At 70.2% G+C, this 92,110-nt stretch carries 90 protein-coding genes; 65 read left to right on the top strand and 25 right to left on the bottom strand.

The genetic code is table 11. The features are described from left to right. Nucleotides 1–137 precede the first annotated feature (137 nt). The 6 genes from ACV530_RS29455 to ACV530_RS29430 all read left to right on the top strand — a co-directional run bounded on the left by ACV530_RS29455 (nucleotide 138) and on the right by ACV530_RS29430 (nucleotide 4,983). A complete protein-coding gene (locus tag ACV530_RS29455) occupies nucleotides 138–1,310 on the top strand; it encodes an acetoin utilization protein AcuC (RefSeq protein WP_494335687.1) in 1,173 nt (390 codons plus the stop codon). Nucleotides 1,311–1,350: 40 nt separating this feature from the next. Continuing rightward, complete coding sequence (locus tag ACV530_RS29450) at nucleotides 1,351–2,148, top strand: phosphatase (protein ID WP_494335692.1); 798 nt, start codon at nucleotides 1,351–1,353, stop codon at nucleotides 2,146–2,148. A gap of 128 nt (nucleotides 2,149–2,276) precedes the next feature. After that, nucleotides 2,277–2,486, top strand: coding sequence for a helix-turn-helix domain-containing protein (locus ACV530_RS29445; protein WP_154080489.1), 210 nt, complete (start codon nucleotides 2,277–2,279; stop codon nucleotides 2,484–2,486). 110 nt (nucleotides 2,487–2,596) lie between these two features. Further along, the gene (locus ACV530_RS29440) at nucleotides 2,597–2,695 is read left to right on the top strand and encodes a 30S ribosomal protein bS22 (protein WP_003948845.1); all 99 of its coding nucleotides are present in this window, start codon (nucleotides 2,597–2,599) and stop codon (nucleotides 2,693–2,695) included. A 213-nt stretch (nucleotides 2,696–2,908) separates the two neighbouring features. Next, entirely contained in the window at nucleotides 2,909–3,955 is a 1,047-nt protein-coding gene (locus tag ACV530_RS29435; protein ID WP_494335686.1) for an NAD-dependent epimerase/dehydratase family protein, read from the top strand. Between the two features lie 14 nt (nucleotides 3,956–3,969). Then, nucleotides 3,970–4,983 carry a lysophospholipid acyltransferase family protein gene (locus ACV530_RS29430; RefSeq protein ID WP_494335685.1) on the top strand — a complete coding sequence of 338 codons (1,014 nt, stop codon included), beginning with the start codon at nucleotides 3,970–3,972 and terminating at the stop codon, nucleotides 4,981–4,983. Between the two features lie 31 nt (nucleotides 4,984–5,014). Here the strand turns inward: ACV530_RS29430 and ACV530_RS29425 are convergent, their stop codons facing one another. The 4 genes from ACV530_RS29425 to ACV530_RS29410 form a co-directional block, all read right to left on the bottom strand. Further along, a complete protein-coding gene (locus tag ACV530_RS29425) occupies nucleotides 5,015–6,211 on the bottom strand; it encodes a DUF5667 domain-containing protein (protein WP_494335684.1) in 1,197 nt (398 codons plus the stop codon). Nucleotides 6,212–6,418: 207 nt separating this feature from the next. Continuing rightward, on the bottom strand, nucleotides 6,419–7,234 hold the full coding sequence (locus ACV530_RS29420) for an ECF subfamily RNA polymerase sigma factor, BldN family (protein ID WP_494335683.1): 816 nt from the start codon (nucleotides 7,232–7,234) through the stop codon (nucleotides 6,419–6,421). Between the two features lie 439 nt (nucleotides 7,235–7,673). Next, nucleotides 7,674–8,615, bottom strand: coding sequence for an HAD family hydrolase (locus ACV530_RS29415; protein WP_494335682.1), 942 nt, complete (start codon nucleotides 8,613–8,615; stop codon nucleotides 7,674–7,676). Between the two features lie 97 nt (nucleotides 8,616–8,712). Then, entirely contained in the window at nucleotides 8,713–8,991 is a 279-nt protein-coding gene (locus ACV530_RS29410) for a glutaredoxin family protein (protein ID WP_494335681.1), read from the bottom strand. A 400-nt stretch (nucleotides 8,992–9,391) separates the two neighbouring features. Between ACV530_RS29410 and ACV530_RS29405 the strand changes: the two genes are divergently transcribed. The 6 genes from ACV530_RS29405 to ACV530_RS29380 all read left to right on the top strand — a co-directional run bounded on the left by ACV530_RS29405 (nucleotide 9,392) and on the right by ACV530_RS29380 (nucleotide 15,736). Next, nucleotides 9,392–10,165: a redox-sensing transcriptional repressor Rex gene (locus tag ACV530_RS29405; RefSeq protein WP_494335680.1), complete on the top strand. Its 774-nt coding sequence runs from the start codon at nucleotides 9,392–9,394 to the stop codon at nucleotides 10,163–10,165. Then, a complete protein-coding gene (locus ACV530_RS29400) occupies nucleotides 10,162–11,508 on the top strand; it encodes a glutamyl-tRNA reductase (protein ID WP_494335679.1) in 1,347 nt (448 codons plus the stop codon). The genes ACV530_RS29405 and ACV530_RS29400 overlap by 4 nt, the downstream gene beginning before the upstream one ends. After that, entirely contained in the window at nucleotides 11,505–12,470 is a 966-nt protein-coding gene (gene hemC, locus ACV530_RS29395; protein ID WP_494335678.1) for a hydroxymethylbilane synthase, read from the top strand. The genes ACV530_RS29400 and hemC overlap by 4 nt, the downstream gene beginning before the upstream one ends. Then, complete coding sequence (locus ACV530_RS29390) at nucleotides 12,467–14,116, top strand: bifunctional uroporphyrinogen-III C-methyltransferase/uroporphyrinogen-III synthase (RefSeq protein ID WP_494335677.1); 1,650 nt, start codon at nucleotides 12,467–12,469, stop codon at nucleotides 14,114–14,116. Before hemC ends, ACV530_RS29390 begins: the two co-directional genes overlap by 4 nt. After that, entirely contained in the window at nucleotides 14,113–15,099 is a 987-nt protein-coding gene (gene hemB / locus ACV530_RS29385; RefSeq protein ID WP_494335676.1) for a porphobilinogen synthase, read from the top strand. Before ACV530_RS29390 ends, hemB begins: the two co-directional genes overlap by 4 nt. 172 nt (nucleotides 15,100–15,271) lie before the next feature. Further along, nucleotides 15,272–15,736 (top strand): ATP-binding protein, encoded by a 465-nt coding sequence (locus ACV530_RS29380; protein ID WP_494335675.1) that lies wholly within the window; start codon nucleotides 15,272–15,274, stop codon nucleotides 15,734–15,736. Between the two features lie 3 nt (nucleotides 15,737–15,739). Here the strand turns inward: ACV530_RS29380 and argS are convergent, their stop codons facing one another. Then, nucleotides 15,740–17,503, bottom strand: coding sequence for an arginine--tRNA ligase (argS, locus tag ACV530_RS29375; protein ID WP_494335674.1), 1,764 nt, complete (start codon nucleotides 17,501–17,503; stop codon nucleotides 15,740–15,742). A 133-nt stretch (nucleotides 17,504–17,636) separates the two neighbouring features. On the opposite strand from argS, the gene lysS reads away from it, so the two are divergent. Next, nucleotides 17,637–19,400, top strand: a complete 1,764-nt coding sequence (gene lysS, locus ACV530_RS29370; protein ID WP_494335673.1) for a lysine--tRNA ligase — start codon at nucleotides 17,637–17,639, stop codon at nucleotides 19,398–19,400. A gap of 75 nt (nucleotides 19,401–19,475) precedes the next feature. On the opposite strand, the gene ACV530_RS29365 is transcribed toward lysS, so the two are convergent. Further along, nucleotides 19,476–20,186, bottom strand: a complete 711-nt coding sequence (locus tag ACV530_RS29365) for a DUF3558 domain-containing protein (protein WP_494335672.1) — start codon at nucleotides 20,184–20,186, stop codon at nucleotides 19,476–19,478. A 64-nt stretch (nucleotides 20,187–20,250) separates the two neighbouring features. Next, on the bottom strand, nucleotides 20,251–21,153 hold the full coding sequence (locus tag ACV530_RS29360) for a hypothetical protein (protein ID WP_494335671.1): 903 nt from the start codon (nucleotides 21,151–21,153) through the stop codon (nucleotides 20,251–20,253). A gap of 161 nt (nucleotides 21,154–21,314) precedes the next feature. On the opposite strand from ACV530_RS29360, the gene ACV530_RS29355 reads away from it, so the two are divergent. Then, on the top strand, nucleotides 21,315–22,508 hold the full coding sequence (locus tag ACV530_RS29355; RefSeq protein WP_494335670.1) for an RtcB family protein: 1,194 nt from the start codon (nucleotides 21,315–21,317) through the stop codon (nucleotides 22,506–22,508). 32 nt (nucleotides 22,509–22,540) lie between these two features. Here the strand turns inward: ACV530_RS29355 and ACV530_RS29350 are convergent, their stop codons facing one another. The 3 genes from ACV530_RS29350 to ACV530_RS29340 are packed head-to-tail and all read right to left on the bottom strand — an operon-like array spanning nucleotide 22,541 to nucleotide 24,282. Beyond that, nucleotides 22,541–23,284 carry an SDR family oxidoreductase gene (locus tag ACV530_RS29350; RefSeq protein WP_494335669.1) on the bottom strand — a complete coding sequence of 248 codons (744 nt, stop codon included), beginning with the start codon at nucleotides 23,282–23,284 and terminating at the stop codon, nucleotides 22,541–22,543. Between the two features lie 48 nt (nucleotides 23,285–23,332). Further along, nucleotides 23,333–23,668: a YnfA family protein gene (locus ACV530_RS29345; RefSeq protein WP_494335668.1), complete on the bottom strand. Its 336-nt coding sequence runs from the start codon at nucleotides 23,666–23,668 to the stop codon at nucleotides 23,333–23,335. 23 nt (nucleotides 23,669–23,691) lie between these two features. Further along, nucleotides 23,692–24,282 carry a hypothetical protein gene (locus tag ACV530_RS29340; RefSeq protein WP_494335667.1) on the bottom strand — a complete coding sequence of 197 codons (591 nt, stop codon included), beginning with the start codon at nucleotides 24,280–24,282 and terminating at the stop codon, nucleotides 23,692–23,694. A 640-nt stretch (nucleotides 24,283–24,922) separates the two neighbouring features. Here ACV530_RS29340 and ACV530_RS29335 point away from each other — a divergent pair. The 13 genes from ACV530_RS29335 (at nucleotide 24,923) to ccsB (ending at nucleotide 36,518) form a co-directional block, all read left to right on the top strand. Continuing rightward, the gene (locus ACV530_RS29335; RefSeq protein ID WP_494335666.1) at nucleotides 24,923–25,219 is read left to right on the top strand and encodes a response regulator transcription factor; all 297 of its coding nucleotides are present in this window, start codon (nucleotides 24,923–24,925) and stop codon (nucleotides 25,217–25,219) included. Between the two features lie 61 nt (nucleotides 25,220–25,280). Then, complete coding sequence (locus ACV530_RS29330; RefSeq protein ID WP_494335665.1) at nucleotides 25,281–25,613, top strand: hypothetical protein; 333 nt, start codon at nucleotides 25,281–25,283, stop codon at nucleotides 25,611–25,613. Nucleotides 25,614–25,716: 103 nt separating this feature from the next. Further along, nucleotides 25,717–26,433, top strand: coding sequence for an ABC transporter ATP-binding protein (locus tag ACV530_RS29325; protein ID WP_494335664.1), 717 nt, complete (start codon nucleotides 25,717–25,719; stop codon nucleotides 26,431–26,433). Next, complete coding sequence (locus tag ACV530_RS29320) at nucleotides 26,421–27,962, top strand: hypothetical protein (RefSeq protein WP_494335663.1); 1,542 nt, start codon at nucleotides 26,421–26,423, stop codon at nucleotides 27,960–27,962. Before ACV530_RS29325 ends, ACV530_RS29320 begins: the two co-directional genes overlap by 13 nt. Then, on the top strand, nucleotides 27,925–28,176 hold the full coding sequence (locus ACV530_RS29315) for a hypothetical protein (RefSeq protein WP_494335662.1): 252 nt from the start codon (nucleotides 27,925–27,927) through the stop codon (nucleotides 28,174–28,176). The genes ACV530_RS29320 and ACV530_RS29315 overlap by 38 nt, the downstream gene beginning before the upstream one ends. Continuing rightward, nucleotides 28,145–28,678 (top strand): hypothetical protein, encoded by a 534-nt coding sequence (locus tag ACV530_RS29310; protein ID WP_494335661.1) that lies wholly within the window; start codon nucleotides 28,145–28,147, stop codon nucleotides 28,676–28,678. The genes ACV530_RS29315 and ACV530_RS29310 overlap by 32 nt, the downstream gene beginning before the upstream one ends. 209 nt (nucleotides 28,679–28,887) lie before the next feature. After that, nucleotides 28,888–30,204, top strand: a complete 1,317-nt coding sequence (hemL, locus tag ACV530_RS29305) for a glutamate-1-semialdehyde 2,1-aminomutase (RefSeq protein ID WP_494335691.1) — start codon at nucleotides 28,888–28,890, stop codon at nucleotides 30,202–30,204. A 2-nt stretch (nucleotides 30,205–30,206) separates the two neighbouring features. After that, nucleotides 30,207–30,893: a histidine phosphatase family protein gene (locus tag ACV530_RS29300; RefSeq protein WP_494335660.1), complete on the top strand. Its 687-nt coding sequence runs from the start codon at nucleotides 30,207–30,209 to the stop codon at nucleotides 30,891–30,893. Between the two features lie 104 nt (nucleotides 30,894–30,997). Beyond that, entirely contained in the window at nucleotides 30,998–32,179 is a 1,182-nt protein-coding gene (locus ACV530_RS29295; RefSeq protein ID WP_494335659.1) for a polysaccharide deacetylase family protein, read from the top strand. A gap of 58 nt (nucleotides 32,180–32,237) precedes the next feature. Then, the gene (locus ACV530_RS29290; protein WP_494335658.1) at nucleotides 32,238–32,858 is read left to right on the top strand and encodes a TlpA family protein disulfide reductase; all 621 of its coding nucleotides are present in this window, start codon (nucleotides 32,238–32,240) and stop codon (nucleotides 32,856–32,858) included. 22 nt (nucleotides 32,859–32,880) lie between these two features. Beyond that, nucleotides 32,881–33,642 (top strand): cytochrome c biogenesis CcdA family protein, encoded by a 762-nt coding sequence (locus ACV530_RS29285; RefSeq protein WP_494335690.1) that lies wholly within the window; start codon nucleotides 32,881–32,883, stop codon nucleotides 33,640–33,642. 3 nt (nucleotides 33,643–33,645) lie between these two features. After that, complete coding sequence (gene resB / locus ACV530_RS29280; RefSeq protein ID WP_494335657.1) at nucleotides 33,646–35,403, top strand: cytochrome c biogenesis protein ResB; 1,758 nt, start codon at nucleotides 33,646–33,648, stop codon at nucleotides 35,401–35,403. Then, nucleotides 35,400–36,518, top strand: a complete 1,119-nt coding sequence (gene ccsB / locus ACV530_RS29275; protein ID WP_494335656.1) for a c-type cytochrome biogenesis protein CcsB — start codon at nucleotides 35,400–35,402, stop codon at nucleotides 36,516–36,518. The genes resB and ccsB overlap by 4 nt, the downstream gene beginning before the upstream one ends. 66 nt (nucleotides 36,519–36,584) lie before the next feature. Here the strand turns inward: ccsB and ACV530_RS29270 are convergent, their stop codons facing one another. Both ACV530_RS29270 and ACV530_RS29265 read right to left on the bottom strand, forming a co-directional pair. Next, nucleotides 36,585–38,012: an alkaline phosphatase family protein gene (locus ACV530_RS29270; RefSeq protein ID WP_494335655.1), complete on the bottom strand. Its 1,428-nt coding sequence runs from the start codon at nucleotides 38,010–38,012 to the stop codon at nucleotides 36,585–36,587. A gap of 227 nt (nucleotides 38,013–38,239) precedes the next feature. Next, the gene (locus ACV530_RS29265; RefSeq protein WP_494335654.1) at nucleotides 38,240–38,539 is read right to left on the bottom strand and encodes a PLD nuclease N-terminal domain-containing protein; all 300 of its coding nucleotides are present in this window, start codon (nucleotides 38,537–38,539) and stop codon (nucleotides 38,240–38,242) included. 87 nt (nucleotides 38,540–38,626) lie between these two features. Here ACV530_RS29265 and ACV530_RS29260 point away from each other — a divergent pair, with 87 nt between their 5' ends. From ACV530_RS29260 to ACV530_RS29250, 3 genes are read left to right on the top strand one after another with little or no spacing between them, the layout of a single operon-like run. Continuing rightward, nucleotides 38,627–40,078, top strand: a complete 1,452-nt coding sequence (locus ACV530_RS29260) for a menaquinone biosynthesis decarboxylase (RefSeq protein ID WP_494335653.1) — start codon at nucleotides 38,627–38,629, stop codon at nucleotides 40,076–40,078. After that, nucleotides 40,075–40,971 (top strand): menaquinone biosynthesis prenyltransferase MqnP, encoded by an 897-nt coding sequence (gene mqnP / locus ACV530_RS29255; RefSeq protein ID WP_494335652.1) that lies wholly within the window; start codon nucleotides 40,075–40,077, stop codon nucleotides 40,969–40,971. The genes ACV530_RS29260 and mqnP overlap by 4 nt, the downstream gene beginning before the upstream one ends. Before the next feature lie 35 nt (nucleotides 40,972–41,006). Beyond that, on the top strand, nucleotides 41,007–41,702 hold the full coding sequence (locus ACV530_RS29250) for a UbiX family flavin prenyltransferase (RefSeq protein WP_494335651.1): 696 nt from the start codon (nucleotides 41,007–41,009) through the stop codon (nucleotides 41,700–41,702). On the opposite strand, the gene ACV530_RS29245 is transcribed toward ACV530_RS29250, so the two are convergent. Beyond that, complete coding sequence (locus ACV530_RS29245; protein WP_494335693.1) at nucleotides 41,699–41,833, bottom strand: hypothetical protein; 135 nt, start codon at nucleotides 41,831–41,833, stop codon at nucleotides 41,699–41,701. The two genes, ACV530_RS29250 and ACV530_RS29245, sit on opposite strands and share 4 nt — an antisense overlap. Before the next feature lie 130 nt (nucleotides 41,834–41,963). On the opposite strand from ACV530_RS29245, the gene ACV530_RS29240 reads away from it, so the two are divergent. The 7 genes from ACV530_RS29240 (at nucleotide 41,964) to ACV530_RS29210 (ending at nucleotide 48,181) form a co-directional block, all read left to right on the top strand. Further along, entirely contained in the window at nucleotides 41,964–42,419 is a 456-nt protein-coding gene (locus ACV530_RS29240) for an Lrp/AsnC family transcriptional regulator (protein WP_184350263.1), read from the top strand. A gap of 59 nt (nucleotides 42,420–42,478) precedes the next feature. Further along, on the top strand, nucleotides 42,479–43,657 hold the full coding sequence (gene mqnE / locus ACV530_RS29235) for an aminofutalosine synthase MqnE (protein ID WP_494335650.1): 1,179 nt from the start codon (nucleotides 42,479–42,481) through the stop codon (nucleotides 43,655–43,657). A gap of 82 nt (nucleotides 43,658–43,739) precedes the next feature. Continuing rightward, nucleotides 43,740–44,030 (top strand): DUF4229 domain-containing protein, encoded by a 291-nt coding sequence (locus tag ACV530_RS29230; protein ID WP_494335649.1) that lies wholly within the window; start codon nucleotides 43,740–43,742, stop codon nucleotides 44,028–44,030. A 307-nt stretch (nucleotides 44,031–44,337) separates the two neighbouring features. Beyond that, nucleotides 44,338–45,654 carry a dicarboxylate/amino acid:cation symporter gene (locus ACV530_RS29225; RefSeq protein WP_494335648.1) on the top strand — a complete coding sequence of 439 codons (1,317 nt, stop codon included), beginning with the start codon at nucleotides 44,338–44,340 and terminating at the stop codon, nucleotides 45,652–45,654. Nucleotides 45,655–45,786: 132 nt separating this feature from the next. Further along, nucleotides 45,787–46,644 carry a helix-turn-helix domain-containing protein gene (locus ACV530_RS29220; RefSeq protein WP_494335647.1) on the top strand — a complete coding sequence of 286 codons (858 nt, stop codon included), beginning with the start codon at nucleotides 45,787–45,789 and terminating at the stop codon, nucleotides 46,642–46,644. 139 nt (nucleotides 46,645–46,783) lie between these two features. Then, the gene (locus ACV530_RS29215; RefSeq protein ID WP_494335646.1) at nucleotides 46,784–47,422 is read left to right on the top strand and encodes a hypothetical protein; all 639 of its coding nucleotides are present in this window, start codon (nucleotides 46,784–46,786) and stop codon (nucleotides 47,420–47,422) included. Between the two features lie 135 nt (nucleotides 47,423–47,557). Further along, on the top strand, nucleotides 47,558–48,181 hold the full coding sequence (locus tag ACV530_RS29210; protein ID WP_494335689.1) for a TetR/AcrR family transcriptional regulator: 624 nt from the start codon (nucleotides 47,558–47,560) through the stop codon (nucleotides 48,179–48,181). Nucleotides 48,182–48,188: 7 nt separating this feature from the next. On the opposite strand, the gene ACV530_RS29205 is transcribed toward ACV530_RS29210, so the two are convergent. Next, nucleotides 48,189–49,340, bottom strand: coding sequence for a lipase family protein (locus ACV530_RS29205; RefSeq protein ID WP_494335645.1), 1,152 nt, complete (start codon nucleotides 49,338–49,340; stop codon nucleotides 48,189–48,191). 86 nt (nucleotides 49,341–49,426) lie between these two features. Further along, nucleotides 49,427–50,515, bottom strand: a complete 1,089-nt coding sequence (locus ACV530_RS29200; RefSeq protein WP_494335644.1) for an AraC family transcriptional regulator — start codon at nucleotides 50,513–50,515, stop codon at nucleotides 49,427–49,429. 121 nt (nucleotides 50,516–50,636) lie between these two features. On the opposite strand from ACV530_RS29200, the gene ACV530_RS29195 reads away from it, so the two are divergent. After that, nucleotides 50,637–52,424: an AMP-dependent synthetase/ligase gene (locus ACV530_RS29195; protein WP_494335643.1), complete on the top strand. Its 1,788-nt coding sequence runs from the start codon at nucleotides 50,637–50,639 to the stop codon at nucleotides 52,422–52,424. 185 nt (nucleotides 52,425–52,609) lie between these two features. On the opposite strand, the gene ACV530_RS29190 is transcribed toward ACV530_RS29195, so the two are convergent. Continuing rightward, nucleotides 52,610–52,813 (bottom strand): cold-shock protein, encoded by a 204-nt coding sequence (locus tag ACV530_RS29190; RefSeq protein ID WP_182313849.1) that lies wholly within the window; start codon nucleotides 52,811–52,813, stop codon nucleotides 52,610–52,612. 286 nt (nucleotides 52,814–53,099) lie between these two features. Between ACV530_RS29190 and ACV530_RS29185 the strand changes: the two genes are divergently transcribed. Continuing rightward, on the top strand, nucleotides 53,100–53,957 hold the full coding sequence (locus tag ACV530_RS29185; protein ID WP_494335642.1) for a menaquinone biosynthetic enzyme MqnA/MqnD family protein: 858 nt from the start codon (nucleotides 53,100–53,102) through the stop codon (nucleotides 53,955–53,957). Between the two features lie 49 nt (nucleotides 53,958–54,006). Here ACV530_RS29185 and ACV530_RS29180 read toward each other — a convergent pair whose 3' ends face one another. Further along, nucleotides 54,007–55,101 (bottom strand): alpha/beta hydrolase, encoded by a 1,095-nt coding sequence (locus ACV530_RS29180; protein ID WP_494335641.1) that lies wholly within the window; start codon nucleotides 55,099–55,101, stop codon nucleotides 54,007–54,009. A 186-nt stretch (nucleotides 55,102–55,287) separates the two neighbouring features. Then, nucleotides 55,288–56,403, bottom strand: coding sequence for an alpha/beta hydrolase (locus ACV530_RS29175; protein WP_494335640.1), 1,116 nt, complete (start codon nucleotides 56,401–56,403; stop codon nucleotides 55,288–55,290). A gap of 243 nt (nucleotides 56,404–56,646) precedes the next feature. Between ACV530_RS29175 and mqnC the strand changes: the two genes are divergently transcribed. From mqnC to ACV530_RS29140, 7 genes are all read left to right on the top strand, one after another. Continuing rightward, nucleotides 56,647–57,843, top strand: coding sequence for a cyclic dehypoxanthinyl futalosine synthase (gene mqnC / locus ACV530_RS29170; RefSeq protein ID WP_494335639.1), 1,197 nt, complete (start codon nucleotides 56,647–56,649; stop codon nucleotides 57,841–57,843). Between the two features lie 7 nt (nucleotides 57,844–57,850). Beyond that, nucleotides 57,851–58,501 (top strand): amidohydrolase family protein, encoded by a 651-nt coding sequence (locus ACV530_RS29165; RefSeq protein ID WP_494335638.1) that lies wholly within the window; start codon nucleotides 57,851–57,853, stop codon nucleotides 58,499–58,501. 89 nt (nucleotides 58,502–58,590) lie between these two features. Further along, a complete protein-coding gene (locus ACV530_RS29160) occupies nucleotides 58,591–59,208 on the top strand; it encodes a Uma2 family endonuclease (protein ID WP_494335637.1) in 618 nt (205 codons plus the stop codon). A gap of 358 nt (nucleotides 59,209–59,566) precedes the next feature. Further along, entirely contained in the window at nucleotides 59,567–60,259 is a 693-nt protein-coding gene (locus ACV530_RS29155; protein ID WP_494335636.1) for a demethylmenaquinone methyltransferase, read from the top strand. A gap of 154 nt (nucleotides 60,260–60,413) precedes the next feature. After that, nucleotides 60,414–62,516, top strand: coding sequence for a serine/threonine kinase C-terminal domain-containing protein (locus tag ACV530_RS29150; RefSeq protein WP_494335635.1), 2,103 nt, complete (start codon nucleotides 60,414–60,416; stop codon nucleotides 62,514–62,516). 88 nt (nucleotides 62,517–62,604) lie between these two features. Then, nucleotides 62,605–63,888 carry a geranylgeranyl reductase family protein gene (locus ACV530_RS29145; RefSeq protein ID WP_494335634.1) on the top strand — a complete coding sequence of 428 codons (1,284 nt, stop codon included), beginning with the start codon at nucleotides 62,605–62,607 and terminating at the stop codon, nucleotides 63,886–63,888. Between the two features lie 35 nt (nucleotides 63,889–63,923). Next, on the top strand, nucleotides 63,924–64,598 hold the full coding sequence (locus ACV530_RS29140) for an alpha/beta fold hydrolase (RefSeq protein WP_494335633.1): 675 nt from the start codon (nucleotides 63,924–63,926) through the stop codon (nucleotides 64,596–64,598). A 9-nt stretch (nucleotides 64,599–64,607) separates the two neighbouring features. On the opposite strand, the gene ACV530_RS29135 is transcribed toward ACV530_RS29140, so the two are convergent. The 3 genes from ACV530_RS29135 to ACV530_RS29125 form a co-directional block, all read right to left on the bottom strand. After that, a complete protein-coding gene (locus tag ACV530_RS29135) occupies nucleotides 64,608–64,841 on the bottom strand; it encodes an SHOCT domain-containing protein (RefSeq protein ID WP_494335632.1) in 234 nt (77 codons plus the stop codon). A 117-nt stretch (nucleotides 64,842–64,958) separates the two neighbouring features. Continuing rightward, nucleotides 64,959–65,627 carry a response regulator transcription factor gene (locus tag ACV530_RS29130; protein ID WP_494335631.1) on the bottom strand — a complete coding sequence of 223 codons (669 nt, stop codon included), beginning with the start codon at nucleotides 65,625–65,627 and terminating at the stop codon, nucleotides 64,959–64,961. Beyond that, entirely contained in the window at nucleotides 65,628–66,746 is a 1,119-nt protein-coding gene (locus ACV530_RS29125; RefSeq protein ID WP_494335630.1) for a sensor histidine kinase, read from the bottom strand. It lies immediately after the preceding gene. Nucleotides 66,747–66,829: 83 nt separating this feature from the next. Here ACV530_RS29125 and ACV530_RS29120 point away from each other — a divergent pair, with 83 nt between their 5' ends. Continuing rightward, nucleotides 66,830–68,737 carry an FAD/NAD(P)-binding protein gene (locus ACV530_RS29120; RefSeq protein ID WP_494335629.1) on the top strand — a complete coding sequence of 636 codons (1,908 nt, stop codon included), beginning with the start codon at nucleotides 66,830–66,832 and terminating at the stop codon, nucleotides 68,735–68,737. 18 nt (nucleotides 68,738–68,755) lie between these two features. Further along, a complete protein-coding gene (locus ACV530_RS29115; RefSeq protein ID WP_494335628.1) occupies nucleotides 68,756–69,538 on the top strand; it encodes a GNAT family N-acetyltransferase in 783 nt (260 codons plus the stop codon). Nucleotides 69,539–69,626: 88 nt separating this feature from the next. Here ACV530_RS29115 and ACV530_RS29110 read toward each other — a convergent pair whose 3' ends face one another. Then, complete coding sequence (locus ACV530_RS29110) at nucleotides 69,627–69,818, bottom strand: DUF397 domain-containing protein (protein WP_494335627.1); 192 nt, start codon at nucleotides 69,816–69,818, stop codon at nucleotides 69,627–69,629. 713 nt (nucleotides 69,819–70,531) lie between these two features. Here ACV530_RS29110 and ACV530_RS29105 point away from each other — a divergent pair. Further along, the gene (locus ACV530_RS29105; RefSeq protein WP_494335626.1) at nucleotides 70,532–70,702 is read left to right on the top strand and encodes a hypothetical protein; all 171 of its coding nucleotides are present in this window, start codon (nucleotides 70,532–70,534) and stop codon (nucleotides 70,700–70,702) included. 234 nt (nucleotides 70,703–70,936) lie between these two features. Next, a complete protein-coding gene (locus tag ACV530_RS29100; protein WP_494335625.1) occupies nucleotides 70,937–71,944 on the top strand; it encodes a glycerophosphodiester phosphodiesterase family protein in 1,008 nt (335 codons plus the stop codon). A 12-nt stretch (nucleotides 71,945–71,956) separates the two neighbouring features. On the opposite strand, the gene ACV530_RS29095 is transcribed toward ACV530_RS29100, so the two are convergent. Further along, nucleotides 71,957–72,367 carry a YybH family protein gene (locus tag ACV530_RS29095; protein WP_494335624.1) on the bottom strand — a complete coding sequence of 137 codons (411 nt, stop codon included), beginning with the start codon at nucleotides 72,365–72,367 and terminating at the stop codon, nucleotides 71,957–71,959. 69 nt (nucleotides 72,368–72,436) lie between these two features. Here ACV530_RS29095 and ACV530_RS29090 point away from each other — a divergent pair, with 69 nt between their 5' ends. Further along, nucleotides 72,437–72,787, top strand: a complete 351-nt coding sequence (locus ACV530_RS29090; protein ID WP_494335623.1) for a winged helix-turn-helix transcriptional regulator — start codon at nucleotides 72,437–72,439, stop codon at nucleotides 72,785–72,787. A gap of 166 nt (nucleotides 72,788–72,953) precedes the next feature. Here ACV530_RS29090 and ACV530_RS29085 read toward each other — a convergent pair whose 3' ends face one another. Together ACV530_RS29085 and ACV530_RS29080 are read right to left on the bottom strand one after the other, a co-directional pair. Then, nucleotides 72,954–73,976 (bottom strand): winged helix-turn-helix domain-containing protein, encoded by a 1,023-nt coding sequence (locus ACV530_RS29085; RefSeq protein ID WP_494335622.1) that lies wholly within the window; start codon nucleotides 73,974–73,976, stop codon nucleotides 72,954–72,956. Between the two features lie 399 nt (nucleotides 73,977–74,375). Continuing rightward, complete coding sequence (locus ACV530_RS29080) at nucleotides 74,376–75,233, bottom strand: C40 family peptidase (RefSeq protein WP_494335621.1); 858 nt, start codon at nucleotides 75,231–75,233, stop codon at nucleotides 74,376–74,378. A 694-nt stretch (nucleotides 75,234–75,927) separates the two neighbouring features. Between ACV530_RS29080 and ACV530_RS29075 the strand changes: the two genes are divergently transcribed. The 14 genes from ACV530_RS29075 to nuoN are packed head-to-tail and all read left to right on the top strand — an operon-like array spanning nucleotide 75,928 to nucleotide 91,868. Continuing rightward, nucleotides 75,928–76,287, top strand: a complete 360-nt coding sequence (locus ACV530_RS29075) for an NADH-quinone oxidoreductase subunit A (protein ID WP_494335620.1) — start codon at nucleotides 75,928–75,930, stop codon at nucleotides 76,285–76,287. A 13-nt stretch (nucleotides 76,288–76,300) separates the two neighbouring features. Continuing rightward, entirely contained in the window at nucleotides 76,301–76,855 is a 555-nt protein-coding gene (locus tag ACV530_RS29070) for a NuoB/complex I 20 kDa subunit family protein (RefSeq protein WP_494335619.1), read from the top strand. Beyond that, nucleotides 76,852–77,556 carry an NADH-quinone oxidoreductase subunit C gene (locus ACV530_RS29065; protein WP_494335618.1) on the top strand — a complete coding sequence of 235 codons (705 nt, stop codon included), beginning with the start codon at nucleotides 76,852–76,854 and terminating at the stop codon, nucleotides 77,554–77,556. Before ACV530_RS29070 ends, ACV530_RS29065 begins: the two co-directional genes overlap by 4 nt. After that, nucleotides 77,556–78,896 carry an NADH-quinone oxidoreductase subunit D gene (locus ACV530_RS29060; RefSeq protein ID WP_494335617.1) on the top strand — a complete coding sequence of 447 codons (1,341 nt, stop codon included), beginning with the start codon at nucleotides 77,556–77,558 and terminating at the stop codon, nucleotides 78,894–78,896. The genes ACV530_RS29065 and ACV530_RS29060 overlap by 1 nt, the downstream gene beginning before the upstream one ends. A gap of 50 nt (nucleotides 78,897–78,946) precedes the next feature. Beyond that, nucleotides 78,947–79,693: an NADH-quinone oxidoreductase subunit NuoE gene (nuoE, locus tag ACV530_RS29055; RefSeq protein WP_494335616.1), complete on the top strand. Its 747-nt coding sequence runs from the start codon at nucleotides 78,947–78,949 to the stop codon at nucleotides 79,691–79,693. Then, complete coding sequence (gene nuoF / locus ACV530_RS29050; RefSeq protein WP_494335615.1) at nucleotides 79,690–81,042, top strand: NADH-quinone oxidoreductase subunit NuoF; 1,353 nt, start codon at nucleotides 79,690–79,692, stop codon at nucleotides 81,040–81,042. The genes nuoE and nuoF overlap by 4 nt, the downstream gene beginning before the upstream one ends. Further along, nucleotides 81,039–83,534: an NADH-quinone oxidoreductase subunit G gene (locus tag ACV530_RS29045; RefSeq protein WP_494335614.1), complete on the top strand. Its 2,496-nt coding sequence runs from the start codon at nucleotides 81,039–81,041 to the stop codon at nucleotides 83,532–83,534. Before nuoF ends, ACV530_RS29045 begins: the two co-directional genes overlap by 4 nt. Nucleotides 83,535–83,587: 53 nt before the next feature. Continuing rightward, nucleotides 83,588–84,922 (top strand): NADH-quinone oxidoreductase subunit NuoH, encoded by a 1,335-nt coding sequence (nuoH, locus tag ACV530_RS29040; RefSeq protein ID WP_494335688.1) that lies wholly within the window; start codon nucleotides 83,588–83,590, stop codon nucleotides 84,920–84,922. Next, complete coding sequence (gene nuoI / locus ACV530_RS29035; protein WP_494335613.1) at nucleotides 84,912–85,517, top strand: NADH-quinone oxidoreductase subunit NuoI; 606 nt, start codon at nucleotides 84,912–84,914, stop codon at nucleotides 85,515–85,517. Before nuoH ends, nuoI begins: the two co-directional genes overlap by 11 nt. Continuing rightward, nucleotides 85,514–86,365 (top strand): NADH-quinone oxidoreductase subunit J, encoded by an 852-nt coding sequence (locus tag ACV530_RS29030; protein WP_494335612.1) that lies wholly within the window; start codon nucleotides 85,514–85,516, stop codon nucleotides 86,363–86,365. The genes nuoI and ACV530_RS29030 overlap by 4 nt, the downstream gene beginning before the upstream one ends. After that, nucleotides 86,362–86,661 (top strand): NADH-quinone oxidoreductase subunit NuoK, encoded by a 300-nt coding sequence (gene nuoK, locus ACV530_RS29025; protein ID WP_494335611.1) that lies wholly within the window; start codon nucleotides 86,362–86,364, stop codon nucleotides 86,659–86,661. The genes ACV530_RS29030 and nuoK overlap by 4 nt, the downstream gene beginning before the upstream one ends. 12 nt (nucleotides 86,662–86,673) lie before the next feature. Further along, nucleotides 86,674–88,569 carry an NADH-quinone oxidoreductase subunit L gene (gene nuoL / locus ACV530_RS29020; protein ID WP_494335610.1) on the top strand — a complete coding sequence of 632 codons (1,896 nt, stop codon included), beginning with the start codon at nucleotides 86,674–86,676 and terminating at the stop codon, nucleotides 88,567–88,569. 3 nt (nucleotides 88,570–88,572) lie between these two features. Continuing rightward, a complete protein-coding gene (locus tag ACV530_RS29015; RefSeq protein WP_494335609.1) occupies nucleotides 88,573–90,186 on the top strand; it encodes an NADH-quinone oxidoreductase subunit M in 1,614 nt (537 codons plus the stop codon). Then, nucleotides 90,183–91,868, top strand: coding sequence for an NADH-quinone oxidoreductase subunit NuoN (gene nuoN, locus ACV530_RS29010; RefSeq protein ID WP_494335608.1), 1,686 nt, complete (start codon nucleotides 90,183–90,185; stop codon nucleotides 91,866–91,868). Before ACV530_RS29015 ends, nuoN begins: the two co-directional genes overlap by 4 nt. The last annotated feature ends 242 nt before the right edge of the window (nucleotides 91,869–92,110 follow it).

The following is a 92,110-nucleotide window of genomic DNA, read 5'->3' as shown; positions in this document are numbered from 1 at the left end:
ACTGCATGGGGGACCGTGTGGGAGAGTAGGACGCCGCCGAACAAATTTTATAGCCGTGGGCTTGAGTTGGAGTGATCCAACTCAAGCCCACGGCTTTTTTATTTATCGCCCCGTGTTTTACCGATACGGTTGCGCCCATGAGCGGCCGCGCACAGCTGATGTGGGACGAGGCAGTAACGGGTTATGACTTCGGCCCCGGGCATCCGATGGATCCCGTGCGCCTGGCCCTGACCATGCGCCTGGTGGAGGCGTACGGCCTGGACAAGGCCATGCGTGTGGTCGCGGCCAGTCCGGCCGGGGAATCGACGCTGCGGCTCGTGCATCGCGAGGACTACATCGCCGCCGTGCGGGCGGCATCCGCGGACCCGGACAGTGCGGACGCTTCGTACGGGCTCGGCACGGCGGACGATCCGGCGTTCGCGGGGATGCACGATGCGGCCGCGCTCATCGCCGGCCAGTCGGTCGGTGCGGCCGAGGCCGTGTGGCGTGGCGAGGCGCTGCACGCGGTGAACTTCGCCGGCGGCCTGCACCACGCGATGCCGGGAGCGGCGTCGGGCTTCTGCGTGTACAACGACGCCGCCCTCGCCGTCGCAAGGCTGCTCGAGCTCGGTGCCGAACGGGTGGCGTACGTGGACGTGGACGTCCATCACGGTGACGGCGTGCAGGCGGCGTTCTGGGAGGACCCCAGGGTGCTCACGATCTCGCTGCACGAGCACCCCCGTACGCTCTTCCCGGCGACCGGCTGGCCGGGGGAGACCGGCGGGCCGGGGGCGGAGGGCAGCGCGGCGAACGTGGCGCTGCCGGCGGGGACGGGCGACACGGGATGGCTGCGGGCGTTCCACGCCGTCGTGCCCGAACTGCTGGAGGCCTTCCGGCCACAGGTGCTGGTGACTCAGCACGGTGCCGATACGCACTTCGAGGACCCGCTGGCGCACCTCACCGTGTCCCTGGACGCACAGCGGCTGGTGGCCGAGGCATGCCATGGGCTGGCGCACGAACACGCGGAGGGCCGCTGGGTGGCGCTGGGCGGTGGAGGCTATGCCGTCGTGGACGTGGTGCCCCGCTCGTGGACCCACCTGGTCGCCATCGCCGCGGGCCGGCCTGTGGCACCCGAGACGCCTGTGCCGGAGGAGTGGAAGCGTGAAGTCTACCGGCGTACGCGGCAGTTGGGCCCCGGGCGGATGACGGACGGTCTGGCGCCGCAGTGGCGGGACTTCACGGACCACGGCTATGACCCGGCCGACCGCATGGACCAGGCGATTCTGGCCACCCGGCGAGCGGTGTTCCCGGCGCACGGACTGCTGCCGTAGCCAAGGGCGTTGATCCACCGTTAGCCCGGGTGTGGAACGCTTGCGCGCGCATCTGCTCGCCGCCCGGATCGCCGGGGCGGTGGCGACGACGCGGGAACGGAGTCTGGACCGTTACCGGAGATTCGTCGCGGGCGACCCCCGGGTGCTGATGGGACTGGAGCCTGAAAGGGACTGGCGCTTCGAGGAGTTGTTGCACCTGATGGGGAGCAGGTGTGGAGTTTCGGCCGATCCCGCGCACACTTCAGGGCATGATGTGATCGACCCCGATCGCACGATCGTGGCACTCGGTGCCTTCGCCGACCGCCTCGCCGCGGTGGCCGCGGTGGGCGCTCCGGTGCTGATCGGCACCGGGCATCCCCACCGGCTCCTGGGTTTCTACGCCGCGTTGGCCGCTGCTCTGTCGGCGGCGGGATGCCGTGTTCTCACTCCGGCGCAGGGTCGAGGTATCGACATAACGACCCGGTTTGGCGTACGCACATACAACCTTGACTACGTCGCAGGAGTCGCGATGGTGCGCGAACCCGGCGCGTGCGGATCTCCGAATGACCCCGGCGCACACACGCATTCACCGCTCCCGCTTCGTGTCGCACTGGCCGCTGCGGCGGACGGCGGAGGGCCTCTTCCGGCGCTGGTCATCGGGGACCACGGATGGGTCTGCGGAGCAGGTCAGCTGGGCTTTGAGGCCGTCGGGCTGGCGGACGCGGACGACCCCGCGCTGTTCGTCGGTCAGGCCGAGGGGCGGGTGTCCGTGGCCGTTCCGCTTGATGACGCTGTGCGGTCTGATTACTACCGACCGCTTACTCGCTATGTACTCAATCGAGCGTGTCTGTCACGGTAGGCGGCCGATGGCTGCTCCTCTTCCCCACTCGCATCACCCGCCCCTAGTCTGGGGAGTGAGCGCGCAGCGACGAGGAGTCACCGGAGGGGAAGCCGGTGCGCGTCATGTGCGGAAGGTTCAGGTGTGTCATGGCTGCTGGCGAAAGGCCTCTCAACGAGGTCGTGTTCCTGACCGTGGCGGAAGTCGCCGCGGTGATGCGTGTGTCCAAGATGACCGTGTACCGCTTGGTACACAGTGGTCATCTGCCGGCGATCCGGGTGGGAAGGTCCTTCCGGGTCCCAGAGCAGGCGGTGCACGAGTACCTCCGTGAGTCCTTTGTGGGGGTGGAAACCGCCTGACGAGGACCTCGGATTACGCTGTTCGCCCGGTGCCGGGTAGGCTGGCCCGATGTAGGTCGTGTGGGCTCGGACGCCCCGCACCGAGTGAATCGATGTAAGCGAGGGTAGTCGTGGGCTCTGTTATCAAGAAGCGGCGCAAGCGGATGGCCAAGAAGAAGCACCGCAAGCTGCTCAAGCGCACTCGCGTTCAGCGCCGCAACAAGAAGTAAGCAGCGCCGCTGTGTTCGTCCCGCAGCCCTTCCACCGTCTCGGCGGTGGGAGGGCTGCGGTGCGTTGCGCAGCGTGAAACCCTCGCCACGGCTTGAAATGTTGCTCCGCGCAGCGGGCGGTCATCACAGCGCAACAACGAGCCGCTACGGTGGCCGCCACGGGTCGCCTCTCCTCGGCCGAGGGAGGACCCACCGGAAGGGAAGGCGCTGATCTTGGGCAGGGTCGTGCTCGTCACCGGTGTCGCGCGCCGCCTGGGCGGCCGCTTCGTCCGACGCGTGCAGCGCGAGCCCGGTGTCGACCGGGTCATCGGGGTGGACGCAGTGCCACCCGAGCACCGTCTCGGCGGGGCCGATTTCGTACGGGCGGACATTCGCCACCCCACGATCGCCCGCGTCCTGGCGGAGCACGGCGTCGACACCGTCGTCCACATGGACGTCAACGGCACCCCCCTGAGCAAGCGCGGCAGCCGGACGGCGGTCAAGGAGACCAACGTCATCGGCACCATGCAGCTGCTCGGCGCCTGCCAGAAGACGCCGTCGGTCAAGCGCCTCGTCGTCAAGTCCAGTACGACGGTGTACGGTTCGGCGCCCCGCGATCCCGCGATCTTCACCGAGACGACGCCGCCCAAGTCGCACCCGAGCGGGGGCTTCGCGAAGGACGTCGTCGAGATCGAGGGGTACGTCCGCGGCTTCGCGCGGCGGCGGCCGGATGTGGCCGTGTGCGTGCTGCGGTTCGCCAACATCCTCGGGCCCTGTGTCGACTCGCCGCTCGCGGAGTACTTCTCGCTGCCCGCCCTGCCGTCCGTCGTCGGCTTCGACCCCCGGCTCCAGTTCGTCCACGAGGACGACGTGATCGAGGTGCTGCGGATGGCCTCCGGAGAGCCCGTGAGGGGCACGCTCAACTCCGGCACGTTCAACATCGCGGGCGACGGCGTGCTGTTGCTCTCGCAGGCCGCCAGACGGCTCGGGCGGCCCACTGTCCCGTTCTTCCTGCCGACCGTCACCTGGTTCGGCTCCGTCCTGCGCTCGGCCCGTGTGCTGGACTTCTCGCCCGAGCAGATCCGCCTGCTCACCCACGGCCGGGTCGTCGAGACCGCCCAGATGCGCGAGACGCTGGGCTTCCACCCCCGCTATACGACGGCAGGCGCGTTCGCGGACTTCGCCCGCAGTCGCGGCACCGGTCTGCTGCCCCCCGAAACCCTCGCCCGTACTGTCGACCGGATCGCCGCGGCACTGCCTGCCGGCCGTGACCGGAAGTGAGGAGCGCACGCACCATGGCGGATGCGAAGGTCATCCCGTTCGGCGAGGAACCGCGGTCCAAGCGGCGGGGCAAGCGCTCGAGTACGGGGCGGGTGCACCGGACGACGGCGCTGGCGCCCGTGCCGGCGCCGCGTGAGGAGCCCGTGCCCCAGGACGTACCGGCCGCCGCGCCGGAGCCGAGGCAGGACGCCGGCTGGGACCGGAGGCTCGCCAACGGCCTGAACTTTCTGCGCCGCCGGATCACCGGTGAGTACGAGGTCGACGACTTCGGCTTCGACAGAGAGCTCACCGACCAGGTGATCATGTCCGCGTTCCGCCCGTTCTACGAGAAGTACTTCCGGGTCGAGGCACGCGGCCTCGAGAACATCCCGGACAAGGGCGCGGCGCTGATCGTTGCCAACCACTCCGGGACGCTGCCCGTCGACGGGCTGATGCTCCAGGTCGCGGTGCACGACCACCACCCGGCCGGGCGGCACGTCCGGATGCTCGCCGCGGACCTGGTCTTCAAGCTGCCCGTCCTCAACGAGATCTCCCGCAAGGCCGGGCACACGCTCGCCTGCGCCGAGGACGCCCAGCAGCTGCTCGAGCGCGGCGAGGTGGTCGGTGTGATGCCGGAGGGCTTCAAGGGGATCGGCAAGCCGTTCTCCGAGCGGTACAAGCTGCAGCGCTTCGGCCGGGGCGGCTTCGTCTCCACCGCGCTGCGGGCGGGCGCCCCGATCGTGCCCTGCTCGATCGTGGGGGCCGAGGAGATCTATCCGAACCTCGGCAACTCCAGGACGATGGCTCGGCTGCTGGGCTTCCCGTACTTCCCGCTGACGCCGACCTTCCCGTGGCTCGGCCCGCTCGGGCTGGTGCCGCTGCCCACGAAGTGGACGATCCAGTTCGGGGAGCCGATCCCCACGGACGGTTATCCGCCGGAGGCGGCGGACGATCCGATGCTGATGTTCAACCTCACCGACCAGGTGCGGGAAACGATTCAGCACACGCTCTACAAGCTGCTTGTGCAGCGAAGGTCGGTGTTCTTCTGAGAACACCGACCTCCGGACCTGCTAGGACCTGCTACTTGGAGTCCTCGCCGTGGAGGCCGAGGCCCGGGAGGACGCCCGGGAGGATGGGCGGGAGCGTGATCTCCGGCTCCTTGGGCGACTCCTTGCCGTGCGCCCCGCCCGACGGGGTGGCGGCGTCGCTGGGCGCGGGGTGGAGCAGCCCGCCCGGGCCCAGGAGGCCGCCGCGGTCGTCGTGCTCGCCCGCGGAGGGCTGGGCCGAGCGGTTCCCGGCGTGCTTGCCGTCGGAGCTGCCCGACGCCTGCGGCGCCGGGGCGCTGTGCCCCGCACTGCCCGGGGCGCCCGGGCGTGTGGTGGAGCCGCCGTGGCCCCGCGCCGCGTGCTTGCCGGGGCCGTGCAGCAGGGAGCGCAGTGGCTCGATCTCATCGTCTATGGCGATGAAGGTCGAACTGACCTGATCGCGCACGTCGTTGAGCGGGAGCGGCAGCTTGTCGCGCAGCTGGTTCCAGCCCTCGCGGTGCGCGGAGGCGAACGAGGACAGCAGCTGCATCGGGGCGAGGGAGCCGTCGCGGTCGTAGGCCGCACGCAGCAGCTGGTGGCCCTCGGCGACGTCGTGACGCATGCCGGAGAGGGTCTTGCGGATCTCGCTCAGCGACTCGTGGTCGAGGTGGCCGGAACGGCCGCGCTCCATGAGCCGGCGGGCTTCCTGGAGGCGGGTCGAGGCCTGGTCGAGGAGGAGGCCGCCGCGGTCGGAATCGCTGTCGGCCAGGCCGAGTTTGAGATCCTCCATGCCGCGCTTGAGCCCGTACAGAGTGTCGCCCGGCAGCGCGTTGGAGCTGGCGGCTGCCACGCCGCCGAACGCGCCGGCCGCCACGCCCACCGTCAGGCCGCCGGCGGCGAGCCCCTTGGACCAGCGGGAGCGGGGCTTGAGGCGGCTCAGCGGGCCGCCGAGCCGGTGGGCGCCCCGGCCGCTCGCCGCGCTCCTGCGCGGCTCGGGGACGGTGGCGGTGCCACCCGCGAACTGTGCCTCCATGGCGGCGATGAGCCGTGCCCGCTGGACGGTTTTCACCTCGGGATCCAGCTCGGGCGCGGGCAGCTCCGTGAGCCCGGCCGTCAGGGCCAGGAGTCTCCCGCGCTCGGTGTCATCCGCCGATGGGCCGGGCTGTGCGGCCGCCGTGCCCTGGAGTTCCTGCTCCTCCAGGGCCTGGGCGAAGGCGTTCGCCCGCCGGTGCGCCGAAACGTTCGCGATCACAGGCGGCACCTCCTCTCGTCATGACGATCGACTCCCCTGAACACCTGGAGGTTGCACGCCTTGAGTGCATCCACTCGATCGAGTGAGTGGTTGCGGGCATGCGGGAAGTCTGCATCCCGGACAACGAGCGGCGCGGCAGTCGGGTTACGCGGGCGGGACGGGGCGGTCGCGGGGGGATGGGGAACGGGCCTGGACACAGGGCGGGGATCAGCGCGCGTCGTCCGGGAGGAGCCTGGCGAGGGTGCGGACGGCACGGTATTGGAGGGTCTTGATCGCGCCTTCGTTCTTCCCCATGACGCGGGCGGTCTCGGCGACCGACAGGCCCTGGAGGAATCGCAGGGTGACGCACTCCTGCTGCTGGGGGTTGAGTTTGCGCACCGCCTCCAACAGGGCGGCGTTGGACAGGGATTCGAGGACGGATTCCTCGGGGCTGCGCTCGACCTCGTTGGCGTCGAGCATCTCGCCGGTGGTCACTTCCAGCCGGAACCGGGACGACTTGAAGTGGTCGGCGACGAGGTTGCGGGCGATGGTCACGAGCCAGGCGCCGAAGTCGCGGCCCTGCCAGGTGAAGGTGCCGATGCGGCGCAGGGCGCGCAGGAACGTCTCGCTGGTGAGGTCCTCGGCGGTCGCCCGGCCGCCCACGCGGTAGTAGATGTAGCGGTAAACGGTGTCGGCGTACTGGTCGTAGAGGCGGCCGAATGCCTCGGCCTCGCCGGCCTGGGCGCGCTCGACCAGGTCCAGCATGCGTGCGCTGTCGCTGTCGGCGCTCGGGCGGCGGGTGGTCGTAGTGGCGGTGCCCGCTCCCGCGCCGCGGCGTGCGCGTCTGCCGACGGCGGCGCTGCTCTCGGCGAGGGCGTAGCAGGGGCCCCGGTGCCCGAAGGCCGGACCGCCTGCTACGGATGGGGCGAGCGTGGCGAAGGCGGGGACGGCGTACGCGGTGGGGACGAAGCCGCGCAGACGGTCGAGGACCGCTGCGCGCAGCGTAGCCAGGCCCGAGGCGTCAACCCCGACGTGTGGGTACACGGGACTCCCAGAGGCAGAGCTTCCATCACGTGCAGTACCGGTCCGTTCACTCGTCGTAGGGACAAGCAGGGGACCGGTTTGCGTCTGAGGAGAATAACCCTTCGTACAGGCAGCGCTACACCGAGTTGCTTAAATCGTCGATTCCGTTCGCTCTGTCGCCGGTTGCTGGTTGATCAACCAACGAATTCTGAACGGAAGTTGACCGAAATTGCTTAGGGTGTGGCCGATTGGGCAGCGTGTTGTGGCAATCCGGACATGGCAGGACTGCTGAGGGCCGCGTGGGGGTATGACAACAGGATTGCCCGCTGGTGGGCTGTGATTACGGTCCGTATTCGGTGAGTTGGTGTCCCGTCACCGAAACGGTCGCCCGATCCGGTGACGGTGACGGCTGACGGCGCCGGCTGACGGTGCCGACGGCGGCTGGCGGCGGTGCCGGCGGTCAGTGGCGGCGCCGGTGCACGGCGACCGCGGCCGCCGCGCCGCCCAGGGCGCCGAGGCCGACCGCCGCGGGCAGGCCGATCCGGGCCGCCTTGCGGCCCGTGCGGTAGTCGCGCACCTGCCAGCCGCGCTCGCGCGCGTGCTTGAGCAGCCGGCCGTCGGGGTTCACCGCGTGGGGGTGGCCGACGAGCGAGAGCATCGGGATGTCGTTGGCGGAGTCGCTGTACGCGGCGCAGCGGGCCGGGTCCAGGCCCTCGGCGGCGGCCAGGGCGCGGACGGCCTCGGCCTTGGCGGGGCCGTGCAGCATCTCGCCGACGAGCTTGCCGGTGTAGACGCCGCCGACGGACTCGGCGACGGTGCCCAGTGCGCCGGTCAGGCCGAGCCGGCGGGCGATGATCGTGGCGGTCTCGACCGGGGCGGCGGTGACGAGCCAGACCTTCTGTCCGGCGTCGAGGTGGGCCTGGGCGAGGGCGCGGGTGCCGGGCCAGATGCGCTCGGCCATGTACTCGTCGTAGATCTCCTCACCGATGGTCATCAGCTCGGAGACGCGGTGGCCCTTGACGATCGACAGCATGCTGTCGCGCGCGTCCTGGATGTGCTCGGGGTCCTCGATGCCCGCGAGCCGGAACCAGGTCTGCTGCCAGGCGAAGCGGACCAGGTCGCGCTTGCCGAAGAAGCGCCGCTTGTAGAGGCCGCGGCCGAAGTGGAAGAGGGCGGCGCCCTGCATGATCGTGTTGTCGAGGTCGAAGAACGCGGCGGCCCGGGTGTCGCCCGCGACGGGGAACTCGGGCTCGGGGGCGGCCTGCGGTGCGCCCTCGCTCTCCAGCGCGGCCTCGTTCTCCTGCGCGGACTTGCGGGCTGCCTCGGCCGCGGCTTCGCCCGCCCGGACGCTGCGTGCGGTGGCGGGGCGGCGGCGGAAGGTGAGCCATGCGAGTGCGGCCATGCCGTGAGCATAGCCAGTTTGTTCGGGGAAACCCGGGCCGGGACGGTGCGCTGACGTGAACTCTGCGCATCGGCACCGTTACTGCCCCGCCGGTCAGTCAGCCGCCGAGCGCTTTGCGCAGGCGGGCCGGGTTCACCCGCCAGAAGTCGTGCTGTTCGCCGTCGATCAGGATGACCGGGATCTGCTCCCAGTACTTGCGGTGGAGTTCCTCGTCCTGGGTGATGTCCTTCTTCTCCCAGCGGGCGCCCAGTTCGCCGCAGATCTCGGTGATCACGGCCTCGGCGTCGTCGCACAGATGGCAGCCCGGCTTGCCCACCAGGGTGACGGTGCGGTCGGCGGGATTCTTGCGGTTCCGGCGGCTCAGGAGCGGACTCATGGGGCCATTGTGCCCGGCGCGCCCGCGGGTTCGGGGTGGGCTCGGGGGAGGGGCCCGCGGGTTCGGAGGGAGAGATTGGATGCCTGAGTCGACTACCATCATGTGTCGATTTGTTGGCGTTCGGCCGGGGGCCCGGTGCCTGCAGCAGTTGAACCGTGAGGAGTGAGCGCCCGTGTCCCGGTCGGCAGACCGCTGGTGCCGGTGTGACGCCTGTGGCGGTCGCTGCGATGCGGGCAATGGTTCCCGAAACCGGCCGGAACTCTGCGTGACACCCGTCACTTTGGCCGGACAAAGTGGACACCATCTTTGTGCACGCGTTCACAAAGACATAGCCTGCATTCGACGGGGCGGTCCTGGGACGAGGCGCCGCCTTAAGCCCCGCGCTACCCGCAGGAGCACCGTGGCAACTGGCCGAACTCACCGACCGGCGACCCGAAGCCGAGGGATTCCCGAGGCCACCGTCGCCCGGCTTCCGCTGTACCTGCGTGCGCTGACCGCGCTCTCCGAACGGTCGGTACCGACGGTCTCCTCCGAGGAACTCGCGAGCGCGGCGGGCGTCAACTCCGCGAAGCTGCGCAAGGACTTCAGCTACCTCGGCTCGTACGGCACCCGCGGTGTCGGGTACGACGTCGAGTACCTCGTCTACCAGATCTCGCGCGAACTGGGCCTGACCCAGGACTGGCCGGTCGTGATCGTCGGCATCGGCAACCTCGGTGCCGCGCTGGCCAACTACGGCGGTTTCGCCTCGCGCGGTTTCCGCGTCGCGGCCCTGATCGACGCCGACCCCGCCATGGCGGGCAAGCCGGTCGCGGGGCTGCCCGTGCGGCACACCGACGAGCTCGAGTCGATCATCCAGGACAACGGGGTCTCCATCGGCGTCATCGCCACCCCGGCCGGAGCCGCGCAGCAGGTGTGCGACCGGCTCGTCGCCGCCGGGGTCACCTCGATCCTCAACTTCGCCCCCACCGTGCTGTCGGTTCCGGAGGGCGTGGACGTGCGTAAGGTGGACCTGTCCATCGAGCTGCAGATCCTCGCCTTCCACGAGCAGCGCAAGGCCGGCGAGGAGCCCGCGCAGGGCACCGCGGACCGTCCCCGCCCGGAGGCGGGAGCGCGCGGCGCCGCGGGCGGCCGGAAGGGACCCGACGGGGACATCCCCGCCGTGATGCCGGCATGAGCCTTTTGGTAGTCGGTCTCAGCCACCGCACGTCGCCGGTGAGCGTGCTGGAGCGGGCGGCCCTCACGCGCGAGGAGCAGGCCGCGCTGGTGCACGGTGCCCTGGCCGCGGAGCCCGCCGTCGAGGCGGCGGTGCTCGCCACGTGCAACCGCATCGAGCTCTACGCCGACGTGGACAAGTTCCACGCCGGTGTCGCCGAGCTGTCCACGCTGCTCGCCCTGCACTCGGGCGTGCCGCTGGAGGAGCTCACTCCGTATCTCTATGTGCACTACGAGGACCGGGCCGTCCACCACCTCTTCTCGGTGGCCTGCGGGCTGGACTCGATGGTCGTGGGCGAGGGCCAGATCCTCGGCCAGATCAAGGACGCGCTCGCCCTGGCGCAGGAGCTGCACACCGCCGGGCGACTGCTGAACGACCTGTTCCAGCAGGCCCTGCGGGTCGGCAAGCGCGCCCACAGCGAGACGGGCATCGACAAGGCCGGCCAGTCGCTGGTGACCTTCGGCCTGGAGCAGCTCTGCGAGGGACCGTCCGTCGACGCGTGGGCGGCGGGCAAGCGTGCCCTCGTCATCGGCGCGGGCTCGATGTCCTCGCTCGCCGCGGCGACGCTCGCGCGGGCCGGGGTGGCGCACGTGGCCATCGCCAACCGCACGGTGGAACGCGCCGAGCGGCTGGCGGAGATCCTGACGCAGCCGGGTTCGGGCACGTCCGTCACGGCCGGGGCGGTCGGCATGTCCGCCGTTCCGGACGAGCTGGCGCTCGCGGACATCGTCGTGTCCTGCACGGGCGCGACGGGCCTGGTGCTGACGGCGGACGCCGTACGGGCCGCGCTCGGCGGCCGCGGCGCGATGGCCCTGCTCGACCTCGCGATGCCGCGCGACATCGACGCCGCCGTGCACCGCGTCGACGGCGCCCGGCTCGTGGACATCGAGACGCTCGCCGAGGCCTCGGCGGACGCCCCCATGGCCGCCGACGTCGACCAGGTGCGGGCCATAGTCTCCGACGAGGTCGCCGCGTTCGGCGCCGCCCAGCGGGCCGCGCACATCACGCCCACCGTCGTCGCGCTGCGCGCCATGGCGGCCGACGTCGTCGCGACCGAGATCGCCCGGCTCGACGGCCGGCTGCCCGGCCTGGACGACAAGCAGCGCTCGGAGATCACCCAGACCGTGCGCCGCGTCGTCGACAAGCTCCTGCACGCCCCCACGGTGCGGGTGAAGGAGCTGGCATCCACCCCCGGCGGCGCCGGCTACGCCGATGCGCTGCGGGAACTCTTCGACCTCGACCCGCAGGCGGTTGCCGCCGTCAGCAGGGCCGATACGCGCAATTCAGCACGGGAGTCGGCATGAACGGCACCACCACCCCCCTGCGCCTGGGGACCAGGCGCAGCCAGCTGGCCATGGCCCAGTCAGGCCAGGTCGCCGAGGCCGTGCGGCGGCTGACCGGGCGTCCGGTCGAGCTGGTCGAGATCACGACGTACGGCGATGTCTCGCGCGAGCACCTCGCGCAGATCGGCGGGACGGGCGTGTTCGTCTCCGCGCTGCGCGACGCGCTGCTCGCGGGCGAGATCGACTTCGCCGTGCACTCGCTCAAGGACCTGCCGACCGCGCAGCCCGAGGACCTGGCGCTGGCCGCTGTCCCGCGCCGCGAGGACCCGCGCGACGTCCTGGTCGCCCGCGACGGCCTGCGCTTCGAGCAGCTCCCGAAGGGCGCGCGCGTCGGCACGGGTTCGCCCCGCCGCATGGCGCAGCTCAACGCGTGGGCGCGTGCGCTCGGTCTGGAGATCGAGACGGTGCCGATCCGCGGCAACATCGACACCCGCCTGGGCTTCGTCGCCAAGGGCGAGCTGGACGCCGTCGTGCTGGCCGCCGCGGGGCTGACCCGCATCGGCCGGATCGGCGAGGCGACCCAGTTCCTGGAGCCCGACATGGTTTTGCCCGCCCCCGGCCAGGGGGCCCTGGCCATCGAGTGCGCTGCGCGGAACGCAGCCCTCGTGGCCGAACTCGCCGAGCTCGACGACCCGTACACCCGGGCCGCCGTGACCGCCGAGCGTTCCCTGCTCGCCGCCCTGGAAGCCGGCTGCTCCGCACCTGTGGGTGCGCTGGCCGACTTGTTGGGCGACGGGCAGGCTGTCACCGAAATGCGCCTGCGGGGGGTTGTCGGCACGACCGACGGTTCCACGCTGGTGCAGCTGTCCACCACCGGTCCCGTGCCCGCGTCGGACGACGACGCGCTGGCTCTCGGTCGCGAACTCGCGGCCGAGATGCTGGACAAGGGCGCAGCCGGTCTTATGGGGGAGCGAGCACTTTGAACCCCACCGCCCCGAACCACCCCGTGCACGGTCACGTCACCTTCCTCGGTGCCGGTCCCGGAGACCCGGGACTGCTGACCCTGCGCGCCGTGGAGGCGCTGGCAGCCGCGGACGTCCTGATCGCGGATCCGCAAGTGCTGGATGTGGTGCGTACGCATGCCCGCACGAATGTGGACATGCCTCTCCAGACGGTTACTGACGAGTCGTCAAGTGCCGTCGGCGTCCCTGTCCTTAGGGACACCGCCAATCTTGTCATGACGGCCGCGCGCGGCGGCAAGCGGGTCGTCCGTGCGGTGCTCGGCGACCCCGGCATGGACGGGGACGCCTCCGGCGAGATGCTCGCCTGTGCCACCGAGGGCATCACCTTCGAGGTGGTGCCGGGCATCGCGACCGCCGTGGGCGTGCCCGCCTACGCGGGCGTCCCGCTGCGCGACGGCGAGGGCGGCGACGTGCGGTTCGTCGACGCCCGTACGGCGACGGCCACTTGCTGGTCCGAGGTCGGCGCGAGCGAGGTGACCGCCGTGGTCTCCACGACGCTCGGCTCGGTCGTCGCGGCGGCCGGCGAGCTGGTGTCCGCCGGGCGCAAGCCCGACACCCCGCTGAGCATCACCGTCGCCGGTACGACCACGCGCCAGCGCACCTGGACCGCCACGCTCGGCACGGTGGCGCAGGTGCTCAAGGCCGCGAAGGTGCTGCCGTCGCCGGACGGCGCGCAGCCCGTGATAGCCGTGGTCGGCGAGCGCAGCGCGGCCGAACGGCGTGAGCCGCTCTCGTGGTTCGAGTCCAAGCCGCTGTTCGGCTGGAACGTGCTCGTGCCGCGTACCAAGGAGCAGGCCGCCTCTCTCTCCGACCAGCTCCGCTCGTACGGCGCCGTGCCGCACGAGGTGCCGACGATCGCCGTCGAACCGCCGCGCACGCCGCAGCAGATGGAGCGCGCGGTCAAGGGCCTGGTGACCGGCCGCTACGAGTGGATCGCGTTCACCTCGGTCAACGCCGTCAAGGCGGTGCGCGAGAAGTTCGAGGAGTACGGGCTCGACGCACGGGCGTTCGCGGGCATCAAGGTCGCGGCCGTCGGCGAGCAGACCGCCAAGTCGCTGATCGAGTTCGGTGTGAAGCCCGATCTGGTGCCGAGCGGCGAGCAGTCGGCCGCGGGCCTGCTCGAGGACTGGCCGCCCTACGACCCGGTCTTCGACCCGATCGACCGCGTCTTCCTGCCGCGCGCCGACATCGCCACCGAGACCCTGGTGGCCGGCCTGATCGAGCTGGGCTGGGAGGTGGACGACGTCACGGCCTACCGGACCGTGCGCGCCTCGCCGCCGCCGGCCGAGACCCGCGAGGCGATCAAGGGCGGCGGCTTCGACGCCGTGCTCTTCACGTCCTCGTCCACCGTGCGGAACCTCGTCGGCATCGCCGGCAAGCCGCACAACGTCACTGTCATCGCCTGCATCGGCCCGGCCACCGCGAAGACCGCGGAGGAGCACGGCCTGCGGGTGGACGTGCTGTCGCCCGAGCCCTCGGTGCACAAACTGGCCGAGGCGCTCGCGGAGTTCGGGGCGGCGCGGCGCGATGCCGCGATCGAGGCCGGCGACCCGGTCACCCGCCCGAGCGAGCGGCGGCCCGGATCGCGTAGAAGGGCACGGAGTTGAGCACATACGGTTCGTTCCCGGCCGCCCGCCCCCGGCGGCTGCGTACGACACCGGCCATGCGCCGCATGGTCGCCGAGACCCGGCTGCACCCGGCCGAGCTGATCCTGCCCGCCTTCGTGCGGGAGGGGATCGCCGAGCCGGTGCCGGTGACGTCCATGCCGGGCGTCGTCCAGCACACGCGGGACACGCTGCGCAAGGCGGCCGCCGAGGCGGTCGAGGCCGGCGTCGGCGGGATCATGCTCTTCGGCGTGCCCGAGCACAAGGACGCGACGGGCAGCCAGGGGACGGACCCGGACGGCATCCTGCAGCAGGCCATCCGGGACGTGAAGGCCGAGGTCGGCGACGAGCTCGTCATCATGTCGGACCTGTGCCTGGACGAGTACACCGACCACGGCCACTGCGGCGTCCTCGATGAGCACGGCCGGGTGGACAACGACGCGACGCTCGAACGGTACGCCGAGATGGCGCGCGTCCAGGCCGACGCGGGCGTCCATGTGGTGGGCCCCAGCGGCATGATGGACGGCCAGGTCGGCGTCGTCCGCGCCGCGCTGGACGCTGCCGGGCACCAGGACGTGGCGGTCCTCGCCTACGCCGTGAAGTACTCCTCCGCCTTCTACGGTCCGTTCCGTGAGGCGGTCGGGTCCTCGCTCGTGGGCGACCGCAAGACCTACCAGCAGGATCCGGCCAACGCGCGGGAGTCGATGCGCGAGCTGGCGCTGGACCTCGCCGAGGGCGCCGACATGGTGATGGTCAAGCCGGCGCTGCCCTACCTCGACATCCTGGGCAAGGTCGCGGACGCGGTGGACGTGCCGGTGGCCGCGTACCAGATCTCCGGCGAGTACGCGATGATCGAGGCGGCCGCGGAGAAGGGCTGGATCGAGCGCGATCGCGCCATCATGGAGACGCTCACGGGCATCAAGCGTGCGGGCGCGAACATGATTCTGACGTATTGGGCGACTGAAGTGGCACGGCAGTTGGCCTGATCCAGGTGTGAAGTGGACGGCGGCGCTCCGGTGTTGGGGCGCCGCCGTCGTCATTTCAAACTCGTCCCATCACCCACATAGGTTGTCTCGCGCCGAAATGAGACTGATCCGGCACCGGCAAACCGAACATGACTACCGTGCGTGTCAGGACGCTTACGCTACGGAGGCGTGCATGAGTCATGACCCCGAACTCGCCGACGACTGGGAGTACACGCTCCAGGTCCCGTCGGATCCCATGGCGCCGTGCATCGCGCGGCGCACGCTCCGCACCATCTTCGAGGAGCACGGCTTCCTCGAACTCGCCGACACGGCCGAGCTGCTGACCTCGGAGCTGGTCACCAACGCCTACCGCTACTCCGACGGCCCCGCCTCCGTGCGCGTCCGCCGCGAGGGGGACCGGGTACGGGTGGCCGTGTGGGACACCAACCCCCGGCTGCCCGCACTGGACGCCGCCCCGCTGCCGGACGACGAGGCGGAGCAGGGCAGGGGGCTGGGGCTCGTCCAGTGGTGCGCCGACAGCTGGGGCGGGTTCGCGCTGCGCGACCAACCGCAGGGGCTCGTCGGCAAGTTGATCTGGTTCGAGCTGGGCGCACACCAACAGGGCCCCACCCGGTGCGGGAAGGGCCCTGCCACATAGTGCCTACAGACGCTCGGGCGTACGGATACCGAGCAGCGCCATGCCGCGGTGCAGGGTGCGGGCGGTCAGGTCGCACAGGAAGAGACGGTTCTCCATCTGCTCGCCGGTGTCGGCCTTGAGGACCGGGCACTGCTCGTAGAACGTCGTGAAGTGCGACGACAGCTGGAAGAGGTACGCCGCGAGCTTGTGCGGCTCGTACGACTCGGCGACCTCCGCCAGGACCGCGCCGAACTGGTCCAGGTGCAGACCGAGCGCCCGCTCCGCCGGAGCGAGCTCGAGCTGTGCGTGCGCGACGGGGGCCGTGTCGCCCGCCCTGCGGATGATGGAGCGGATCCGGGCGTACGCGTACTGCAGGTAGACCGAGGTGTCGCCGTTGAGCGAGACCATCTGGTCCAGGTCGAACTTGTAGTCGCGGGACGCCGAGGTCGACAGGTCCGCGTACTTCACGGCGCCGATGCCGACGTGCGCGCCGTTCTCGGTGATCTCCTGCTCGGTGAGGCCCACCTTCTCGGCCTTCTCCCGGACGACCGCCGTCGCACGCCCGACCGCCTCGTCGAGCAGGTCGACCAGGCGGACCGTCTCGCCCTCACGGGTCTTGAACGGCTTGCCGTCCTTGCCCAGCACCGTGCCGAACGCCAGCTGCACGGCCTGCACGTCCTCGTTCAGCCAGCCGATCCGGCGGGCGGTCTCGAAGACCATCCGGAAGTGGAGCGCCTGCCGGGCGTCCACCACGTACAGCAGGACGTTCGCGCCCAGGTTCTGCACCCGGTCACGGATCGCCGACAGGTCGGTGGCCGCGTAGCCGTAACCGCCGTCGGACTTCTGCACGATCAGCGGGACCGGCTTGCCGTCCGGGCCCTTGATGTCGTCGAAGAACACGCACAGCGCGCCCTCGGAGCGGACCGCGACACCGGACTCCTCCAGCAGGCGGCAGGTCTCCGCCAGCATGTCGTTGTAACCGGACTCGCCGACGACGTTCTCGTCGTGGATCTCCATGTCGAGCTTGTCGAAGACCGAGTAGAAGTAGATCTTCGACTCGTCGACGAACCGCCGCCACAGGGCGAGCGTCTCCTCGTCCCCGGCCTGGAGGTCCACCACCCGGCGGCGCGCCCGCTCCTTGAACGCGTCGTCGGCGTCGAAGAGCGCACGCGAGGCCTTGTAGAGACGGTTCAGGTTCGACATGGCCTCCTCGCCGGAGACCTGCCCGCCCTTGTGGTCGAGCTCGTGCGGGTGCTCGATCAGGTACTGGATGAGCATGCCGAACTGCGTGCCCCAGTCGCCGATGTGGTGGCGGCTGATGACCTTCTCGCCGGTGAACTCGAGGATCTTGACGACCGAGTCGCCGATCACGGCCGACCGCAGATGACCGACGTGCATCTCCTTCGCCACGTTCGGCTGCGCCCAGTCGATGACCGTGGTGCCCGGCTTCTCCTTGAACGGCACGCCCAGGCGGTCGTCGGCGGAGCGCGCGGCCAGCGTCTCGATGATCGCCCGGTCGGTGACCGTGATGTTGAGGAAGCCCGGGCCCGAGACCTCGACGTCCTTGATCAGCTCGCCCGCCGGCAGGCCCTCGACGACCTTGCCCGCCAGCTCGCGCGGGTTGCCCTTCAGCTTCTTGGCCAGCGCCAGCATGCCGTTGGCCTGGAAGTCCGCCCGGTCGCTTCGTCGCAGCAGCGGATCGGCGGAGCCGGCCTCCGGCAGGGCTGCCGAGAGGGCGTCCGCGATGCGCTGGTCGAGCATGGAAGCGAGGGAGGAAACCGAAGCCATGGGGTGGGTGCCATTCCGGTAGACGGCATTTTTGGACGGCACCGAGTATCCCACGCGCCTATCACGGGCTTCACGTGCAAATCCACGCCCTCGGGCAACCCCGAGGCCACCTGCGTCGTCTGGGACAATGGTCATGCCAGACCGTGAGGAAGGAAGTGCCGTGGCTCAGGCTCAGAGCACCGAGGCCGACTGGGTCTCCCGTTTCGCCGACGAGGTCATCGCCGAAGGCGAGCGCCGCGCCCCCGGGAAACCGATCGTCGTCGCGTCGGGCCTGTCCCCGTCCGGCCCGATCCACCTGGGCAACCTCCGCGAGGTCATGACCCCCCACCTGGTGGCCGACGAGATCCGCCGCCGTGGGTTCGAGGTCCGTCACCTGATCTCCTGGGACGACTACGACCGCTACCGCAAGGTCCCGGCCGGCGTCCCCGGCATCGACGAGAGCTGGGCCGAGCACATCGGCAAGCCGCTGACCTCCGTCCCGGCCCCGGCCGGCTCGGCGTACCCGAACTGGGCCGAGCACTTCAAGGCCGCCATGGTCGCGTCGCTGGCCGAACTCGGCGTCGAGTACGACCCGATCAGCCAGACCCAGATGTACACCTCCGGCGCCTACCGCGAGCAGGTCCTGCACGCGATGAAGCACCGCGGCGACATCGACGCGATCCTCGACCAGTACCGGACGAAGGACAAGGCCACCGGCAAGCCGAAGGCCAAGCAGCAGAAGCCCGTCGACGAGGCCGAGCTCGAGGCCGCCGAGGGCTCCGGCGCCGCCGGCGAGGACGACGGCAGCGGCTCCGGCGCGGGCTACTTCCCGTACAAGCCGTACTGCGGCGTGTGCGAGCGCGACCTGACCACCGTCACCGCCTACGACGACGACACCACCGAGCTCGCCTACACCTGCGTGTGCGGCCACTCGGAGACCGTCGTGCTGCGCGAGTTCGACCGCGGCAAGCTGGTCTGGAAGGTCGACTGGCCGATGCGCTGGGCGTACGAGGGCGTCGTCTTCGAGCCCTCCGGCGTCGACCACTCCTCGCCCGGCTCCTCGTTCGTCGTCGGCGGGCAGATCGTCCGCAAGGTCTTCGACGGCGAGCAGCCCATCGGCCCGATGTACGCCTTCGTCGGCATCAGCGGCATGGCCAAGATGTCCTCCTCCAAGGGCGGCGTGCCCACCCCGGGCGACGCGCTGAAGATCATGGAGGCGCCGCTGCTGCGCTGGCTCTACGCCCGCCGCAAGCCCAACCAGTCCTTCAAGATCGCCTTCGACCAGGAGATCCAGCGCCTCTACGACGAGTGGGACAAGCTCGAGGCCAAGGTCGCCGACGGCAGCGTGCTGCCGGCCGACGCCGCCGCGCACGCGCGTGCCGCCCGCACCGCCGCCGGTGAGCTGCCGCGCACCCCGCGCCCGCTCCCGTACCGCACGCTCGCCTCGGTCGTCGACATCACCGCCGGCGCCGAGGAGCAGACGCTGCGCATCCTCGGCGACCTCGACCCGGCCAACCCGGTCGCCTCGCTCGAGGAGACCCGGCCCCGGCTCGACCGCGCCGAGTACTGGATCAACACCCAGGTCCCGGCCGACCAGCGCACCATCGTCCGCTCCGAGCCCGACACCGAGACGCTCGCCACGCTCGACGAGCAGGCGCGCGAATCCCTGCGGCTGCTGCTCGAGGGCCTCGACACGCACTGGTCGCTCGACGGCCTGACCACGCTCGTCTACGGCGTGCCCAAGGTCCAGGCCGGGCTCGAGCCCGACGCCAAGCCCACCCCCGAGCTCAAGGTCGCCCAGCGCTCCTTCTTCGCGCTGCTCTACCACCTGCTCGTCGGGCGCGACACCGGCCCGCGTCTGCCCACGCTGCTCCTCGCGGTGGGTGCGGACCGGGTGCGCAAGCTGCTCGCCGCGTAACCGCGTATACGAGCGCGTACGACGAAGGGGGCCGCCCGCGGGCGGCCCCCTTCTCGTCGTTCTCGGCGTTCTCCGCTACTTCTTGTTCGCGTCCTTGACCGAGCTGACGGCGTCCTTGGCCGCGGCCTGCGCGTCCTTCATCATGTCGCCGGCGTCGGGCGCCTTCGCGCCCTGGTAGCCCGTACCGCTGTACTTGAGGGTCACCACGACATTGCCGATCCGGGCGATGACGGTCTCGTTCTTGAACTCGTCGCCGTCCTTCTTGGACACCGTGGCCACCGTGCTCGCCCAGTCGCCGATGCCGGCGGCCTTCGCGGTCTTGGCGTCCTTGGCGCCGTCCTCCGTGGTGGCGGACTTCACCTGCTGCTCCGCGTACTCCTGGGCACGCTTGTCGCCCGAGCCGAGGGTCGGGTCGGAGGCGAGGTTGTTGAAGGAGACGTTCAGGAAGCGGAACTGCAGGTCGTTGGGGTCCTCGTCGTTCAGGCCGTTCCAGGAGCAGCCGCCGATCAGCGGCTCGCCCTCCTTCTTCTTGACCTTCGGGACCAGGTTGTCGATCGTCTTCCCCGGCAGCGACTTGCACGGGTCGGGCAGCTTCGGGTACTTCACCGCGGCGACCGAGGGGGTGGCGGACGCGGACGTCGACGCGGACGGCGCCGACGACGGAGTGCTCGAGCTCTTCTTGGCGCCCGACTCGGAGCCCCCACCGCATCCGGTGGCGACGAGCATCACCGGTACTGCGGCGCAGGCGAGGATTCGGGCGAGTCGCGGGGCTGTTCGTCGGTGCATGGGTCCTTCGCTCATTCGGTGAGGCGGCAGGGTCGTGTGTTCCTCCCTACGCGCACGGTAATGGCTAGTTGCCGAAGTGTCCCGCATCGAGTTCACGGGCCAGGGCGTGTGCCTTGCGCTGCAGATCCTCGCTGCTGGGGAGGTGCCGCTTGTCGGTCGGCCACTGGTCGTAGGCGATGGAGACCAGGATGTTCGCCGACCGGAAGACAACCTTGATGTCGCGGTGCACGCCGCCGCCCGTGCTCGGCAGCTTGTCGTCGATGAACGCTTCGTCGCCCAGGTCGTCCAGGGCACGCGGCGCCAGGTCCGGCCCGCCCGAGGGCGTCCCGCTCGGGGCCGTCCCGCTCGGGGCCGTCCCGCTCGGGGCCGTCGGCGAGGCCGACGGCTCCACGGTGCGCCCCGGCGTGCCGGCCGCCTTCGGGTCGTTGCCGGTCGCCCCGGCCGAGGGCGTCGCCGAGGAGGCGGATGCCGAGGGGGTGGCGGAGGGGGAGGCGGAGGCGGAGGGGGAGGACGTGGGGATGTGCGCGGCGTCGGCCTGGAACCGGTAGAGCTCCTGCGCCCGGTCGTCGTCGCTGACCCCCGGCTGGTAGGAGACGACGCGCTCGAAGTCGATCGCCAGGTGCCGGGTGCCGTCCGGCGTCTCCTGCTTCCAGCGGCAGCCGACGCGGCGGTCGGTGTCGTAGGTGATGGTGGCCTGGCCGCGGTAGAGCTTGTCGGCTTCCTGCTCGCCGAGGTCGTCGTCGGAGGGCAGCAGCTTGCGCAGCATGTCCTTGCTCACGTAGCCGCAGGGCTCGGGGAGGTTGTGGTACTTGCCCGGCTGTGCGGGGGCCGAGGCGATATCGCCCTGGCCCGGCTTCGGGTCGTCGGACCCGCTGCCCGAACCGGAGCCCGAGCCGCATCCGGCGAGGCCCGCCGCGAGTACGGCCGTGGCCAGTGCGGCTGCCGGTGCGTACGCCCTTCGCTGCACGGTCCGAGGTTCCTTTCGCCCGAAAACTGGTTGCCGCCCCGGGGCGGCCGCTGGACACAATGTGTACCGCACGCGCCGCCCGGCCGCTGGTCCGCTGTCGTGAATCAGGTGATTGGTCCGGCTTTTGCGTTATCTGGTTATTCCGGGGGAATGAGGACCATATGGGTTACACCGAGCTGCCTGGTGCCCGGGTGCCGATCCGCATGTGGGCGGATCCGGCCTCGGTGGAGGACGTCGCCATGCAGCAGCTGAGGAACGTCACCACGCTGCCGTGGGTCGAGGGGCTCGCCGTGATGCCCGACGTCCACTTCGGCAAGGGGGCGACGGTCGGCTCGGTGATCGCCATGCGGGGCGCGGTGTGCCCGGCGGCGGTGGGCGTGGACATCGGCTGCGGCATGTCCGCGGTGAAGACCTCCCTCACGGCGAACGACCTGCCGGGCGATCTGTCCCGGCTGCGCTCGAAGATCGAGGAAGCGATACCGGTGGGCTTCGCCATGCACGACGACGCGGTGGACCCGCGCCGCCTGCACGGCCTCCCGACGGCGGGCTGGGACGACTTCTGGGCGCGGTTCCAGGGGGTCGCGGACGCGGTGAAGTTCCGGCAGAGCCGGGCGCTGAAGCAGATGGGGACGCTGGGCGGAGGGAACCACTTCATCGAGTTCTGCCTCGACGACGACGGCGTCGTCTGGCTGATGCTGCACTCCGGCTCCCGCAACATCGGCAAGGAACTGGCCGAGTACCACATCGGCGAGGCCCGCAAGCTGTCGCACAACCAGGGGCTGGTCGACCGCGACCTCGCCGTCTTCCTCGCCGACACCCCACAGATGGCCGCCTACCGGCACGACCTGTTCTGGGCCCAGGAGTACGCGCGGCACAACCGCGAGGTCATGATGGGCCTCTTCCAGGATGTGGTCCGCAAGGAGTTCAAGAAGGCCGGAGTGACCTTCGAGCCGGTGATCTCCTGCCACCACAACTACGTGGCCGAGGAGACCTACGAGGGCGTGGAGCTGCTGGTCACCCGCAAGGGAGCGATCCGCGCGGGCGGCGGCGAGTACGGCATCATCCCCGGCTCGATGGGCACGGGCTCGTACATCGTGCGTGGTCTCGGCAACCCCGAGTCCTTCAACTCCGCCTCGCACGGCGCCGGCCGCCGGATGAGCCGCAACCAGGCGAAGAAGCGCTTCACCGAGCAGGACCTGGCGGATCAGACGCGGGGCGTGGAGTGCCGCAAGGACCGCGGTGTGGTCGACGAGATTCCCGCCGCCTACAAGCCGATCGAGCAGGTCATGGAGCAGCAGCGGGATCTCGTCGAGGTGGCGGCCCATCTCAAGCAGATCATCTGCGTGAAGGGCTGACGGCCGCGGCCGTCAGAGCCGTTGACGGTGCGTCAGCCCTTGCGGTGGACCTTGTAGTTGGAGGCCTGGGCGCGGGGGCGCAGGACCAGCAGGTCGACGTTGACGTGGGCGGGGCGGGTGACGGCCCAGCCGATGGTGTCGGCGACGTCCTCCGCCGTGAGCGGCTCGTCGACGCCCGCGTAGACGGCGGCGGCCCTGTCCTCGTCGCCGCGGAAGCGGTTGGCCGCGAACTCCTCGGTCTTGACCATGCCGGGGGCGATCTCGATGATGCGCACCGGCTGTCCGCACAGCTCGAGCCGCAGGGTCTCGGCGATGACGTGGGCGCCGTGCTTGGCGGCGACGTAGCCGCCGCCGCCCTCGTAGGTGCCGAGGCCCGCGGTGGAGGAGAGGACGACCACCGTGCCGTCGCCGCTCGCGGTGAGGGCGGGGAGCAGGGCCTGGGTGGTGTTGAGCACGCCGAGGACGTTGACCTCGTACATCGCGCGCCAGTCGGCCGGGTCGGCGGTGGCGACGGGGTCGGTGCCGATGGCGCCGCCCGCGTTGTTGACCAGGACGTCACAGCGGTCGAGCGAGGCGGCGAAGGCGTCGACGGCGGCGCGGTCGGTGACGTCGAGGGCGTGGGCCGTGGCGCCCTCGAGCTCGGCGGCCAGGGCGTCGATGCGGTCCTTGCGGCGGGCGGTGAGCACGACGCGGTAACCGGCGGCGGCCAGTCGGCGGGCGGTGGCGGCACCGATGCCGCTGCTGGCGCCGGTGATGACTGCGGTGCGGGTGCTCATGGCGTGCCTCCTGATGCGTACGGGCTGTTGCGCGCAGGATATGCGGGGTCAGTGACCCCGTGGCGCGTACATGATCACTGCCACACCGGCGAGGCAGACGAGCGCCCCGAGTACGTCATATCGGTCCGGCCGGAAGCCGTCGGCGACCATGCCCCAGGCGAGCGAGCCGGCGACGAAGACCCCGCCGTACGCGGCGAGGATCCGGCCGAAGTGCGCGTCGGGCTGGAGGGTGGCCACGAAGCCGTACGCGCCGAGCGCGATCACGCCGGCGCCGATCCACGCCCAGCCCCTGTTCTCGCGCACCCCCTGCCAGACGAGCCAGGCACCGCCGATCTCGAGCAGGGCGGCGAGGAGGAAGAGGGCGATGGAGCGGGCGATGAGCATGGGTTCCTGGGGCTTGAGGACTTTCAGGGCCAGACGAGACAGTAGGCCTGGTGGCCCGCCTCGTGCAGCCGGTGGGAGAAGTCCTGCCACTCGTGCAGCAGCCGGTACACCGTGAACGCGTCACGCGGGCCGCCCCGGTCGGGGACGGTGGACCAGATGAACGCCGCGGCGCCCACGGACTCCTCGCCGATGCCGCGCAGCGGGTCGACCACGGTCATGGGGAGCTTGACGACAGCGTAATCGGGGTGGAGGACGACCAGCTCCAGGGGCGGGACCTTGTGCAGGGGTATGCCCTGGATGCCGGTGAGGACCATCGCGGCCACCGTCTCCGGCTTGATCCTGGTGAACATGCCGCCCATGCCCAGCTCGTCACCGCCGAGCTCCTCGGGGCGCATGGAGATGGGCACGCGGGCCGCCGTGGCACCGTTGGGCGCACCGAAGTACTTGTAGGTCACCCCCACGCGGCCACTCCCCATCGTGCTGTTCCCCATCGTGCTGTGCTCCCCGGGAGCCCCGGGCCGTTCCTCCCGCCGGTGCCGGCCCCTCCGGGGCCGCTGTGCACGCTCGGGGCCCAGGTCATCGGTGCCCTCGCCGAGTTCGCCACCGCGCTGCATATCTCCACCCGATCGCTTTCCACGCAGCACAGCCCCCGCCGCGCAACCCGATCATCGTCTCAGAGACCTCCCCCGTGGAAGGCCTGCGAAACGCCCGGACGCGTGTGTCCACGGGGCTCTGAGACCATGGCCAGCGTGAGCTGCCCGTGTGAAGCGCAGCTTCATGCCATTGGGTAGCCAGCCTAGCCGTCTGGCGCGTGAGGACGGCCCGGCAGGAAACAGCCCACCGGGCCGTCCTCACGTTATGTTCCGCCTCAGAAGCTGCGTGCCAGGGGGAGCGGACGTAGCCGCTTGTGCCTCTTTCGCCCGTGCCCCGTCCGCCGGGGCCGTGGTGACCGGCCTGGGCCGCGGGCCCGGGGGTGCGGCTCGTCGACAGGACGCAGGACGCCGCCGGTCGGGCCGCCATCGTCCGGTGCGCCGTGGGCGACCGCAAGAGGGAACTGCCGGACGGCAGGCGGAACCGAGCGGGCGGCGGGAAGTCGTGAGTGGCCAAGTAACGGAGGGGCTTTACGAGTTCTTGACCTGTTGGTTTGGTCATGCCTATGGTGACAGCCGCGATCGGCGGCTCCGGCCAAACCGCCTGGATCGTGTTGAGTCGAACGGGGGCAGGCGGGTTACTGCCGCTACGGGGAGATCGAGATTGAACCTGTCATCAGAAAGAGATGCCGAACGCGAAGAGGCCCATGTCTGCGGTGCTCCGGCATGGGTGCGTGACGCGGACCTGTCTCTTTTGACCGCACGCGAACGTGAAGTCCTCTTCGCGCTGGGCGACTGTCTGTCGAACGCCGTCATAGCGGGCCGCTGGTTCGTGGCGGAGCGAACGGTCAAGAAGCATGTCACCAGCGTCTTCAGCAAGTTGGAGATCTCCTCGCGGGCGGAAGCGGCCGTCATAGCGACATACAGGAAGTGCGCCGTATGGTGCCCCTCAGGACACTAGTCCCCTTTTTGGGGACGTGACATCTTCTCTGGGTCAACGTCAACCACAGGGGAGAACAACTGTGCCTGCGTCAACTCTGGTACGGGAAACCGAAATCGCCGCCGGGCCGGTGGCGGCGAAGGCCGTCAGCGCTTACACATCCGCGTCGATCGGCGCGTACGTGGTGGCGGCCACGGCGCCCCAGCGCGCCATTTCGTCGATCAGGGCGAAGGTCGACAGGGGGCTCGTCCGCTACGACGCCTGGTTCCTGATATTCACCGCTGTCATCCTCGGCCTGGGTGCCTCCATCTTCGCCGGGCTGGTTGTCTGGTGTGTGGTGAAGCAGAACAAGAAGTTCACCGGCTCCTGGTCCTTCAAGGACTACGGCCTGAAGGTCAGCGCCGAATGCAAGTAGCCGTCTGGCTGCTGTGATTGCAAGGCGCCCGGGAAGTCCGGTGGTACCCGGGCTTCCCGGGCACCGCCCTGATCGACGGACTTGGTAAAGGACCAACGCGATAGTGTCTCTCCTGAAAGTCAACGACGTCAGCTACTCCTATGACGGAATTGTCAACGTCCTGTTGGACGTGTCCTTCACGGTTGAGGAAGGCACGATTGTCGGGCTCGTGGGCCCCAATGGCTCCGGCAAGTCCACACTGATCAAGAACATCTTCGACCTCGTGCGCCTTCAGTCGGGGACCATCGGGATCGGGGGCCATGAGCACGCGCGGCCCGAGGCGAAGCGGCTGTGCATGTACCTGTCCAGCAATGACTACCTTCCCGAGTTCCTCACCGCCCGCGAATACCTCTCCATGATGGGCAAGTTGTTCGGCATCGATGTCGACCACGATGAAGCCATCGGTCTGTTCCGCAAGTTCTCCATGGACGGCCGCTACGACGACCTCATCGAGGACTACTCGCACGGCATGCGCAAGAAGACGCAGCTGGTGTCCGCGCTCGTCATCCGTCCGCCGCTGACCGTCATCGACGAGACCCTCAACGGCATCGACCTCGAAGCGCTGCACCTGGCCGAGAAGGAATTCAGGCGGGTCCGTGACGAGGGCCGCTCGATCCTGCTGTGCACGCACGACTTCGCCGTGCTGGAGCGTCTGTCCGACAGAACCCTCTTCCTCGACCTGGGCCACATGGTGTACGACGAGCCGACGAAGGACCTGGTCGAAGAACACGGATCACTGTCCGCCATGGTGTTCGACTACCTCGAAACGTGCTGGCGATGACGGCGGTACGGCTGAGGCAGTCCGCGACCTTGGCCCGGATGCTTCTCGTCTTCTTCCGCCGCCGGGTACTGCGGGCCGGAGCCCTGAAATCCGCCCCGGTCAGAGTCTTCGTCGCCGTGGCGGCCGTGCTGCTCCTGGCCGCCATGTGCACCGGCTCCTACTTCTTCCTGCGCCCCCTGGCCGACGAAGCGGCCGTGTGGCGACTGCTGTTCGACACCTCGACGGTGTCCCTCGTGCTGTGGGTGCAGATCGCGTTCCTGCTGGTGAAGGTGTTGTTCATCAATGCCGAGGGGATGCTCCGGCTCAGCTATCAGCTGCCGGTCACCAACCGGGAGCGCTCGACGGCGTTCCTCATGTACGAGGTGGTGATGACCGCCACCGTGGCGGCCGTCGGCCTCGTCTCCCTCGCCGTGAGTGCGCTGATCCTCCTCGGCCCGTCCGCGATCGGCCACATCGTCGCCTCGATCGTCCTCCCGGCCGCCCTGACCTATCTGGCACTGTCCGTCCTGTACCAGCTGCTGACCCGGCTGTGGATGCTGATCGGGCTCAGCCGGATGGCGGGCATCCTCAACGCGCTCGCCCTGTTCGCGCTGCTGGCGTACTACAGCGCGCGGATGACACCGATGATCCAGGGCTTCTCCGGCGCGTACCTGAGCAAGCGGACCGCGTACACGTGGGCCACGTCGGTGTCCTGGGTCTGGAACGAACACGGGCCCTGGACCGCCCTGGCCGCCGCGATGGCATTGTCGGCCGTGCTCGTGGCCCTGGTCTTCGCGCTCGCCCCCAACCAGCACGTACGTCAGTCCCGCTACCTGAAACTTCCCGGAAGCGTACGGCTGCGAGGCGTTCTCGGGCCCTACGACTGGTGTCTGCTGCGCAGCGCGCAGACCGTGGCCGCCGCCGCCATGACACTGGCCCTGTTCGCCTACCTGCTGCTGGCCGAACCCTCGGTGAATCCCCTGTGGGCCCTCGCCGCCCTGTCCTTCGGCGGCCTGTACCAGTTCACCGCCACCCAGCGGCTGCGGGTGCTGCCCGGCGCGCAGGAACCGGCCTGGCGGGTCTACGTACGACTCATCAGGGCGCAGCTGGTCCTGCTCGCCGTGTTCGCCGTGCCCGCTCTCGCGATCACGGTGGCGGTCCACCCGGGCCGGCTCCTCTCCAGCGGGGTGGCGCTGGCGTCCTGCCTGGGCGGAGCGGTCATGACCACGTGCATCAGCATCGTGTTCCCGGCGGAGAAGGACAACCCGTTCTCCGTGTTCCTGGGGCTGTCCGTGGTCATCGTCGTCGCGGGCGTGTCAGTGATCGGGCTGGGCCTGCTCAGTCTCCCGCCCTGGGCGGTGGTGGGCTGCCTTGCCGGGGCGGCCGTCGCGTTCGTCTGGTACGCGGTGCAAGGAATCCACACAAGCGAGTCGAGGAGAAGGAATGTTCAAGGCACGGTCGGTAGTGACGTCCGCCATCGGGGCCGCGCTGCTGACGCTGGGCACCATAGCGGTGACCCTGCTCACCCTCATGTTCTCCACGGGCACTGACGAGGTCGTCGAACGAGAGGCGTTCTTCGGATCGATGGTCTTCGAGACGGTGAAGAAGGACGACGGAGCGCTGGGCATCACTACGGGTGTCGAGAACCCGGTCCCGCTCATCGTCCTGTTCCTCGTGCTCACCGTCGTCCTGACGATGATTCAGACAAGCTACCGGGGGTTGAAGCAGCGCCGTGAGCAGCTTCTCAACACGTCCGGCGGCTGACCTGAAGGTCCGCGTCGTCGCCTGGGCGGTGGCCGCTCAGGTATGGCCGTTGCTGGCATGCGCCGGTGTCCTCCAGGTCGTGGCTCTGGCCTGGATGGCGCGCTCCGGTGACCCGGTACCGGCTTCCATGGCGTGGGTGCTGCTGGCCAAGCCGGCCGCCTTGGGACTGGTGGCCTCGTTTGCCCTGCACGAGTCGGCACACGTCCTCGTCCTCAAACGGATCCGCACGGTCACGCATATCGCGATCGAGCGGACAGTGTGGCGCACGTCGGTGATCCCGCGAGGGACCATGACCGCACGGCAGACGGCCGCGGTGGCCCTGGCCGGGCCGTCCGCCTGCGTCGCGGTGGGCACCCTTCTGTGGCTGTCCGGCCCCGGCCGGTCCTTGTCCTGGTGGTACCTCGCGCACACCGTGTTCCTTCTGCCGTTCTTCGGCGACGGCCAGGCTCTTTGGCGCGGCTTCCGGGCACGGGTGCCCCCCTCTCAGGGGCCTTCCGCTTGATTCCCGCCGTGGTCCGGCGGGCGGGGCGCTCTGAAGAAGACGGCCTGGCCTGGCACGTACGCTGTCGGCATGGCAGCAGATGCGTACGCAGGAGGGGCTCCCGGGCGCCCCAGCGAGACTGATCTTGCCGCGCCGGAGGCGTCGGCGCGGGGCACGGCACGGATGATCGGAGCGAGCCGGTGAACGAGTTTCCGCAGGTCAGGGCCGAACTGCCGTTTCCCTATGAAGCACCGGTCTCCCAGACGCTCTTCGAGCGCGCGGCGGTCGTGACGCCCGGTGGCGTGAACTCTCCGGTGCGGGCCTTCAAAGCCGTGGGCGGGACGCCCCGGTTCATGGTGTCCGGTTCCGGCCCGTACCTCACCGACGCGGACGGCCGGGAATACGTGGACCTCGTGTGTTCGTGGGGGCCCATGATCCTGGGCCACGCGCACCCCGAGGTGATCGCGGCCGTGCAGGAGGCCGTCGCGCGCGGCACCTCCTTCGGTACGCCCGGCGAGGGCGAGGTCGCGCTGGCCGAGGAGATCGTCGCCCGTATCGAGCCGGTCGAGCAGGTGCGTCTGGTGTCGTCGGGCACCGAGGCGACCATGTCGGCGATCCGGCTGGCGCGCGGTTTCACCGGCCGCAGCAAGGTGATCAAGTTCGCGGGCTGCTACCACGGGCACGTCGACGCCCTGCTGGCCGCGGCCGGTTCCGGTGTGGCCACGTTCGGGCTGCCGGACACCCCCGGGGTCACGGGCGCGCAGGCCGGGGACACGATCGTGCTCCCGTACAACGACCTCGAGGCGGTGCACGAGGCGTTCCACCGCTTCCCGGGGGAGATCGCCTGTGTGATCACCGAGGCGTCGCCCGGCAACATGGGTGTGGTGCCGCCCCAGCCGGGCTTCAACGCGGGGCTCAAGTCGGCCTGCGAGAAGAACGGCGCGCTGTTCATCTCCGACGAGGTCATGACGGGCTTCCGGGTGAGCCGGGCCGGCTGGTACGGGATCGACGGCGTCCGGCCCGACCTGATGACCTTCGGCAAGGTCATGGGCGGCGGCTTCCCGGCGGCGGCCTTCGGCGGCCGTGCCGACGTGATGGCCCACCTGGCCCCGGCGGGCCCCGTCTACCAGGCGGGCACGCTCTCCGGCAATCCGGTCGCGACGGCGGCGGGCCTGGCCCAGCTGCGGCTGCTGGACGACGCGGCGTACGAGAAGGTGGACGCGGTCTCCGCCGAGATCCGCGGCCTGGTGACCGAGGCACTGGCCAAGGAGGGCGTGGCGCACCGCCTCCAGACGGCGGGCAACATGTTCTCGGTCTTCTTCACGGACCGTGAGGTGACCGACTACGAACTGGCCCGGGCGCAGCAGTCCTTCCGCTTCACCGCCTTCTTCCACTCGATGCTGGCGCAGGGCGTCTATCTGCCGCCGTCGGCCTTCGAGTCGTGGTTCGTCTCGACGGCCCACGACAGCGCGGCGATCGAGCGGGTGGCGGCGGCGCTGCCCGCGGCGGCCCGGGCGGCGGCCGAGGCGACCGAGGAGACGAAGTGAGCATGGCCAAGAGCGACAGCGACATCACCGTCGTCCATGTGATGCGGCACGGCGAGGTGCACAACCCGGACGGCGTGCTCTACGGCCGCAAGCCGGGCTACCACCTGTCGGAGCTGGGGCGTCGGATGGCGGACCGGGTCGCGGAGCACCTGACGGGGCGGGACATCACGTATGTCGTCGCCTCGCCGCTGGAGCGCGCGCAGGAGACGGCGACGCCGATCGCCAAGGCGCACGGGCTGGACCTGGCGACGGACGAGCGGCTGATCGAGGCGGAGAACGTCTTCGAGGGGAAGACCTTCGGGGTGGGCGACGGCGCGCTGCGCAAGCCCGCCAACTGGAAGTACCTGACGAATCCGTTCCGCCCGTCCTGGGGCGAGCCGTATGTCGAGCAGGTCGTGCGGATGATGGGCGCGCTGGACGCGGCGCGCGATGCGGCGCGGGGCCACGAGGCGGTGTGCGTGAGCCACCAGCTGCCGATCTGGATCCTGCGGAGCTTCGCCGAGAAGCGCCGGCTGTGGCACGACCCGCGCAAGCGGCAGTGCACGCTGGCCAGCCTGACGACGTTCACCTACCGGGGCGACCGGATCGTCTCGGTGGGGTACAGCGAGCCGGCCCGTGACCTGGTGCCGAAGCATCTGCTGGCGGGCGCCAAGCCGGTGAAGGGCGGGTCCAAGGCATTCGGGGCGTAAGCCGGTAGTCCGGACCGCCGTACTCGACGCGCCCCCGCACCCGATGTCGTCTTATATGGATGACGTGGTGCGGGGGCGCGTCGAGTACGAGCGGAGACGGCGGCATGCGCGACATCGGTCGGCGGGGGCTGCTCGGCGCCGCCATGGGCGCGGCCGTCGCGAGCTGCTCTCTCACCCCTGGCCCGGACCCGGTGGTCTCGAAGGCGCGGGAGCGGGCCCGGGCCCGGCCGATCGGTGACGGCTCGACGGCCGACGCGGGGCCGCAGCCCAACCAGCCCCCGCCGCCCGAGCGGCTCGAACGGGGGCAGAAACCGCCGCAGTTCGTCGTCTTCTCCTGGGACGGCGCGGGCGAGGTCGGCAACGGGCTCTTCCCGCGGTTCCGCAAGCTCGCCGCGGACCACGGCGCGCGGATGACGTTCTTCCTGACCGGCCTGTACTGCCTGCCCGAGTCCCGCAAGCGGCTGTACGAGCCGCCGAACAACCGCGTCGGTGCCTCCGACATCGGCTACCTCGACGACGAGCACATCCGCCGGACGCTGCACAACGTGCGCGAGGCATGGCTCGAGGGCCACGAGATCGGCACGCACTTCAACGGGCACTTCTGCACGGGCTCGCGGTCCGTGGCCTGGTGGACGCCGAAGCAGTGGGAGTCCGAGATCGAGCAGGCCGTCTCGTTCGTCACCTCGTGGCGGACGAACACCGGGTTCACCGACCTCGACCCGCTGCCCTTCGACTACCGCAAGGAGCTCACCGGCGGGCGCACCCCGTGCCTGCTCGGTCAGCGCAACCTGCTGCCCACGGCCGCGAAGCTCGGCTGGCGGTACGACGCGAGCTCGGTGGGCGGCCTGCAGGAGTGGCCGCACAAGCGGCTGGGGCTGTGGGATCTGCCGCTGCAGCTCATGCCCTTCCCGGGTCACTCCTTCGAGCTGCTGTCCATGGACTACAACCTGCTGGCCAACCAGTCGGGGAGGTCCACGCAGGGCTCGCCGGCCCGCCGTCCGCTCTGGCGGCGGCAGGCGGCCGACGCCTATGTCGCCGGGTTCCGGCGGGCGTACGAGACCAACCGGGCACCGTTCTTCATCGGCAACCACTTCGAGGAGTGGAACGGCGGCATCTACATGGACGCCGTCGAGGAAGCGTTCAAACGCATCGCCGACGAGCGGCACAAGGACGTGCGGCTGGTCTCGTTCCGGCAGCTCGTCGACTGGCTGGACGCCCAGGATCCGGCGGTCCTGGAGGGCTTGCAAAGGCTCAGAGTCGGCGAGAAATGGGCCCCCGTGGCATAGGGCGCGCGCGTCAGGGGGGCGCGGAAGATCCCCAAAAGGGCCATGCGAAACTTTTCACATGAGTGCCTGCCGCGCCGATCGACGCCTTGTGAGCCGCCGTCGCACCACCCGAGCGGCTCTCGGCGCCGCTCTTGTCGCCCTGACGCTGAGCGCCTGCAGTACGGGCACCACGGGAGGCGGGGGCGACACCCAGTTCGTGCAGGGCAAGGGCGGCATCGAGGTCGTCAAGAGCGTGGGCGACCGCAAGGAGGCCCCGGAGCTCTCCGGAGAGACCCTGCAGGGCGAGAAGCTCGACGCCACCCAGAAGTTCAAGGGCAAGATCATTGTCTTCAATGTCTGGGGATCGTGGTGCCCGCCCTGCCGGGCCGAGGCCAAGGGCTTCGGCAAGGTCGCGCGCGACTACAAGAGCAAGGGCGTCGAGTTCGTCGGCCTCAACACCCGGGACCCCAACCGGGCCCCGGCGCTGGCCTTCGAGCGGGAGAACGGTGTCCCGTACCCGAGCATCTACGACTCGGCGGGCAAGCTGATCCTGCGCTTCCCGGCCGGCAGCCTCAACCCGCAGGCCATCCCGTCGACGGTCTTCATCGACCGCGAGGGCAGGATCGCCGCGCGGTCGATCGGGCCGCTGACCGAGGACCAACTGCGGGAGACGCTCGACCCGCTGGTCGCGGAGAAGTGACCCCGTGACCACCACCTCCGCGATGACCGCACTCGCCCTGGGCGACCCCGGACAGACCGTACAGAGCGGGGCGCTGCTGCTGGCGCTGCCCGTGGCGGTGCTCGGCGGGCTCGTCTCCTTCTTCTCGCCGTGCGTGCTGCCGCTCGTACCGGGCTACCTGTCGTACGTCACCGGCGTCGGCGGCGCGGACCTGGCCGAGGCCCGACGGGGCCGGATGGTCGCCGGGGCCTCGCTGTTCATGCTCGGCTTCAGCGCCGTCTTCGTCTCGATGGGGGCGCTCTTCGGCACCTTCGGCACGACGCTGCTGGAGCACAAGGAGACGATACGCACGGTGCTCGGCTCCGTGGTCATCGTGCTCGGCCTGGTCTTCATGGGCCTGCTGAACCGGTTCGGCCAGCGCGAGCTCCGCTTCCACACCCGGCCCGCCATGGGCCTGGCCGGCGCCCCGCTGCTGGGCGTGGTCTTCGGCCTCGGCTGGACGCCCTGCATCGGACCCACGCTCGGCGCCGCGCTGAGCCTCTCCTCCACCCAGGCGAGCGCGGGCCGCGGCGCCCTGCTGACGCTCGCCTACTGCCTGGGCCTCGGCCTGCCGTTCATCCTGGCGGCCATGGCCTTCCGGCGCGCGCTCGGCGCGTTCGGGTGGATCAAGCGGCACTACGCGTGGGTCATGCGGCTCGGCGGCGGCATGCTCGTCGTGGTCGGCGTGCTCCTGGTCACGGGAGCGTGGGACTACTTGGTCCAGTACATGCAGACATGGGCCGGCAACTTCACCCCTGGGATCTGATCAATGGCCAAGACCGAGACCGACACCCCCGACGACGGCATGCCCGACGACAATGACGCCGCCGCCAGGCTGTCCACGGCCCCGGCCGAGGACGACGGCGGACAGGCGGTCCCCGGCTCGTTCGGCGGCGTACGCAAACCCGGCGCGCTGGGGTGGCTCGCCTGGTCCGGCCGCGAAGTCCTCGGCTGGGCGCGCTGGTTCTGGCGGCAGCTGACCTCCATGCGGGTCGCGCTGCTCCTGCTGCTCCTGCTCGCGCTCGCCACCATCCCCGGCTCGCTCATCCCGCAGACCAGCGTCGACTCCGTCAAGGCCGACAACTGGAAGGCGGCCCACAAGACCCTCACGCCGGTCTACGAGAAGCTCCAGCTCTTCCACGTCTACAGCTCCGTGTGGTTCTCCGCGATCTACATGCTGCTGTTCATCTCGCTGATCGGCTGTATCGTCCCGCGCACCTGGCAGTTCGTCGGCCAGCTGCGCAGCCGCCCGCCGCGCGCCCCGCGCCACCTCGCCAAGATGCCCGCCTACGCCACCTGGCGCACCGAGGCGGACCCCGAGCAGGTGCTGGCCGCGGCGCGGAAGGTCCTCAAGGGCAAGCGCTTCCGCACCGAGGCGGGCGACGACTCGGTCGCCTCCGAGAAGGGCTACCTGCGCGAGGTCGGAAACCTCCTCTTCCACACCGCCCTGATCGTCATGCTGGTGGCCTTCGCCTCCGGTCAGCTGTGGAAGTCCGAGGGCGGCAAGCTCGTCGTCGAGGGCGACGGCTTCTCCAACACCCTCACGCAGTACGACGACTTCAAGTCCGGCGCCCTCTTCGGCCCCTCCGACCTGCCGCCCTTCGGCTTCACCCTGGACGGCTTCACCGGCACGTACGAACGCACCGGCCCCCAGAAGGGCACGCCGCGCGACTACGCCGCGCACATCACGTACTGGAACGGCTCCGACGGCGCGCCGCGCAAGACCACCATCAAGGTCAACGAGCCGCTGGAGATCGACGGTTCCAAGGTCTACCTCCAGGGCCACGGCTACGCCCCGGTCGTCACCGTCAAGGACGGCAAGGGCAACATCGCCTACCAGGGCGCGGTGGCCTCGCTGCCGCTGGACAGCAACATCACCGAGAACGTCGTCCTCAAGGTCCCCGACTACCTGGACAAGGACGGCAAGAACAGCCAGATCGGCTTCACCGGCAACTTCGTGCCGACGCTCGACCTGCGCACCGGCAGGATGGCGTCCCAGTTCCCCGCGCTGGACAACCCCGCGCTGGTGCTGACCGCCTTCCACGGCAGCCTCGGTATCGACTCCGGCATGCCGCAGAGCGTCTACAAGCTCGACACGTCGAAGATGAAGCAGTTCAAGGTCGACGACGGCAAGAAGAACTTCGCGCAGCTGCTCAGGGTCGGCGACACCATGACGCTCCCCAACGGAGCGGGCACCCTTCACTTCGACGGCATCAAGAACTGGGCCACCTTCCAGATCTCCCAGAAGCCGGGTGACGAGCCCGCGCTCGCCGGCGCGGTGGCCGCCATCGTCGGCGTCGCCGGCTCGCTGTTCATACAGCGCCGCCGCGTATGGGTACGGGCCGTCCGGGGCGAGGACGGGCGTACGGTCGTGGAGCTCGCCGGTCTCGGCCGCAGCGAGTCCGCGAAGGTGCCCGAGGAACTCGCGGACATCGCACTCGCCCTGCAGCCAGACGCCCCGCCCGCCGCGGAGGACCCCGCGGACCCCAACGAATCGTCCGAACTCTCCGAAGGAGCGCGCGCGTGAATCTCGCGGCCGCAGCCAACGAGAACCTGGCCCACATCAGCAATGTGCTGATCTATTCGGCCATGGCCGTCTACACCCTCGCCTTCCTCGCGCACATCACGGAGTGGGTGTTCGGCAGCCGCAGCGCGGTCGGCCGCACCGCCGCCGCGATCACCGCGGAGGCGCGCCCGGCGGTGGCGGTCACCGTCAAGAGCGCCCAGGCGGGCGGCGGCACGGCGGTGCTGGAACGGCCGAAGGTCGTCACCCGCCAGGCCCCCGGCGGCCGGGCCGACGTGCCCGACGGCCCGGGCGCCGCGGGCAGCAGCGAGAAGGGCGACCTCTACGGCCGCATCGCGATCTCGCTGACGGTGCTCGCCTTCGCCCTGCACGTGGGCGGTGTGCTCACCCGGGCGCTGTCCGTGCAGCGGGCGCCGTGGGGCAACATGTACGAGTTCTCGACGACCTTCGGCATGGTCGCCGTCGGCGTCTACCTCGGCCTGCTCGCCGCGAAGAAGAACATCCGCTGGCTGGGCCTGCCGCTCGTCACCACGATCCTGCTCGACCTCGGCCTGGCCCTGACCGTCCTGTACACCGACAGCGACCAGCTGGTGCCCGCGCTCAAGTCGCCCTGGCTGTGGATCCACGTCTCGTGCGCGATCATCTCCGGCGCCTCGCTGTACGTGGGCGCGGTCTCCACGCTCTTCTACCTCTTCCGCGACGAGTACGAGCTCCGGCTCCAGGCCGACCCCAACGCCGCGCCCCGCTTCCTGCGCCGCGCCCCCGGACTGGCCCGCGCCTGGGACAACGCGCTCTCGCGCCTGCCCTCCGCGGCGACGCTCGACAAGTTCGGCTACCGCATCAACGCGACCGTCTTCCCGCTGTGGACGTTCACCATCATCGCGGGCGCGATCTGGGCCGAGGCTGCCTGGGGCCGCTACTGGGGCTGGGACCCCAAGGAGGTCTGGTCCTTCATCACCTGGACCGCCTACGCGTGCTACCTGCACGCCCGCGCCACCGCCGGCTGGAAGGGCCGCAAGGCCGCCTACCTGGGGCTGTTCGCCTTCGCCTGCTACATCTTCAACTACTACGGCGTGAACTTCCTCTTCGGCGGCAAGCACTCCTACTCCGGCGTCTGACGACCTCCGGAGCCTGACGACGCCCGTGCCCGGCACCCCTGTCGAGGGGTGCCGGGCACGTCTGTCTCACCTACGGGGCCGGGTGCCGGGCTCCTGCCACGGGAGATGCTGCGTGGCGCCCGGGAGCTTCGGCTTGGGCAGGTGGGCGACCTCCCACTTGGCCTCCTCCAGCTCCTTCTCCGTGTTGCGGGGCATCCGCGGCGCGTGCGGCGCCGGGTCGTCGAAGCCGAGCGCCGAGGTGAAGTCGCCGAACGTACGGCGCCGCCAGGAGCTGATGTTGGGCTCGCGGACCCCCGTCCAGTGCTCCAGGAACTGCAGCGCGGAGGTGTGGTCGAAGGCCTCGCCCGCGGCCCAGCCGCCCACCGTCCAGGGCGAGACGATCACACAGGGCACGCGGAAGCCGCCGCCGATCGGCAGCCCGTGGACGAACTCGTCCTTCGTGCCCTTGGGCGGCACAGGCGGGGGCACGTGGTCGAAGAGGCCGTCGTTCTCGTCGTAGTTGAGGATGAAGACCGTCTTGGCCCACACCTTGGGGTTGTCGGCGATCGCCTCGATCTTCTTGGCGACGAAGTCCGCCCCCGCGGCCGGCAGGAAGTCCGGATGCTCGGACTGCGGGCCGGTGGGGATGATCCAGGAGACGGCCGGCAGCCGGTCGTTGCGGGCGTCCTCCTCGAACGTGCCCTCGGGCTGCCGCCGCATCCCGCGCTCGTACAGCGGGCTGCCGGGCCTTGCCTCCCGGAACTGCCTGAACCACTCCAGCATGTTGCAGCCGTAGTTGTCCTCCTCCTGGTACACGCGCCAGCTGATGCCGGCTGCCTGCAGGCGCTCGGCATAGGTGGTCCAGCGGTACGGGGAGGGCATGGTGTTCTCGATGACCGGACCGCCCCGGCGGCCGCCGGGGTCGATGGTGCCCGTCATCCAGTACAGCCGGTTGGGCCACGTGGGGCCGAAGACCGAACAGAAGTAGTTGTCGCAGACGGTGAACGTCTCGGCGAGGGCGAACTGGAACGGGATGTCGTCGCGGGTGTGGTAGCCCATCACGTACGGGCCGTTCCTGCCGTCCGCCTTGCGGTGCGCGGGCAGCCAGCGGTCCATCCGCCCGCCGTTCCACGCCTCGTGCTGCACTTCCCAGGCGTGGCTGGTGGAGGGGATGGCCTGGGCGCTGGTCCTGCGGGTGTCGAGGCGGAAGGGCAGCAGATAGCCCTTGGGGTTCTCGCTGTCGGGCTGGTGGAAGACGCTCCGGCCGTCCGGGAGTCGCAGTGCGTGCGGGTCGCCGAAGCCGCGTACGCCCTTGAGGGTGCCGAAGTAGTGGTCGAACGAGCGGTTCTCCTGCATCAGCAGGACGACGTGCTTGATGTCGCGCAACGAGCCGCGCCTGGCCGGGCCGGCCGCGGCCGCCTGCTGCACACTCGGCGGCAGCAGCGCGAACGCCGCGCTGCCGACGGCCGCGCCCACCGCCGAGCCGAGGAGTCTGCGTCTACTCATCCCGTGCATGGTCGTCCCTCCCTGAAGTCGCGTCAGGCCACAGTGTGACCACCTCGACTCTCGAGGCGCGGGGATGTCAGGGGCAGGACGATGTGCGTGAACGCAGCGTCAAAAGGCTGTGAAGTGGCCGGAGTTGACGCGGAATGTCAACTTGCCGACAAAATAGGATTACCCGATTGAGGGATGCATGGTTGGGCCGGTGGACGGATGCGGTGCCGTACGCGGTGACGGAGGCGTCAGGCCGCGGGCCCGTCGTCCTCGCGCTTGTCCTTCCGCAGCGAGCGGAGGAACTCCGGGTTGTCGTCCGGCGCCACCCAGGCACCCCCGGTGGCCGGGCGCGGGGCCGCCGCGGCGCGCGGCCGGCCCGCGATCAGCCAGGCGACGGGACCGAGCAGCACCTCGCCGAAGAGCAGGATGACGAACACCCACGCCACCTTCGGCAGTCCCCGGACCTCGTGCTCCGGAGTGTTCAGGCAGTCGATGAAGGCGAAGATCCACAGCGCCAGGATCAGCAGGAACGGCAGATACCGGAGCATGGCGACAGGCCCCCATCGGCGACGTGGTGCGGGCCGTGCACGGCCCCGTGACACGCCCAGCGTAGTCCGTGCTCGATACTGGAACGCATGGCTTACGACGATCTTCGCTCGTTCCTCCGGGCGCTCGAGCGCGACGGCGACCTCAAGCGCATCAAGGCTGAGGTGGACCCCCACCTGGAAGTCGGGGAGATCGTCGACCGGGTGAACAAGGCGGGCGGCCCGGCGCTTCTCTTCGAGAACGTCAAGGGCTCCTCGATGCCCCTGGCCATGAACGTCTTCGGCACCGACCGCCGGCTGCTCAAGGCCCTCGGGCTGAAGTCCTACCAGGAGATCGCCGAGAAGATCGGCGGCCTGCTCAAGCCCGAGCTGCCGCACGGCTTCACCGGGTTCCGCGAGGCCTTCGGCAAGCTGGGCGCGATGGCGCACGTACCGCCGCGCAAGATCAAGGACGCTCCCGTCCAGGAAGTCGTCCTCACCGGCGACGACGTGGACCTGGACCGGCTCCCGGCGCTCTTCACCTGGCCCGAGGACGGCGGCTCCTTCTTCAACCTGGGCCTCACCCACACCAAGCACCCCGAGACGGGCGTCCGCAACCTCGGCCTCTACCGGCTCCAGCGCCACGACAAGCGCACCATCGGGATGCACTGGCAGATCCACAAGGACAGCCGCAACCACTACCAGGTCGCCGCGAAGCGCGGCGAGCGGCTGCCGGTCGCGATCGCCTTCGGTGCCCCGCCCGCGGTGACGTACGCCTCCACCGCGCCGCTGCCCGGCGACATCGACGAGTACCTCCTCGCCGGGTTCATCCAGGGCAAGCGCGTCGACATGGTGGACTGCAAGACCGTTCCGCTCCAGGTCCCGGCCCAGGCCGAGGTCGTCCTGGAGGGCTGGCTGGAGCCCGGACGGATGCTGCCGGAGGGTCCGTTCGGCGACCACACCGGCTTCTACACGCCGCAGGAGGACTTCCCGGCGCTCACCATCGACTGCGTCACGATGCGGCGGCGCCCGCTGCTCCAGTCCATCGTGGTCGGCCGCCCGCCCACGGAGGACGGCCCGCTGGGCCGGGCCACGGAGCACTTCTTCCTGCCCCTGCTCAAGGTCGTCGTGCCGGACATCGTCGACTACCACCTGCCGGAGTCCGGCGGGTTCCACAACTGCGCGATCGTCTCGATCGACAAGAAGTACCCGAAGCACGCCCAGAAGGTCATGCACGCCATCTGGGGCGCGCACATGATGTCGCTGACCAAGCTGATCGTGATCGTGGACGCGGACTGCGACGTCCGTAACCTGCACGATGTCTCCTGGCGCGCCCTCGGCAACGTCGACTACGCACGCGACCTGTCCGTCGTCGAGGGCCCGGTCGACCACCTCGACCACGCGTCGTACCAGCAGTTCTGGGGCGGCAAGGCGGGCATCGACGCAACGGCGAAGTGGCCCGAGGAGGGCTACACGCGGGACGGGGGCTGGCCGCACATGGTCGAGTCGGACCCGGAAGTCGCCGACCGGGTGACCAAGCGCTGGACGGAGTACGGGCTGTGACGACCGCCGCCGTATCGCAGCCGGGCCGCACCCGGGCGTTCCTCCGCCTCGTGATGATCGAGCACTCCGTCTTCGCGCTGCCCTTCGCGTACATCGCCTCGCTGACGGCGATGTTCCAGCAGGGCGGGCGGATCGACTGGTGGAAGCTCTTCCTCGTCACCGTCGCCATGGTGGGCCTGCGCACCTTCGCCATGGCCTGCAACCGCATCATCGACCGCGAGATCGACGCCCGTAACCCGCGCACGGCCACCCGTGAACTGGTCACCGGCGCCGTGTCGGTGCGCTCCGCGTGGACGGGCGCGCTGATCGCCGTCGTGTTCTTCCTGGGCGCGGCCGGGCTGCTGAATCCTTTGTGCCTGGCGCTGGCCCCCATCGCGGTGATCCCGATGGTGGTCTATCCGTACGGGAAGCGCTTCACGAACTTCCCGCACGCGATCCTGGGCCTCGCCCAGGCGATGGGCCCGGTGGGCGCCTGGCTCGCCGTCACCGGGACGTGGTCCTGGGACGCGGTGATCCTCGGCCTCGCGGTCGGCATATGGATCGGCGGCTTCGACCTGATCTTCGCCTGCCAGGACGTCGCCGCGGACCGCGCGCACGGCGTACTGTCCACCCCCGCCCGCTTCGGCATCCCGGCCGCGCTGCACGGGGCGCGCGTGTGCCACGTGATCACGACCGGCCTGCTGGTCTGGTACGCGCTGGCCTCGCACGCGGGCGCGTTCTTCTGGACCGGCCTGGTGGTGGTCGCGGTGGCGTTCGTCTACGAGCACACGATCGTGCGCCCGCACGACCTGTCCCGGTTGAACCGGGCGTTCTTCACGGTGAACGGTTTCGTCGGCATCTCGCTCTTCTTCTTCGCCCTGCTCGACCTCGTCAACCGAGGCCTCGCCTGGTAGTCGGGCCCCGCTGCCAGGCGGCTAGGCTCGAGCCCGTGGAGCCGTACGAACACGCAACGCAACGCCGGGAGCGCCGGCCCTGGGTGGTCGGGGTGTCCGGGGCGTCCGGGACACCGTATGCCGCGGCCGTGCTGCGCGGACTGCTGGACGCGGGGGAAGCCGTGGACCTGGTGGTCAGCCGCGCGTCGCGGCTGACGCTGCTGGACGAGACGGGACTGCCGTTCCGGGACGCGCACTGGCGCGACGACCTGCGCTCCTGGCTGGAACTGGGTGCGGACGGCAAGCCGCACACCTTCGACGTCGACGTGTCGGACGTACGGCACTGGCCGGCCGGGGACCTCGCCGCCGGCCCGTCGTCCGGCTCGTACCCCGTGAAGGGGATGCTGATCGTGCCCGCGAGCACGGCATGCGTGGCGGGCGTGGCGATGGGGCTGTCGAAGGATCTGCTGCAGCGGGTGGCGAGCGTGACGCTCAAGGAGCGGCGGCCGCTGGTCGTCGCGGTGCGCGAGACGCCGCTGAGCGGTCAGACGCTCAAGCAGTTGGTGGCGCTCGATGAGGCGGGCGCTGTTGTGCTGCCCGCCTCTCCGGCGTTCTACGCGGGGGCGACGCACATCCAGGATCTGGTGGACTTCGTCGCCGGGCGGGTACTGGATGCGGCGGGTGTGCCGCACCAGCTCTACCGCCGGTGGAAGGGAGAGCTCGGCGGCGCGCGCTCCCCAGGTGCGCGTTAGCGCTTCTTGATGCGCGAGATGCGGCCCTTGGCCTGGTCGCGGCGCTGGTCGGCGGACAGGTGGGCACGCGAGCGGTTGGCCAGATCCTGCAGCTCACGCATGCGGGCGTAGGCCATCTCGATCGTGTACACGAGGCTTCACTCCTGAAGGATCGTCGGTGTCGCAAAGAAGTGGTTGAAGATTTGCAGGGAATCGACCCCTGCATGCCTTAGATTCTACACGTAAGACGGCAAGTTCGCTGATTATTGAAAGGTTCCAGGCATGGACGCGGTGGACAGGCAGCTCATCCAGGCCCTCCGGGAGAACGGCCGGGCCTCGTACGCGGAACTGGGACGGCTGGTCGGCCTCTCCGGGCCGAGCGTCACGGACCGGATCAACCGCCTGGAGGCGGCGGGCGTCATCACGGGCTACCGCGCGACCGTCAACTCCGCCTCGCTCGGCCTCGGGGTCACGGCCCTGATCGGCATCCAGCTCTCGGACGCCGCGGACCACGAGGACGTGGCGCGCCGGCTGCGCGACCTGGAGGAGATCGAGGACTGCTGGTTCATCGCGGGCGACGACTCGTACATGCTCAAGGTCCGGGTCGGCGACGTGGACGGCCTCGAGCGCACGATCCGGCGCCTGTCGGGCACCAAGGGCGTGAGCCGTACGCGTACGACGATCGTGCTCTCCACCAAGTGGGAGAACAGGGTGGGTGAGCTGCCGGAAGGCGCGTGAGACCGGGGGAGTAGTCTCGGTCGGGTCGCAGTGCCGGAGTACAGGAGAGGCGGTCCTTCATGGCTGCATCTGCCAATGATGTGGGGCTCAAGCGCGAGCTGGAGGAGAAGGTCCGTGCCGGGGAGCGGCTGACCCGCGAGGACGGCATCGCCCTCTACGAGTCCGACGACCTCGCCTGGCTGGGCGGGCTCGCGCACGAGGTGCGGACGCGCAAGAACGGCGACGTCGTGCACTTCAACGTCAACCGGCACCTGAACATGACCAATGTGTGCACGGCCTCCTGTGCGTACTGCTCGTTCCAGCGCAAGCCGGGCGAGAAGGACGCATACACGATGCGCATCGAGGAGGCCGTCCGCCTCGCCAAGGCGATGGAGAACGAGCACCTCACCGAGCTGCACATCGTCAACGGCCTGCACCCGACGCTGCCGTGGCGGTACTACCCGCGCTCGCTCAAGGCGCTCAAGGAGGCGCTGCCGGACGTCTCGCTGAAGGCGTTCACGGCGACCGAGATCCACCACTTCGAGAAGATCTCCGGCCTGCCCGCGTCGGAGATCCTCGACGAGCTGATCGACGCCGGTCTGGAGTCGCTGACCGGCGGCGGCGCCGAGATCTTCGACTGGGAGGTCCGGCAGCACATCGTCGACCACGACACCCACTGGGAGGACTGGTCGCGCATCCACCGGCTCGCGCACGAGAAGGGTCTGAAGACCCCGTGCACGATGCTCTACGGGCACGTCGAGGAGCCCCGTCACCGGGTCGACCACGTGCTGCGGCTGCGTGAGCTGCAGGACGAGACGGGCGGCTTCCAGGTCTTCATCCCGCTGCGCTACCAGCACGACTTCGTGGACATGAAGGACGGCAAGGTCCGCAACCGCCTCCAGGCGCGGACGACCATGGCGACCGGCGCCGAGGCGCTCAAGACCTTCGCGGTCTCGCGGCTGCTCTTCGACAACGTCCCGCACGTCAAGGTGTTCTGGGTGATGCACGGCGTCCAGACCGCCCAGCTGGCCCTGCAGCACGGCGCGGACGACATGGACGGCTCGGTCGTCGAGTACAAGATCACCCACGACGCGGACAACTACGGGACGCCGAACAAGCTGACCCGCGACGACCTGCTGGACCTCATCCGCGAGGCGGGCTTCCGCCCCGTGGAGCGCAACACGCGCTACGAGGTCATCCGCGAGTACCCGGGCCCGGACGCCTCGCTGCGGGAGTCGCCGCAGCCGATGCGTGTCTGAGTGCCCTCCGAACTGATCCACTTCCGGTCGTGCTTGACTGGGAGAGACCCTTTCGGTTGCCGTTGAGAAGAAGGTCCCGTCCGTGAGTAGCCAGAAGTACGCCTCGCTCCGCTACACCGCTCTGCGATTCGGCCTGCTCATCGTGTGCTTCGCCGTGGTCTGGGGGCTGTGCTACCTGCACATCGTGCCGCTCGGCGTCGGCAGCTCGAACCTCTTCTGGATGGTGCTGCTCGCGCTCGTCCTCTCCGCGCCGCTCAGCTGGGTGCTGCTGCGCAGGCAGCGCGAGGCCATGGCGATCCAGGTCTCGGAGCGCGTGGACCGTACGAAGGCGCGCATCGCCGCCAACGCGGGCCAGGAAGACACGGTCGCGTAACTCTCGTCACACAGCGCCGAAGCCCTGCGGCTCCACCGCAGGGCTTCGGCGCTTTTTCATGGCGTGATCCCAAAGCGACCCTTTGGGGGACTCAAAGTATAAGTGTTAACGTGTCGACATGATGACAGCAGCAGCGCACTCCCACACCATGAGCCACCCGCTCGTGGTGCGCCTGCACGTCGATCTTTGCCGCTGCGCGTCCGCGGCCTGTTGCCGCAGCTGACCCTTCCCGCGGCCGGAGATCCTGCACGTACGGACCTCCTCGGCGCCCCAACGCCCGCTTTCACGTCCGTCCCCGGAGACTCCGTTGTCAACGACATCCCCGTCCCCCGCGCGCCTGCGCATACCGAAGGTCCCCTTCTGGGCCCAGATCCTGCTCGGCCTCGTCCTCGGTGCCCTGCTCGGCTGGATCGCCCGCAGCGGTGACGTCACCTGGCTGCAGACCACGCTCGACAAGATCGGCGACCTCTTCGTCCAGCTGCTGATGGTCGTCATCGCCCCGCTGGTCTTCTTCGCCATCCTGGTGTCGATCACCAACCTGCGGAACGTGTCCAACGCCGCCCGGCTGGCCACCCGCACCCTGCTCTGGTTCATGATCACGTCGCTGATCGCGGTCTCCATCGGCCTGGCGATCGGCCTGCTCACCGACCCGGGCTCCGGCACCGGCCTCACCGCGGCCGACGGCGGCGACCCCAAGAAGAAGGGCTCCTGGCTCGACTTCATCACCGGGATCGTCCCCACCGACGTCATCACGCCGTTCACCCAGCTGAACGTGATGCAGATCGTCTTCATGGCCGCCGTCCTCGGCGTCGCCGTCCTCCAGGTCGGCGAGAAGGCCCGGCCCGTGCTCGCCTTCAGCGAGTCCGTGCTCGAGCTGGCGCAGAAGGTCCTGTGGTGGGTCATCCGGCTCGCCCCGCTCGGCAGCCTGGGCCTGGTCGGCCACGCCGTCCACAAGTACGGCTGGAACCTGATCGGCAAGTACGCGACCTTCACCGCCGACATCTACGTCGGCTGCGCGATCGTCCTCTTCGGCGTCTACCCGCTGCTGCTCTCGACGGTCGCCAAGGTCAACCCGCTGCAGTTCTACAAGGGCGCCTGGCCGGCGATCCAGCTCGCCTTCGTCTCCCGCTCCTCCGTGGGCACGATGCCGCTGACGCAGAAGGTCACCGAGCGCCTCGGCGTGCCGAAGGAGTACACCTCCTTCGCCGTGCCCTTCGGCTCGACGACCAAGATGGACGGCTGCGCCTCGATCTACCCGGCGATCGCCGCGATCTTCGTGGCCCAGGTCTTCGGCGTCCACCTCGAGATCCGCGACTACCTGCTGATCGCCTTCGTCTCGGTCATCGGCTCGGCGGCCACCGCCGGCCTGACCGGTGCGACCGTGATGCTGACCCTGACGCTCTCGACGCTGGGCCTGCCGATGGCGGGTGTGGGTCTGCTGCTGGCCATCGACCCGGTCGTGGACATGATCCGCACCGCGACGAACGTCGCCGGTCAGTCCGTGGTCCCGATCATCGTCGCGTCCCGCGAGGGGATCCTCGACCGCGAGGCCTACAACTCCGTCAAGGCCTCGGAACTCGACGAGCCCGCCGCCGAGCCGAAGGCGGTCGTGGCTGCCGCGTAGCACCTGAAGCGTTGCGGCGCCCCCGGTCTTCCTCGAGGGCCGGGGGCGTCGGCCTCTTGCCGCCTGCGGAGTGTTCACCCATGATGTCCGCGCCGTGCCGGGCGCACCGGCGGGCCGTGGGGGGAGAGGCGGATGGGGCGTGTCCAGCGTCTACCGGATCCTGATGCGGGGCCTGTCGAGCGGTTCGCGTACGACCTGCAACGGCGGCGGGAGCAGGCGGGCAATCCGGACTACCGCTCCCTGGCCCGGCGAGCGGCCTGCGCGCCGAGCACCTTGTCCACGGCTGCCTCCGGTAAACGGCTGCCGACCCTGGAAACCGCCCTGGCCTATGTCAGGGCCTGCGGGGCGGACGAAGCGGAACAGGTCGTGTGGGCACGCCGCTGGCGCGCCGTTTCCCGCGCTGTCCGCACCGAGACTGCCCCCGCCCCGCAGCCCCCGCCTCCGCCGGCCCGGCTTCGGAGCGGACGCCTCGTCCTGGTCGTCGCTCCGATCGCGGCGGCGGCCATGGCGGCGCTCGGCCTTGCCGTGTACACCGGCATCGGTCCCGCCGCCCGCTCCCCGGCGGCGGAAACCGCGACGAGCACCCCGACCGACGCGATCGCCCGGCACGGTCCGCTCGTACTGAGCCCGGGCCAGAGCGTGGACCTCGACTCCACGGCGGCAGCCTGGCCCGTTCACCGTGCCCCGGGCACCGACGCGGACGACATCGAGTTCACGCTCGCCGACCGGCAGTTGACGGGCAGCCATGACGCCACGCTGGCGCGGCTCCCCGAGCGGACCATGGCCGGCCGGCACGGCTGCGCGGTCCAGCAGGACTACGGCATCAGCGTCGCGGCCACCGGTCTGCGCACCGGCCGGCGGCTGTGCGTCATCACCGACCGCCGGCACATCGCCCTGCTGCGCATCACCCGAGTCCGCTTCGACGCCGATGGGCTGCCGGACCAGATCACTTTCGACGCCACCGTGTGGACCGAGCCCCATAAGTCATGACGTGATTGATGTCCGGGCTGCTCACGGCGCCGAACACCAATGGCGAACAACCCTCCCGCGACCGGGCCTGGCGCCGGCCCGGGCGACGGTGCTTCGTTTGCCGGGACATCGTCGTCTCCAGTCATGGGGGGAGAGGGGCATGGGGGACACCAGCTCATACGCGTGGCTGGGTGTGGCCGACGGGGCGGGAGCCGCTGAGGTGCATCGCGCGGCGGCGGCGAGGATCGAGGCGATCGGCCGGAAGTCGGCGTCCGGGTCCATGGATTCCGTCGCGGTCGACCAGGAATATGTGGAGGTGTACAGGGCGGTGGTCGGCGCGCTCGGACTGCGGATGGGGTTCGCCCGGCGCCTCGACGAACGGGGTACGCACCAGGGGGCGGCCGGTATGGGGCCCTATTCCAGCTGGGCGTACGGTCACTCGACGACATCCGCCCCGACAGGCGCTCTCCGAGCCGGGAGCCCGTTGCTGCCCTGCGAGTGCGAGATCTGCGGGTGGTTCCCGGCCGTGCCCGTCACCGCCGCCCGGGTGCTGAGCCTGCTGGTGGTGGCGAAGGTGCACAGCGAGACCAGGATCCTGTGCCGCGGCTGCGGCCTGAATGCCGTGAAGCGGGCGCAGTGGTACACCCAGCTTCTGGGAAGCCTGGGGCCGGGCATCGTCGCGGCCCGGATCAGCGCGGGGAAGAACCAGCGGGTCCTGCGCGCACTGCGTGGATTCGCGTCACCGTACGCGCGCCGTCCGGGCGCGCTCACCCCGGAGACCGGCCCGCGGCGGCCGTAGCCTGATCGTCAAGGCCCGACCGGCTCTCTTGACGTCCCTCCCCACCGTGATATTACCTGCCGGTAAAGTAACGAGTGGCGGAGGGACGTTGTCGTGTCTGCTGCAACTGCACAACGCAAACCCAAGGTCAAGCGCATGCCGCGCGCGGTGCGCGAGCGGCAGATGCTCGATGCCGCGGTGGAGGTCTTCGCGCGGCGCGGGTACAGCGCTGCCTCGATGGACGAGATAGCCGAACTGGCCGGGGCGTCCAAGCCGTTGGTCTACCTCTATCTGAACTCGAAGGAAGACCTCTTCAGCGCCTGCATCCGGCGTGAGGCCGAGTCGCTGCTCGCGGAGATACGGGCCGCGGTGGACCCGGGCGACCCCGCCGAGCGGCGGCTGTGGTGCGGGCTGCGGGCCTTCTTCGCGCACACCGCCGAACATCCCGCCGGGTGGGCGGTGCTGAGCTGCCAGGCCCGTACGCACGGCGAGCCGTTCGCGCTCGTGGTGGCCGGGTTACGGCAGGAGATCCTCGATGTCGTCACCCAGCTGATCGCGGAGACGGCGCGGGCGGCCTGCCGCCAGGGGCCGCTGGCCGAGCGGGAGATCTCCGGGCTGGCGCACGCCCTCGTGGGGGCCGCCGAGTCGCTCGCCGGGTGGGCCAACGACCGTACGGGAGCCGTCCCTTCGGCGCGCGAGACGGCGGCGACGCTGATGAACGTCGCATGGGTGGGGCTGGAGAACCTCATGGGCGGGCGGCGCTGGCCGCCCGCCCAGTGAGGCCGGATCAGCCGCAGTCGCCCCGCGCCGGCCGGTCCGCGAAGCGGTCCGCCAGCCAGTCGGCGGCCGGGACCGACTGGACGATCACCCCGGTGACGTGCCCGGCGAGCGGCAGCGAGGTCCACCGCACCGTCGCGCCCTTCGCGCACCAGTCGGCCCGCAGCCTCTGGCCCACCGCGTAGGGGATCAGCTCGTCGATCACCCCGTGGTAGAGGTACACGGGCCGGGCCGGGGCGTGGGTGCCGAGCGTCGAGGAGCGCAGGACCCGCTGCCAGTCCGGCTCGTACAGCGGGTTGCTGACCGTCACGTCCGAGATCTTCTTGAACAGCCCCGCGATCGCCTCGACGGCCACACAGTGCCGCTTGAGGTAGTCGATGGTGGAGCGGCCCTTGTCGTTGAGGTACTTCTCCAAGTGCAGCTCCGGATAAGCCGCGTTCTGCCCGAAGGCCGACATCAGGACCAGACCCGCGCCGATGCCGCCGTTGTTGAAGTCCGCGACCTTGAGCAGGTCCGCCGGGACGCCGCCGGTCGCCGTGCCCTTCACGTTCAGCTCGGGGGCGTAGGAGTCGTGCAGTTCGGCCGCCCAGCTGCTCGCCTGGCCGCCCTGCGAGTAGCCCATGATGCCGACGGGCGTGTGTGCGCCGAGCCCCGCCTGCGGCAGGCGCAGCGCGGCACGGGCCGCGTCCAGCACGGCGTGCCCCTCGGAGCGGCCCACCGTGTACGTGTGGTCGCCGCCCGTGCCGAGGCCCTCGTAGTCGGTGACGGCCACGGCCCAGCCGCGCAGCGTCAGCAGCTGGATGAGGTTGGCCTCGACAGCCGTGCCGTACGGGAACCCGGCCGACGGGGCGCACTGATCGCCCAGGCCGACCGTTCCGACCGCGTAGGTGACCAGCGGGCGCGGGCCCTCGCGACCGTCCTGCGGGACGATCACCGTGCCGGACACGACGTTCGGCGTGCCCTTGGCGGTGGTGGAGCGGTAGGTGATGTGCCAGGCCCTGGTGTGGGTGGGCTGGCCGGGGAGCGGGTGGAACTCGGTGGGGGCGGCGCTGACGATGTCGCCCGGTTCCCCCGCGGTCCGCGCGGCGGCGGGGCCGCCCGATATGCCCAGCGACACGGCGAGCGCGGTGACCGCGGCGAGGGCGATGGTGCGCAGGTGCATGCGGCTCTCCCAACTGTCCGGTGGTACGCAGCCAGTTGATGCGAACCGTAGTGACCGGCCGGTAAGGAACGAGCTGACCGGAACGCTCAGCTTTGCTGACCGCGCTGGCCGTGCTGGCCGTGTTGGCCGTGTTGGCCGTGTTGGCCGTGCTGCCCCAGGCGGTACGCGCCCGGCGTGCTCCCCGTCCAGCGGCGGAACGCGCGGTGGAAGGCGGTGTCCTCGGAGAACCCCAGCCGCGCCGCGAGCTCCGCGATCGGTTCCGGCCCGCCGGCCAGCCCGGCGAGCGCCGCGTCCCGCAGCACCTGGTCCCTGAGCCGCCGGTACGAGGTGCCCTCCGCGGTCAGCCGCCGCCGCAGCGTCGCCGGGCTCACCGCGAGCCGCGCCGCGAGCTGCCCGGCCTCCGGCAGCCGCACCGGCCGCCCCTCGCGCAGCGCCGCCGCGAACGCGCGGCGCACCTGCTCGGTGACCGTCATGCCGTACACGCGGGGGGTGATCAGCTCCGCGGGGGCGCGCCGCAGCAGCTCGTCCAGGCCCGTCTCGTCCCGCAGGACCGGCGCGGCCAGCCAGTGCGCGCCGAACCCCGCGCCCGTGCGCCCCGCGCCGAAGCGCACGGGGCAGCCGAACACGGCCCCGTACTCGCGCGCGTACGGCGGTGCCGCGTGGGCGAAGTCGGCCCAGAGCAGGGGGATCCGGCGCCCGGTCAGCCAACTGGCCAGCCGGTGCCAGAGGATGAGGACGCACTCGGCCAGGAACCGGCCCTCGGGCGCGCCGCGCAGGTCGTTGCGGAAGGTGAACACGGCCTCGCCGCCGTGCCGTTCGAGCGCGAGGTCGGGGCCGCCGGGGAACAGCCCGTAGAACCGCGCCGCCCGCTCCAGCGCCGCGCCGAGGTCGCGGCAGCCGAGGCAGGCGTGGCACATCATCGCGAATGTGCCGGGTCTGCTGGGCACCGCCGCGAGGCCCATGAACTCGTCGCCGGTGGCCCGGCGCAGCTCGCGCATGAGGCGGGTGAACTGCTCGGGGCTCACCCGCGCCCGGTCGTCCCCGAGCAGCAGCGGCGGGATCCGGGCGCCCTGCAGCAGCGGCACGGTGTCGATGCCGAGGCGCCGAGCGCCGCCGAGCGCCGCCCGTACGCAGTGCACGCTGATCGTCCGGCTGTTCTTTGAAAAACACAGCATCGTGGGCACCCCGTGAGCGTCGAGGTCAGTGGTACTGACTGTTCCGGTCATCCCCCGGGCCCGTAAAGGCTCTCTAGCGTCATCTGTACGAATACGTCAGGGCTCCCAGACGGAGGTGCCAATGCCCGAACGACCCGGCACGCTCGCGGTGTTCACGGAATGGACGGCCGGCCGGTACGGCGGTCTGCCGGCCCTGCGGTTCAGGGCCCGGGACGGCGGCGGCTGGGAGGACGTGGGCTACGACCGCCTGCGGGAGACCGTCCGCACCGTGGCCCGCGGCCTGATGGGCCTGGGCGTACGCCCGGGGGACCGGGTCGCCGTCCTCTGCGAGACCCGCCCGGAGTGGACGTACGCCCACTTCGCGGCCCTCGCCGCCGGGGCCGTCGTGGTGCCGGTCTACCCCTCGGCGGGCGAGGAGGAACTCGCCTGGGCGCTCGGCGACTCGGGCGCCGTCGTCGTGGTGGCGGAGGACGCGGCGCAGGCGGCACGGGTCGCCTCGGTGCGCGCGAAGCTGCCGGAGCTGCGGCACGTGGTGGTGATCGACGGCACCGCCGAAGGCGCACTGGCACTCGGCGCGCTGCCGGACCGCGTGCCGGTGGCCGAGCTGCTGGCGCGGGCGGAGTCCCGTACGGAGGACGACCTCTGCGGCATCTTCTACACCTCCGGCACCACGGGCCTGCCCAAGGGCTGTCGCCTCACCCACGGCAACTTCCTCGCCAACCACGACGCGACCGCCGGCTTCTACGGGGGCGGCCCGGGTGACGTCACTTACCTCTACCTCCCGCTCGCCCATCTGCTGGCCCAGATGGTCCAGTTCTCGGCGCTGGTGCATGGCGAGACGCTGTGCTTCTTCGGCGGCCGGATCGAGGACGTCGTGGCCGAGCTGGCCGAGGTGCGGCCGACCCGGCTGCCGTCGGTGCCCCGGCTCTACGAGAAGGTCCACGCCGGCGTCCTCGCCTTCGCCGAGGCCGGGAGCGCCGGGAGCGCCGACGGCCGGGACCGCCTGGCCCGGGCCGTACGCACCGGCCTCGCGGCGGCGGACGCCCGGGAGCGGGGCGAGGAGCTCACCGGGGAGCTGCGCGGCGCCTGGGAGGAGGCCGAGGAGCGGGTGTTCGCACCCGTACGGGCCGCCTTCGGCGGGCGGCTGGCCTGGGCCGGGTGCGGGGCCGCCCCGCTGGCCCCGCAGACCGCGGAGTTCCTGCGGGCGTGCGGCGTTCCGGTCTTCGAGGGCTACGGCATGACCGAGACGGCCGGGCTGATCTCCCTCAACCACCCGGGAGCGGTCCGGCACGGGACGGTGGGGCGGCCCATACCGGGCTGCGAGGTGCGGGTCGCCAGGGACGGCGAGATCCTGGCCCGCGGCGCGGGGATCTTCCCGGGCTACCACGCCAACCCCGGCGCCACGTCCGAGGCGCTGGACGAGGAGGGCTGGCTGCACACCGGCGACCTGGGCTTCCTGGACCCCGACGGCTATCTGGTGATCACCGGCCGCAAGAAGGACCTGGTCATCACCTCGAGCGGCAAGAACCTCACCCCGTCGCTGATCGAGTTCGCGCTCCAGCAGTCGCGCTGGATCTCGCGCGCGGTCATGGTCGGCGACCGGCGTCCGTACCCGGTCGCCCTGCTCACGCTGGACGCGGCGGAGGTCGGGGCATGGGCGGCGCGGATGGGGGTGGACTTCGGCCCCGAGGGCCCGGCCCGGCACCCTGCCGTGCGACAGCTGTGCCAGGAGGCGGTGGACGCGGCGAATGAGCAGTTCTCCGGACCGGCGAGGATCCGTGCGTTCGCGGTCCTGGCGGAGGATTTCTCGGTGGAGAGTGGTGATCTCACTCCCACACTGAAACTGCGGCGGGCGGCGATCGTCGAACACTATGCCGCTGAAATCGATGCTCTGTACGAACTGCGTTAAATTCCTGTCAATCCTGAGGCGGCAGGGAAAGCAGGGTTCGGCGGGAAGGCGGGGCCCGGCGGGAAAGCAGAAAAGTGGTGCCGGAAAAGACAGGAGCCCCGTTCCCCGCCGAAGCGGGGAGCGGGGCTCCTTGGGTACAGCGCGTCGGCCGCGATCGGCCTGCCGCCCTAGTCGGACCCGAAGGGTCAGGCCGGGGTGACGTTCTCCGCCTGCGGACCCTTCGGGCCCTGCGTGACGTCGAAGGTGACCGGCTGGTTCTCCTCGAGGGAGCGGAAGCCGGATGCGTTGATCGCGGAGTAGTGGACGAAGACGTCGGGGCCCCCGCCGTCCTGGGCGATGAAGCCAAAGCCCTTTTCAGCGTTGAACCACTTCACGGTTCCGGTAGCCATAAGCCCTCCTTGGGCCCAAAAGGGTTGCCCTGCTCCAGAACCTGCGAGAAGTCTGAAAACTACAAAAGCCTGCGGGTTACATGCTCCGCAGGCTCTGTACTGCAAGGGAAACCAAACTGCAACTTGCGGCGAGCCTAGCACGCTCGGTTCTCGGGGCGGAAGAGTCAAAGATCACGCTCAAGGTGGGTTTTCCCGGGGCAGTGGGCGGAAAAGACGGCCCGTTGGGCATGACGCCCGCGCACACCCCGAGGCCGTTCGCGCGCCGGCGCGGGGCTAGCCTCCCGCTGTGGACAATTCTGTATCGGGCCGCACCCGCCCCCGCGTCGGTCACATCCAGTTCCTCAACTGCCTGCCCCTGTACTGGGGCCTCGCCCGTACGGGCACGCTGCTCGATCTGGATCTGACCAAGGACACCCCCGAGAAGCTCAGCGAGACGCTGATCGAGGGCGGCCTCGACATCGGCCCGGTCACGCTCGTCGAGTTCCTGCGCAACGCCGGTGACCTCGTCGCGCTGCCCGACATCGCCGTGGGCTGCGACGGCCCGGTCATGTCGTGCGTGATCGTCTCCCAGCTGCCGCTGGACAAGCTGGACGGGGCGCGCGTCGGACTCGGTTCCACCTCGCGCACCTCCGTGCGCCTGGCCCAGCTGCTGCTCGCCGAGCAGTACGGGGTGCGGCCCGACTACTACACCTGCCCGCCCGACCTCGGCCGGATGATGCAGGAGGCCGACGCGGCCGTGCTGATCGGCGACGCCGCGCTGCGGGCCTCGCTGCACGACGCCCCCCGGCTCGGCCTGGAGGTCCACGACCTGGGGCAGATGTGGAAGGACTGGACGGGCCTGCCGTTCGTCTTCGCCGTATGGGCCGTGCGCCGCGACTACCTGGAGCGGGAGCCGGAGACGGTGGCCAAGGTGCACGAGGCGTTCCTGGCCTCCCGGGACCTGTCCCTGGAGGAGGTCGGCAAGGTCGCCGAGCAGGCGGCTCGCTGGGAGTCCTTCGACGCGGAGCTGCTGGAGCGCTACTTCCGGACCCTGGACTTCCGCTTCGGGCCCGCGCAGCTGGAGGGCGTCCGGGAGTTCGCGCGGCGCACGGGCCCGACGACGGGCTACCCGGCGGACGTACGGGTGGAACTGCTGAAGCCCTGACCCCTCCGGGGAGGGAGCCAGGGCTTCGGGGCGATGAGGGTTACGAGGGTTACGAGACCGGACCCTGCATGTGCTTGCTGATCCACTGGATCAGGCCGCCGGTCTCCATGGCGGGCACGTAGGTGGCCGCGTTGTGCTCGCCACCCGGGATGACGTAGTACTTCGCCTTGACCGGGCCCTTGTTGCCGTACTTGGCGAAGAACTTGTCGATCGGCGGCTTGACCGGCTCGCTGGAGCCGACCTGGAGGCCCAGGAAGACGTCCGGGCCGCCCTTGGCGATCAGCCGCTGGGCGAGCACATTGGAGTTGTTGTCCGCCTGCTCCTTCTCATGGCCCCGCCACAGCAGGGAGTCGGGGACGATGTCCGGGCCGGAGGCGATCACGGCCTTGAACTGGTCCGGCTTCTGCAGCACGGACTTCAGGCCCGCGGTGGCACCGGTGGAGGAGCCGAAGAAGGCCCAGCCGTCGCGCGACTTGACCGTGCGGAAGTTCTCCTTGACCAGCTGCGGGACGTCCTCGGTGAGCCAGGTGCCCATCTTGGGCTGGCCCGGGATGTCGCTGCCGTCCCAGTAGCGGCCCGGCGTCGGGTCGTGCTTGTCGGTGTCGTGGTTCTCCGGGTTGAGCACCGGCATGACGACGATGAACGGCAGGCTCTTGCCCTCGTCCGCCCACTTCTGGATGGACGACTGCAGCTTGAGGTTGGTCCCCATCCAGTAGTTGTTGGGGAAGCCCGCGCCGCCGGGCAGCGCGATCAGCACGGGGAAGCCCTTGTCCTTGTACTGCGGGTCGTCGTACTGCTTGGGCGCCCAGACCCAGACCTTGCCCTTGAAGCCGGACTTCTTGCCCTCGTACGTGGTGACGGCGATCTTGCTGCCGTCCTCGGGGACCGTGCCCGAGACCTTGAAGTCGGCCTTCGGGCCGAGCGGCATCAGAGCCTTGGAGCCCGCCTTCTGCCCGCCCTTGCCGTCGTCCTGGCCGAAGGAGATCGGGTCGCCCTTGTCCGAGAAGACCTCGAAGTAGTCGAGAACCGGGTAGGCGATGCCCCCGAGCACGGCTATGCACACCGCGGTGATGGCCCACCGTTTTGCGCGGGTGGCCCGCCGGTGGCCCTGGGACCGGTACGTCCCACTGGAAGTCTGTGTCATCACGTCGCTCCCGGACGACTCGCTGCCCCGAAGGACATGACAGCTGGTTCTCCCCGTGGAGATGGGCAAAACCGGCCAGGGGGTTCCGGATCGCAACGGCTGTCGCGCTGTGTCACGGTGCGTGGACACAGAAGAGCCCCGACCCTGCGCGGGCCGGGGCTCTGTGGACGTACGGCGTCAGGACCGTCAGGACGCGGGCGTCGGTCCCTGCATGTGCTCGCTGATCCACTGGATCAGGCCGCCGTCGTACATGCCGGGCACATAGGTCTTGGCGTTGTGCTCGCCGCCTTGTATGACGCTGTACTTGGTGTGGATCGGGCCCTTGTTGCCGAACTCGTTCAGGAACTGCTCGATCTTCGGCTTGGCCTGGGCGTCCGAGCCGCGGGTGCCGACCTGGAAGGCGAGATAGACCTCCGGGCCGCCCTTCTTGATCAGCTTCGGGGCGAGGAGCTTGGGGTTGTTCTCCGCCTTCTCCTTCTCGTGGCCCTTCCACAGCGGGGAGTCCGGGACGATGTCCGGGCCGGAGGCGATGATCGCCTTGAACTTGTCCGGCTTCTGCAGGGCCGACTTCAGGCTCGCGAAGCCACCGGTGGAGGAGCCCATCATGGCCCAGCCGTCACGGGACTTGATCGTGCGGAAGTTCGCCTTGATCAGGTCCGGGACGTCCTCGGTGAGCCAGGTGCCCATCTTCGGCTGGCCGGGGATGTCACTGGCGTCGTTGTAGATGCCGTTGTCCGGGTGCGGGTTGAGCACCGGCATGGCCAGGATGAAGGGCAGGCTCTTGCCCTCGTCGTGCCACTTGGAGATGCTCGCCTCGAGCTTGAGGTCGGTGCCCATCCAGTAGTTCATCGGGTAGCCCGCGCCGCCGGGCAGCGCGATCATCACCGGGAAGCCGCTGTTGGCGTACTTGGGGTCCTTGTACTCCTTGGGCACCCAGACCCAGACCTTGCCGGTGAACCCGGACTTCTTCCCCTCGAGGGTGGTCACCGCGATCTTGGTGCCGTCCTCGGGGACCGTGTTGGCGATGGTGAACTTCGCGTCGGGGCCGGTCGGCATCAGCACCGGGGAGCTGGACGACTGGTGCTTGTTGTCCGCCTGCTGGCCGCCGCTCCCGTTCGACTGGCCGAAGCTGATCGACTCGCCCTTGTCCGAGAACAGGTCGAAGTAGTTGAAGTAGCTCAGCACCGGCCACGCTATACCGGCGACCACGGCTATGCAGACCGCGATGATGGACCACCGCTTGGCCTTGGAGGCGCGGCGGTGCCCACGGGACCGGTAGGCCCCGTTTGCTGAGTGCGTCATCGTGTCGCTCCGGACGTTGATGCTGCCCCGAAGGACATGACGAGTCGAGATTCCGCCCTAAGGGAGGGGTAAACCCCGGGGCCGGGTTCCCGCCGTGGCGGTGAATTGAGTCATAGGCAGAAAATCAGGCCCGAGGGCCGCAAAGACAGGGGCGAACGTCCCTGTACCGGCCGCCGCCCGGCCGGTGAAGCCCCTGGCGTAGGCTGGCTCGGTCTGACAGAACACCCTCCGAAGGGACGCCCGGTGACCGAGCACGCCGACCTTCAGTCCGTCCTCGACCGCGCCGCCACCGGTGGCCGGATCACTCCGGAGGAGGCGCTCGAGCTCTACCGCTCCGCCCCGCTGCACGCGCTCGGCGCGGCCGCCGACGCCGCGCGCCGCAGGCGCTACGCGGGCACCGAGCGCATCGCGACGTACATCATCGAGCGCAACATCAACTACACGAACTCGTGCGTCACCGCGTGCAAATTCTGCGCCTTCTACGCCCCGCCCAAGAGCGACAAGGTGTGGACCCGCGACCTCGACGACATCCTGCGCCGCTGCGCGGAGACCGTGGAGCTGGGCGGCACCCAGATCATGTTCCAGGGCGGGCACCACCCCGACTACGGCGTGGAGTACTACGAGGAGCACTTCTCCGCGATCAAGAAGGAGTTCCCGCAGCTCGTCATCCACTCCCTCGGTGCCTCCGAGGTCGAGCACATGGCGCGCATCTCGGGCGTGAGCGCCGAGGAGGCCATCCGCCGCATCCACGCCGCCGGCCTCGACTCGTTCGCGGGCGCGGGCGCCGAGCTCCTGCCGGCCCGGCCGCGCAAGGCGATCGCCCCGCTGAAGGAGTCCGGCGAGCGCTGGCTGGAGATCATGGAGCTCGCCCACAACCTGGGGGTCGAGTCGACCTCCACCATGCTGATGGGCACCGGCGAGACCAACGCCGAGCGGATCGAGCACCTGCGCATGATCCGCGACGTGCAGGACCGCACGGGCGGGTTCCGCGCCTTCATCCCCTACACCTACCAGCCGCAGAACAACGTGCTGAAGGGCCGGACGCAGGCCACGATCTTCGAGTACCTGCGCATCATCGCCGTGGCGCGGCTCTTCCTCGACAACGTGGCCCACATCCAGGGCTCGTGGCTGACGGTCGGCAAGGAGGCGGGACAGCTCTCCCTGCACTACGGCGCCGACGACCTCGGCTCCGTGATGCTCGAGGAGAACGTCGTCTCCTCCGCCGGCGCCAAGCACCGCTCCAACCGCATGGAGCTCATCGACCTCATCCGCAAGGCGGGCCGCGTCCCGGCACAGCGCGCCACGACGTACGAGCACCTGCTCGTCCACGACGACCCGGCGAACGACCCCGTCGACGACCGCGTCGTCTCGCACCTGTCCTCGACGGCGATCGAGGGCGGCACGGCACACCCCGAGCTGAAGCTCGTCCCCTCCGAGTGAGGCCCTCGTGCTGACCGTGCACACGGCCGGGCTGCTGCTGGCCTTTGACGGCAGCGCGCCCGTACCGGACGGCGCGGTCGCGGTGGACGGCGACCGCATCGTGGCCCTCGGGCCGTACGAGCAGGTGGTGACCGCCCACCCGGCGGCCCGCGTGCGCCGCTGGCCGGGCGTGCTCACCCCGGGGCTGCGCCAGTGGCACGGCAAGTGGCTGCTGGAGCGTACGTATCACCCCGACCCCCGCGAGTACGACCGGCTCGGCGACCGCCCGCTGACCGGCGAGCGGCTCGCGGCCCTCGACATGACCGAGACCCGCTGGGCGGGCAGCGTCCGGCGGGGGCTGCAGCAGATGCTGCGGCATGGGACGACGGCGGTGGCCGGACACTTCCACGACCCGGTGGTGCGCACGGCCGTCGCCCGCTCCGGGCTGACGGAGGTCTCCGTCATGGGCGCTCCGGGCGTCTTGCTCGAGGACCCGAACCTCGACCCCTTCCGCAATGCGTACGGCTTTGCAGACGCGGTGGCGGCCCCACTGGCCGTGGGCGCGCGGGCGGACCTCGCCGCCTTCGATGTGCCGGACGAGGCGGCGCTGGTGGCGGCCGGGGCGGGCACGTGCGTGGCGACGGTGCTGGGCGGGCGGCTGGTGCACCGGCGGGCGTGAGTCAGCGCCGTGTCGGACGTCCACTACTTCGGGTGACGCTACCGTCGTATGTGGGACCGCGATCCGCACCCGCGTCCACACTCGCGTCCATGGGAGCAGTGATGACTCTTGGCCGACCGGGCCAGAAGGCCACTCCGGACAACTGGATGTATCCGCCTGCCGAAGGCTGGACGTTCGACCAGGTGAAGGAACTTGAGCTGCCCTTCGACTGGGAACTCGTGGACGGAGTGATCGTGGTTCGTGGGCAGACAAAGCTCTGGCACGACGAGGTGCGTGACGAACTGCGCTACTACCTCCGGCAGGCTGCACCGTCCATGTACCGGATCAATGTCGAGCGCTGCGTACTGCTTGAGGACAGGACGGTTCTCAAGCCCGATGTGGCTGTCTGCGAGAGGCAGGGGCTGGGACTCCTCGACACGGAGTGCACTCCTGTTGGCCGGGTGAAGCTGGCTGTGGAGGTCGTGTCGCCCGGGTCCCGGAGCGATGACCGCATTCGCAAGCCTGCACAGTTCGCTCAGGCGGGGGTGCCGTTCTATTGGCGTGTTGAGCTGGAGAAGGATCTGCGTCTTGCAGTGCACGAGTACTGGCTGCCCGCTGATTCGACCACGTACATCCCCGCGCCTTTGCACCCGGTACACCAGGAAAAGCTCGTCACCGAGTTTCCGTTCCCTGTAGAGATCGACCTGACTGCCCTGCTGGAGTCGTGAGTCGTCAGTGATCCGTAAGGACCCCCGCCCCACCCGTCAGGGCCGCGCTAAGGGGAACCTTTACCACCGCTTCCGCCCGGCAGGATGATCTCCGCGGGGACGGCCGCTCCGGCCGCTCCGCGGTGCGAGCTCGAGGGCCCGGACGCCCGGCGCATACGCCGGCGGGCCGCAAAGACGCGCACTGCCGGTGAAGAGGGCCGCGTCACCCGGAGGGTGACGGGGCCGGGAGGGACCGGCAGTCCTGAGGGGGCGCGGGGGCCCTTGCAGGAAGGCGCAGTCCGCACCGCGGGCGGCCACCCTTCCCGAGGGTGACCGTCCCCGTCCAAAGCACTCGGACCCCGTGGTGAACAATGAGGGAATGACCCGAGCCTCCCTGGACAAGCAGCCGCACGAAGTCGCCGCGATGTTCGACGACGTGGCGGCCAAGTACGACCTGACCAACGACGTCCTCTCGCTCGGCCAGGCCCGGCTGTGGCGCAAGGCCGTGGCACAGGCCGTCGCCGCGCGCCCCGGGGAGAAGGTGCTGGACCTCGCGGCCGGTACGGGTACCTCGTCGCTGCCCTTCGCCGAGGACGGCGCGTACGTCGTCCCCTGTGACTTCTCCGTCGGCATGCTGCGCGAGGGCAAGAAGCGCAACCCGTGGATGCCGCTGACGGCGGGGGACGCGACCCGGCTGCCCTTCGCGGACGGGGTGTTCGACGCCGTCACCATCTCCTTCGGGCTGCGGAACGTCCAGGACACCGACGCCGCGCTGCGCGAGATGCTGCGGGTGACGAAGCCGGGCGGGCGCGTGGTGATCTGTGAGTTCAGCCGCCCCACGTGGGCTCCGTTCCGCACGGTCTACACCGAGTACCTGATGCGCGCCCTGCCGCCGGTCGCCCGTGCGGTGAGCAGCAACCCGGACGCGTACGTCTACCTCGCCGACTCCATCCGCGCCTGGCCCGACCAGAGCGCGCTCGCGGCGCGGCTGCAGCAGGCGGGCTGGACGAAGGTCGCGTGGCGCGATCTGACCGGCGGCGTGGTCGCTCTGCACCGGGGCACGAAGGACTGAAGAACCCCTGAGCAGCGTGCGGTAGTTCGGTAAACTCGCCCGGCCCCCCACGGCACGACCCCCACGGCCCAGTACTCGCCCCCTTTCCGGAGCGCTCATGCCGTTGTATTGCCCTGCCTGTGGTTCGCCGTTCGCGTCGGACGCCCTTTTTTGCATGAAGTGCGGCAAGGCGCGGCCTCATCCGGCGGGGGCGGGCGGGGTGCCGCCCATACCCACCGCACCGCCGCCGCCCGCTCATGCCCCGCACGCTCCGTACACCCCGTACGCCCCGTATGCGCAACAGCCCCAGCAGCCCTCGCCCGCCGGGCAGTTCGTGCGGCGGGTCTTCACCGGCGACTGGGCGGGCTCCGTGCGGGCCGCGCTCTGGCCGGTGGGCGTGCTGCTGGCCACCGCGGTCGTGCTCTCGCTGGGGTCCGGCACGGAGGAGTCCGGCAACTGGACCACGCGCTTCCAGACCGCCATCGCCGCACTGCTGCAGGGTCTCGGCGCCACCTTCGACATCGAGGCGACCAGTTCCTCCGGACTCGTCAGGGGCGGCGGCTCGCTGTCCGTCTGGCTGCTCTCCCTCACCGCGCTGTGGACGGCCGCGACGGTCGTCGGCGCCCGCGGACTGCGCCGCACCCGCCCCGCCTGGACCGCGAGCAGCGGTGCGGAGGCGGCGCTGCGGAGCGCGCTGCTGGCCGCCGCCGTGGTGCTGGCGCTCGGCCTGTACGGGCAGCCGGACTTCGGGAACACCTCGGTCTCGACCACCCCGGTGCTCGCCGCCCTGGGCGCGTTCGGCCTGACCGCCGCGCTCGGGGGCGCGGTCCTGTGCCGTGACGCGCTCGCCACCCGGCCGGGCGCGGGCGTACAGATGGTGATCCGGGCGTGGGGCACCGCACTGCGCGCCCTCGCCCTGGCGGTGGGGCTGTGCGCACTGGCCGACTTCGGGATTGTCCTCTACAACGCCCGCCATTTCGACAGCGGTTGGGACTTCCTCTACGCGGCCGCGCTGCTGGGCAATCTGGCGGCGTTGTCGCTCGGGGTCTCCTGGGGCGCCGACGTGGAGAACGTGACCGGCGGCCTCCGCATCGCCGGCTGGGAGCCCAGCGCCGGCCTCTCCCAGATCGGTGAGGTGTGGGGTGCCTGGGCCCAGGTGGGCGTGGTGGCCCTCGGTGTGCTCTGTGCGCTGATGCTGACGCTGATGGTGGTGCGCCGCGCGACCGCGGGTGGTGTCGAAGCGGTGCTGTCCGGGGTGTTCTTCCTGGCGGCCGTGTGGCTGCTGGGGCTCGTCTCCGGCGTCACGCTCCGGATGTCCGGCGGGAGTTCGTTCTCCAGCCTGAGCTACAGCGACATCGACACCGGCATCAACGCGGGCGAACTGCTGCTCTTCGGGCTGCTGTGGACGGCGGGCGCGGTGCTGCTGGCCGTACTGATCCGCGGCGCTCGCGGCGGTGCGTCCGGGCTGCCGTCCGGCCCGTACGCACCGCCCATGCCGGGGTACGCGCCGCCTGCTCCCATGGCGCCGCCCGCCCATCAGCCCACGGCCGTCGATGGCGCGCCCTTCCTCGCCCCCGCCGCCGCGCAGAGTCGCCGGCGGGCTCTCGGCTGGGCGGCTGTCGGCCTGGCCGCCTTCCTGGTGGGTGGTGCGGTCGCCGCGGGTGTGCTGCTCGCCGGGGAGGACGGCGGCAAGAGCGACTCCGCCGAGGGGAAGGGCTCCACCTCCACCTCCACCGTCCACAGCCCGGAACCCTCTCCCTCTGCGAGCGCCACCCCGTTCGCGACTCCCGAAGCCACTCCGTCCCCCACCGCCACCCCTCCTCAGGGCGAACCCCCCGTCGGCTACGAGCGGGTGACCGACCCCGCCGGTTTCTCCGTCGCCGTGATCAGGGGCTGGACCCGCGAGGAGAAGGGCAACGGCCAGATCGACTACCACGGCCCCACCGGCGCCGAGGGCCTGCGCATCGGCATCCTCAAGGGCACCGGGCAGTCCGCGTACGACCACTTCCTCGAGATGGAGAAGGTCGTCTCCCGCCAGGACGGCTACCAGCGGGTCCGGCTCGAGCGGAACACCTTCCAGGGCAGGCCCGGCGCCCGGTGGGAGTGGACCTGGAAGGACAGGAGCACCGGCCGTCCGATGCGCGCCGCGGACCAGGCGTACGTGGACGCGTCCGGCACCGAGTACGCGATCCTCTTCCAAGGGCGCGACTACTTCGTCTCCGGCAACACGAGCAACACGACGTTCCAGACGGCACTGGACTTCTGGTCCGCCGGCTGATCGGCCGGACCGCCGACCGTCCGCCGCCGTCCGGCTCATAGACTCGGCCACGACCATCCCCTCGCCGAACCGAACCGGGAGCGCAGTCGTGACCGAGTCCTCTGCCGAACACGCCGCCGATGTGATCGTGGTCGGTGCCGGGCCCGCCGGCTCCACCACGGCGTACCACCTCGCCAAGGCCGGGCTCGACGTGCTTCTCCTGGAGAAGACGGCCTTCCCGCGCGAGAAGGTCTGCGGCGACGGCCTCACCCCGCGCGCGACCAAGCAGCTGGTCGCGATGGGCATCGACATCTCCGAAGAGGCGGGCTGGCTGCGCAACAAGGGCCTGCGGATCATCGGCGGCGGTGTCCGTCTCGAGCTCGACTGGCCCGAGCTCGCCTCCTTCCCGGACTACGGACTGGTCCGCAAGCGCGACGACTTCGACGAGCAGCTCGCCCGCCAGGCCGTGAAGGCCGGCGCCCGGCTGTACGAGCGCTGCAACGTCGGCGCCCCCGTCATCGACGACCGTACGGGCCGCATCACCGGGGTCGAGGCGAAGCTCGGCGAGGAGAAAGCTCCCGTCACCTTCCACGCCCCCCTCGTCGTCGCCGCCGACGGCAACTCCTCGCGGCTGTCGCTCGGCATGGGCCTGCACCGGCGCGAGGACCGCCCGATGGGCGTGGCCGTGCGCACGTACTTCACCTCGCCCCGCCACGACGACGACTACCTCGAGTCCTGGCTCGAGCTGTGGGACCGGCGCGGCGCGCAGGACCGGCTGCTGCCGGGCTACGGCTGGATCTTCGGCATGGGTGACGGTACGAGCAACGTCGGGCTCGGCGTGCTCAACACCTCCGCGTCCTTCAAGGAGTTGGACTGGCGCGAGATCCTCAAGGCGTGGTGCGCCTCCATGCCCGAGGACTGGGGCTACACCCCCGAGAACATGACCGGCCCCATCCGCGGCGCCGCCCTCCCCATGGCCTTCAACCGCCAGCCGCACTACACCCGCGGCCTCCTCCTGGTCGGCGACGCGGGCGGCCTGGTCAACCCCTTCAACGGCGAGGGCATCGCCTACGCCATGGAGTCGGGCCAGATCGCCGCGGACGTCATCGTCCAGGCGCACGCCCGTGCCTCGTACTCGGGACGCGAACTGGCCCTGCAGCGCTACCCGAAGGTCCTCAAGGACACCTACGGCGGCTACTACACGCTCGGCCGCGCCTTCGTGAAGCTCATCGGCAACCCGAAGATCATGAAGCTTGCGGCCGAACGCGGTCTGACGCACCCGCTGCTGATGAAGTTCACGCTCAAGATGCTCGCCAACCTCACCGACCCGACGGGCGGCGACGCGATGGACCGCATCATCAACGGCCTGAGCAAGGTGGCGCCGCGCTCCTGAGACGCTGGACGCTTTGGCGTGAGATCGTTGTGAGCATGATCAACTTCATACTCATCCCCGGTGCGTGTCACGGCGGTTGGTACTTCGAACCGCTCGCCGAGCGGCTGCGGGAGCACGGGCACACCGCGCACAGCGTGACCCTGACCGGCCTGGGTGAGCGTGCCCACGAGCTCACCGGGTCGGTCAACCTCGACACTCACATCCAGGATGTCGTGGATCTGCTGGAACGCGAGCAGATCGAGAACGCTGTGCTGGTCGGCCACAGCTACGCCGGAATGGTCGTCCGAGGTGTCGTCGACAAGGCGCCCGAGCGGGTCGACGCGGTGGTCTACGTGGACGCGTTCATGCCCGGCGACGGGGATTCGGCGTGGAGCGTGACCACCGACGCCCAGCGCGAGTGGTACATCAACGGCGCGTCGGCCGACGGCATCGGCATCGAGCCCTTCGCCTTCCTGGACCCACGCACCACGCCGCATCCGCTGGCGAGCGCGGTCCAGCGGCTCCGGCTCACCGGAAACCAGGACGGGCTCCGCCGCCGGGACTTCGTCTTCGCGGCCGATTTCCCCGACAGCCCCTTCGAGCGCTTCTACGAGCAGCTGCGCGAGGACCCGGCCTGGCACGTCCACGCCCTCGCCTGCGGCCACAACGTCATGGCCGGGGCACAGGACGACCTGCTGCGGATCCTGCTCGACGGCGTGCGGCACGGCTGACGGGCACGGTCAGCGGTCCGTCCCCGAGGTCTCGCGCAGTACGGACGCCCGGCGCCAGTACTCGTCCTCGTCGATCTCGCCGGTCGCGAACCGGCGGTCGAGCAGGGTCATCGCCTCGCCCTGCCGCACGGGGCCGCGTGAGCGGAGCCGCCCCGTGCGGCGCAGCAGGGTGACCACGCCGAAGGCGACGGCCGCCCAGACGAGCGGGACGAACAGGATCCAGGGTCCGGGTCCGTGGTGCATGTCGGTCAACTCCTCGATGAACGCATGGTGCTTGATGTCATCGAGGGTCCTCGCCGGGCGGCCCGAGGGCATCGTACGGCGGGAGCGATCCCGGCTGCTTCCGTGGGAGTACGGCCGTCAGCCGAGCCAGCCCGGACGGACCAGCCCGGACTCGTAGGCGAGCACGACGAGTTGGGCCCGGTCGCGGGCGCCGAGCTTGACCATGGCGCGGCTGACATGGGTCTTGGCGGTGAGCGGGCTGACGACGAGCCGGCGGGCGATCTCGTCGTTGGAGAGCCCGATGCCGACGAGCGCCATCACCTCGCGCTCGCGCTCCGTGAGCCGCTCCAGCCGCGCCGCCGCGGCGGGCCGCTCCTTCGAACGGGCGGCGAACTCGGCCATCAGGCGGCGGGTGGCGCCGGGCGACATCAGGGCGTCGCCGGCCACCACCGCCCGTACGGCGCGCACCAGTTCATCGGGCTCCGTGTCCTTGACGAGGAAGCCGGAGGCGCCGGAGCGGATCGCCTCGAAGACGTACTCGTCGAGTTCGAAGGTGGTCAGTATGACCACCTTCACCTCCGCGAGCGCCGGGTCGGAGGTGATCCGGCGGGTGGCGGCCAGCCCGTCGAGCACCGGCATGCGGATGTCCATCAGGACGACGTCGGGCCGGAGCCGTACGGTCTGCCGCACCGCCTCCTCGCCGTCGGCGGCCTGTCCGACGACCTCGATGCCGTCCTGCGCGTCCAGCAGCGCGCCGAAGCCCGCCCGCACCAGCACCTGGTCGTCCGCCAGCAGCACCCGGCTCATTCACCCTCCCGTCCCCACGGGCAGCCGGGCGGCCACCCGCCAACCGCCGTCCCCGCGCGGGCCGGCGGTCACCGTACCGCCCAGCCCCGCGGCCCGTTCGCGCATCCCGACCAGCCCGTTGCCGCCGCTCTCGCCGCCGCCGGTCGCCGGACCGTCGTCGTCCACGCTCAACTCGAGGACCCCGCCGGCATGCCCGACGCGCACCCGGGCGGTACGTGCCCCGGAGTGGCGGACGATGTTGGTCAGCGCCTCCTGGACGATGCGGAACGCGGCGAGGTCCACACCGGGCGGCAGCGGGCCGCCGGTGCCGTCGACCGCGAGCTCGATCCGCAGCCCGGCGGCCCCGGCCTGCTCGGCCAGTTCGCTCAACCGGCCGAGTCCGGGCGCCGGTTCGCGCGGCGCAGCGCCCGGCGCACGCAACGCGGCCAGCACCTGACGCACTTCGCCGAGCGCCTCCTTGCTCGTCGCCCTGATCGTGGCGAGCGCCGTACGCGCCTGCGCGGGGTGCTCGTCGAGGAGCGCGAGCCCCACGCCCGCCTGGACATTGATGACGGAGAGGCTGTGCGCGATGACGTCGTGCAGCTCGCGGGCGATCCGCAGCCGCTCCTCGTCGGCACGCCGCCGCTCGGCCTCGGCACGCTCCCGGCGCGCCCGTTCGACCCGCTCCAGCCGCACCCGGGCGAGCTCGGCGGCGGCGCCCACGACCAGCAGCCAGGCGGTGATCCCGGCCTCCGGCCCCCAGGCGGACGCCGCGACGCCGGACGGCAACAGCCAGTGGGCGAGCACCAGATGCCCGGCGTAGAGTGCACCGAGTGCGGCCCACGCATCGCGCCTGCGGCCCCGCAGCACGGCCGAGAAGAACGCCACCACCGGGCTGATGAACACCGGTCCGTAAGGAAAGCCCGCCGCCAGATACGCCAGCGTCGCGGCGACGGTGCCGTACGCGGCGACGGCGGGCACCCGATCGCGCAGCGCGAGCAGCACGGGGCCGACGACCAGCAGGAGACAGCCGAAGGCGTTCAGGTGCACATGGCCGGTCTGATGCCGGTCCACCGCGGTGGACCCGGCGAGCTGGACGGCCAGCACACCGAGCGCGGAGAAGAGTACGCGGTAGGGCACGGCACCACGCTACCTGGCCAATTCGCATGCCTCTGGCGGATGTTGCCGCCCCTGGTGCACCATCCGTATCCGTCTGCTGACGGATGCCGGCGGATGCCGGCGGAGCAGGGTCACCCGTGGAGGGAGCGCGTCTCGTGGAGATATGCGTCGTGGGAGCCGGGCCGCGCGGCCTCTCCGTGCTCGAGCGGCTGTGCGCCAACGAACGGGCCGCACCCGCGCACGGCGCGGTGACCGTCCACCTGGTCGACCCCGCCCCGGCCGGCGCGGGTGCCGTCTGGCGGACCGATCAGTCGCGGCACCTGCTGATGAATACGGTCGCCTCGCAGATCACCCTCTACACGGACGCCAGTTCACGGATCGACGGCCCCATGGAACCCGGCCCCACACTCCACGAATGGGCACGCCTGCGCGGCCGCACCGACATCGGCCCCGACACCTACCCCACCCGCGCCTTCTACGGACGCTACCTGCGCGACTGCCTGCGGAGCGTGCTCGCCGCCGCCCCTCGCCACATCGCGGTACACCTGCACCGCACCCGCGCCGTAGCCCTGTCCGGCAACGGCCCGCAGAGCGTCCGCCTCGCGGACGGCACCCGCCTGGACGGACTCGACGCGGTCGTCCTCGCCCAGGGCCACCTGCCCGTCCGCCCGACACCGTGCCAGGCCCGCACCGCCGACCTGACACGACGGCACGGCCTGTCCTACCTCGCCCCGGGCAACCCGGCCGACGCGCGGCTCGGCCGCATCGCCCCCGGCGAGGACGTCCTGCTGCGCGGCCTCGGCCTCAACTTCTTCGACTACATGGCCCTGTTCACAGCCGGCCGTGGAGGAACGTTCACTCGCACCACCTCCGGCAGTCTGCGCTACACCCCCTCCGGCCGCGAACCTCACCTCCACGCCTTCTCCCGACGCGGCGTCCCGTACCACGCGCGGGGCGAGAACCAGAAGGGCGCCTCCGGCCGCCACACCCCCCGCCTGCTCACCCCACGACGCATCGCCGAACTCCGCAGCAGACAGCTCCACTTCGGCCGCGACCTATGGCCCCTGATCGCCGCCGAGGTCGAGAGCGTCTACTACGGAACCCTGCTGCGCACCCTCGGCCGTGCCTGCGACCGCGACACCTTCACCGACCGCTACCTCTCCGCCGGTGCGGGCGCCGAACGCGAGCAACTCCTCGACACCTACGGCATAGCCCCGCAGCAACGCTGGGACTGGGAGCGCACAGCCACTCCCCACAAGGGCCGCGACTTCGCCGACCGCGACGACTTTCGCGACTGGCTGCTCGACCGCCTGGCCGACGACGTCCGCGAGGCCCGCGCCGGCAACGTGGCCGGCCCGTTGAAAGCCGCCCTCGACGTCCTGCGCGACCTGCGCAACGAGATACGCCTGGCCGTGGACCACGCCGGACTGGACGGAACCTCCCACCGCGACGAACTCGAGCACTGGTACACCCCGCTCAACGCCTTCCTCTCCATAGGCCCGCCCGCCTCCCGCATCGAGGAAATGGCCGCCCTCCTCGAGGCAGGCGTCCTGGAGGTCACCGGCCCCGGCACCCAAGTCCGCCTCGACACCACCCGCCGCCCGGCCTTCGTCGCCGACTCCCCCCTGGTCCCGGGCCCGCCCGTACGCGCGTCCGTACTCATCGAGGCCCGCCTCCCCGAACCCGACCTGCGCCGCACCGAAGACCCTTTGCTGCGGCACCTGTTGGCGACGGGCCAGTGCGCCCCGTACCGCATCCCGTCCTCCGCCGGTCCCGCCTACGAAACCGGCGGCCTCGCCGTCACCACCCGCCCCTACCGCGTCCTCACCGCCGACGGCCACGCCCACCCCCACCGCTACGCCTACGGCGTCCCCACGGAATCCGTCCACTGGGTCACCGCGGCGGGCACCCGCCCCGGGGTGGACTCGGTGACGCTGTCGGACGCGGACGCGATAGCGCGGGCGGTACTCCGGGGCACAAATCCCGTTGCAGCGAGCCGCACCCACTGCTGAGCTGCCCCCATGGAACCCATGGACAAGACATCCGTACTCCGCGAGTACGACACCCGCATGCGCGAAAACGCCCGCCCCGACACCCCCGCCTCCCACATCGACCGCACCGCAAACCTCGTACGCCACGTCACCCCCGAGGGCCCCGGCTGGAACGGCATCATCTGGTCGGACCTCGACGAGTCCACCGCCGACGCGACCATCGCCGAACAGATCGACTACTTCACCACCCTCGGCCAGGATTTCGAGTGGAAGCACTACTCCCACGACTGCCCTGCCGACCTGGCCGACCGCCTCCTCGCGGCCGGCTTCCAGCCCGACGAGCCGGAAACCCTGATGGTCGCCGAGATCACCGACGAGATCACCAAGGCCACCCCACCCGAGGGCATCCAACTCCGCCGGGTCGCCGACGAGTCGGACGTGGACCTCGTCATGGACGTCGGCCGCCAGGCCTTCGGCGCCGACAACCCGAGACTCCGGCACACACTGCTGACCGAGCTGGGGTCGGACACCCTCATCGCGTACCTCGCCATGGCCGGCGACGTCCCCGTGAGCGCGGCCCGCATCGAGCTCTGCCCCGGCACCGGCTTCGCCGGCCTCTGGGGCGGCGGCACGGTGGAGGCCTGGCGAGGCCGCGGCATCTACCGCGCCCTGATCGCCCACCGCGCCCGCCTCGCCGCCGACCGCGGCTACCGCTACCTCCAGGTCGACGCCATGGCCCCGAGCCGCCCGATCCTGCAACGGCTCGGGTTCGCCGCCCTGGCCGTGACCACGCCGTATGTGTACGAAGTCCCGCAACGCTGACTTATGGCCGAATGCTGATCCTGTCGGCCCCGCTCTGTACCCTGCGGGGCCGGGGAGGCGCGTGACGTCGATGGCGTCGCAGGACGAGTCAGCGGCAAAATGTCCCGGCCTTCACGCCTGATATGAGCCCGGCAAGGCGTACTGGGGTAACAGTGAGGACGGCTTGCGGGGCGGTACTTTCACGTATGAGGACGACGAGGCTGTCGAGGGCGACTTCGATACAGTCCGGGCCTTCGCCTCCGGAGAACGACGATTTCTGCCAACCAATAGATGCGTCCATGTCCGAGTTCCTTACAGTTCTCGCGCAATGTGATGGATGAGCTGGCGTGACTCCGCGTTGTGGCTGGCGGTGCGAGGGCGGGTGTCCCCGCAGTCCACTGTCCCTGGTCGTTCAGCGGGGCGCTGATGCTGTACACGTCGCTGAGCTGTGGCCGACGCCGGCGAATCGGGTACCGGTTTCCGCACGGCTAGGGGCGGTTTTCGGGGGGAAAGCGGTACCCGACTCGCCGGTCACCCTTCGCGGCGGGAACGGGAGCGGTACCTGGGGCTGTTGATGCGCGGCGAGTGGTTCGCCGTTCAATAGCGGTGATTCGTCACGTGACAAACAAGGAGCATTCGATTCCGGGAACGTAACTTCCCCACCGCTGAAGGGTTGCAGCCCGGCAAGCCGCCCGATCGCCGCCGGCGCCCGGCCCCCCACCCGCCGCCGCGCCTCTTCGCGTGCGCGCAACGGCGAAATGGGGGTGGACGGCCGAGCACCCGTCACGTAAACCGCCCACAGCTGCCGCATGAGCCGCGCAGCGGCGAAGTGCCCACCCCGGCCTACCGGGAGCTCGGCCCTCGCGCGCTGAGGAGAGCTTCCCGGAGCAGCGGATGGGGCCTGCCCCGGATGCCGAGAGGCACGGAAGCCATACCCATGCGAATCTGGAAAAGCCGGGTATCGGCGTTACATCTTCCGATCTCTGATCTCCGATCTTGCAGGAGTGAACGCGCATGGGCAGCAAGGACCAGAAGCAGCGCAAGGACAAGGTCCAGCAGGAGCGGCAGCGGGGCCAGCAGGCCAAGGACAAGGCGCAGCAGGCCAAGGACAAAGCGCAGCAGAGCAAGGGGCAGCAGTCCTCTGGTGACGACACCTTTGGCGAGTCCAGCATGGATGTCTACTAGCCAAAGGCCAGTGCCGACGGCCATCCGTGCCGCCGCGGGCGTGGTCCACGGCGGCCGTGGTCAGGCCGGTGATCAGTGGGGGAAGTGGCCTCGTCTGGCCCACCGCACCGAACTCGTGCAGCCGGTCAACTCGACTAGGTCGGCTGGGAAGTGGGTCGAGCTCATCGGCGGGTGACGGAAGGTCTCGTCGGCGGGCCTGCTGGTGTTGTGGCGGTGCGCCCTAGGATCACGCATATGACCACACGCAATTACGTAGCGGCAGTAGCGGCAGTATCGCGGAAAGGCCGTGTGCCAGGTGGCGGGCTGCGGCGCAGGACCGCCCTGGCCATCGCCATCGTCGCGTTGGTCTGTGCCGTCCCCGCGCTCACGGGAAGTGCGCCGGCCACTGCGCAGGCCGAGGAGTCTCCGGCGGAACGGGCGAGAGCGAGGCCATTGGTCATCGCGCACCGGGCGGGCACCGGTGACTATCCCGAGAACACCCTGCTGGCCATCACCAAGTCGCTGAAGGCCGGGGTGGACGGGGAGTGGCTGAGTGTGCAGGCGACCAAGGACGGGGTCCCGGTGCTGTACCGGCCAACTGACCTGTCTGTGCTGACGGATGGCTCCGGTCCCGTCGGTGGCAAGACGCTGGCCGAGCTGGCCGGGCTGAACGCGGGCTACGCCTTCAAGGGCTCCGATGGCTCCTACCCCTACCGCTCCCATCCCGTCCGCATCCCCACGCTGGAGGTGGCCCTGGCGGCGATCCCCGCGGGCAAGCAGGTCTACCTGGACCTCAAGCAGGCGCCTGCCCGGCATGTCGTGGACGCGGTGACCCGCCTGCTGAACAAGAAGAAGGCCTGGGACCGCGTCAAGCTGTACTCCACCGACGCCGAGGTCACCACTCTGCTCTCCCGCGTGCCCGGGGCGCGGGTGGCCGAAAGCCGTGACGCAACGAGGCAGCGGCTGGCCGAAGTTGCGCTCGAGCACAGGTGCGGGAGCACGCCTCCGGTCGGCTCGTGGGTGGGGTTCGAGCTCAAGCGCCAGATGATCCTGCAAGAGAAGTTCACCCTCGGCACCGGCGATGCCGCTGTCACCGCGCAGCTGTGGACACGTGAATCGGTCGCCTGCTTCCGGTCCGTATCCCGTACGCCCATCGTCATGCTCGGCGTCAATACGCGCCCCGACCTGCGTACCGCCACCCGGCTGGGCGCCACCGCCGTCCTGGTCGACTCCCCGCGCACCATGCTTCCGGCCCAGCGGTAGGGGAACCGTGGGTCAGGCCACCCCGAAGGGGTTGTCGATGACGTACCGCCACCGGCCGTCCTCCCCGCGGCGGGCGACGTCCGTGGCCGTGCCCTCGAGGTGGACGTGCTCGCCGTCCGGGCCGGGGCCGTCGATGGTCCAGTCGACGATCAGCAGGGCGATGTCGTCGGCGACGTAGGTGTGCCGGGGGTGGACGGTGATCGGCAGGCCCAGGGCGAGGAAGTCGGCGTTGGCCTGGGTGAGGGCCGGGCCCGTGACCTGCTCGCCGGGGCGGGGGACGAAGACGGCGTCGGGGGCGTAGACCTGGCCCACGGCCTCGGGGTCGCCGGTGTTGAAGGCCTCGGCGAAGACGGCCGGATGTTGCTCCGGGTCGGAGGTCAGCGAAACAGTGGGGGCATGCGAGGGGATCTGGGAGATGTGCATGACGGCAGCCAACCCGGCGGCGAAGTGGCTCACCAAACGGTAAGTGACACCGGCTGGGACCATGAACTGGTGCCGGACGGGCGGGGGCGGACGCGGCGGCCCGAGGCCGGGTGTCCGGTGGAGGTGGCTCTCGCCGCGGTCGCCGGGCGCTGGACCACGCTCGTTCTAAGGGAGTTGATGCACGGTCCGCTCTCCTTCGGCGGCCTGGCCGAACGGCTGCCGGAGGTCAGCGCCAAGGTGCTGTCCGAGCGGTTGCGCGTGCTCGAGGAACGGGGGCTCGTGGTGTGCGAGCGGCTGCGGGGGTTTCCGGTGCGTACGCGCTATCAACTGACGCCCGCCGGGCTGGCCTTGCGACCGCTGCTCGTCGAGCTCTACCGGACCGGTTCCGCCATCCTCACCCCGTCCCCTCCGGGGCCGTAATGCGTCAGTGTGCCCAAGAGCTTGGTGGCCTGTCTCCGGTCCGGTGCGGGGAAAATCGTGCCAGAAGCCGTTGTGTCCGCGAGAAGCCCGAAAGCTTCGCCGAACAAGCCAATGGCGCCCGACGAATGGATTCGGCCACCTTGCGGATCACCGGCGCGCCTCGCCCTCAGCCCGCGCCCTCCAGCAGTGCCCGTCCCAGCGGGGTGAGGGAGTGGTGCACCGCAGACCCCGCGCGCTGGGTGGTGAGCAGGCCCGCCGCCCGCAGGACGGTGGCGTGTTCGCTCGCGGAGGCGGGGGAGATTCCGGCGCGCTCGGCGAGGCGTGCGGTGCTGCCGCCCGCCGCTGCGGCGTCGAGGACGCGGGCGCGGGTGCGGCCCAGCAGGGCGGTGAGGGCGGCGAGTTGGGCCGCGCCGCCGGTGCCGGCGCCACCGGATGTGGTGGCCAGCACCGACTGATACGTGCCGAGCTCGCGGGCGACCGGGTAGCGGAGCTCCAGCGGGGCGTCGGGATCGGCGTTGTCGAGACGGAAGACGGGCTCGGTGAGGAAGAACGTGGGCGTGAGGAGCAGTCCGCGCCCGCCCAGGGGGAGATCGATGTCCATGGTGCAGTGCGCGTGCAGGACGGGCGACTCCCAGCGCAGCGCCGGGTGGAGCGTGGCGAGCAGGTGCTCCGCGCCGTGGTCGGCGAGGGCGCGGGCGCGCCGGGTGCGGTCGGCGTGGACGCAGGCGGCGAGCTGGGGCCAGTAGGGCGCGAGGGCGGCGTCGTAGTAGTCGCGGAAGGCGCGGTCCACGAGCCGGGAGGCGTCCCGGTCGCCGGTGTGCAGGTCGCCTATCCACCGGGGTGTGGACGGACGCCACTCGTGCGCGGTCGACAGGTCGGCCGTCCAGATCCGGCTCGGCATGCTCCAGGTGGCCTGGAGGCTCTCCTCGAGCGAAGTGGAGCCGCGCACGCGGATGAACGCCTCGGGCACGTACTCGTCCAGGCCCGCGGGGGCGAGTTCGAGCAGCGGACGGACCGTCGGGGTGAGCCCGCGCAGGGTGCGCTGCCGCCAGCCGTCGAGGGCGGGGGCACCGAGCCAGGGGCTCTGCAGCAGGGGCAGGCTGAAGGTCGCTTCGGCGAGCGGGTCGGGGACGGGCGTGATGCGTACCCGGCCGAGGTCCTCGGGACCGAAGTGGAGGCGTAGCGCCATGGGTGCTCCTGTGGACTCCGTCCGCCGGAAGTTGGAATAGGGCCGTCCGTTTATCGTAGGCCGCCCCGGGTGTCCGGATTCGGACAGGTCCGAAAGGCTTTGCGCGCATGGGCGGATGCCCCGCAGAATGCGGGAACAACGAGGCCGTTGTCCGGACATCGGCCCGGACGCCGGTTCCGGCGTGGGCGCCCAGGTGCCCTGGTGTCCAACGGGGGAAAACGGGGGACAGCAGGAAGGGGCCCGAGGGGGAAAGCACCTGGTATGCCGAAGGGCCACCGCCCCGTGGGGGGACGGGACGGTGACCCTTCGGCATCGCGTCGTTTCCGTAGCGCGTCGTTTCCGTACGGCGAAAGGCCGCCGTCCCGCTAGGGACGGCGGCCTTTCGTATGTCGCGAGGCGTCACATGACGCGCACGGCACCCGTGGGCGGGGAGTAGCTCAGGTCCCGCTCGACGATGCCCGTGCTGGGGTTCTGCGCGCCGATGAACTTGCCACCGCCGATGTAGACGGCGACGTGGTACGCGCTGCCCGCGGATCCCCAGTAAAGGATGTCGCCCGGCTGCAGGTTGTCGAGGCCGACCTGCGTGCCGGCGGTCGACTGGTCCTGCGAGACGCGGGGCAGGCTGATGCCGATCTGCTGGTAGGCGGCCATGACCAGGCCGGAGCAGTCGTAGGAGGACGGGCCGGTGGAGCCCATCACATAGGCCTTGCCCACCTGGTCCTGGAGGAAGGAGATCAGGGTCGCGGCGTTGCCGGTCGCGCCCGTGCTCGACTTCGAGGTGGTGGAAGTGGACGAGGACGACGAGTCGGACGAGTCGTCCGCGGACGCGGCGGCCTTCGTGCCCAGCGACGTGCGCTGGGCGGCGCGGGAGGCACGGGCCTCCTCGGCCTCGCGCTTCTCCTTGGCCTCGGCGGCCTTGCGCTCGGCCTCGGCCTTGCGGTCGGCCTCCTGCTTGGCCTTCTTGGCGGCGGCACGGGCGTGGTCCGCGGCCTTGTCCACCGTCGCGCGCACCTGGTAGTCCACGGCGGTCTGCTGCGTGGCGTCCGCGCTCTGCGCGATCGAGGAGGCGAGGGCGGCGTCGAGCGCCGGCATCTCGATGGTGGCCTCGGTCGGCTTCTCGGCGGCGTTCGCCTGGGCGGCCGCGGTGACGGCCAGGGTGCTGAGGACGCCACCGGCAACACCCGTGCGGACGACCCAGGACTGGGTGACCGGGCGGCGGGGCTTCCGGTGGCTGGTTATGTGCGCGTTGGGGGACATGGGACAAGGGCTTACCAGGCGCGGCAGGTTGAGTTCAATACGAGTGTCTTAGGTCACAATTCGTCTGCGGAGGGCTCTTATTCGGCCGTCCGGCCCCGGAGAGTGCCTCCGAGTTTGTCCCGCCGGGCATCGTGATCATGCGATTGAGCATGGCATTTATGCGTAAGCGCGGATTGGCCGGACGGCATATCACGTTTCGGTCTCGGACGTCGAGGCGAGCGGGCCGGGCGGACTGGCTTGCGAGCGAACGCGTGGTGGAGTTCACGCCCGGCGGGCGCTCGTGAAGGAAAGCGCGAGCCTCCCCGGCGGAGGGTGCGGATGACCCGGTCGCCCCGACGGGTGGTGTGCCTATATCAGTTGACCGTACGAAACGCCAAGTTGCGTGAAGAGTCTCTGGCTTGATAGTGCCTCACGGCTCCGACCAGCGGTCCGGCCCCGGAATGTGGCCTTCAGTGATCACTCCGGCGCTTCGTGTACGAAGTCGGCCACCCGTTCGACCTGATGATCGTCCGTCAGGTGGTGGAGATCACAAACGTGGCGGTGTACGCCGTGTCGCAGATCACAGACCGCCGGGCATAAGATGCCCCACGACCCGGGCTTGTGAACTGCCTCACATGGAGGGGATCTTCACGGTGAATTCGCCTCGAGTTCAGCAGTCTCAGCAGTCAGCGGCGACCGGAAGGAGCGAGGAGCGGTGAACGCCTACGCGCCCATCCTCGTACTGGGAGCTCTCGGTGCGGGCTTCGCGATCTTCTCCGTGGTCATGGGCTCGCTCCTGGGGCCCAAGAAGTACAACCGCGCCAAGCTCGAGGCGTACGAGTGCGGCATCGAGCCCACGCCGCAGCCGGCCGGGGGCGGACGTTTCCCGATCAAGTACTACCTGACGGCGATGCTCTTCATCGTCTTCGACATCGAGATCGTCTTCCTCTACCCCTGGGCCGTCAGCTTCGACGCCCTCGGGCTGTTCGGGCTCGTCGAGATGCTGCTGTTCGTACTCACGGTCTTCGTCGCCTACGCCTATGTATGGCGTCGCGGCGGCCTGGAATGGGACTGAGGGGCTACCGGTAATGGGACTCGAAGAGAAACTGCCCAGCGGCTTCCTGCTGACCACTGTCGAGCAGGCGGCCGGCTGGGTCCGCAAGGCATCCGTCTTCCCCGCCACGTTCGGACTGGCCTGCTGTGCCATCGAGATGATGACGACCGGCGCCGGACGGTACGACCTGGCCCGCTTCGGCATGGAGGTCTTCCGCGGATCCCCGCGCCAGGCGGACCTGATGATCGTGGCCGGGCGGGTCAGCCAGAAGATGGCGCCGGTGCTGCGGCAGGTCTACGACCAGATGCCGAACCCCAAATGGGTCATCTCCATGGGCGTCTGCGCCTCCAGCGGAGGCATGTTCAACAACTACGCGATCGTGCAGGGCGTCGACCACATCGTCCCCGTCGACATCTATCTGCCGGGCTGCCCGCCGCGCCCCGAGATGCTGATGGACTCGATCCTCAAACTGCACAAGAAGATCCAGGGCGAGAAGCTCGGCGCCCACCGCAGGGAAGCGGACCGCGAGACGGAGGAGGCGGCGCTCAAGGCCCTGCCCCTTCTCGACATGAAGGGGCTGCTGCAGTGAGCGAGCAGGGAGAACAGGTCCCCGCTCAGCGGGAGGACAGCGGCGAGGCCATCGGCGTCCGGCACGGGATGTTCGGCGCCAACAACGGGGGCGACACCTCCGGGTACGGACGGCTGGTGCGCACCGTACGGATGCCGGGCGAGTCCGCCCGGCCGTACGGAGGATGGTTCGACGAGGTCGCCGACGAGCTGGAGGGCGCGCTCGAGGAGCAGGGGCTCGTCCCGGAGAACGCGATCGAGAAGACCGTCGTCGACAGGGGAGAGCTCACCTTCCACATCGCGCGCGAGCACCTGTCGCGCGTCGCCCGGACCCTGCGCGACGACCCGGCGCTGCGCTTCGAACTGTGCACCGGAGTCAGCGGAGTGCACTACCCCGAGGACAAGGGGCGCGAGCTGCACGCCGTCTATCACCTGCGCTCGATCACCCACAACAGGCTGATCCGGCTGGAGGTCGGCGCGCCCGATGCCGACTCCCATGTCCCGTCCCTTGTCGACGTCTATCCGGGCAACGACTGGCACGAGCGCGAGACCTATGACTTCTTCGGCATCGTCTTCGACGGCCATCCGGCGCTGACGCGGATCATGATGCCGGACGACTGGCAGGGCTTCCCGCAGCGCAAGGACTACCCCCTCGGCGGCATCCCCGTCGAGTACAAGGGCGCCCAGATCCCGGCTCCGGACCAGCGGAGGTCGTACAGCTGATGTCCACCCCCTCCACCCCCTCCTCACCCGACGCAGGCCCCCGCGAGACGACGGAAGGCCCGGTCTATACGGTCACCGGCGGCGACTGGGACGAGATCACTGCCGCCGCCCAGCGCGCCGACGACGAGCGGATCGTCGTCAACATGGGCCCGCAGCACCCCTCCACCCATGGAGTGCTCCGCCTCATCCTGGAGATCGACGGAGAAACGGTCACCGAGGCCCGGGCCGGTATCGGCTATCTGCACACCGGCATCGAGAAGAACCTCGAGTACCGCACCTGGACGCAGGGCTCCACCTTCGTCACGCGCATGGATTACCTGATGCCGCTCCACAACGAGACGGCCTACTGCCTGGGCGTCGAGCGGCTCCTCGGCATCGAGGAACAGGTCCCGGACCGTGCCACGGTGATCCGGGTGCTGCTGATGGAGCTGAACCGAATCTCCTCGCACCTGGTGTACCTCGCCACCGGCGGCATGGAGCTCGGCGCCACCACGGTTGCCATCTTCGGCTTCCGCGACCGCGAGATGGTGCTCGACATCTTCGAGCTGATCACCGGCCTGCGCATGAACCACGCCTATGTGCGCCCCGGCGGGCTCGCCCAGGACCTGCCGCCGGGCGCGGTGGACATGGTGCGCGAGTTCGTGAAGAAGATGCGCAAGAACCTGCCGGAGTACGACAAGCTCGCCACCGGCAACCCGGCGTTCAAGGCCCGTCTGCAGAACGTCGGTTATCTCGACCTCACCGGTTGCATGGCCCTCGGCGTCACCGGCCCGATACTGCGGGCCGCCGGATTGCCCCACGACCTGCGCAAGGCACAGCCCTATTGCGGTTACGACACTTATGAATTCGATGTGCCGACCGGCGACACCTGCGACGCGTACGGGCGCTTCCTCATCCGGCTCGAGGAGATGCGGCAGTCGCTGCGCATCGTCGAGCAGTGCCTGGACCGGCTCCAGCCGGGGCCGGTGATGGTCGAGGACAAGAAGATCGCCTGGCCCGCGCAGCTGGCGCTGGGCCCCGACGGGCTCGGCAACTCGCTGGACCACATCAAGAAGATCATGGGCACCTCGATGGAGGCCCTGATCCACCACTTCAAGCTGGTGACGGAGGGGTTCCGGGTGCCGCCCGGGCAGGTGTACGCGGCCGTGGAATCGCCCCGCGGCGAGCTGGGCGCGCATGTGGTGAGCGACGGCGGCACCCGGCCGTACCGCGTCCACTTCCGCGACCCCTCCTTCAGCAACCTCCAGTCCATGGCGGCGATGTGCGAGGGCGGCCAGGTGGCCGACGTCATCGTCGCGGTGGCGTCCATCGATCCCGTGATGGGAGGCGTCGACAGGTGAGTGGTCGACAGGTGAGTGAAGGTCGACAGGCGAGTCAAGTAGGCCTGGGCATGCCGCAGTTGCCCGCGCCCGACTACCCGGCCGAGGTACGGGAGAGGCTCGAGGCCGACGCCCGGGAGGTGATCGCCCGCTACCCCGACAGCCGCAGCGCGCTGCTGCCGCTGCTGCACCTGGTGCAGGCCGAGGAGGGACACGTCACCCGCACCGGGGTCCGGTTCTGCGCCGGACTGCTCGGCCTCACCACGGCCGAGGTCACGGCGGTCTCGACCTTCTACACCATGTACCGGCGCGGGCCGAGCGGCGACTACCAGGTCGGGGTGTGCACCAACACCCTGTGCGCGGTGCTGGGCGGCGATGCCATCTTCGAGGCGCTGCGCCGCCACCTGGGGGTGGGCAACGGCGAGACGACCGCGGACGGCAAGGTCACCCTCGAGCACATCGAGTGCAACGCGGCCTGCGACTACGCGCCCGTGGTGATGGTCAACTGGGAGTTCTTCGACAACCAGACCGTCGAGAGCGCCGTCCGGCTCGTCGACGACCTGCGCGCCGGGCACACGGTCGAGCCCACCCGGGGCGCGCCGCTGTGCACCTACCGCGAGACCTCCCGCATCCTGGCCGGCTTCCCCGACGAACGCCCGGGCGCCGTCGAGGCGTCCGGCGGCGCCGGGCCCGCCTCGCTGGCGGGGCTGCGGCTGGCACAGGGCGAGGGCAGCCCCAAGGTCGGACCCCCGCGCACCGCGCCGCCCCGTGGGCAGCGGCCGGCGTCCGAGCCGACATCCGAGGAGGGGGAGGGATGACCATGGCACCAGAGATCAGCGAGACCAGCCCCGAGAAGCTGCTCGCGCCCGTGCTCAGCGCGTTCTGGGACCAGCCCCGTTCATGGACGCTGGAGACCTATCTGCGCCACGAGGGTTACGCGGGGCTGCGCAAGGCCCTGGCCATGACCCCCGACGACGTGATCGCGTATGTGAAGGACTCCGGGCTGCGCGGACGCGGCGGCGCGGGCTTCCCGACCGGGATGAAGTGGCAGTTCATCCCGCAGGGCGACGGCAAGCCGCACTACCTCGTCGTCAACGCGGACGAGTCCGAACCGGGCACCTGCAAGGACATCCCCCTCCTCTTCGCCAATCCGCATTCCCTCATCGAGGGGATGGTCATCGCCTGTTACGCGATCCGCTCGGACCGCGCTTTCATCTATCTGCGCGGTGAAACCGTCCCCGTGCTGCGGCGGTTGCACGAGGCCGTGCGCGAGGCCTACGCGGCGGGCTACCTCGGCCGGAACATCCTGGGGAGCGGACTCGACCTCGACATCACCGTGCACGCGGGGGCGGGCGCCTATATCTGCGGCGAGGAGACGGCTCTCCTCGACTCGCTCGAAGGCCGCCGTGGCCAGCCCCGGCTCCGACCCCCCTTCCCCGCGGTGGCGGGGCTCTACGCGTGCCCCACTGTGGTGAACAACGTCGAATCCATCGCGTCGGTTCCCGCGATTCTCAACAGGGGCAAGGAATGGTTCCGTTCGATGGGAAGCGAGAAGTCCCCGGGCTTCACGCTCTACTCTCTCAGCGGCCATGTCGCCTGCCCCGGACAGTACGAGGCGCCGCTCGGCATCACCCTGCGCCAGCTGCTCGGCATGAGCGGCGGCATGCGCCCCGGCCACACGCTCAAGTTCTGGACGCCGGGCGGCAGTTCGACCCCGCTGCTCACCGAGCAGCACCTGGACGTGCCCCTCGACTACGAGGCGGTCGGTGCCGCCGGGTCGATGCTCGGCACCAAGGCCCTGCAGTGCTTCGACGAGACGACGTGCGTCGTACGGGCCGTCACCCGGTGGACCGAGTTCTACGCCCACGAGTCCTGCGGCAAGTGCACGCCATGCCGTGAAGGCACCTACTGGCTCGTCCAGTTGCTGCGCGACATCGAGGCGGGCAAGGGCCGCATCGGAGACCTCGACAAGATCGACGACATCGCCGACAACATCAACGGCAAGTCGTTCTGCGCGCTCGGCGACGGTGCCGCGAGCCCCATCTTCTCCTCGCTCAAGTACTTCCGCGAGGAGTACGAGCAGCACATCAAGGGCAAGGGCTGCCCCTTCGACCCGGCGAAGTCCACGGTGTGGGCCGATCAGTCGCACCCGGAGGTGCACGTATGACCGTCACCGCGAAGACGCCCGGCGCACCCGCGACGGACGACCTCGTATCCGTCACCATCGACGGCATCCAAGTATCCGTCCCCAAGGGCACGTTGGTGATCCGGGCGGCGGAACTGCTCGGCATCGAGATCCCCCGGTTCTGCGACCACCCGCTCCTGGACCCCGCCGGCGCCTGCCGGCAGTGCATCGTCGAGGTCGAGGGCCAGCGCAAGCCGATGGCCTCCTGCACCATCACCTGCACGGACGGAATGGTGGTCAAGACCCAGCTCACCTCGCCCGTGGCCGAGAAGGCGCAGCGCGGGGTGATGGAGCTGCTGCTCATCAACCACCCGCTCGACTGCCCGATCTGCGACAAGGGCGGCGAATGCCCGCTGCAGAACCAGGCGATGACCGCCGGGCAGGCGGACTCCCGCTTCGAGGGCCGCAAGCGGACGTACGAGAAGCCGGTGCCGATCTCCACGCAGGTGCTGCTGGACCGCGAGCGGTGTGTGCTCTGCGCACGCTGCACCCGTTTCTCGAACGAGATCGCGGGCGACCCGATGATCGAGCTGCTGGAGCGCGGTGCGCTGGAGCAGGTGGGCATCGGCGAGGGCGACCCCTTCCAGTCGTACTTCTCGGGCAACACGATCCAGATCTGCCCGGTGGGCGCGCTGACCTCGGCGGCGTACCGGTTCCGCGCCCGGCCCTTCGACCTGGTGTCGTCGCCGTCGGTGTGCGAGCACTGCGCGGGCGGCTGCGCGACCCGTACGGACCACCGGCGCGGCAAGGTGATGCGGCGGCTCGCGGCCGACGACCCCGAGGTCAACGAGGAGTGGCTGTGCGACAAGGGCCGCTTCGCGTTCCGCTACGCGCAGCGGCCGGAGCGGCTCGAGACGCCGCTGGTGCGCGGCGCCGGGGGCGTGCTGGAGCCGGCGGGCTGGCCGGAGGCCCTCGAGGCGGCGGCGCGCGGGCTGGCGGCGGCGCGGGGCAGGGCCGGTGTGCTGACGGGCGGGCGGCTGACGCTCGAAGACGCCTACGCCTACGCGAAGTTCGCGCGCGTGGCGCTCGACACGAACGACATCGACTTCCGGGCCCGGGTGCACAGCGGTGAGGAGGCCGACTTCCTCGCGGCCCGAGTCGCCGGGCGGGGAAGGGACTTGGACGGCGCCGGGGTGACGTACACGGCGCTGGAGAAGGCGCCCGCCGTGCTGCTCGCCGGGCTCGAGGCGGAGGAGGAGGCACCCGGGGCCTTCCTCCGGCTGCGCAAGGCCTGGCGCAAGCGGGGTCAGCGGACGTTCTCGCTGGCGACGCACGCGACCCGCGGTCTGGTGAAGGCGGGCGGCACGCTGCTGCCGACCGCCCCCGGCACCGAGCCCGAGTGGCTGAGGGCGCTCGCCGAGGGCTCGGGCCTGGACGCGGACGGGCAGGCCGCCGCCGACGCGCTGCGCGCGGACGGCGCGGTGATCGCGGTGGGCGAGCGGCTCGCGGGCGTGCCGGGGGCGCTGACCGCCGCGGTGGCGGCGGCGTCCGCGACCGGGGCGGCGCTGGTATGGATCCCGCGGCGGGCCGGCGAGCGGGGCGCCGTCGAGGCGGGGGCCCTGCCGGGCCTGCTGCCCGGCGGCCGCCCGGCGACCGACCCGCGGGCGCGCGAGGAGACGGCGGCCGCCTGGGGCGTCGACGAGCTGCCGCGCAGCCCGGGCCGGGACACCGGGCAGATCCTCGAGGCCGCCGCCACCGGCGAGTTGGGCGCCCTGGTCGTGGCCGGGGTCGAGCCCGCGGACCTGCCGGACCCCGCGCGGGCCCGGGAGGCGCTGGACGCGATCGGCTTCCTGGTCAGCCTCGAGCAGCGGCCGAGCGAGGTGACGGACCGGGCGGACGTCGTGTTCCCGGTCGCCGCCGTCGCGGAGAAGGCGGGCACCTTCGTCAACTGGGAGGGCAGGGCTCGCCCGTTCGAGGCCGCGGTCAAGCCCGATCAGATGACGCGGCGGCATGTCTCGGCGGACGCCAGGGTGCTGCACATGCTGGCGGACACGATGGACGCGCCGCTCGACCTGCCCGATCTGCCGTCCGTACGTGCCGAGTTGGCCCGGCTGGGCCGCTGGGACGGCTCGTACTCCGCGGACCCGAACGAGCCCGCCCGGTCGTTCCCGGCGCCCGCCGAGGGCGAGGCGGTGCTGGCAGGGCACCGGCTGCTGCTCGATCAGGGCCGTCTCCAGGACGGCGACGACGCCCTCGCCGGCACCCGCCATCCGGCGCTCGCCCGGCTCTCGGCGGCCACCGCGGCGGAGGCGGGCGTCCGCGACGGCGGCACGCTGGCCGTGCACGGCCCGGCCGGCACGGTCCGGCTGCCGCTGTGCGTCACCCCCATGCCGGACCGGGTGGTCTGGCTGCCCCTGAACTCCGTGGGGGGCGGCGTCGCCTCCGACACCGGGGCGCGCCCCGGGGAGCTCGTCCGGATCGGCCCGGCCCCGGGCGAGGACACCGAAGCCGAGGCACCGGAGGTGCGGTCGTGATCGCTCAACTGGCCGTCGAGCAAGTCGAGCAACTGGCCGTCGACGACCTGTCGATGTTCGGCCGCGACCCGTGGTGGCTGGTGCTCGTCAAGGCCGTCTTCTGCTTCGCGTTCGTCATGCTGACGGTGCTCGTGTCGATCGTCATGGAACGCAAGATCATCGGGTGGATGCAGCTGCGCATCGGCCCGAACCGGCACGGGCCGTGGGGCATGCTGCAGTCCCTCGCGGACGGCGTGAAGCTGATGCTCAAGGAAGACGTTGTCGTCAAGCGCGCGGACAAGGCGGTCTACATCCTCGCGCCGATCGTCGCGGCCGTCCCGGCGTTCATGGCGATCGCCGTGATCCCCTTCGGCCCGGCGGGCGACGAGGTCTCCGTCTTCGGCCACCGCACCACGATGCAGCTGACGGACCTGCCGATCGGCGTCCTCTACATCCTGGCCACGGCCTCGGTGGGCATCTACGGCATCGTGCTGGGCGGTTGGTCCTCCGGCTCGACCTATCCGCTGCTCGGCGGGCTGCGGTCGTGCGCGCAGATGATCTCGTACGAGATCGCGATGGGCGTCGCCTTCGCCTCCGTCTTCCTCTACTCGGGGTCGATGTCGACGTCGGCGATCGTCGAGGCGCAGCACGACCGCTGGTACATCCTGCTGCTGCCGGTCTCGTTCATCATCTACATCGTGGCGATGGTCGGCGAGACCAACCGCGCGCCGTTCGACCTGCCCGAGTCCGAGGGCGACCTGGTCGGCGGCTTCAACACCGAGTACTCGTCGATCAAGTTCGCGCTGTTCATGCTCGCCGAGTACGTCAACATGGTCACCGTCTCGTCGGTCGCGGTCACGCTCTTCCTGGGCGGCTGGCGGGCCCCGTACCCGATCTCGGCGTTCTGGGCCGGCGCCAACCACGGCTGGATGCCGCTGCTCTGGTTCGTCATCAAGCTCCAGCTGCTGCTGTTCTTCTTCATCTGGCTGCGGGCGACGCTGCCGAGGCTGCGCTACGACCAGTTCATGAAGCTGGGGTGGAAGGTCCTCATCCCGGTGTCGATGACCTGGCTGATGCTCGTCGCGACCGTACGGGCCCTGCGGAACGAGAACTACGACTTCCAGTCGATCCTGCTGTACGTCGCGAGCGCGGTCGTCGGGATCCTGCTGCTCTCGTTCGTCTTCGACATCTTCCGGGACCGCGCGGAGCGGGAGCGGGCCGAGCCCGAGCCCGGGCCCGGGGCCGGCGACGGATTCGACCCGATGGCGGGCGGGTTCCCCGTGCCGCCGCTGCCGGGGCAGACCCTGCCGCCGGTGCCGCGCAGGCGCCCGCGCGGGCAACAGGAGCTCATTGTCAGCGGTGGCGTCGATACTGTCCGTGACGGAAAGGAGGGTGACGGTGCCCGCTGAATCTTCCCGCAAGGCTGCGTCTTCTCACAAGAATCCGGTGGCCGGCTTCGGCGTGACGTTCAAGGACGTGTTCAAGAAGCGCCTCACCGAGCAGTATCCGGAGTACAAGAAGCCCACCGCGCCGCGCTTCCACGGCCGTCATCAGCTCAACCGGCATCCCGACGGCCTGGAGAAGTGCATCGGCTGCGAGCTGTGCGCCTGGGCCTGCCCGGCGGACGCGATCTATGTCGAGGGCGCGGACAACACCGACGAGGAGCGCTACTCGCCGGGCGAGCGGTACGGCCGGGTCTACCAGATCAACTATCTGCGCTGCATCCTGTGCGGCCTGTGCGTCGAGGCGTGCCCGACCCGGGCGCTGACCATGACCAACGAGTACGAGCTGGCCAACAGCAGCCGCACCTCGCTCATTTACACCAAGGAAGAGCTGCTCGCCGGTCTCGAGGACGGCATGGTCGACTCCCCGCACGCGATCTATCCGGGGACGAACGAGAAGGACTACTACCGGGGCCTGGTGACCGAGGCCGCTCCGGGCACGGTGCGCCAAGTCGCCGTGTCCAAGGGGGAGAAGCCGCAGGATGAGGGGGTGGAAGCATGAGCGGGCTCGCCGCCGCTTCCGTCACCTCCACCTCCACCGGTGAGGCCGTCCAGTTCTGGGTGCTCGCGGTCGTGGCCGTGCTGGGCGCGCTCGGCACGGTGCTGATGAAGAAGGCCGTGCACAGCGCGCTCTCGCTCGCGGGCACCATGATCGTGCTGGCCGTCTTCTACCTCGCGAACGGCGCGTACTTCCTCGGCGTCGTGCAGATCGTCGTCTACACCGGCGCGGTCATGATGCTCTTCCTGTTCGTGGTCATGCTCGTCGGCGTCAGCGCCGCCGACTCGCTCCGGGAGACCATCCGGGGCCAGCGGTGGCTCGCCGCGCTGTGCGGGCTGGGCTTCGGCATCCTGCTGGCCGCCGGGATCGGCAACGCCTCGCTGCGCACCTTCGACGGTCTGGGTCAGGCCAACTCCGGCGGAAACGTTGAGGGGTTGGCGGCGCTGATCTTCACCCGGTATGTGTACGCCTTCGAGATCACCGGCGCCCTGCTGATCACCGCGGCCGTCGGGGCGATGGTCCTCACCCACCGGCAGCGCACGGAGGTCCTCTCCCAGCGCCGGCTGTCCGAGGCGCGCGTGCGCAAGGGCGAGCAGGTCACGCCCCTGCCCGCGCCCGGCACCTACGCCCGGCACAACGCGGTGGACATCCCCGCCCTGCTGCCGGACGGCTCCCCGTCCGAGGCCAGCGTCAGTGCGACGCTGCGGTCCCGGGGCCAGGTCCGTGATGTCTCGGGCCAGGCGATGGAGGAACTGGCGGCGCTGGAGCAGCGCTCGCGCGCATGGCTGGGACGCAACCGCGGCGAGGGCTCGAAGGGCAGCGGCTTGAAGGAGAAGGGAGGCGCTCAGTGAATCCGGTCAACTATCTCTATCTGGCCGCCCTGTTGTTCACCATCGGAGCCGTCGGTGTGCTCATCCGGCGGAACGCGATCGTCGTCTTCATGTGTGTCGAGCTGATGCTGAACGCCTGCAATCTCGCGTTCGTCACCTTCTCCCGGCTGCACGGCAATCTCGACGGCCAGATCTTCGCGTTCTTCACGATGGTGGTGGCCGCCGCCGAGGTCGTCATCGGCCTCGCGATCATCGTGTCGGTCTTCCGCGCCCGTCACTCGGCCTCGGTCGACGACGCCAGTCTGCTGAAGCTGTAAGGGGACGCTGACGTGGAGAACCTCATCGGACTGCTCGTCCTGGCGCCGCTGTTGGGTGCGCTGGTGCTGCTCTGCGGCGGGCGCAGACTCGACCGGAGCGGGCCGTGGGTGGGCACCGCCCTCGCCGCCGTGTCCTTCGCCCTCGGCGTGGTGCTGTTCGCCGACATGCTCGGCAAGAGCGGCGCCTCGCGCACCTTGCGGGTGACGGTCTTCCAGTGGGTGCCGGTCGGCGGCTTCCGCGCGGACGTCGGCTTCCAGCTCGACCAGCTGTCGATGACCTTCGTGCTGCTGATCACCGGCGTGGGCTCGCTGATCCACCTGTACTCGGTCGGCTACATGGCGCACGACGAGCGCAAGCGACGCTTCTTCGGTTACCTCAACCTCTTCCTCGCCGCGATGCTGTTGCTCGTCCTCGCCGACAACTACCTCCTGCTGTACGCGGGCTGGGAGGGCGTGGGCCTGGCCTCGTACCTGCTGATCGGTTTCTGGCAGCACAAGCCGAGCGCGGCGACCGCGGCGAAGAAGGCGTTCATCGTCAACCGCGTCGGCGACATGGGTCTGTCGATCGCGATCATGATCATGTTCACGACGTTCGGCACCTTCGCCTTCGGCCCCGTGCTTGCTCACGCCGACGGGGCGGGCGAGGGCAGGCTCACGGCGATCGGGCTGATGCTGCTGCTCGCGGCGTGCGGCAAGTCCGCCCAAGTGCCGCTGCAGAGCTGGCTCGGCGACGCCATGGAGGGCCCCACCCCGGTCTCGGCCCTCATCCACGCCGCCACGATGGTGACTGCGGGCGTCTACCTCATCACCCGCTCCGGGCCGATCTTCGACGGGGCGCCCGACGCCCAGACCGCGGTGGTCGTGGTCGGCGCGGTCACGCTGCTCTTCGGTGCGATCGTCGGTTGTGCGAAGGATGACATCAAGAAGGCTCTCGCGGGCTCGACGATGTCCCAGATCGGGTACATGATCCTCGCCGCCGGCCTCGGTCCGATCGGCTACGTCTTCGCCATCATGCACCTGGTGACCCACGGCTTCTTCAAGGCGGGCCTCTTCCTCGGGGCCGGCTCCGTGATGCACGGCATGAACGACGAGGTCGACATGCGGCGTTACGGCGGCCTGCGGACGTACATGCCGGTCACCTTCATCACCTTCGGCCTCGGCTATCTCGCCATCATCGGCTTCCCGGGGCTGTCCGGCTTCTTCTCCAAGGACAAGATCATCGAGGCGGCCTTCGCCAAGGGCGGCACCGAGGGCTGGATCCTCGGCGGCACGGCCCTGCTGGGCGCCGCCATCACGGCGTACTACATGACGCGCGTGATGGTGCTGACGTTCTTCGGCGAGAAGCGCTGGCAGCCCGACGCGAAGGGCAACCTGCCGCATCCGCACGAGTCGCCGCGGACCATGACGGTCCCGATGGTGATCCTCGCCTTCGGATCGGTCTTCGCCGGTGGCCTGTTCAGCGTCAACAACACGTTCCTGAAGTGGCTGGCGCCGGTGACCGGGCACGCGGAGGGCCACTCGCCCGTCAGCTCGCTCGCTGTCACCGGGGCGACCATGGCCGTCCTCGTGGTGGGCGTCGCGCTCGCCTGGGCGCAGTACGGCCGCGGGGCAGTGCCCGTCACCGCCCCGCGCGGCTCGCTGCTCACCCGGGCGGCCCGGCGCGACCTGCTCCAGGACGACTTCAACCATGTCGTGCTGGTGCGCGGCGGGGAGCACCTCACCCGCAGCCTCGTCTACGTCGACCACACGCTGGTCGACGGCGTCGTCAACGGCACCGCCGCTTCCGTCGGCGGCCTCTCGGGCCGGATGCGCCGGATGCAGAACGGCTTCGCGCGGTCGTACGCGGTCTCGATGTTCGGCGGCGCGGCGGTGCTCATCGCCGCGACCCTGCTGATGAGGGCGGTGTAACCGATGTCTTTCCCCCTGCTCACGGTCACGGCGGCAACTCCCGCGCTCGGCGCGGTCGTCACCGCCGCCGTGCCCGCCGCGCGGCGTACGAGCGCCAAGTGGCTCGCGCTGGCCTTCTCCCTGGTCACGCTCGGTCTGGCGGCGGCCCAGCTGATCCGCTTCGACCCCGGCTCCGGGAGCACGTTCCAGCTCACCGAATCGCACGCCTGGATCGCGGACTTCGGGGTCCGCTACGACCTGGGCGTGGACGGCATCGCGGTGGTGCTCATCGCCCTGACCGCGGTGCTCGTCCCGTTCGTCATGCTGGCCGGCTGGCATGACGCCGACCCGCTCGAGGGCGCCTCCGCCGACCGGCGCTGGCGGCCCACCCAGGGCTTCTTCGCGCTGATCCTGCTGGTCGAGGCGATGGTGGTGATCTCCTTCGAGGCCACCGACGTCTTCCTCTTCTACATCTTCTTCGAGGCCATGCTCATCCCGATGTACTTCCTCATCGGCGGCTTCGGGGACCGGGCGGGGCAGCGCTCCGCCGAGGAGGCGGCGGCCCAACGCTCGTACGCCGCCGTGAAGTTCCTCCTCTACAACCTGGCCGGCGGCCTGATCATGCTGGCCGCCGTCATCGGGCTGTACGCGGTGACCGCGCACCAGCTCGGCCAGGGCACCTTCTCGCTCCAGGAGATCGTCCAGGCCCGGGCGGCGGGGAAGCTGGAGTTCGCCACCGTCACCGAACGGGCGCTGTTCCTCGGCTTCTTCTTCGCCTTCGCGGTCAAGGCGCCGCTGTGGCCCCTGCACACCTGGCTGCCCAACGCGATGGGCGAGGCCACCGCCCCGGTCGCCGTCCTGATCACCGCGGTGGTCGACAAGGTGGGCACCTTCGCGATGCTCCGCTTCTGCCTCCAGCTCTTCCCGGGGGCGTCGAAGTGGGCGACCCCCGTGATCATCACGCTGGCGGTGATCGGCATTCTGTACGGCGCGCTGCTCGCCGTCGGGCAGCGGGACATCAAGCGCCTGATCGCCTACGCCTCGATCTCGCACTTCGGCTTCATCATCCTGGGCATCTTCGCGATGACCACCCAGGGCCAGGGCGGTGCCACGCTCTATATGGTCAACCACGGCATTTCCACTGCCGCGTTGATGCTGGTCGCCGGGTTCCTGATCTCGCGGCGGGGCTCCCGGCTCATCGCCGACTACGGCGGGGTGCAGAAGGTCGCCCCGGTCCTCGCGGGCACCTTCCTGGTGGGCGGTCTCGCCACGCTGTCGCTGCCGGGGCTCGCGCCCTTCGTCTCCGAATTCCTCGTCCTGGTCGGCACGTTCAGCCGCCACCCGGTGGTCGGCGGCATCGCGACGCTCGGCATCGTGCTCGCCGCGCTCTATGTGCTGGTGCTCTACCAGCGCACCATGACCGGGCCGGTGGCGGAGCCGGTGCGCGGCATGCCGGATCTGCGCGTGCGCGAACTCGCCGTCGTCGCACCGCTGATCGCGTTGCTGCTCTTCCTCGGCGTCTACCCCAAGCCCCTGACGCGCATCATCGACCCCGCTGTCGAGCAGACGATGTCGCAGGTTCACAAGACCGATCCGCAACCCGATGTTCGCGTGAGCCAAGCGGAGGGCGCGAAGTGACGCACACAGCAACTGTCCACAGCCTGTGGACAACGGCTTCGACTTCGGTGTCGTCGGCGTTCCCGGCGCTCCGGGACGCGCCCAAGAAGATCCCCTCTCCGCACATCGAGTACGCGCAGCTGTCGCCGGCACTGATCGTTCTCGGCACGGCCGTCCTGGGCATTCTCGTCGAGGCGTTCCTCCCGCGCCGCACCCGCCAGCACGCCCAACTGCTGCTGACCGTGGTCGGCCTGGCCGCGGCCTTCGCCGCCGTCGTCGCGCTCGGGGCCGACGGCTACGGCACGGACAAGGCGCACGTCGCGGCGATGGGCGCCGTCGCGGTCGACGGACCGGCGCTGTTCCTCCAGGGCACGATCCTCCTCGTCGCGCTGGTCGCCGCCTTCACCTTCGGCGAGCGCCGGCTCGACCCCGCGGCGCACGGCCGCCCCGTCGACTCCTTCGCCGCGCAGGCGGCGGCGGTGCCGGGTGGCGAGGCGGAGCGGGAGGCGGTCAAGGCGGGCTGGACGACGACGGAGGTCTTCCCGCTGCTGCTCTTCGCGGTGGGTGGGATGCTGGTTTTCCCTGCCGCGGATGATTTGTTGACGCTGTTTGTGGCGCTGGAAGTCTTCTCCCTGCCGCTGTATGTGCTGTGCGCGCTGGCGCGGCGGCAGCGGCTGCTGTCGCAGGAGGCGGCGGTCAAGTACTTCCTGCTCGGCGCGTTTTCGTCCGCGTTCCTGCTCTTCGGCATCGCGCTGCTGTACGGCTATGCGGGCACCGTGACGTACTCCGGCATCGCGGATGTGGTGAGCGGTGCGGTGCGCTCGGTGGATCCGGCGCTCGCCTCGACCACTGGCAATGACGCGCTGTTGCTCATCGGCGGGGCGATGGTGCTGATGGGGCTGCTGTTCAAGGTCGGCGCGGTCCCGTTCCATATGTGGACGCCCGATGTCTATCAGGGTGCGCCTACGCCGGTCACCGGTTTCATGGCCGCCGCGACCAAGGTCGCCGCGTTCGGGGCGCTGTTGCGGCTGTTGTATGTGGTGCTGCCGGGGCTGCGGTGGGACTGGCGTCCGGTGATGTGGGGCGTGGCGATCCTGACGATGCTTGTCGGTGCGGTCGTCGCGGTGACGCAGACGGATGTGAAGCGGCTCCTCGCGTACTCGTCGATCGCGCACGCGGGCTTCATCCTCGCCGGTGTGCTCGCGGTCAGCCCGGAGGGCGTCTCGTCGGTGCTCTTCTACCTGGCGGCCTATTCGTTTGTGACGCTGGGCGCGTTCGCGGTGGTGACGCTGGTGCGGGATGCGGGCGGGGAGGCGACGCACCTGTCCAAGTGGGCGGGTTTGGGGCGTCGTTCGCCGCTGGTCGCGGCCGTGTTCGCGGTCTTCCTGCTCGCGTTCGCGGGCATTCCGCTGACGAGCGGCTTCGCCGGGAAGTTCGCGGTGTTCAAGGCGGCGGCGCAGGGTGGGGCGGTGCCGCTGGTGATCGTGGGTGTGGTGTCCTCGGCGGTCGCGGCGTTCTTCTACATCCGGGTGATCGTGCTGATGTTCTTCAGCGAGCCGAAGGAGGGGGGGCCGGCGGTGGCGGTGCCGAGCCCTTTGACGACGGTGGCGATCGGGGTGGGGGTCGCGGTGACGGTGGTGCTCGGGGTTGCCCCTCAGTACTTCCTCGACCTTGCGGGTCAGGCGGGGGTGTTCGTGCGTTGAGGGTGCGTGGGGGTGGGGCGGGGTGGGGAGTTGTGCCCCGGTCCCGCCCTTTCTCCGTTTCCCGGGGCTCCGCCCCCGGACCCCGACCCTGGGGCTGCGCCCCAGACCCCCTTGTCGCGGCTTCGCCGCTCGGCCTCAATCGCCGGCCGGGCTTGATTTTCGTGCCCGCGCCGGATTTCGCGCTTGCGCTGAAATCCGGCGCGGGCCGCGAAAACCAGCCCGGCCCGGCACCTTCCAGCGCG

The organism is Streptomyces sp. SX-6, from assembly GCF_059089585.1.
This window is presented reverse-complemented; position numbering and strand designations above follow the sequence as displayed.

Bases quoted from the DNA above. Each gene is read 5' to 3' on its own strand.
- ACV530_RS29210 (WP_494335689.1), top strand. From the start codon at position 47,558: ATGCCGCGCGCGGTGCGCGAGCGGCAGATGCTCGATGCCGCGGTGGAG.
- ACV530_RS29150 (WP_494335635.1), top strand. From the start codon at position 60,414: ATGAAGTGCGGCAAGGCGCGGCCTCATCCGGCGGGGGCGGGCGGGGTG.
- ACV530_RS29285 (WP_494335690.1), top strand. From the start codon at position 32,881: ATGACCGCACTCGCCCTGGGCGACCCCGGACAGACCGTACAGAGCGGG.
- ACV530_RS29080 (WP_494335621.1), bottom strand. From the start codon at position 75,233: ATGTCCCCCAACGCGCACATAACCAGCCACCGGAAGCCCCGCCGCCCG.
- nuoE (WP_494335616.1), top strand. From the start codon at position 78,947: ATGCCGCAGTTGCCCGCGCCCGACTACCCGGCCGAGGTACGGGAGAGG.
- ACV530_RS29295 (WP_494335659.1), top strand. From the start codon at position 30,998: ATGCGCGACATCGGTCGGCGGGGGCTGCTCGGCGCCGCCATGGGCGCG.
- ACV530_RS29175 (WP_494335640.1), bottom strand. From the start codon at position 56,403: ATGACGCACTCAGCAAACGGGGCCTACCGGTCCCGTGGGCACCGCCGC.
- resB (WP_494335657.1), top strand. From the start codon at position 33,646: ATGGCCAAGACCGAGACCGACACCCCCGACGACGGCATGCCCGACGAC.
- ACV530_RS29100 (WP_494335625.1), top strand. From the start codon at position 70,937: ATGACCACACGCAATTACGTAGCGGCAGTAGCGGCAGTATCGCGGAAA.
- hemC (WP_494335678.1), top strand. From the start codon at position 11,505: ATGAACGGCACCACCACCCCCCTGCGCCTGGGGACCAGGCGCAGCCAG.
- lysS (WP_494335673.1), top strand. From the start codon at position 17,637: ATGCCAGACCGTGAGGAAGGAAGTGCCGTGGCTCAGGCTCAGAGCACC.
- ACV530_RS29200 (WP_494335644.1), bottom strand. From the start codon at position 50,515: ATGCTGTGTTTTTCAAAGAACAGCCGGACGATCAGCGTGCACTGCGTA.
- ACV530_RS29380 (WP_494335675.1), top strand. From the start codon at position 15,272: ATGAGTCATGACCCCGAACTCGCCGACGACTGGGAGTACACGCTCCAG.
- ACV530_RS29365 (WP_494335672.1), bottom strand. From the start codon at position 20,186: ATGCACCGACGAACAGCCCCGCGACTCGCCCGAATCCTCGCCTGCGCC.
- ACV530_RS29340 (WP_494335667.1), bottom strand. From the start codon at position 24,282: ATGCAGCGCGGTGGCGAACTCGGCGAGGGCACCGATGACCTGGGCCCC.
- ACV530_RS29445 (WP_154080489.1), top strand. From the start codon at position 2,277: ATGGCTGCTGGCGAAAGGCCTCTCAACGAGGTCGTGTTCCTGACCGTG.
- mqnE (WP_494335650.1), top strand. From the start codon at position 42,479: ATGGCTGCATCTGCCAATGATGTGGGGCTCAAGCGCGAGCTGGAGGAG.
- ACV530_RS29300 (WP_494335660.1), top strand. From the start codon at position 30,207: ATGGCCAAGAGCGACAGCGACATCACCGTCGTCCATGTGATGCGGCAC.
- ACV530_RS29265 (WP_494335654.1), bottom strand. From the start codon at position 38,539: ATGCTCCGGTATCTGCCGTTCCTGCTGATCCTGGCGCTGTGGATCTTC.
- ACV530_RS29195 (WP_494335643.1), top strand. From the start codon at position 50,637: ATGCCCGAACGACCCGGCACGCTCGCGGTGTTCACGGAATGGACGGCC.
- ACV530_RS29270 (WP_494335655.1), bottom strand. From the start codon at position 38,012: ATGCACGGGATGAGTAGACGCAGACTCCTCGGCTCGGCGGTGGGCGCG.
- ACV530_RS29220 (WP_494335647.1), top strand. From the start codon at position 45,787: ATGGGGCGTGTCCAGCGTCTACCGGATCCTGATGCGGGGCCTGTCGAG.
- ACV530_RS29160 (WP_494335637.1), top strand. From the start codon at position 58,591: ATGGGAGCAGTGATGACTCTTGGCCGACCGGGCCAGAAGGCCACTCCG.
- ACV530_RS29070 (WP_494335619.1), top strand. From the start codon at position 76,301: ATGGGACTCGAAGAGAAACTGCCCAGCGGCTTCCTGCTGACCACTGTC.
- ACV530_RS29430 (WP_494335685.1), top strand. From the start codon at position 3,970: ATGGCGGATGCGAAGGTCATCCCGTTCGGCGAGGAACCGCGGTCCAAG.
- ACV530_RS29120 (WP_494335629.1), top strand. From the start codon at position 66,830: ATGCCGGCGGATGCCGGCGGAGCAGGGTCACCCGTGGAGGGAGCGCGT.
- ACV530_RS29415 (WP_494335682.1), bottom strand. From the start codon at position 8,615: ATGGCCGCACTCGCATGGCTCACCTTCCGCCGCCGCCCCGCCACCGCA.
- ACV530_RS29240 (WP_184350263.1), top strand. From the start codon at position 41,964: ATGGACGCGGTGGACAGGCAGCTCATCCAGGCCCTCCGGGAGAACGGC.
- ACV530_RS29410 (WP_494335681.1), bottom strand. From the start codon at position 8,991: ATGAGTCCGCTCCTGAGCCGCCGGAACCGCAAGAATCCCGCCGACCGC.
- ACV530_RS29215 (WP_494335646.1), top strand. From the start codon at position 46,784: ATGGGGGACACCAGCTCATACGCGTGGCTGGGTGTGGCCGACGGGGCG.
- ACV530_RS29030 (WP_494335612.1), top strand. From the start codon at position 85,514: ATGAGCGGGCTCGCCGCCGCTTCCGTCACCTCCACCTCCACCGGTGAG.
- ACV530_RS29110 (WP_494335627.1), bottom strand. From the start codon at position 69,818: ATGGACGCATCTATTGGTTGGCAGAAATCGTCGTTCTCCGGAGGCGAA.
- ACV530_RS29290 (WP_494335658.1), top strand. From the start codon at position 32,238: ATGAGTGCCTGCCGCGCCGATCGACGCCTTGTGAGCCGCCGTCGCACC.
- nuoF (WP_494335615.1), top strand. From the start codon at position 79,690: ATGACCATGGCACCAGAGATCAGCGAGACCAGCCCCGAGAAGCTGCTC.
- ACV530_RS29015 (WP_494335609.1), top strand. From the start codon at position 88,573: ATGTCTTTCCCCCTGCTCACGGTCACGGCGGCAACTCCCGCGCTCGGC.
- ACV530_RS29130 (WP_494335631.1), bottom strand. From the start codon at position 65,627: ATGAGCCGGGTGCTGCTGGCGGACGACCAGGTGCTGGTGCGGGCGGGC.
- ACV530_RS29345 (WP_494335668.1), bottom strand. From the start codon at position 23,668: ATGCTCATCGCCCGCTCCATCGCCCTCTTCCTCCTCGCCGCCCTGCTC.
- ACV530_RS29115 (WP_494335628.1), top strand. From the start codon at position 68,756: ATGGACAAGACATCCGTACTCCGCGAGTACGACACCCGCATGCGCGAA.
- ACV530_RS29455 (WP_494335687.1), top strand. From the start codon at position 138: ATGAGCGGCCGCGCACAGCTGATGTGGGACGAGGCAGTAACGGGTTAT.
- nuoH (WP_494335688.1), top strand. From the start codon at position 83,588: ATGTTCGGCCGCGACCCGTGGTGGCTGGTGCTCGTCAAGGCCGTCTTC.
- argS (WP_494335674.1), bottom strand. From the start codon at position 17,503: ATGGCTTCGGTTTCCTCCCTCGCTTCCATGCTCGACCAGCGCATCGCG.
- ACV530_RS29205 (WP_494335645.1), bottom strand. From the start codon at position 49,340: ATGCACCTGCGCACCATCGCCCTCGCCGCGGTCACCGCGCTCGCCGTG.
- ACV530_RS29085 (WP_494335622.1), bottom strand. From the start codon at position 73,976: ATGGCGCTACGCCTCCACTTCGGTCCCGAGGACCTCGGCCGGGTACGC.
- ACV530_RS29260 (WP_494335653.1), top strand. From the start codon at position 38,627: ATGGCTTACGACGATCTTCGCTCGTTCCTCCGGGCGCTCGAGCGCGAC.
- ACV530_RS29350 (WP_494335669.1), bottom strand. From the start codon at position 23,284: ATGAGCACCCGCACCGCAGTCATCACCGGCGCCAGCAGCGGCATCGGT.
- ACV530_RS29155 (WP_494335636.1), top strand. From the start codon at position 59,567: ATGACCCGAGCCTCCCTGGACAAGCAGCCGCACGAAGTCGCCGCGATG.
- ACV530_RS29095 (WP_494335624.1), bottom strand. From the start codon at position 72,367: ATGCACATCTCCCAGATCCCCTCGCATGCCCCCACTGTTTCGCTGACC.
- ACV530_RS29135 (WP_494335632.1), bottom strand. From the start codon at position 64,841: ATGCACCACGGACCCGGACCCTGGATCCTGTTCGTCCCGCTCGTCTGG.
- ACV530_RS29400 (WP_494335679.1), top strand. From the start codon at position 10,162: ATGAGCCTTTTGGTAGTCGGTCTCAGCCACCGCACGTCGCCGGTGAGC.
- ACV530_RS29355 (WP_494335670.1), top strand. From the start codon at position 21,315: ATGGGTTACACCGAGCTGCCTGGTGCCCGGGTGCCGATCCGCATGTGG.
- ACV530_RS29140 (WP_494335633.1), top strand. From the start codon at position 63,924: ATGATCAACTTCATACTCATCCCCGGTGCGTGTCACGGCGGTTGGTAC.
- ACV530_RS29045 (WP_494335614.1), top strand. From the start codon at position 81,039: ATGACCGTCACCGCGAAGACGCCCGGCGCACCCGCGACGGACGACCTC.
- ACV530_RS29180 (WP_494335641.1), bottom strand. From the start codon at position 55,101: ATGACACAGACTTCCAGTGGGACGTACCGGTCCCAGGGCCACCGGCGG.
- ACV530_RS29105 (WP_494335626.1), top strand. From the start codon at position 70,532: ATGGGCAGCAAGGACCAGAAGCAGCGCAAGGACAAGGTCCAGCAGGAG.
- ACV530_RS29190 (WP_182313849.1), bottom strand. From the start codon at position 52,813: ATGGCTACCGGAACCGTGAAGTGGTTCAACGCTGAAAAGGGCTTTGGC.
- ACV530_RS29060 (WP_494335617.1), top strand. From the start codon at position 77,556: ATGTCCACCCCCTCCACCCCCTCCTCACCCGACGCAGGCCCCCGCGAG.